Source organism: Aquirufa antheringensis (genome assembly GCF_023921165.1).
GTDB classification, from domain to species: domain Bacteria; phylum Bacteroidota; class Bacteroidia; order Cytophagales; family Spirosomataceae; genus Aquirufa; species Aquirufa antheringensis.
This window is the reverse complement of record NZ_CP049835.1, coordinates 57,672-173,014: the sequence shown is the minus strand read 5'-3', so window position 1 is coordinate 173,014 and position 115,343 is coordinate 57,672. Positions and strand designations below refer to the sequence as shown.

Below are 115,343 nucleotides of genomic sequence, written 5' to 3'. Positions count from 1 at the left end.
TGTATTTCCATTCATTTGCCCCTTCATTTCCTGCGCTAATGGTGCAAAGAATCCCTTTGCTTGCTGCCCAGGCCGCGGCTTTAGAAACGAGTGTCGATTTGCCATTCATATCTGCGTAGGTGTGGTTATGCAGGGGATTGTCAAAAGTCGAGTAACCTAAAGAAGAGGAAAGGATGTCTGTGCCTAAGCTGTCGGCCCATTCTGCGCCTCTTAGCCAATTCGCTTCTTCCACGATTAATTCGTGGCGACTTTCTTCGGTTTGTGCCAAAGCAAAGGAGGCTTTATAAGCCGTTCCAATTAATTTACCGGGTTCATTTCCGGCGATGGTAGAAAGGACGTTTGTGCCGTGACCACCGCCGGCATATACGGAGGTCAAAGATGGATCAGTGGTAAGCGTAGCGAGGATGCGTTTTTCGCTGACTAGATTTTTAAGATAGGGTACGGTATTCGCATTTTTAAATCCGTCATCTAGTAAGGTGATTAAAATCCCATCGCCTAAGATGTTTTTAGCGTGCATTTGATCAACGCCTAATTGCCCATTTTGGGAGAGGGAGTTGCCATAATCTGGGCTAATTGAACTCGATTGCGTTCCGGATTGAATTTGATTAGCTGAGCTGGAGTCCGCTGGAAAATCCCAATAAAGTCCTTTAACGCAGCTTAGAGCAAGTGTTTTCTTTAATTCACTCGGTTTTTGTAGAATCAATGCACCGTTTAGCCATTTTAAGGGAAACAAAATGCGCGCACCTGAAGCTTTTACTTGAGCTAGGTAATCGGGACTTATAGGTAGGTCTTGAAGCGTGATAGCGACGCGGTTTTTGCGACGACGTTCGAGGCTTTTGGAACTTAAAAATGCGCTTGGATTGTTAAAGGAATAGGTATTCGAGCCCTTGTCTTTAAAAAGAATCAGGTAGCGGTAAGTCTGAGCTTGCAAGGGAATGCAGGCGCAGCATAGAATGAAAAAGATAAACCGCTGAAACATATAGCAAATTAGTGAATTGTCCTTAATTTTGTCTAATGAAATTCTTTGCCAAAAGCTTCATGTCCTTCTTTCTCGCTGCCTGGATTCTTTTCGGCAGCTTGGGAATTTCATGGACAGAGGCTACTTGCATCTACACAGGGGCGAAGAAAACAACCATTACAAAAGCAGAATCCTGCTGTAAAAAAACAACAGAAGCTCATATTTCAAGGGCAAAATGCTGTTTGTTAGGGAAATACCAGGTAAAGTTTAATTTTGATTTGACGAAAGGGAATACGGCGATGATTTTTGCCTTTACACCCATTTCTGTCTCTTCATTTTATCAAAATCTTGTTTTAAATCATCAGGATCCTGGTTATGTTTCTTATCATTCTAACGCTCCGCCGCTCGCGCAGCAGATTCGCTTAGCTCAATTGCAAACGTATTTGATTTGATTCAGGTTATAGTTTTTTAACTATTTCATTCATCTAAATCAAAATACCATGTACAAAATACTTATATTTTTGAGTTTTGCGACGCTAGCGCAGGCTCAACAACGGGTCATGCAAAAAGATAGCATTGAACGTGAAACGGAATTGAAGGAATTTCGAGTTGTGGCAAATCCTGGCCAAAAAGACGATAACGCCGTCCTTGCCACCGAAATCATGACGATTAAAACCTTGGGGAAAGCGGCTTGCTGCAATCTTTCCGAAAGTTTTGAAACGAATGCCTCCGTTTCCGTTAATTACTCGGACGCAGTGACGGGGTCTAAACAAATTCAGATGCTGGGTTTAGCCGGAACCTATGTGCAAACGAATGTGGAGAATGTTCCCTCTATCCGTGGACTGAAATCCACTTACGGCTTGAATTATTTGCCAGGAACTTGGATAAGGTCGATTGATTTGGCGAAAGGTACCATCTCCGTTGTGAATGGATATGAATCCATGACGGGAGCCATCAATGTGGAACTCGCAAAGCCTGATACCTCTGAAGTATATTATTTAAATACCTACACGAACTCACAGGGACGATTCGAGATCAATCAACAAGGAGCACATCGCTTCAATTCTCGTTTATCTACGGGCATATTTACACACTATTCTCAGCAGGCGGCTCGCTTGGATGGAAATGGGGATGGCTTTTTGGATTTGCCTTTATTTAATTTGATCAATGTCCTTAATCGCTGGAAATATGCGACGGATCGTTGGATGATTCAGTGGGGAGCAAATTACTTGAATGAGGATCGTTTAGGGGGTCAAAAGTCGTTCACGTCTGAAGCGGATCGTTCCCAAATATATGGTTTTGGAAGTAAGACAGAGCGTTTCGAGACCTTCGCAAAAATAGCTCGATTATTTCCTAACAAGCCTTACCAGGGTTTGGCCCTAATTTTAAGTACAGCTAACCATGCAAATGATTCCTATTTCTCCACGAAGAATTATACAGGACGAGAACAAAGTGTTTATGGCAATTTGATTTTTCAATCCATCATTGGCAACACCAACCATACCTGGAAGACCGGTGCCAGTTTTTTACTAGATTCCTATCAGGAGTCCTATATAGACTCTGCTTATGCTAGAACCGAAATAGTACCAGGAATTTATGGGGAATATACTTGGACGATTCCTACTAAATTAACAGTGGTTTTAGGCCAAAGAGTCGACTTCCATAACCAGTTAGGTACACAATGGGTGCCTCGTTTGCATGTAAAATGGGATGTAGCCCCGGATTGGATCCTTCGTTTATCTGCCGGAAAGGGGTGGAGACGGGTGAATCCTTTGGCAGAAAACACGGGATTCCTCATCAATAACCGCGCCTTGAAATTAGTCGGGAATCTAAATCCACTGGAGGCTTCATGGAATTATGGGATTACGTTGACTAAGAACATGAACATTGGTTCTCGGAAGGCGAATCTAGTTTTGGATGCATTTAGGACTGATTTCACCCACCAATGGATGGTCGATATGGAGGCGGGCTCGACTTTGCGCATGTATGCGATGCCCGGGGAATCATTTGCAACCAGTATTCAGGCCGAATTTAATTATAGTCCATTTAAGCGCTTTGAGATGAAAGTGGCCTACCGTTTCCAGGATGTGCAAGCAGATTATTTGCGAATGGATGGAGGATTAATTCGTTTATCAAAGCCCTATCTTAACAAGGATCGCGTATTAGTGAATCTAGCCTATTCGACGCCGTACGACATTTGGAAATACGATATAACCTGGCAATGGAATGGATCAAGACGGATTCCAGACCATAAATTAGCCCATTTACATACAGGTTCCATTCAAGAAGTGAGCGCACCGCCATTCTCTACCGTTTATGCGCAAGTAACGCGTCAATTTAAAAAGTGGGAATTGTACCTTGGAGTGGAAAATCTTTTTAATTTTACCCAAAAGAATCCCATTTACGTAGCGAAAGATCCATTTGCATTGGGTTTTGATGCTTCGATGGTTTGGGGGCCGATAACCGGCACGATGGTTTATACAGGAATCCGTTTTAAAATCAATTAATATGAAAAAGTACATCTTAGTTTCGACCCTAGTAATGGGTATGTTTGGGGCCTTTGCGTCCACATCTCAAGCCACTCAAAAGGCTACTAAAGAGAGTAAAAAAGAAGAATATGCGTGTCCAATGAAGTGTGAAGGCAAAAAGACCTATTCGAAGAAAGGGAAGTGCCCTGCTTGCACGATGGATTTGAAAGTAGTTAAAAAATAAAACGATGAAAAAGATTCTATTTTTGTTGATTTTGCCGTTTTTGGCAATGGCTGGTCCTAAGGAGACAGTCAAGATTAAAACTTCAGCTATTTGCGAAATGTGCAAAGAGCGTATTGAGAAGAATTTAGCCTTGACGAAAGGCGTGGCTAAGTCTGATTTGAATCTAGACGACAAGGTGATCACCGTGGAATACGATGCGGCGAAAATCGATGCCGCTGGCATTAGAAAAGTGATCTCGGAAACGGGATACGATGCTGATGAGGTAAAGGCGATAGCAAAAGACTATGCTAAGTTGCCGAATTGCTGTAAGAAGAAAGATTAGATTAGAAAGAGGAGAGTATAGAGCATAGATGAACATTTTATCTCTTCTCTATACTCTATACTCTATAATCTCTACTCTATTTTTTCATACTCAGCGCAATCCTCTTCCTTACCTCATCCACCTCCGTCACTCGGACTTGCACTTTTTGGGCCACTTTCACCACTTCATTCGGGTCTTTCACAAACTTGTCAGCAAGTTGGCTAACGTGAACTAATCCGTCTTGGTGAACGCCGATATCGACAAAGGCGCCAAAATTCGTAATATTCGTCACAATTCCCGGAAGCATCATTCCTACCCGAAGATCTTTAATCGAATTTACGCCCTCCGTGAATTCGAAGGCTTCGAATTGCTCGCGAGGATCGCGTCCTGGCTTTGCTAATTCCTCCATGATATCGGTTAATGTAGGCATACCTACTTCCGCATTCACGTATTGACTCAAGCGAATTTGCTTGCGTAAGGATTCGTTCGCCAATAGATCAGAAACCTTGCAGTTCAAATCTTTCGCCATCTTTTCTACGATTTCGTAGCGTTCGGGGTGCACAGCGCTGGCGTCCAACGGGTTTTTCGCGTTGCGAATGCGCAAGAAAGCGGCGGCTTGTTCGAAAGCTTTTTCGCCTAAACGCGTGACCTTTTTCAAGTCAGAGCGTTTTAAGAATGGGCCGTTTTTGGTGCGGTAATCGATGATGTTTTGGGCTAATTGAGGTCCTAGGCCAGAAACGTAGGATAGAATCTGTTTAGAGGCCGTGTTTAATTCCACGCCTACCGAGTTCACGCACGAGATTACGGTATCGTCGAGGGAGGCTTGTAATTTCTTTTGGTCTACATCGTGCTGGTATTGTCCCACACCGATGGATTTAGGATCGATCTTTACCAGTTCTGCCAAAGGATCCATCAAACGTCTACCGATCGAAACGGCTCCGCGAACCGTTACATCCTTGTCTGGGAATTCGTCACGCGCCGCTTCAGATGCAGAATAGATGGACGCTCCACTTTCGTTTACCATGATGATGGTAATCCCTTCAAGCTTAAGTCCACGTACAAAGGATTCGGTCTCACGACCAGCTGTCCCGTTCCCGATGGCAATCGCTTGCACTTTGTATTGTTTGACCCAGGCTTGGATGGTGTGAGCTGCTTCTGCAGCTTGTCCAGGTCCGGTGTGCGGATAAACCGCGGTATTGTCTAAAAGCGTTCCTTGTTCATCCAGGCAAACGACTTTGCAGCCTGTTCTGAAGCCGGGATCGAGGGCTAAGACACGTTTTTGGCCTAATGGTGCCGCTAATAACAGTTGTCTGATATTTTCTGCGAATACGCGAATGGCTTCTTCGTCTGCGCGTTTCTTCGCCTCAGCTCGCATTTCGGTTTCCATCGCTGGCATTAGCAAGCGCTTATAGCCATCTTGGATAGCTAATCCCACTTGTTTCGCGCAGGCATTGTTTCCGGTTAAGAACCGGCGCTCTAATCTATTTAATACGTCCTCGTCTGGACCTGTTAAGTTCAAGTTTAGGATCCCCTCGTTTTCGCCTCTGAATAAGGCCAAAACCCGGTGAGACGGCGCTTGAGTCAAGGATTCAGACCAGTCGAAATAATCTTTGTATTTAATGCCCTCCTCTTTTTTGCCTTTCGCAACCGTGGATTTAACAGTCGTTTTGCGCGTAAACAGATTTCTCGCTTCTTCTCTCGCTTCTGCCGTTTCCATCATCTCTTCCGCTAAAATATCCCGAGCGCCTGCAAGTGCTTCCTCTACGTTGTCTAAGTATTCAGCCGCTAAGACCTCTGGGTCTTTTAGGCCTTGTAAGCGGATTTGGTTTGCGAGCTCTTGTAAGCCTTTTTCTCGGGCCGCCATCGCGCGTGTTTTGCGCTTGGGTTTGTAGGGAAGGTAGATGTCTTCTAATTTGGCCAAAGTCTCAGCCCCTCTAACTGCCTTCTCCAGTTCTGGCGTCAATTTATCTAGTTCCTGTAGCGACTTCAAGATGGCTTCTCGTCGCTTTTCTAATTCTACGTATTGGTCCCGTAAATCACGAATTGCCGCTACCTGTACTTCGTCTAAACTTCCGGTGGCCTCCTTGCGGTAACGGGAAATAAAGGGAATCGTGGCGCCCTCGTCCAATAAGGCGATGGTTTTACGAACTTGGTTTTCGGAAATTTGTAGAGTGGTGGATATTTTGTGGTACATGGTAGTAGAGTAGAGATAGGAGAGTAGAGAGTATAGATAGGAGTTATAGAGTAGAGATGTTCATATTTATCTCTACTCTATACTCTATGCTCTATTATCTAACTTTCCGGAAATTCATTATAAAAATACCCCGCGAACTTCCAGATTTCCTGGATTTCAGAGCCCAAAATCGGGTAAGGGTCGTAGGTCTTGTTCGTGGAGTTCAGGATCAAGACTTTGCGTTCTGCGAGGTGGTTGATGACCTGCTTTAACACGACGCCGTCCTCGCGGGTCACGACGATGCAGATGGTGCCGTCCTTGATTTGGGTCCAGTCTTCCACGTATTCAGCGAAGACTAAAGAGCCCGGTTGTAGAGGCAACATCGATTCGCCTTTGATGGGGAAAACGCGGTATTTCTTGTCTTTAGGTAGGAAAGGCACTTGGAAGGTAGGGAGATCGCGCACGAAGTCGAGGTCGTCGTAGGAGGCAGTGTATCCTGCCAAAGCTTTGACCGGTACCATCTCGATATTCTCTTCATTGTTCGCGTCGACCGTCGTAGCTAAAATTCGTAGCTTAGGTTTGTTCGACAAGCCGGGGATTCTTTTGGACAAATCTTCTTTCAATAATTCATCTACTTCGACTTTGAAAAACTCCGCTAGGGAGATCAAATCCGCATATTTAGGCTCCGCTCTTCCGGACTCATACGAGCCCAAAGTCGGCTTCTTAATATTCAGTAATTCCGCCAGTTTTTCCTGCGAAGTTTTCTCCGACATCTTGCTGCGTAAAAAACGTAAATTCTGACTAAAAAAAGTGCTCATGCGATTTGCTTATTAAAGGAAAATGAATAAAATTCGTATCTAAAATTTCTTCGTATACTTTTCGAAGTTACGAAAGGTATTCAAAATACCCAAATATCTACCAATTTTATGCAGGAGCGCGCGATTGTGCACATGGATTTAGACAGTTTCTTTGTCTCGGTAGAGCGACTCCGAGATACACGACTCGTGGGCCAGCCGGTCATTGTGGGCGGTGGTTCGGATCGAGGCGTGGTGGCGGCGTGTAGTTATGAGACGCGGGCTTTTGGGGTGCGTTCTGCGATGCCCATGAAGATGGCGCTGAAATTGTGTCCGGATGCGATTGTGTTAAGGGGTGATTACGAGGCGTATGTGCAGCATTCGGAGATGGTGACCTCGCTGATTATGGAGCGGGCGCCTTTAGTGGAGAAAGCCTCGATTGATGAGTTTTATTTGGATATGACGGGGATGGAGCGCTTTTTTGGCTCCTATGCTTTTGCCCAGGATCTGCGGGATCGGATTAAAAAGCAGATTGGGTTGCAGATGTCGTTTGGTTTGTCGGTGAATAAGACGGTTTCCAAAGTCGCGACGAATCACGTCAAGCCCGCCGGGGAGTACCAGGTGCTAGCCGGTCAGGAGAAAGCCTTTTTAGCGCCGATGACGGTGAACAAGATCCCGATGATCGGTGCCGTCACGGCCCAAACCCTGCGTAATATGGGCATCGTCCACGTAGGAACGCTTAGTCAAATGCCACAGCGGGTATTAGAGCGAACCTTTGGGAAGTCGGGGACGATGCTTTGGGAAAGAGCTAATGGCATTGATTTACGTCCTGTGGTGCCTTATTCCGAGCAGAAGTCCTTGTCTAAAGAGATAACGTTTGAGCAGGATAGTACGGATATGATTTTATTACGACGGATCCTGGGGTCGCTGACCGAGCAGCTGAGCTATGATTTGCGCAAGCTGGGGCAATGTACGTCCTGTATTACGGTGAAGGTGCGTTACTCGAATTTTGACACCCATACCCGCCAAATCAGTATTCCCGCTTCCGCCAGCGACCACCGCCTGATTCCGGCGGTCTACGAATTGTTCGAGAAGCTGTATGACCGCAGGCTGTTGATTCGGCTGATCGGGGTGCGTTTCTCCAAACTGTTACAAGGGCAGGAGCAATTGAATCTGTTTGACGACGGGGCGAAGCTCGTGCCGCTGTATCAGGCGATGGATTCCCTGAAGAACCGCTACGGCGAGTTTTCCATCTTGCGTGCGAGCGGATTGATGGGGAGTGCCGAACGGAGGAATCGACTGCCTGCTGCTGTAGTATCTGCTGGGGCGACACTCGCTACTTTACCCGCTGGTGCGTCACACGCAAAAAACGACGAATAGATGTATTTGAACTGCCATTCTTACTACAGCTTGCGCTATGGTACGCTTTCGCCTGAGCAATTGGTTCAGGAGGCGAAGGCGCGCGGCATTACGTCGTTAGCCTTAACGGATATACATCGGAGTTCTGGTGTCTTTGATTTCGTGCAGGCGTGTCAGCAGGAGGGGATTAAGCCCGTGGTGGGGATGGAGTTCGAGGTGGGTTATGTATGTTTAGCGCGGAATGAACGCGGTTTTTTACAGATTAATGATTTTGCGACGAAGTATTTAGTCTCCAAAGAGCCCTGGCCAGAGCGACCTCCCGTTTCAGACGATGTGTGGACGATTTATCCGCTAGCCATGCGGAAAAAGATCAAGACGCTAGTTGGTCCGCGGGAGCGCTGGGGCGTGCGGGCGAGTGATCGGAATTTGCTTTGGAAAGAAAAAGACCTGCGTGATTTTGTCTGGTGTCAGCCTTTTACCTTTCTGGATCAGCGCGGATTTTCGATGCACCGATTGCTGCGGGCGATTGATTTGAATACCTTATTGAGCAAACTTTCGCCCAAAGACCAGGCGCAGGCAGACGAACGTTTCTATACTCCTGCTGAAATAGCGGCTTCTTGTGCTGATTACCCGCAGCTATTAGCGGAGGCGGATAAGATTCTAGCCGATTGCTCTTTTAGCTTTGATTTTAAAATGCCGAAGAATCGTTCGCTGTTTAGTTCTTCCAAAGAAGACGATTTAGCCCTCCTCACCAAGCTAGCTTACGAGGGTTTGCGTTACCGTTATCCGCGCGGCGATCGCGAGGCGAAGGCGCGGGTGGAGAAGGAATTGAAGATTATTCACGAGCTGGATTTTAATGCCTATTTCCTGATTACCTGGGATATCATTCGCTATGCGCGTTCTAGGGGCTATTTTCACGTGGGGCGTGGCTCTGGGGCGAATTCCATTGTGGCCTATTGCATCGGGATTACAGACGTGGATCCGGTCGAATTAGACCTCTATTTCGAGCGTTTCATCAACAAACACCGGACGAGTCCGCCGGATTTTGATATTGATTTCTCCTGGGATGAGCGCGATGACATCATCGATTATATCTTTAAGCGCTATGGGGCGAAGCACGTGTGTCTTCTGGCCACCTATGTGACGTTTCGGGATAAGTCGATTTACCGGGAATTGGCGAAGGTTTTTGGTCTTCCCAAAGCCGAAATAGACGCCTGGCTCGATCCCGCCACCGCCATGCGGGAGGTGACATCTGAAATACAGGCGCTGATCGTCAAATACGGCCAACTCTTGCTCGACTTCCCTAATTACCTCAGCATCCACGCGGGCGGCATCCTGATTTCGGACGCGCCTTTATCCGCTTACACGGCCTTGGAGGGAATGCCCAAAGGTTTCCCCATCTGCCAGTTCGATATGTACGTGGCGGAGGAGATCGGCTTTGCGAAGTTTGATATTTTGTCCCAAAGAGGCCTCGGCCACATCAAAGAGTCCGTCGACATCATCCGCGCAAACCGGGGAGTCGATGTCGACGTCCACCGAGTTCAGGACTTTATGAAAGACGAAGGCGTACGCAAACAGCTGATGCGCCACGAGACGATGGGCTGCTTCTACATCGAATCGCCCGCGATGCGTTCGCTCTTAAAGAAGTTACGTTGCCAAGATTACATCACCCTAGTCGCTGCATCCTCTATTATTCGTCCCGGCGTCGCCTCGTCCGGGATGATGAAGGCCTACATCGAGCGTTTCCACGCGCCGGATTCCTACGAACCCGTGCATCCGCTGATGGGGGAGCTGATGAAGGAAACCTATGGCGTGATGGTCTACCAGGAAGACGTGATCAAGGTGGCTCACTATTTTGCCGGACTGACCTTAGCGGAGGCCGATGTACTGCGCCGCGGGATGTCGGGTAAATACCGTTCTAGAGCCGAATTTGACCGCATCAGGCAGGCTTTTTTCGAGAATTGTGCTGCCAAAGGCTATCCAGAAGCCGTTTCACGCGAGGTGTGGAGGCAGATGGAAAGCTTTTCGGGCTATTCCTTTTCGAAGGCGCACTCCGCTTCTTTTGCCGTAGAAAGCTATCAAAGTCTCTATCTGAAGACCTATTACCCGCTCGAATTTATGGTGGCGGTGATTAATAATTTTGGAGGATTCTACCGAACCGAATTTTATGTGCACGAGGCTCGGCGCTGTGGGGCGGAGGTGGAGGCACCGGAGATCAATGAGAGCGACTACCTAACCAGAATCGAAGGCAAGCGAATTTATTTGGGCTGGGTGCACATTAAAGGTCTGGAGAAGCGGGTCATCCAAGAAATACTCGAGGCGCGGAGGCAGTCTGGGCCTTTCCGTTCTTGGGAGGATTTCGTGCACCGCGTGTCCATCGGGCTAGAGCAATCGATTCTGTTGATTCGCATAGGCGCCTTTCGTAACCTTGGTCAGGCCAAAAAGCCCCTATTATGGGAGGCGCACGCCCGTTTCCAAGGCAAAGTCTCTACGGTGGTATCGATGGAGATGTTTGAGGAGCTTTCCCCTGACATCGGCGTTTTGCCACCGCTTATCCACGAACCCGAGGAGGATGCTTTCGACCAATGGGAAATTCTCGGTTTTCCTCTCTGTTCGCCCTTTTTGTTGCTTGAGGAATTGCCAGAGACTTTATTGAATGCAGATTTAGTATTGCCCAAAGGCGATATCATCGGCTACCTCGTCACCTTAAAGTCCACCCGAACGAAACAGGGCGAACGAATGTATTTTGGCTACTTTGTGGACCTCCAAGGCGAGTTCTTTGATACGGTCCATTTCCCCTCCGACCTAAAGAACTATTCTTTCCGGGGCAGTGGAATTTATTGGATGCAGGGCGTGTCGATGGACGATTTTGGCCATAGAACCCTGCGCGTGCAACAATTGCGGAAGTTAGCGTGGCGGGTAGATCCGCGGTACGTCTAAAGCATAGAGCATAAAGCACAAAGAATAAAGAAGATTAGAGATAAGAGAGTATAGAGAGGAGAGGATGGTAAATGGTAAGTGGTGAATGGTAAATGTTTACTCCGGACTATCGACTAGTGACTCCCGACTAGCGACTATCGACTAAGTCCGTAGGACGACTAAACGACGCAGTCGTGACTGAATCGCGCAGCGATGACTGCCGCTTGCGGCGCGTAAACCTTTTTCCCTTATCTTGCGTTATGCTATAAATAATAATCACATGAAAAAGATGCTAGGATTAGTACTTTTGTTCGTAAGCCTGCAGGCTTGTGGACAAGAGCCCAAACAAACGCCTAAACAAACGATAGCAACTACAGCAACAAAGACGATGGAAAATTTGCCTAAGACGGAAGCCGAATGGAAGGCTAAATTGACAGAAGACGAGTATTATATTTTACGCCAAAAAGGTACCGAACGTCCCTATACTGGCAAATTCTTGATGCACACCGAGAAGGGAATGTATACTTGCAGAGGCTGCGGAGCCCCTCTTTTTAGCTCTGATTCTAAATTCGATTCACATTGCGGCTGGCCTAGTTTTGACAAGGAAGTGAAAGCAGGTGTGATCAAAGAAACCGTAGACAATACCTTAGGCATGCGCCGCACAGAAATTACCTGTGCAAAATGCGGAGGCCATTTAGGCCACGTGTTTGACGACGGTCCTACGGATACAGGATTGCGCTATTGCGTGAATTCGGTGTCGATAGGGTTTGAAGCGGTAAAGAAATAGAGTAGAGATAGGAGAGTATAGAGAAGAGATGGTGAATGGTAAAGTGTAAATGTTTACTCTGTGCTCTCTACTCTGTAATCTATACTCTCCACTGCCTACTGACCACTGTCCACTGACAACTGTTAACTATGTCCCCCATCATCCCCTATTTCCAGTCTATTTACCCTCTGAGCGCAGCTTCTCAAGAGGCATTGGCAGGTATTTGCCGGGAGATTCGTATTGCTAAAAACCAGGATTTGCAATCCATCGGCCAAACCTGCAAGACCCTTTATTTTTTGAAAAAGGGAATGGCTCGTATTTATTATATCAAAGACGGAACGGATGTGACAGAGGGCTTTTATGGAGAATTCAACTTGATTGCGCGGGCTGAAAGCCTTTTTGCGGGTAAGCCTAGTCAAAAAGGCATACAGGTTTTGGAGGATTCGGAGCTTTGGTCCATTGATACGTCCGCTTTAACTTCGCTGTACGAGGAGCACCGTGATATAGAACGCTTGTTCTCAAAATTGTTTGAAAAGGCCTATGTGGAGACTATACAACGGATAGAAAATTTGCAGTTTCATGCGGCAGAGGAACGCTATCACTTATTGGAGAAAGAGCAGCCTGAGGTATTAAAGAGGGCTCCATTGAAATTTATTGCTTCTTATCTGGGAATCACACAGGTAAGTTTGAGTCGCATTCGCGCGAAGAAATCCTAATTTAACATTTGTTAAGTGCTTTTGGCGTTCATCTGAGCACCTTTGTGTCTAAATTTTACGCAAATGGAAGTTCGGTTCGGATTGAAAGAGAATTGGCAGCAGTTCAGTTTGTTGGTTTTAGTGAATGCCTTTGTGGGCGGGATGGTCGGCCTTGAACGTTCCATTTTGTCTCAATTAGCGGCGCAAGAATTTTCTATTGCCTCTCATTCAGCCATCTTTTCCTTTATCGTCGTTTTTGGTATTGTCAAAGCCTTAACAAATTACTTCGCTGGTCATTTTGCGAATACATTGGGCCGTAGACGTTTGTTGATTTACGGTTGGCTTTTTGCGATTCCCATTCCGTTCTTGTTGATGTGGGCGCCTACTTGGAATTGGATTGTGGCTGCTAATGTACTTTTGGGAATTAATCAGGGCCTCGCTTGGTCTAGTACCGTGACTATGAAAATCGATCTAGTGGGGGATAAGCAGCGGGGTTTAGCCATGGGAATTAATGAATTCGCGGGTTATTTATCTGTCGGTTTAGTGGCGCTTTTAACGGCCTGGATAGCGAATACATACGGAATTAGGCCTTATCCCTTTTATATCGGGATAGTATTTGTGTTTTTGGGCTTGTTGATTTCTTGGATTTGGGTGAAAGATACTCGGTCATTTGTCCAAAAAGCGGCCCAAGAAAGTTCCCTCCCTTTACTTAAAAATCCGTTTTGGGATACTTCTTTATTGCATCGAAATTTAGGAGCTATCTCTCAAGCAGGTCTTGTCAATAATCTGAACGATGGGATGATATGGGGGCTATTTCCCCTGTTATTAGCTACTAAAGGTTTTGATTTAGGCCAAATAGGGATGATTACGGCCATCTATCCCCTGGTTTGGGGCCTAGCGCAATTAGGGACAGGACGTTTATCTGATTTTATTTGCCAAAAAGATTTATTATTTATCGGCATGCTTCTCCAAGCCTTTGCCATATTAGGTCTTATTTGGGCTCAAACATTCGCCGCTTTTGCCATCCTATCCTTTGTGATAGGCGTAGGAACAGCGGTTGTCTATCCGACTTTTTTAGCATCCATTGCAGAAAACACACACCCAGCTGATCGAGCCGCTAGTTTAGGCACTTTTCGCCTGTGGCGCGATTTAGGCTATGCTTTTGGTGCTATTTTAACAGGTGTTTTAGCGGACTATTTCGAACTAGAAGTGAGTGTAATCGTCATTGGATTATTGACGTTGGGTTCCGCGGGGGTGATTAAGTGGAGGATGATGTGTTAATGATGATTCTTTTTTGAAAATTGTGCTGCGCAATAATTTTCAAAAAAGAATCATCATTAACACCTGAATAGGGAGGGAAGATGGTAAGTTGTGAATGGTAAATGTTTCCGTCGCAATGATTAGAGAGATTTATCTAATTCTTCTTTCCCAATCAATCCCACGCTAGACCACGTCTTAACGCCATTCTTGTACATTTCTAGGTAGGGGATAGCTTCGATTTTCTTGGATTTTGCTAGCTCTTGGTTTTCGTCTACATCGATTTCTATTAGTTCTACTTTGCCGTTTTGAGCTTTAATCCATTCCTTTAAGATAGGGCTTAATTGCTTGCAAGGGCCACACCAAGTAGCATTGTAATCGATGATGACTATCGGTTTGCCTTTGATTTTTTCGGCAAAAGTAGCTTCTGTTAAACCGGCAGAGCCTGCTTGTTTCGCTTCGCCAGTAGCGATGGGAAGATTAGCTGATTGCCAAGCTAACATACCTCCTGTTAAATTGACGATAGATTTGAATCCCATTTCTTGTAGCATTCCTGCGGCTGAAGCAGATCTTGCACCTGAAAGGCAGTAGACGAAAACAGTTTTGTCTTTATCTAAGCCTGAGGCAATTTGTTGGAAAGTCGCTGAGCTAACATCTGCGTTAAGTGCACCTTCGATGTGGCCTCCTTGGAATTCACCGGCCGTTCTGACATCTAAAATCTGAGCCTTTGATTCAGCTGTTAATGCTGTTTGGAATTCAGTCGCACCTAGGTCTTGTTGTCCCTCTTTTGGCCCACAAGAAAATAATAATCCAAGGATTAGTAATGAATATAATACGTTTCTCATTTTGAATGTTGTTTAATGATACCTTCCAAAGTACTCGCAGGAATTACCCCTGATTGACGCCAAACCGACTTACCATCCTTAAATAGGATCATCGTAGGTACGGAACGGATTTGGAATTTATCTGCTAAGGTACGATTCTTGTCGACATCGATTTTAATGATTTTGGCAGAATTACCAATTTTAGCCTTTAATTGTTCTAAAATAGGTTTTAATTGCTTGCATGGGCCGCACCATTCAGCTGAAAAATCAACTAAAACGGGTTCTGGCGATTTCAATAGGTCTGCGAATTTGCTCATAATTTGTTAGTTTCTAGTAATCAGTAGTCAGTCGCTGCGCGATTTAGTCACGACTGCGTCGTTTAGTCATCGCTGTGCGATTTAGTCACGACTGCGTCGTTTAGTCATCGCTGTGCGATTTAGTCACGACTGCGTCGTTTAGTCATCGCTGTGCGATTTAGTCACGACTGCGTCGTTTAGTCATCGCTGCGCGATTTAGTCACGACTGCGTCGTTTAGTCATCGCTGTGCGATTTAGTCGATAGTCCGGAGGGAATGAGTCCGAGGGAAACATTTATCATTAACCATTTGCCATTAACCATTCACAACCATCTCTTCTCTCTACTCTATTATCTCTTATCTTAAATTAGTCCACGGTCCTCCATTGTACACCTGCGTATAACCGGCAGCTTGCAACTGGCGGCGAGCCATTCCACTACGGCTTCCTGAGCGGCAACAAGTAATGATAACCTGATCTTTCTTTAATTTGTTCATATTAGAACCTAAAGTTTGCAAAGGTAAATTGATGGCGCCTTTGATGTGCCCATCTTTAAATTCTGCGGGAGTGCGAACATCGACTAATGTCGCACCATCCGCTAAAAGTGACTTGAAGTCAACCTTTGGACCAAAGCCAAATAAATTTTTAATTAAACCAATCATTATTTTTTCTGTTTAGTAATACAAATTTACGGTGAACCCTAGGCCTAATTCGTGATATTGGTCACCACCTAAAATAGTTTGAGTCTTGGGACTTAAGTCACGATTTAATTGAAGTTATCAGGGTAATTTTGCATATTGAATTTGGTAAACATTGGTCAAATTCTACATTTGAGTATCATACAAAAGTATTATTTTGGTTTAGAGGACATAGGAATAGAAAGGGCTTTTAGTTCTTTCTATTTTCTTTTATAAATGTAGAGTGGTCCAGGACCAAGAAAATTTGACTTCAATCACACCTTATTAAATCTATACTGATGAACAAAGACTTAATATTAAGAGAAAATTTAGCCATTCAGCGTACGATTATGGCTAATCAAACCACATTTTTATCTTTTATTCGAACCTCCATGTATTTTCTGGTAGCTGGCTTAAGTGTTCAAAATATTGTTCAATTTAACACGATTGGATGGGCGATTTACCTATTTTATGGGATGTCAATTTTAGGGCTTATTATAGGGGTGTTAAATTATTTTAGTCAAAAAAAACGAATAAAGGAAGCTAAGAAGATGGTGGGAAATGCGGCCAAAGCCTATGTTTTATAGTTTTTGACCCACCAATTGTACAACCTCTGCTAAACCCTGGTGAAGTGGACCTTCGTTTAATGTCCGTTGCTTCTCTTCGTTTACTAGAATTTGTAATCCAGGGAATTCGGCAGCAATAGTTGCAGTAGAAAATAACCATTCTGCGTTTTTAGGTCCTCCTGAACTTAAACCGAGTTGGCGCTGGTTAAATCCTTCTAAAATAAGTAAGCCGCCAGGTTTAAGCCACGAAACGCATTGCTTGTAAAAGTGTAATCGAGTCTCCAAGGGCAGATGGAAATAGGTTAAGGCAATGACGTCAAAAGATTCCAAAGGGAATTTTACCAGCGCGGCATCTGCCACTTTATAGTGGATCCGTGTTTTTTCGGCTGAGGCTAATTTTTCCGCCTTTGCTTTCCCTTGTTCACTTAGGTCAAAGGCGTGGACTTCCCATCCTTTTTTGGCAGCAAAAACGGCATCTCGTCCCTCTCCAGCACCTGGAAATAAAATGCGGCTCGCGGGTAGGGGTGTGATTTGCTCTTTCATAAAATCATTTGGATTTATTCCATATTGGTATTCGTCCGCTTGATAACGCTCGTTCCACATTGCTTTCATTTGTAAAATTTGTAGTTTAGTAAAAAAAAATAATCATGAAAAAAACCTTACTGTTAACCTTATTTGTTGCTTTCATTACTTTTGCAGCTAATGCTCAAACACACAAAGTGGTTGTGCAATTAAATACCTCGGATACCTTAGTTTGGCACGGAGCATTGAAAAATATTTCAAATCTTCAAACAGCACTAGGGCCTACTACGCAAATTGAATTAGTCGCTCATGGTTCTGGTATTGGTATCTTAATCGATGGCAAAACAACTCAAAAATCCAAAATTGCAGAATTAGCTGCGTCAGGCGTTTTGTTCAAAGCCTGTGAAAATACCATTCGCGAACGTAAAATTGATCGCTCTACTATTTTAACACAAGCGGGCACTGTTCCCTCTGGTGTAGCTGAAGTAGTCCTTAAGCAGGAGGCCGGCTGGGCCTATCTCAAATATTAAATGGAAAGGCCGCCCTAACAGCGGCCTTTTTTCTTACATCTTTCCGGGTAGGATTTGATTCCAATACAAATAGGGGAGTAGGTATTTCTTCATTTGGTACATAGACCAGCGCTCTTTTGATTGATCCATCGGGAATGTTTCCATTGGGGTATTGTTATAATCGAATTCGGCCAAAACTAATTTATCATATCCTGTAATAATAGGACAAGAGGAATAACCATCATAGGAGGCTGACATCGATTTGCCCTTCATTACAGCCAGTAAATTGCTCACTAAAACGGGCGCTTGCTTACGAATAGCTGCTCCAGTTCTAGAAACGGGTAATGCAGCAGCATCTCCGCAAGCGAAAATATTTTTGAATGTAGCGTGTTGTAGGGTGTGTTTTTCTACATCGATCCAGCCGGCAGCATTTGCTAAAGGACTCTTTTTAATGAAGTCCGGTGCCGATTGTGGTGGGGTTACGTGAATCATATCGTATTCAACCCAGTATTCTTGGCCCTTATTCGCTTCGCCTATTCCCACAAATTTCGCTTTTTTATTAGGTCCATCAATCTCGTCTAACTTCACAAAGAATTGTGTATGTATACCGTATCGAGCAATAACGTTTTTTAAGGTATTTTCATATTTTTCTACGCCAAAAACGCGCGTACCTCCACTCCAAAATTCCACCTGGTTCTTAATGCTATGTTTTTTGAAATAATCGGCCGCTAAGTACATAATCTTTTGAGGAGCACCACCGCACTTAATGGGGGTGTGTGGATTGGTGAAAATTGCCTTGCCGCCTCTAGTCTTCTGAATACATTCCCAGGTGTAAGGGGCTGTTTCGAAACTATAATTAGAGCAAACCCCATTTTTGCCTAGATTTTCTTTTAAGCCTTTTATCTCCCCCCAATTCAATTGGATCCCAGGAGCTGCCACTAAATAATCATAACCTACATCGGTTCCATCAGCTAGGGTAACCTTGTTCTCTTCTGGTTCAAAGCCCGAAACCATCTGTTGAATCCACGTGGTTCCGGCAGGGATGACCGATGCTTCATCGCGTTCTGTGTCTTGAATATTGAATTCTCCACCACCTACTAAGGTCCAAGCGGGTTGGTAATAATGTTTCTTTGCGCCATCGATGATGGCGATGTCTAAAGATGAATCTTTACGTAATAGTTGCGAGGCGATTGAAATACCGGCATTTCCTCCGCCAACGATGACAATATGGTGATGTGTTTTCATGGTTAACAGTCTAAGTTTATTCAAAAATAGCTCCTATTTTCTTGCTAAAAAGTGATAAAAGTCACATGTCTGTTTTCGTGAGTAACATCACGCTTAGGCAGTAAGAGGCACCCTACCTTTGAGAAAAATATAAATAATCTCATATGAAAAAGGTCCTATCGTTCGTTGCTGTTCTTGTCTTTTTAAGTAGTTGTGAAAAAGGAGGTCCTCTTGGGGATGATCAAGGCAATTCGTCTCAAAGTTTGTCCGCCATTCAAGCTACAGTCTCTAGTTTGCCTGTAGAACCAGTAGACTCGGCTGAAAAGCAGCGTGTTTTGTTTATTCGAGAGGAGGAAAAGTTAGCCTACGATGTCTATCAAGCGATGTTTGATAAATATGGGGTTAAGATTTTTCAAAACATCCCCAATAGCGAATTGAGCCACATGGAGGCGATGTTAACGATTATAACTAAATACCAATTAGTCGATCCTATGGATAAAAATCCACGCGGCGTTTTTGTTAATGCAGATCTTCAATCACTTTATAATGCGCTAGTAAGCCAAGGAAATGGGAGCATATTAGCGGCCTATCAAGTGGGGGCAAAAATTGAGGAATTGGATATTTTTGATTTGAATAAATCCATTGCAGTAACTAATAATCAAGATGTTAAATTAGTGTATGATTTTTTAAACAAAGGTAGCCGCAACCACTTACGTTCTTTTTTCAAGAATTTGACAAATGCGGGAGGCACTTACACCCCTGTTTTTATTACCAAAGCCGAATTTGACGCAATCGTGACAACGCCTACTGAAAAAATGTAATCATTTATCGTAATAGTGACAAAAGTCACAGCGTTTATGCTGATTTATCTAGTCTTTTGTACGTTAATAGCTTTAAATATAGTACCTCTATGTCTAATACAAGTTCAAATTCAACTCAGCCAGGCTTATTACAAGTATTCCTTTATGCCTTATTAATTGCCCTGTTTGGTCTTTTGGGGTATTTAGGGTTCTCCCATGTTAGTACAGCTAGTGATGCCACTGATTCTACTCAAGTTTATGTGGAGCCAGATTCTAACTTTACTCATCTTTGGACGGCACCATCGGATTGGCGAATGATGTATCTAAAGCCAGAGGAGAAAGCACTAGTGGAATATGGTAAAGAGTTAATTGGCCACACATCTGATTATTTAGGGCCAAAGGGTTCTGTTAAGGCTATTTCCAATGGCATGAATTGCCAAAACTGCCACTTGAATGCAGGTACGCAACCTTGGGGAAATAATTATTTCGCGGTACAATCTACCTATCCTAAATTCAGAGCTCGTTCAGGGGCCATTGAAGATCAGGTTAAGCGGGTCAATGATTGTTTTGAACGTAGCTTAAATGGCCAGGCATTAGCGGCTGAAAGTAAGGAGATGCGGGCTATTTTGGCCTATATTAAATGGCTAGGCACGGATGTGAAGAAAGACAAGTCACCTAAAGGATCAGGGATTTTCAAATTAAAAGGCTTAAAACGCGCGATTGATCCCGCTAAAGGTGCGGAAGTTTACGCAGCTAAATGCCAGTCCTGTCATCAGGCAGATGGCGGTGGCGTGCTGGCTGAAAATGGGAAGTCGTATACTTATCCACCACTTTGGGGACCTCATAGTTATAATCATGGCGCTGGGCTTTACCGGATGTCGAATTTTGCTGGGTATGTGAAATACAACATGCCATTAGGAGCGAATTACGAGAAACCGCAGTTGACAGATGAGGAAGCTTGGGATTTAGCGGCTTATGTCAATTCCATGCCACGACCGGCTAAAGACTTAAGCAAGGACTGGCCAGATGTCGCGGGCAAGCCTTTTGACCATCCTTTTGGCCCTTATGCTGATCCTTTTACGGAAGAACAACATAAATATGGCCCATATAAGCCGATTAAAGAATGGATTGCGAAACACAAGAAGTCTAAAAAATAAACCGAATGAACTCTAGAAGAAAATTTTTACAAGGCGGAATACTGACGAGTGTGGCAGCGTTAACGCCTGTAGGCTTACAAGCTAAAAATGCAGAGAATACTACTTTATCAACAAAATCAATCGCTGGATCTGGTCAAATAACAATTCTCCAAACCACGGATGTGCACTGTCAATTGCATGCGCATGATGAATTGTTTTGGGAAAATAATGAGTTGACCTTTCGCAAGGCTGGAGGATACCCCCATATGGCCACCGCTTTACAGAAATTAAAGGAGAAAAATCCTCAGAATACCATCACGCTCGACACGGGAGACATGTTCCAAGGAAGTATGCTCTCTGTGAAAACAACGGGGCAGGCATTCGTTCCTTTGTTAAATGCGATGGATTATGATCTGTATTTACCAGGAAACTGGGAGGTTGTTTATTATAAAAAGAATATGCAGAAATTATTGGGTGGTTTATTAGCTTCCAAAATTTGCGCGAACATGTACCACGATTTAGGTGATGGAAAGAAAGGTGAACTGATCTTTCAACCCTACCAAATCATGCACCGCATGGGAATAAAGATCGGCTTCTTGGGCTATACAGACCCTTTAGTTCCTTTACGTCAATCCCCTTTGTATTCAAAAGGAATTATTTATACCAAACCAGAGGATAATCTGAAAGAATACGTGACGCTTTTGCGCGAGCAAGAGCAATGTGACTTTGTGATTATCTTATCTCACTTGGGTTTATCTCAGCAAATTGCCTTGGGCAATCATCCCGATTGCCAGGGAGTAGACTATATTTTTGGGGCAGATACGCATGAAAGGGTTCGTAAACCGATTCAAGCGGAATACACGAAGATTGTGGAGCCAGGTGCCTTCGGGTCGTTTATTGGCAAACTGGACATTCAAGTAAAGGATGGTAAAGTCCTAGGTTCTACCTATGAATTAGTGGAAGTCGATCCGATCAAATACCCGGCAGATCCAGCGATCAAAACACTAGTTCAAGACTTAGAAAAGCCATACAAGGAAGAAATTAATAAAGTATTGGGCTATAGCACAGTTCCTCTTTACCGCAACTTTGTCGTAGAGAATACCATCGATACGATGATTGTAGATGCTTTAAAATGGAAAGTTAATGCAGATGTTGTTCTATCCAACGGATTCCGTTTTTGTCCTCCACGCGTACCTGGAAAGGATGGTAAAGTAGCCATTACGGAGGGTTATTTATATGATATGTTACCGGTGGATAGTACCATCCGAACAGCGAAAGCTTCGGGCCAACAGATTTTAGATTGGTTAGAAAAAGAGATGCAAAATGTGTTTGCTCAGGATGCTTCCAAACGTTTTGGTGGCTGGCTTATCCGTTTTAAAGGAATGCAAGTCGAATTCAAAGCTTTTGAGCGAGTAGGACATCGTGTTCAAAAAGTGACCATTGCGGGCGCTGAATTAGATAAAAACCGGCTGTATACCTTGTGCGCTTGTGAGCGTGATGGCGATCCGGAAGATATGTTATGCCGCATGAAAGGGGTAAAAGAGGCGACTAATACGGCCTATACTTTACACTCGATGATGAAGGAGTACTTAGCAAAATTCTCTCCAGTGACACCTATTTTACGTCACGATGCGAAGATATTAGACGGGCCACAAGATTTGTTGAGTCAAGTGACTGGGGTGGATTATACGTTTAGATAGGAGAGTATAGATTATAGAGTAGAGATAGGGTGTTGATTAGGTTCGGCATCCTATTTTTGTGTTTAAGGGACATAAAAAAAGCTAGCATGCAGTTTGTGCTGATGCTAGCTTTTGAATTTGAATGAAGTATCTCTACTCTCTACTCTATAATCTCTACTCTCGTATCTCCTAATGCGGCAATTGATCTCTAAACTTGCCATATACCCAAGTTCCCGCCGTTGCACTAAGAATAACGACTAGAATGACGATGGCACCTGAACCTACTTGTGCGAAAAGAGGACCTGGGCAAGCTCCAGTTAAAGCCCATCCTAGACCAAAAGTTAAGCCACCTATGATTTGGCCCTTATTAAACTTCTTGTCCGTAAAAGTAATTTCCTCTCCGTGAATGGTTTTAACCTTGAATTTCTTGATTAAAAATACTGAAATGGCTCCTACCACTACAGCCGTTCCAATCACCCCGTACATGTGGAAGCTTTGAAGGCGGAACATTTCTTGAATTCTGAACCAAGAGATGATTTCTGCTTTAATGAATACAATGCCAAAAATAACGCCAACTAAGCTATATTTTAAGTTATAGTACCAAGGGTGCTTTAATTCCGATTCATTTACACACATGGTGTCTAATGAACGTACTTCAAAATCAGCTGGATTTGTGTGTTGATTTGTCTTATTTTCCATGGGTATTATAAGTGTAAGATGAAGGGTAAAATGAAATTAGCCATAATAAAACCACCTATCATAAAGCAGATGGTAGCCACTAATGAGGGCCACTGTAAGTCAGATAGACCCATAATCGCATGTCCAGAAGTACATCCGCCTGCGTAACGCGCACCGAATCCAACTAGAAATCCGCCGCCTACCATCATAACTAGGCCACGAACAGTAAATAAGGATTCAAAAGAAAATAATTGGGCAGGTACCATGCCTGAGTAGTCTGTAATGCCATAGCTCGCTAATTCCTGTGCTAAATCTGGATGTACGATAACAGCCTCCCCAGATCCTAAGTATAGTGTTGAAATTATACCACCCACTAAGATTCCTCCCACAAAGAAGAAATTCCAGGTTTCTTTTCTCCAATCATACTTGAAAAAAGGGATGTTACTGGGTAAACATACGGCACAGGCGTGGCGTAGATTTGCGGAGATTCCAAAGTGCTTGTTACCTAAAATCAATAAGGCCGGAACGATAAGTCCGATAATAATTCCTGCCGTGTACCAAGGCCAGGGTTGGGTAATTGTTTCCATTGTAAGGGTATTTAATTGTTAGTAATCAGTAATAAATAAGAGTATAGATAGGAGAGCATAGAGTAGAGAGTGAACTAGTTAAATCTCTACTCTATACTCTTTAATCTCCTCTCTTCAATGTTCTAAATCCAGCCATCGTCCCCGTTACAAAATAAGCTAAAACGGCGAAATAAATAATGCTATTCAGGGGCTTACTGGTAATGGGGCAGGTGCCCGTAACACAACCAATTTCTTTCCAGTAGAAATATCCGGCAATTCCGCCCAAAAGTCCACCCAAGATCTGCCAACTCTTATTTTGAAAGAACTTCTTCATAATCAACGTCATCTGAATGAGTGGTTTTAGTGCGAGAGGTAGGTACACCACAACCTTGTGCGCCACAGCCTAGATTGAATAAGGCCATGCCTACAAGTACGGTGCCCATGATGCCAATCAGTACATCTGATGTACGAATAGCTTCAACAAGCGCATATCCACCTATAACTAGGCGGATAATGCGCATGAAACCCCAATTTTGTGTTAGGCTAGCTAGCATATTAGTTTTGGTAAATTAACATATCCTGTAATCCTCCGCCATTATATACTTCAGAAAGACCTGCTTGCTTTAACAAGTTCATCGCCATACCTGAACGATTACCGCTTCTGCAGTAAACGACAATGGGGCCGTTCATTGCTTTGAATTCATCTAATCGTAAGGGAATAATACCCAGAGGAATATTGATCGCGCCTTCATAGTGGCCACCAGCAAATTCACCTGTTTCTCTGACATCAACAACCGTAGTTGCTGGATTTGATAATAAATCTTCCATGATTATAAAAGGGTTGAAGGACATACATAATCAGACACTTGGAACTTACCTGACTCCTTGATCGCCTTGAAGCCACCATTAATATCAATTAAGTTATCGTATCCACGTGCTCTTAGGGTAGAGTTGAAAATCATCGAACGGTAACCACCTGCGCAGTGCACAAAGTAAGTCTTGTTTTTGTCGATTTTCAACATGCTATCATTGATGAAATCTAAGGGAGCATTTTCTACATCAATCACGTGCTCAGATAAATATTCTGAATTCTTACGAACGTCGATGATTTCACCTTCGCCTGCTTGTACACGTTTGAATGCTTCAGCTGGTTCGATAGATTCGATTTGGTCAAACTCCTTACCTGCAGCTTTCCAAGACGCAAATCCACCCTTTAGATAGCCAATCGTGAAGTCATAACCCACACGCGCTAAACGAGTAATTACTTCTTCCTCGCGTCCCTCATCAGTGACTAACAAGATTTCTTGTTTGATGTCTGGAATCATAGCACCTACCCATGGAGCAAAAGATCCATCGATACCGATGTTAATCGAGTTAGGTACGAATCCAGCTGCGAAAGTTTGAGGATCACGTGTATCTAAGATTAACGCGCTCGTTTCGTTAGCTGCCGCTTCAAATCCTTCTGGACTTAAGGCATGTTGGCCGCGCTCTAATACTTTGTCAATCGAATCATATCCTTGAATATTCATCAAAACGTTCAAAGGGAAATAAGCTGGAGGTGCAACTAATCCTGTTAAAACCTCTTTTTTGAATGCTTCTCTTGTTAAAGCTGGATTCAATGCATAGTTGGTCTTCTTTTGGTTGCCCAATGTATCCGTTGTCTCTTTGCTCATGTTTTTACCGCATGCAGAACCCGCACCGTGCGCAGGATAGACGATGATATCATCTGCTAAAGGCATGATTTTGTTACGTAATGAATCGAATAAATGACCCGCTAAGATATCTTCTGTTAAGTCAGCCTTCACTTTTTGTGCCAAATCTGGACGACCTACATCACCGATGAATAAGGTGTCACCAGAGAACAAACTAGTCTCCTTGCCATTTTCATCGATCAAAAGGAAACAAGTGGATTCCATCGTGTGACCAGGTGTGTGAATCACACGGATGGTCGCATTTCCTAATGGGAATTCTTGGCCATCTGTCGCCGTGATACATTCGAATTGACAAGCAGCGTTTGGACCGTAAACGATAGGAGCGCCTGTTTTGGCAGATAAGTCAATGTGACCAGAAACGAAGTCAGCATGGAAGTGAGTTTCGAATACATACTTGATTTTAGCTCCGTTACGCTCTGCTTTCTCGATGTAAGGTTGTACTTCACGAAGTGGATCGATAATCGCTGCTTCTCCGTTGTTCTCGATGTAATAAGCACCTTGTGCTAAACATCCAGTGTAAATTTGTTCTACTTTCATTTTCGTAATTATTATGCTGTGAATGTGTTTATTTATTTTAATGGGAAGGCTAATTGCTGGATCAGGATATAGATACCCATCACTAAAACAAACCATCCAAAACCTACTTTTAATTTATTTCCGTCTACTTTTTTACTAATGATATCGCCTAAGAAAATACCTACAATAGCAAGACCTGTAACGATTAACAATAAGTTCCAATCGATGACTTGGTGACCTAAATCTCCTGTAAATCCGATTAATGATTTAGCGGCGATGATCAATAGGGAAGTCCCTACTGCTTGTTTCATAGATAATTTAGAAAGCATGACTAAGGCTGGTATGATTAAGAATCCTCCGCCAGCACCTACTAAGCCGGTTAATGTACCTACTACAGCTCCTTCTAATAGGATCATTGGGTAGTTGAACACTTGCTCTTCTTCTACGTAAGTACCTAATTTTTCCTTTTCACACTGTTCGCATTTACCGCGAATCATGGAGATGGAAGCCGCTACCATTAGGATGGCAAATAAAACCATCATTAAAATGGATTTAGTTACCACGAAGTCTCCTAGTGTGAATACCTCTGAGGGGATCAGAGGAACAATGAATTTTCTAGTGGCATAAACGGCTGCGATGGATGGGATACCGAAAATGACAGCCGTTTTTACGTTGATTAAACCTTGCTTGTACTTAGGGAATGCGCCTACTAATGAACTAGCACCTACCACGAAAAGGGAATATGCGGTTGCTAAAATGGGGTCAACTCCGAAAAGGTAAACTAATACGGGTACTGTTAAAATGGAACCACCACCGCCGATTAAGCCCAGTGAAATTCCGATAAGTAGGGAGGCGAAATAACCTATAATTTCCATGCGTTTACTATTGTTTTTTGTTGATACAAATTTGGAGCCATTTTTAGAGCTAATTCGTGATTTTTATCACAAGCCTAAAAAAAGTTTTCATCAAAAGTGAAAGTTCAAAATCAGGTTATAATTGCTCATATTGACCTTATTGATGATGTATTTTTCATTTTCATAGGTATTACCACGATTTGCTTTATGAACATACAAAGCCTGAATTTCTAAACCTTCCAAGAAATCGGTGAATTCATAGGTGAGATCCAGATTCAATTGCGTGTAGCTAGGCAAGCCATATTTGTTCAACGCATAGTTCTTTACATCTGGTAGTTGAAAATAGCCATAGCTGAGGCTAGCCTTTAGAGGAGCTTTGGCAAAAGCATAATTGACTTTCCCCACATACGCATTTACATCGCCAAAACCTTCATTTCGTTCCCGAGGCATAAAAGTATAAAAAGGATCACGTCCCCATTCACGCGGCATTAAATAACGGCCTTCAGCGGTGATGCGTGTATAATTAAGGGAAGTTTTCCAATTTCCGGTCTCATAACCTACCTTCGTACTAATCACACGTGAATGTTGATCAGGTGAAAAATAGGTTTTAGTAGGGTCTTCGTTTCCACCCTCGTTAACCGCGTGTTGTTGTGTGTATTGGACTCCAGCTACCCAAGCACCCCGTTTCAAATCCCATTGCAACATACTCGTGTTGAATACATTATCCACATACACATTCCAAAGCTTAAGCGAGTTGCCTTGAGGCAATTGGTGTGTGTATCCTAGAAGATAGACCCCATTGGATTCAATATTCCCTTTGTAATTCCCTTTTGTCCCATTTACATTCGTGCCATTTGGGTAAATTCCAATAGATTCCCCTATACCATACCAATCCACCGTTCCGCGTGGAGAAATTTCATATAAGTATCCTCCCTCTAGTTTATTCTTTTTCCCTGGGAAAATCTCGCCAAACAATCCGCCTACCTCCGTAGGGCGCATTCTTCCATCTTGTAAATTGATAAATGGCGTATTAATGAGCTGTTTTCCTAAAGCAATATGAGATTTTTTAAAGTTGTATTTCAGGTATAATTCTTCTAATCGATCTAAGTCGTGCTTGTTGGCTAAATTTTCCAGGTCGAATAGGGATGTTTCATAACGACTGACCGTTTGAGTGTAAGGGTCAATGTGCGTCATGTCGGATGAACCTACATTGTAGATAAAATAACCACCTACTCCGAATTGAAATCCTCTAAAGGAAGCTGTTTCATAAAAAAGTCCACCACCCATTGCATTTGCATGGGCGTCGGTTAAATGATCTTGATTCTCTGTGGCCATGAAAAAGTAGCGTAGATTACCGTGTACTTTTCCATGTTTAAAAGCGAATAATAAGGAAGTAGAATCCTCCGCGACACTTTTTTTACCTTTCCAAAGATGTGGTGGCGTGTGTATTTCTTGATGCTGAGCTACCAATGTAGCTGAAAATAAGACTAAGAATAGGATGAATAAGGCGTTTTTTTGCATGCTTTTGTATTTAGGCCTGCAAATTGCCGCTAAAATGGGACTTAGTCCGTGATGAAAATCACAGTCCCCTTAAATCCACAATCTCAATCTGGTTTTTATTGATTTTAATGTAGCCTTTCTCGGCTAACTTCTTCATCAAGCGAGAAATGACTTCGCGTGAGGAGTTTAGCTCTTGAGCGATGTCTGTAAATGAAGCCTTTAAAATGTTTGTTTTTAGGCTTTTTTGGTGTTGTTTTAGGTACCAAAGTAAGCGCTCATCCAGATTTCTAAACGCGATTTGATCTAAGGTGTCCAATAATTCTTCAAAGCGAGAACGGTAGGTCTCTAACACAAATTGGTACCAAGACTTGTATTTAGCGGCCCATTCGTCCATTAATTCTACTGGAATGGCGATGACTTCGGTGTCTACGAGGGCTTTGGCCATAATCTGAGACGATAATTGCCTCGCCGCACAAGTCATGGAAATAGCGCAAGCCTCACCCGGATGCAGGTTGTACATAAAAACTTCGTTGCCCTCCTCATCTTCACGGAATACCTTAATGATGCCTTTTGTCACTAAGACAGCTGAACGAATGGATTGTCCTGTTTTCATCAAGTAATCATCCGTTTTGAATTTACGAACGACACCGGCTTGTTGAATCTTTTTACTTAATTCAGGCTCAAACTGATTGAATAATTCCATTTTAATACGAGATAACTGCTTGTTTTTCTAGACTTTCATAGGCGGCATCGATGACACGCATACTGGCGATTCCATCTTCTCCAGGTACTGCTGGTACCGCACCGTAACGCAAAGATTGGAAAACATTTTCATAGAATGCCATATACTCGCCTTTTTCAGAAGCAACGCGCTCTGGACTGTTTCCGTCCACGTGTAATAATCCGTATTCACTTGGAGCATCCACACCCCAATTTTCACCTATTGGAACATGGCCTTTGTCTAAATCAACTTCTTGACGATCGGAACGGGTTTTGATGAAACTGCCTTTCGTTCCGTGCAATTGGAAGGCTGGAATGGGTTCTTTGAAGTAATATCCACTTTTTAAGCGAACGCGCAAGGCTGGATAATACAAAAGTATCTCAAACAAGTCGATGACCTCTGTTCCAGGTCTTGTCTTGCGTAAATCCGCAAATACATGCGTTGGTTTACCAAATAAGTGCAAAGCTTGATCAATTAAATGGGGACCTAAATCGGTCACAATTCCAGCGCCGGGACCTGCATCTTCTTTATGTCGTTTAGGAGACATGAGTGGGTTGTAGCGATCAAAGTGAAACTCAGCTTCGACGATATCGCCTAATACACCTGATTCGTATACCTTTTTCAGCGTTAGGAAATCGGAATCCCAACGGCGGTTTTGGTAAACAAAAATCTTTTTATTCACTTCTTTCCCTAACGATACGAGTTTTTCTGCCTCAGCTGCGTTGCAAGTAAAGGCTTTCTCCACAACGATGTGCTTTCCGGCTTTCAAGGCAGCGGTAGCATATTCAAAATGGGAATAAATGGGAGTGTTAACGATGATTAACTCAATCGAAGGATCGGCTAAAACGGCTTCCATCGAATCGTAGGAGGATGTTCCAGGGTAGGCATTCTCGATATTTTTCTTGGAGCGCTCCCAAGATCCTTGTAAATTGAATCCAGGATGTAACTGAATAAATGGGGCGTGAAAAACGCGGCCAGACATTCCAAAAGACAGTAAAGCGGTTTCGATCGGTTTCATAGAAGTAAAAATAAACAATTCAGACCTTTAAACATAAACGATTTAACATGAAAAAAATACTCGCTTTAAGCCTACTAAGTTTAACTGCACTAGGGCAGTCGAAGCCGTTGGTTTCGCATATGTTCACAGCTGATCCTTCGGCCCACCTATTTCAGGGCCAAATTTACATTTACCCTTCACATGACATCGATGCCGGGGTAAAAGAAGATGATTTAGGAAGTCACTTTGCGATGAATGATTACCATGTGTTATCTCAAAAGACGCCCGCAAGTCCGGTGGTTGACCACGGTGTGGCTTTGAAGCTAGAAGATGTGGCTTGGGCATCCAAGATGCTTTGGGCTCCGGATGCTGCTGAATCGAAAGGAACCTACTATTTGTATTTCCCAGCGAAGGATAAGGAGGGTATTTTCCGTATTGGAGTAGCCTCTTCCTCTAAGCCAGAGGGCCCTTTTAAAGCAGAGAAAGAGTATATGAAAGGTTCGTTCAGTATCGATCCTTGTGTGTTTAAAGATAAAGACGGTACGTCTTATCTGTATTTTGGCGGAATCTGGGGAGGTCAATTACAACGCTGGAAGTCGGGTACTTATGGTGCTACAGATGAGTCGCAACCAGCCAATGGTCAGCCTGCTTTGATGGCCAAAGTAGCTCGTTTAGATGCGAATATGAAGCAGATGGCAGAAGCTCCGCGAAACGTACAGATTTTAGATGCAAACGGGAAAATATTATTATCTGAAGACCATGATCGCCGTTTCTTCGAAGCTGCTTTTGTACATCAATACCAAGGGAAATACTATTTCTCTTATTCTACTGGCGATACGCATAACATCGCTTATGCCACAGGAACTAGTCCTTATGGACCATTTACCTACCAAGGAGTTATCTTAAAGCCGGTGAAAGGCTGGACGAACCACCATTCGATCGTAGAACAAAGTGGCAAATGGTATTTATATTACCACGATGTGGAAATCTCAGGCAAGACCCACCTTAGAAATATCAAAGTGACTGAGTTGAAATACCGACCGGATGGCAGTATTGAGACGATAGATGCGTATAAATAAAAAGAAAGGCCGCTTCGAATAACGAGGCGGCCTTTTTTAGATGCCTATTTTAAGCTAGTATATTCTTAGCATACGCCACGCATTTTTTCACTTCTTCTACTGCCGTAGATCCTGCCGGAACTTCGTATTCTAGTTCAACTGTCGCAGGGAATTTATACTTATTTTTCTTCATTAACGTCAACAACTCTTTCAAAGGAGTGTCGCCATTGCCCCAAGCTAGGTTTCCAGCGCCATGTTCTTTCGATGTACGGTCTTTAATGTGCATGCTGGAGATGCGGTCATGTTTCGCTTCAATAAACGCAATCAAGGAAGCAGTCGTGTGAGGCGCTCCCACGGCGATGTAGTGACCTGCATCTAGGTTAATGGAATTGTATTTGTTTTGGGCCAAAGCCTCATCATACACGGTATCTTTCACCTGTGTATGGGTATGGTAGCCAAAATAGATCTTATGTTTCTCTCCCAAAGCCCCCAAACGTTGTGTCTGCGCAGCAGAGGGTAATTCTAAAGTAACCGATTTGGCACCTAACACTTTAGCAGCGCGTAAAGCTGACTCCACCTCGGCATCCGAGTTTTTCTCGCCAAAGGCATTCGGCTTGTAGGCATACACAGAGATACCCGCGTCATCAAGCATCTTGCGCACTTCCTTGAATTTATCCATGGAAACAGATTCGCGCCAAGCAGCCACCTCTTTTTGGTATTGTGCTAGTGCTGCCTTTTGTTCATCGGTTAAAGTAGGGCGGGGTTGACCAGGTGTCCAACGCATCGGTACCGGATTTGCCGGACGTCCTGCGTAATCTTCCACGGCATCTCCCATTAATTCAATGGCTGAAACGCCTGATTCTACGCAGTATTGGATGATTTGTTTGATGTCTCCCGGCATGCCGCGGAAAGAATACGTTATCGCGCCTATTTGAACGCCACCAAAAACAGAGTTTGGTTTCGCGAAACTAAAAGAGGAATTTGATGCCCACAAAAGGCCTAAAGAGGCGAGTGAGCCGGCCGCCAAAAACTGACGACGCGATGTGTTGTTGTTATTTTTCATAGGTAAGAATAGGTTTCTGAGTTCATTTTACGAATATATCCCGAAATTTATATCCTGCGGGTCAAATTTTGCGACGAAATCCCACCTATTTCCGTTGTGGGATCTTGATTTCGTTTTGGGGTTCAAATGAATTGACCACGGAAACTTGTTCGCCTTTTAACGTAATCGTCCAATGGTGCGGACTTTCATAATACAATAAGGTGATCTCCAGCGTCTCCGCATCAATCCATCGATACGATCCAGCGTAATCAAATGGGGCTTTTTTGGCTAAGTCAACTCTGGCAGCTCTCAACATGTAAGGGCCCACTAGGTTTGACTTTCCTGTAGCCCAAGAACCTTGAGCCAGTTTAAATTCGTGCTGTGTGGAATCTTTAGTTGTGATGGTTAACGTCCCTTTTGAATCGACCTTGAATTGGCGGAAATCCAGTGGGTTAGTTCCTAATAAATAGCTTTTCGTAGGCAAAGCCGCTTGTAGGCTAGAAACCGGTGCTTTAATTTGTCTGCTAGCATTAAATGCGGCTAGCGCTTTTAACCCGGAAGGATTAGAAGGAAGGGCTTTCGCTTGAAACGCTGGCAATAAGTTTTTCCAAACCTGGTTCAAATCATCAGGCAAATCTTGAGATTCTGACGTGATAATAAGCACAGCATCTTGCGCTGGCATCATCAAAATATACTGACCATAGGCTCCGTCGCCCCTAAATGCCCCGTTTCTAGAACGCCAAAACTGGTAGCCATAGCCCTGCAACCAATCCGCATATTGTCCATTAGCCTTTTTATCTTCGCTCGCATCTGGTTCTTGGTCGATGTGTTTGCTTGTGGCTTCTTCCACCCAGGCTGCTGGCAAGATTTGCTTTCCTTCGAATTTACCTTTGTTTAAATACAATAAACCGAGTTTGGCCATATCTTCTGTCTTCACTCGGATGCCCCAGCCGCCCACATTGATACCTTTTTGGTCAGCTTCCCAGTCGATACCGCTGATGTGTAATGGATCTAACAAGCGTGGTTTTAAATAGTCCAATGTGGTCATTCCCGTCACTTTTTGGATAATCGCAGACAACATATAGGTGGCTAATGTATTGTATAAAAATTTCGTGCCAGGTTTATGCGCGATAGGGTAGTTCAAAAATCCACGAACCCAATCGGGTGAAAAGACGATCACACTGCGTAGAGGCTCTTTTTCGTGACCAGCAGACATCGTTAAGAGGTCCTGAATGCGTAGGTTGGCTAAAAAGGGTTTGTCTTTCAGGTCTGCATGCTCTGGAAAAAAAGAAAGGACTTTATCTTGTACCGTCAGACGCTTTTCAGCCACGGCGAAGCCGATGGCGGTGGAGGTCCAGCTTTTGGAAACACTATACATCGTATGTTTTTTATCGGCTGCATAGGGCTTCCACCATGCCTCAGAAATCACTTTTCCGTGGCGAATCAGCATATAGGAGTGTAATTCGTGTTTGTCCGAGGAATAGCCCTCGATGAATTTGATGATAGCTTCGGAAGACACGCCTTCTGCTTCTGGCGTACTGTGTGGTAGAGATTGGGCAAGGATAGTAAAACTACACAGGAACAAGAGTCCGGAGAGGAATGAGGCTTTTTTCATCGAATAGGTTTATTTTTGTTAAAAATAGGAAATATTCTTGGATAATTGCCTCGCTAAAATTTCGGACGTTTCGGTCTCCCTTGGAGCTAAACCCGTCGTCTCATCGATCTCTTTTCAGATTTTATCTGGCCAAAAAACGGCCATCGTAGGACCGATGGGATCAGGGAAGACCTCTTTGGCAAAAGCCTTAGCCGGACGATTGTTTAGAACGGGCGAGGTCTTTTTTTCTTGTCGAAATCCAGATAAAAGAGCCTATGTGATGCTTGTAGAGCAACAGCACCAGTTTAAGAATCGCAGTAACCTCTCTGAATTTTATTTACAACAGCGTTTTAATTCTTCGGATTGCGAGGATGCCTATACGGTGGAGGAGGAATTAGCTGGATTCGAAATAGAGGATTGGGTTTCGATTTTTGAACTATCGGGACTTCTGAAACGCCCCTTAATTCAACTGTCCAATGGTGAGAACAAACGCCTGCAAATTGTTAAATCATTAGCTTACCAGCCAGATTGGTTGATTTTGGACAATCCCTATGTGGGTCTGGATGTAAATGGCCGGGAAATTCTCACCAAAGGATTAGTATCGCTTGACTCGAAAGGCATCCAATTCATACTCGTTTCTTCGCCAGGCGATGTGCCTGATTTCATTAATCAGGTGATTGAATTGCCATTGTCACAAGATACCCCCGCGAAACCTGAACCTTTACTGCGGCCATTAGACCCTTTCGAAACTGCTGTGAAAATGGAAAAGGTGCAGATCAAATACGGAACGAAAACGATCTTACGTGATTTCAGCTGGCAAGTTAATAGGGGAGAGCGCTGGGCGATTAAAGGTCCCAATGGGGCTGGGAAGTCGACTTTGATTAGTTTAATTACGGCAGATAATCCACAGGCTTATTCTCAGAATATCATCTTGTTTGACCGAAAGCGTGGATCAGGAGAAAGTATTTGGGACATTAAACGCAAAATTGGATATTTGAGTCCGGAGTTGCATTTGTATTTTAAGGAGGGCGGTTCTTGCTTTTCGGTGGTGGCCTCCGGTTTGTTTGATACACTTGGGTTGTTTAAGCGCTTAACCGAGGAGCAATCGGATCAAGTGAATCATTGGATGCAAGTAATGGGCATCGCTCATTTGAAAGAGAGATCATTCTTGAAGATTTCGGGTGGGGAGCAGCGTATGGTGTTGATTACGCGTGCTTTGGTCAAGAATCCTGAACTCTTGATACTCGACGAGCCATGTCAAGGACTAGACCGTGTTCAAACAGAGCACCTTAAGTCGGTGCTTGATTATTTAGCAGAAAAATCAGACATGACCTTATTATACGTCAGTCATTATGAGCGTGATATTCCGTCTTGTGTGAATCAGGTGTTGGAATTAAAACGGCTCTGAGATGGATTTGCTTGGATGTGAGAACCATTTAGGGCCATCTGCCGTCATATAAGCGCAATCTTCTAAACGTATCCCAAATTCCCCAGGAATCGCAATCGTCGGTTCAATGCTGAAGCACATGCCTATTTCAAGTGGCGCTTTATTTCCGCGCACCATATTTCCCCATTCGTGACCACTCATTCCAATGCCGTGACCGGTACGGTGTGGCAGTCCAGGTAATTTATAATCAGGGCCAAAGCCTGCGTCAATCAATACTTTACGCGCAGCAAAATCTACGTTTTCAGCCGGCGCTCCTAATTTAGCGGCCTCAAAACCCGCTTGCTGTGCCTTTTTCTCTAAATCCCAGATCTGTTTTTGCTTCGCGCTAGGCTCCCCAAAAACAACGGTCCTAGTTATATCTGATTCATATCCTCCCACGCTACATCCGCAATCTAACATCACCACATCGCCAGATTTCAAAATTTGTTTTCTCGAACTTCCATGTGGAAACGAAGTAGCCACCCCAAAAGTCACTGACGCAAAACCGTGCATCGCACCTTGCTCTGCGTGAGCTTGAGCGATCTTCTGGGAGATTTGACGAGGTGTACACCCGATCGATAAAGCTGCAATTCCGGCCTGAATCGCCTTTACTGTCGCATCGTTTGCTTTTTGCATTAAGGCAATTTCTGTAGCCGATTTAATGATTCGACACGGAATGGTAATCGGATCTGCGCTCACGAATTGAAAGCTAGCATCTGATTTGCGCAATCCATCGAAGATGAAGAAACGACAGAATTCATCCATACCTATTTGGCCCTTCTCAATTCCTATCCCTTTCAATACACATGTAGTCAATGCAAAAGGATTCTCATCTTCCTCCCAGATGGACACCTTAGTTCCTGCTGGAGCCATCTCTAGAAACCGATCTTCTTCAAAAGCCGGACAAATGAAGTTTATTTCACCTTTCACCGGAATGACCGCTAACATCGACCGTTCTGAAGGATGCCAGTTGATGCCCGTAAAATAATTCATATTTATCCCTGCATCTAAAATAATGGCCTGAATCTGCTTCTCAGCCATCAATTTTTGCGCCTTTGCCACGCGCATCTTACGTTCTTCCGCATTGATGGGTGTAAATTCGATAGGCGTTAAAGCCGGAATGGAGGATTTTAAAGAGAGGGTAGAAGCCAAGAGGCCCCCTTTAATGAAGTTTCTACGTTGCATAGCTAAATTTAAAATAAAACATTTACAATAGAAATTCTCCCGGGATGAATTAACTTTAAATTCAGAATTTACCTATGCGGCTACTTTTTATTCGTTTCTCGGCCATTGGCGACATCGTTTTAGCTTCTCCAGCCTTGCGTTGTGCGAAGCAGCAGATACCAGGCGTTGAGATTCATTTCTTGACAAAGAAGTCGATGAAAGCCGTTTCGGAGGCGAATCCTTACGTGGACCAGTTCCATTATTTTGACAAAGATCTTGCTTCCACCATCCAAGAATTAAAAGCCTACAAATTCGATTACATTATCGATTTGCACAAGAATCTGCGCAGTTTGCGGATTCGCTTAGCCTTAGGGGTTTCCTATTTATCGTACAATAAGCTAAGTGTAGAGAAGTTTTTATTGACCAAATTCCACGTGAATAATATGGCCGATCGCCACATTTCATTGCGTAGTGTGGATGCATTAGCACCTTTAGGGGTTGTCTATGATGGAAAAGGTTTGGATTATTTTGTGCCATCTGAAGTAAAGGAGCCCACTTTTTTCCCAGTAGGTTATGTCGCATTAGTCATTGGCGCTTCGTATGCCACGAAGAAATTGCCAATAGAATCATTACAGACGTTGTGTGCACAGATTCCTCATCTGATTGTATTAGTTGGAGGCAAGGAGGAGAAGGAAGATGGCGATGCATTGGCATTAGTGGACCCATCGCGAATTGTAAATACTTGTGGCACTTATTCCTTGCATGAATCTGCTTTGATGGTTGCCAAAGCCCGTGTCGTCATCTCGCACGACACCGGAATGTTGTACATTGCTTGTGCCTTTGAAAAGAATGTAATCGCTATCTGGGGTGCCACATCGCCAGCTTTGCAGGTGGAGCCTTTGATGCCGGTTGATTCAAAAGCGCAGGTTTTTCAATCCATTGTTCCAGATTTAAGTTGCCAGCCTTGTTCGAATTTCGGTACAAAGACCTGTCCTAAAGGACATTTTGCGTGTATGAAAAAACAGGATTTGCCGGAGATTGTAAGGCAGGTGGATAAAATGTGGTAATGCTACGTGTATTTCAATCGTTTCAACCGTCCCTGGTAACTTTGGTAATAGTTTTTCTGAGCACTTTCTTCTAGAAAGGAGCGTCGAATCAACATTTCAATCTCAGTCGAATTCGCCTGCATTTGTTCGAGAATTCGTTCTACCATTTTTTCAGGGATATTCGCCATTTTTCCCAAGTGTATAAACTGATTGATTAATTTTCCCTGGTATTGCGCCTTCGGATATAAGCCACCTAGTAAGGCAAAATCGCTATCTGCGATATGTAATTGAGAATTCAATAAATCATAGGCCGGGCTCAGAATGTAATCGCCATCCACTGTTTCTAGTAGGGAGAAATTCTTTAAATGGGCATCTCCATTCGAAAACAGGTAATTAAACAAGATGATTTTAAATAGTTTAGGGGCCTCGGTGGCATAGGCAGGCACATATTGCTGCATGATTTGGAACAATTCGAGGTAATTTCCTTCGTATTTGTAATTCGCCCCGTGTGTTTGTGGTGTTCTGTTTGCCAAAACTGCAAAGTCCTCTTTCCCTCGTTTCAGTCCAGCTTCATCTCGGTCAAATCGTTTCGTCAAATAGGCCATTTCCCCATTTTGGAAGAAAACAATCCCATTCTCTGCCGTATCTATTTGAAAAACCTGTTTAGCTATCTGCATCGTCAAATGCTCGTTTGCAGGCATCAGATGCTTGTTCTTTCCCAGAGTAGGAATTGGCTTTAGTAAATAATGACCACTTTCCCCCGGCTGTGCTAATCGAAGCTTATTCTTCTCTAGTAGGAGTGAAAACTTCTCCTGTACTCCAGAAATAGACATAATCGTTCTATTCTCAAAGAAAATACCAGAAACCTCGTCTGAACTCGCCGGTGAATCATAGGGCAGCACATGATGCACCTTGTGACTCGAGAATAGTCGCTGAATCGCAGATCGGCAGTAACTGGAATGACCTTTAGCTAGTGTACTTGGGCAGTAGGAAAGCAGTTGTATATTCACTTATCAGTCTATTTGTTCAATCGTTATCGCACCTATCGTATCGAATTGAGCGGTATGTAATAGTATGCCAAAATGATCCGACGGATCAATCTTCTTGAACTTGCAAACCGCCTGCTTATTGGCTCCCTCTGGTAACAAGTGAAAGAAAACTGGAAATAGGTGAGGGGACTTAAATTCCTTTTTTGACTTAAGCATGGTTAAGCTAATGGCCGGCTTTTTTTTATCTTCTATCCATGTCTCCAAATACTGAAAATGAAAACTGCCATTATTCAGTTGAGTCAAAATTCCTGCAGGTTCAGTCTTATACAATATCGTCGCTGTCCTCATTTTCTGTCTCTAATTTTTTGATAGTTAATTGCATTTCAAGTCCTAGTACATCGGCTAGTTTTTGAATCGTCTCCAAGGTAGGATTTCCTTTTCCGCTTTCAAATTGTTTGACCGTTCGCAGGCCTACTCCGGACAGTACAGCAAGGGTCTCTTGGTTCACTTGAAGCGTAATTCGTCGCTTTTTTAGTGTTTCTATGATGTATTGATGGTGCATTATATTGCTCTTTTGTTTGTAATTAATGATTACTGTAGGCTGATTTAGGCAGATTTGTGCAATATAGTGCACTTTTAGTTGCAATTGTGGATTTGTAAGAAAATAATCAGTTTACAGGGGAAATTATCAGAGGAGAGGGCAACAAAAAAGCCCGACATTGCTGTCGAGCTTCTCAGAAACCCCTATTAGGATTGAACGAAGTCAAGCATCAATAAGTATAAAATCCCTTACCCACTTTCTTACCCCATTCCCCTTTGTTGAACTTCTCTACGATGGTTGGAGATGGTTTATCATCTTCATTTCCTGATGCCTGGTATTTTTCCATTCCAACATGATAAGCTAAATCGATGCCTGTTAAGTCGAGTAACTGAAATGGGCCCATCGGATAGCCGAGACCTTTTATAACAGCCTGGTCAATATCTTCCACGGAGGCAATTCCCAAATCTAATAAATTCAGGGCTTCTTTACGGGTTGCTTGCAGCATACGGTTTACAACGAATCCGAAAGAGTTCAACGAAATCGTATTGAGTTATTTTTCAAGTAAATAAAAAAAGGGGCTATTAATTAAGCCCCTTTTTTATTTAATTCTTCGTTACTTTCAAGTCTTTAAAGTAGCCAATTGTCCCTACTTCTACCCACAAACCAATGCTTCCTCGCGTTGATTTGCCCAACATTTTGTTGACAATAAAATTTGGTGACTTTTGGTTGTTAATAAACAAAGTGACCTTCTCTCCTTGATATTCTAATCGGACATCTATCCATTCGTTTAATCCGATATCCGCATAGGTTTCATATAAGCCATTAGCTTCTTTTCGCAAGCGGCTGAAAGTATAACCAGGATAGGCAAAATACTGAACAGTATGGTTTCTGCGCAGTTGGTCATCAGCTCGACCATTACTTGGTCGCAAATAAATATTCTCAAATTGGGTATTCGCCTCATCGATGCGATAGGCCAAACCGATGAATCCTCTTGCTTGTGGGAACGGTGAATCTACTTGAATCTTACTTAACATCTTCACTTCGATGATACCATTTTCGATGTCAGTATTTGCCAACTTAACAAAGGTCGGTCCATCCACAGAGTTCTCAATATTATTGATATCAAAGGGAGATTTGACTAAGTCTCTAGTAACTTCTAAAACTTTTGCTCCGTCTAATTCAACTACTTTAGCAATTGAATTAATGGCGGAAAACGTTTGCTTTTCCCAAGTGAATTGCTGACCATACATGGGTGCGGCCAACAATATCATTACGGCTATAAAACCCTTATTTCTCATTTGATGATTTATAAAATAACCCCGCCCCATAAGAAGTTCCTAAAGTTCCAGGTTTTATTTGTAAATAATAACGACTTGTTTGGTCTTCCTCGATAGATAAACCGCCTGTTTTTTGAAGAACAAAATCAGAACCATACATCAATTTCTTTGGATCGGCTGGTGTACCAAAATCTTGTGGGCCTCCACCTTGATTCACTAATTGATTATAGCCAATAACCATAGAATTCTGAATCTGGAAAGCATTTTTTGCTTCTTTCTCTAATACCCACAAGACGTTGATTCCACTCATGACATTGTTATAAAATTTGAAGTCAGGTGTTGTTGACCAGGTCCAAACAGCTGCACCGTAACTATTCAAAATCAAATTATGATGCATGCTAGATTGTTCCGCAGGTGCATTCCACATCACTACAGCATCTTTTACCCCATAAAAGACACAATGATCGACTTCTAATTGTTTTCCATTGGATAATATGCCCAAGTGGTTAGGTAATGCGAATTGATTTCCTAGAAACTGGCATTGTGTAACGCGCAAATCACTCAAGTTTTTACCTTCCCATACGATTGGATAATTTCGAACGAGTACACCCGCTTTGGGTTTTTCATGCACAGGCTCACCTAATATACGAAGTCCTTGAATGGTAGCGTGACTGCTTTCGATTAAAATACCATAATTTGAACCGCCCGTGATTACTTTCTTATCATCACGTTCAAGTTTAAATGGCATTGTCGAAACAATTATGGGCATTTTATTAGGTTCCCAAGCTGAACTATCTGGTAAAATCTCCGCGCGAATTTCGAGGCGATCTTGTTTTGAAAATACCCATTGTGTGGGATTGAATGTAGCGGTTTCAGCAAGTCCATACGTACCTTCTGACAAGAAAACTTGTATACTTCCTTTGCCAGCTAATTTATTCACACGCTTAGCAGCCTCAAACAACGATTTTAATGGCGTCATTTGAGAACCAGCTGCGTCATCATTACCTGAATTTGCATTCACATAAATCATTTCCTTTTGCTGTGCTAGAACATGATAAGATGCCATCAAATAGCATAGTCCTAAAATCAATACTTTTTTCATATATAATTATTTTTTTCAAAACTACGGAATATTGGTATACATTTGTAACCAGAAATCAATTAGTAGTAACCTCTAAGTAACCAGTATATGCGTTTTATTGATAATCCATTCCAATGTCCCGTAACCCGAACTATGTCAATTATTGGTGGTAAATGGAAACCAATTATTTTGAATTGTATTGGGGATAAGACGATCCGTTTTGGTAAATTAAATCAATTGATGCCAGCCATTTCAAACAAGGTCCTTTCTAAAGAGTTGAAAGATTTAGAGTCACTAGGGTTAATTAATCGATTAGAATCAGATGAGCTGCCTCAAAGAGTTGAATATAATTTAACCGATGCTGGAATCAGTCTTATGCCGGTTTTAGTAGAAGTTGCAAATTGGGGAAATTCTCATTTTGCAAAGCAGATAGAGTCGAAATTATAGAAAAAAATCCAAAAATATTTCTCTGCCGTAATTGAGGCCCTTGATTTGTGCAAGAATATTACCCATAATAAAATCGGATACGGTGGAGTGGAGAATGGAGGAAGGGGAGATAAGTTTTTGGTACAAATCTGGTACAAATGAAAAAGCAGCTATAACTTTCGTTATAACTGCCTTATTTTCAGAGCCTCCTATCGGGATCGAACCAATGACCTACTGATTACAAATCAGTTGCTCTACCAGCTGAGCTAAGGAGGCGCATTTCGGTTTACAAAAGTAGTGTTATTCTCCTAAATCGCAAAACCGAGTGTGAAAAAAATTAACTTTTTTTCAGTTTTTCTAATTCTTTTTCAGCCGCTTCAATTTTCTTTTCTACCTCCGCACGCAGCTTATCGCTGTTTTTAGACTTCGCAAAGAATTCTAAGTTATTGGTTAACACGGCGATATCATTTTCCAAGGCTTGGATTTTCTTGCGCGCATCTTGAGAAGCCGATTTTTTCTCTTCTCCTCCTGTATTTGCTTCAGATGCCAAAGATTTTAATTCAAAACCCCAAGCAGCCAGCTGCTCTTTCGGTTGTGTGCGTGCTAAATCGATTAAAGCATTCCACGTTGTGCGGAAACTTTCTTGAATGGCTTTCACATTGTTACGAGGTACGAAACCGATAGCATCCCAAGCTGCTTTCTTTTCGCCTAAGGTAGCTAATAGGCTAGGATCCTTAAGCATAGCCTCCATCTCTTTCAATATCGCTTGCTTAGCTTCTAAATTAGCTTCGAACTCTACGTCTTTCGCATTCTTACCCTTTTCACGAGTTAAATTAAAGTAAGCATCACATGCTGCCTTAAATTTCGCGTAGATAGAATCCTTTTGTTTCTCCGGTACGTGACCGATCTCTTTCCACTTTTTCTGTGTTTCGATGACCATTTGGGTCACTTCAGGAGTGATGGTGCCTGTTTCTACGATACCGTTCACCTGGTCGATCAACAATTGCTTCGCGGCTAAGTTAGCCTTGCGCTCTGCGTCGATCTTCGAGAAGAATTCGCTCTTGTGTTTGAAGAAGGTTTTTAAGTCAGACCAAAAGTTGTGACTCACTTCTTTTCCTCCATCACGGGGTAATCCACCTTTCAAGTTATTCCATTGCTCTTGAAGTGCTAATACCGCTTTCGAAGCTTGGTTCCATTCGCTGATGTTCGCAGAAGTGAAGTTGGCATAATGCTTCATTAAGTCGCCGATCTCGCGTTTCACTTTGAGATTTTCTTCGAAAACTTGCTTTTGGGCATCGTTGATAGCTCTTTTTTGTTCGAAAAGTACATCCAAAGATTTCTTCACACGCGTCCAAAGTGACTCATTATCATCTCTGTTCGCTGGTCCGATGTGTTTGTATTCTTCAAACAGCTCTTCCGCCTCTTTTAATAATTTCTGTAAAGCTCCGCCTTTTGAAATTTCTGCTGCTAAAGCTTCTAGTTTAGTGGCGATACCTTCTTTGGCCTGTAAATTCTTCTTGCGATCTAATTCTAATAGTTCGAAGAAAATGCTTCTATTGCTGTAGAAACGGTCCACTAAGGCATGATAACTCTGCCAAAGCGTCTGATTCATCGGCCCCTGCACACTGCCTAAACCTTTCCACTCTTCTTGAATTTTCTTGAAGGCTTTAAAGCTCGCATTCACGTGCGCCGGATCAGAATTATCATCCGAATCCACTAATGTTCTTAATTCATTAATTAAACGCGTTTTTCCTTCGAGTGCCTTCTCTCTTAATTTCTCCAAATTAGAGAAGAATGCCCCTCTTTCCGTACGGATAAAGGCAGCGATAGCGTCGATTTGTTGCGAGATTTCATCCCCTTTGAACGAGAATCCTTCTTCAGAATCTTCGTTAGTAGACTTAAATGCAGCTAAAGCCTCAGCGCGTTCGCCTTGCTTAATAGCTTCCCAAGCCGTTCTCACTTCCTTGGTTAATTCGTCTACTTTTTTGAAGTTCGCCGATGAGGCGCTTGCTTGAAGAATGGCTTTCAATTGCTCGTAGAAGGCAAGAATGCTTTCTTTTGTTGCTTTTGAAAGGTCTAAAACCGGAAATTCAACGGCCTTTTCTTCCACTACAGGAAAAACTACTTCCGCCGGAGCTGCTGTTTCGACTATAGATTCTGTCGGTGTTTCTTCTGGAGTAGGAGTGGTTTCCAATTCTTCTGCTGGATTGCTCTCTTCGGTGATCATAATCGTCGTTGTTTGCGTTTTAACTTAAAAGTTTTTCAAAAATACGCTCCATCGATACAGCATAACCAATTTTCTCTTTTAGGTCTGCTATAGAAATGCGCTCTTGGGTCATCGTGTTGCGATCGCGAACGGTCACGGTGTTGTCTTCCATGGTTTGGTAATCTACCACCACACAATACGGTGTTCCAATTAAATCTTGACGGGTATAACGCTTGCCTATGGCGCCTCCATCGTCGTACGTGGTATTAAAGGCAAATTTAATGCTGTTAACAATCTCTTGTGCTTTCTCAGCTAAACCATCCTTCTTCACTAAAGGAAGAACGGCTACTTTCACCGGAGCTAAAGCAGGATGGAAATTCAAGAAAACACGTTGTTTTTCTTGCTCTCCTTCGCCCACCGTCTCTTCTGTATACGCATTACAAAGAATTGCTAAGAATAAACGATCAGCTCCTACAGACGTTTCAACGACATAAGGTATGTAATTTTCGTTTATTTCAGGGTCAAAATATTGTTGTTTTTTTCTCGATAAATCTTGGTGTGCTTTCAAATCGAAATCCGTTCTCGAGTGGATTCCTTCCATTTCTTTAAAGCCAAACGGGAATTTATACTCAATATCCACCGCCGCATTTGCGTAGTGCGCTAGTTTATCGTGATCATGAAATTTCAAGGAAGTAGCCGGAATTCCTAAGGCTAAGTGGAACTTCATACGTGTTTCTTTCCACTTCGCATACCATTCCATTTCCGTGCCAGGGCGAACGAAGAATTGCATCTCCATTTGTTCGAATTCCCGCATACGGAAGATGAAATTACGCGCAACGATCTCGTTACGGAAGGCTTTTCCGATTTGGGCAATGCCGAAAGGAACCTTCATACGGCCCGTCTTCTGTACGTTTAAGAAGTTCACAAAGATTCCCTGAGCCGTCTCTGGACGTAAATAAATTAAACTTGCATCCTCTGAAACCGCGCCTACTTGAGTCGAGAACATCAAATTGAATTGACGAACCTCGGTCCAATTAGCTGTGTTTGAAACCGGACACTTGATATTTTCATCGATAATGATCTGGCGAACTCCCTCTAAATCCCCTGCATCTAAGCATTTCGCCATCTTTTGTAATAAAGCCTTCGCCTCAGCCTCTTTTCCCTCGTCCTCTAATTGTGCTGCTCTTTCTTCTAATAAAGTATCAGCACGGTAACGTTTTTTAGAATCCTTGTTATCAATCATTGGATCGTTAAACGAATCCACGTGACCAGAAGCCTTCCAAGTCAATGGGTGCATAAAAATGGAGGCGTCAAGACCTACTACGTTGTCATTCAACATCGTCATCGCCTTATACCAAACCGTTTTTAAGTTATTCTTTAACTCGACACCGTTTTGACCGTAATCATATACCGCTTGCAAACCATCATAAATCTCCGAAGAAGGAAATACGAAACCATATTCTTTCGCGTGTGAAATAATATCCTTCAATGCCGAGGCGGTATCCTGTTTTTTATTTTCCATTAAATCAATTTTTTTCAATCGTATTAGATTGCAATTTACCGAAAAGAATCAAAGAATGAGGCTTGCAACGTGTTTTTTCTTAATTTTGCCCTGATTAACATGGTAAAAACCAAGATATTGATGAAAAACGTTTCCTTCGCCTTAATTCAGCTATCCTGCAGCACAACTGTTTCAGAAAACTGGCAAAAAACGATTAGCTCCATTCGCGACGCCGCCTCTAAGGGTGCCCAAGTGATTTGCTTGCAAGAATTGTTCAAGTCGGTCTATTTCTGTTACGAAGAAAAGCAGGATTTCTTTGCTTTGGCTGAGGCGATTCCCGGTCCATCGACAGATGAATTAGGTGCTTTGGCAGCCGAATTAAACGTGGTAATCGTCGCCTCTCTTTTCGAAAAACGGGCGGCAGGTCTTTACCATAACACTACTGCGGTCATTGATGCAGACGGGAAATACCTGGGTAAGTATCGTAAAATGCATATTCCAGATGATCCAGGCTACTATGAGAAGTATTATTTCACGCCAGGTGATTTAGGATATCAGGTTTTTGAGACGAAGTTTGCCAAAATAGGGGTGCTCATCTGCTGGGATCAATGGTATCCGGAGGCAGCTCGTTTAACGGCTTTGCAAGGAGCAGAGGTGTTAGTCTATCCAACGGCTATCGGTTGGGATTTAGAAGAGAAAGACGGTGAAATCAACCGCGAACAATACCAAGCTTGGCAAACCATTCAGCGTTCTCACTCTGTTGCTAACGGCGTTCCAGTCGTTTCCGTGAATCGCGTTGGAACCGAAAATGGCCAACAATTTTGGGGAGGAAGTTTTGTCTCTAATGCCTTTGGTCGCGTGATTTTTCAAGCCTCGCACGATCAAGAGGAAATTGCTCTAGTAGAGGTAGACGTCGATTCAAGCGAATACTACCGCAGAACCTGGCCTTTCTTTAGAGATCGCAGGATTGATTCGTATGGTGGGATTACGGAGCGGTTTTTGGACAAATAGCAAAGAGCAAAGTTCAAAGAGCAGAAGTAGTCAAAAAGTCGCCGCAGGCGGCTTAGTCGTCACTTCGTGACTTAGTCAATTATTTAACTTTGAACTTTGGTCTTTGAACTTTGGTCTTTGATCTTTGAAAAATCAGCTCCGCTGATTTTTAATGCGCTTCTAGCCAATTTTCTCCCACGCCAATTCCCGTTTCCATCGCGACACCTAAATCCATCGCTTCGCACATAATCTTATTGATTTGGGTTTTAAGGTAGTCGACTTCGTCTTTGTGTGCGTCGAACACAAGTTCATCATGCACGGTTAAAATCATTTTCGATTTCAGGTTTTCTCTTTCGAGGAAATCCTGGATTTGAATCATCGCCACTTTGATCATATCAGCCGCAGAACCCTGGATAGGGGCGTTGATGGCATTGCGTTCTGCAAAACCACGCTCATTCATATTAGCTGATAAGATATCGCGTAGGTAGCGACGGCGACCCAAAACAGTTTCAACGTAGCCATTTTCACGGGCGTCGGCGATGCTTTGGTCCATAAAGGTCTTCACCTTAGGGAATTCAACGAAGTATTGATCGATAATTTCCTTTGCTTCTGTGCGGGAAATGGCTAATTGTGCCGCTAGTCCAAAGGCCGAAACGCCGTAAATAATCCCAAAGTTCACCGTCTTCGCCTTGCGACGCATGTCCGAAGTAACTTCTTCTAAAGGTACGTGGAACACTTTCGCAGCGGTTGCTTTGTGTACGTCAAGGCCGTTGTTGAACGCATCAAGCATCGATTCGTCCTTGGAGAAGGCTGCCATGATGCGCAATTCGATTTGGGAATAATCGGCGGATAAAATCAGGTGGTTTTCATCGCGTGGGATGAAGGCCTTGCGGATCTCACGACCACGTACGGTACGGATCGGGATGTTTTGTAAGTTTGGATCCTTCGAAGACAGTCGACCAGTTGCGGTAACTGCTTGCATGAAGGACGTGTGGATGCGGCCTGTTTTGGGCGAAATAAGAGCCGGTAGGGCATCCACATAGGTTGATTTCAATTTCTGTAATTCGCGGAAGTCGAGAATTAAAGAGGCAATTTCATGTTCCGCTTCTAATTTAGATAAGACCTCTTCGCCCGTCATGTATTGCCCGGTTTTGGTCTTTTTCGCCTTAGGATCTAGCTTCAGTTTTTCAAACAAAATCTCACCTAATTGCTTAGGGGAGGCGATGTTGAATTCTTGGCCAGCGGTGGCGAATATTTTCTCTTGTACAGCTTTGGAATCCGCTTCCAACGTCTTTGACATTTCCTGAAGGAAAGGTACATCGAGGTTAACTCCTTCACACTCAATAGTAGACAAAACGCGCGCTAGCGGCATTTCTACCTCGTGAAGTAACTGAACGGCTTTCGGATTCGTCGTTAATTGTTTGTCCAGGAATGGCTTTAATTGCAAGGTTATGTCTGCATCTTCTGCCGCATATTCTTTGATCAAGTTTAACTCCACCTCACGCATATTGCCTTGTTTGGCGCCTTTTTTGCCAATCAAATTTTCGATGGACATCGGTTCGTAGCTTAAATAGGCGAGGGCCAAAGCGTCCATCCCGTGGCGTTTCTCTGGTTCGATCAAGTAATGCGCAAGCATCGTGTCGTAAGTGGCACCTTTGATTTCGATGCCATAATTACGCAAAACGCTCATATCATATTTGATATTCTGGGCGATTTTGATGGTCGATTCTTTGGCAAAAATAGCCTTAAATAAATCAGCCTGCGCCTGGCAAGCCTCCGGATCTTCTGGGAATGGCACATAAAAGGCCTCGCCCTTGCGGTAGGAGAAGGACATCCCCACTAAGGCCGCTTCGATGGCCACCAAACTCGTCGTCTCCGTATCAAAACAGAAGGAATCCTGGCGATCCAAAAAGCTAATCAAGGACTTAATCGCGTTCTCGCCTTGCACTAAATGGTATTGGTGCGCAGTATTACTGAGATTGGAATAGCTGGTTGTGCTAACCTCTTCTTCCTCGGTATCAGGAGTTGTAGCGGTGGAAGGAGCCGGTGATCCAAACATATCCATCTGGTTCGCATCCACTTTAGGCGAGGCTTTCACCTTCGCCACAACTGGTTCGTCTTCACCCAAAATTCGCTTACGCAACGTTCTGAATTCTAATTCTTCTAACAAAGGCTCTAACAGCGCGCGGTTAGGAGGCGTTGCTTTTAATTTTTCCTCTTCGTATTCGACAGGTACTTCGAGCATAATACGGGCCAAATGCTTTGACAAAATCCCTTGTTCGCGGAAATTGATCAAGTTTTCTTGCAATTTGCCTTTCAATTGATCGGTATTATCTAGTAAGTTTTCTAAAGAGCCAAATTGCTCGATGAGCTTTTGGGCCGTCTTTTCACCCACCCCTGGAATGCCTGGAATATTATCCACCGCATCACCCATCAAACCCAGCATATCGATCACTTGGTCGACATTAGCGATGTTCCACCTTTGGCAGACCTCCTTTGGCCCTAAAACCTCTACACCCTTGCCCATAAAGGCTGGTTTATACATCTTAATTCGCTCCTCCACTAATTGCCCGTAATCCTTATCTGGAGTCATCATATAAACTTCAATATCCGGATTCGCCCGCACCGCTTTCTTCGCAATGGTCCCAATCACGTCATCCGCCTCGTAGCCATCTAAAATAAGCATTGGAATATCCATTGCTTCTACTAATCTCTTCACATAGGGAATGGCAATCGTAATATCCTCCGGCTGTTCCTGGCGCTGCGCCTTGTAGGGAGTGTATTCGATATGACGAAAGGTAGGTTTAGGTGTGTCAAAAGCAACCCCTAAGTAGTCTGGTTTTTCCTTGTTAATAACCTCTAGAATCGTATTTGCAAAGCCAAAAACGGCGGAAGTATTAATTCCCTTCGATGAAATGCGAGGTGTTTTAGCAAAAGCAAAATGCGCGCGATAAATCAAAGCCATCGCGTCAAAAAGGAATAATTTTTTCATGTAATTCAGCTATATTTGGGGATAGAGATTGCCTTTGTAAAGATAACAAATATCAACGACTTATGAACTTAGCTGACCTGCGCCTAAACTACCAAAAAGGAGAATTGCACGAACAACACGTACATCCCGATCCTTTTGCTCAATTTGCAACTTGGTTTAAAGAAGCACAATCTGCAGAGGTTCCTGAGCCTAACGCCATGTTCTTAAGCACACTAAGTGCTACAGGCCGTCCATCTGGTCGCATCGTTTTATTGAAAACGGTCGATCATGGATTTAGCTTTTTCACAAATTACGAATCCCGTAAAGGCCAAGAATTAGCCTTTACCTCGCAAGCTTCGATTACCTTTTTTTGGGGCGAGTTAGAACGCCAAATCCGCATCGAAGGCCACGTCGAAAAACTCTCTGTTGAATTATCCACCGCGTATTTCCATTCCCGTCCGCGCGAATCGCAATTAGGCGCTTGGGTATCAGAACAAAGTGCCCGCGTAGATTCCCGTGAAGTTTTAGAAAAACGCTATGCTGAATTAGCGGCTGAATACGAAGGCAAAACAATTCCTAAACCAGATCATTGGGGTGGATACAGATTAGTGCCAGATTATTTTGAATTTTGGCAGGGCAGACCATCCCGTTTGCATGACCGCGTGGTGTATGATGCACGGGAAAAAGGGGAGTGGGTGTGTTATCGGGTAGCGCCTTAAAAAGCGGCTATAGACGCTTTTAGAGAGTATAGATAGATAGGAGAGTATAGAGTATAGATAGAAGAGTATAGATAATGGTAAATGGTGAATGGTAAATGGTGGATGTTTAATCGGACTCATTTACTCCGGACTAAATTATCTCTACTCTCTACTCTATAATCTCTACTCTAATATCGTCTTCTCCAACGTCTTCTGACTCTGAAACCCTTCACCATACTTCACCCCAATCTTGTGGCCCATTTCCATCGCTCGCGCTTGGATGAAGTGTAAGAAGTCTGGGCTAGAGATATACGAAGCGGGCTCAGCTGAAGTAGGATCAAAGAATTGACTCTTGAAAGCGCGAATCGCGGCTTCTTTTTGATCCCAATGAGCGGTGATATCAATCACGAAATCTGGCTCTAAATAACGATCTTGAATATAGTGGTAGACTTGTTTGGGTCTCCAGGCAGGAAGGTCGCCGGTTTTGATTTGGCGAAGTCCAGATAAGAAACAGGCATCAATCGCTAATTGTGCCCCTTTTCCGTGGTCTGGATGACGATCCTCTAAGGCATTTGCAAGTACCACTTCTGGTTGGTATTTACGGATGATTTCGATAAGTTTTAACTGGGTTTCTTCATCGTTTCTAAAGAAGCCATCTCGGATACCTAGATTTTCTCGGGCATGAATACCTAAGATTTGAGTAGCATCTGTGGATTCTTGCAAACGTATTTCGGGTGTTCCTCGCGTACCTAATTCACCGCGGGTGAAATCCACGATTCCTACTTTTTTGCCGGCAGTAATGTGCGAAATGATGGTTCCAGCGCAGCTTAATTCAGCGTCATCTGGATGTGCGGCCATCACGAGGATATCTAATTTCATGGCGATTAATGGATGCGAATTCGGCGCCCAGCTCGGATAACCGATGAGCTCTTCATTCCATTTAACTTCTTCAATTTAGCGATCGATACACCGGTACGTCTAGCGATGGCACCTAGGGTGTCACCTTGACGAACTTTGGTCCAGGCCTTTGTTCTCGAACGTACTTTATCTCCTACAGCACCGTATTCGTTTTTCAACGATAGGGAGCGAATGTCAAAAGAGCGAGCCGTTAAAATAATGTGATCAGAAACGGGTTCGAATGGACTGAAGTTATAAACGTTCTTCGGGTTCATCGGATTGCCCTCATAACGCGTCTCAAAGTGCAAGTGTGAACCAGTACTTCGTCCGGTACTACCTCCTACGCCTATCTGATCCCCTGCTTTTACAAGCGTTCCTGGTTCTGCACCAGGAGAGGCTAGGTGAGCGTACAATGTCTCGAATCCATTATAATGTCGGACTAATACATAATTTCCATAACCTGAACGGTCGTAATGACTGACGCGGACAATGCCATCAAATACGGAGAAGACGGGATAACCCGTCTCTAAGTCTAAATCCACACCAGCGTGTAAACGTCCCCAGCGTGGTCCAAATGGACTGGTTTGCTTAACAACTTCTAAGGGTGCTGCCCAATTACGTCCAGCCGCCGTATTGTATAATTCGATGTCGACAGGCTCGTCAAATTCTTTAGCATCTATATCATAGGGATCAATAATTTTTGTATCCCAAATCGCGAAATAAGACGCCACTGACACAAAATCCTCTGTACCTTCTGGTGCAGCCTCTTCTTCGATCTCTACGATCAGATTCTCGCCTTCGTCGATGGACGTGGTATCAAAATTACTGATACTCGCATTGACCATTTTAATGGGCTCGAACTTGCGTTCCTGTAATTCAGAGCCTGCGGTAACCCCTACGGATTCCGTCTCATTTCTGAATTGCAAAGGGGGAAGTTCATCTAGTTCATCCTTCTTCTTGTTCTTTTCTTGGAAAAGCTGGGAATTGGATTTGACTTCGATTTCTGTTTTTTTCTTGAATAAATTCCGCTCTTGTGCCTTCAGACCAAAGCCCGATAGCAGCAGAATACATCCAAAAACATAGGTAATTAACCTCATAAGTCTAAATTAATGTAAGTTGTTCGCGGCTAACCAACGTTCCGCGTCCAATGCCGCCATACAACCGCTACCTGCAGCCGTAATCGCTTGGCGATAAATCGTGTCTTGTACGTCACCGCAAGCGAAAACGCCTTCGATATTCGTACGAGCACTCCCTTTTTCTGTGAGTAAATACTCTTGGGCATCCATCTCTAATTGTCCTTTGAAAATAGACGTATTAGGCTGGTGTCCAATCGCAACGAAGAAACCAGTTAAGGCAATTTCTTCAGTCGCTTTAGTTACATTATTCACGATGCGAATGCCGGTTACCCCGTTTGCATCGCCTAAAATTTCTTCTGTTTCTGAGTTCCAGTGAATTTCAATCTTAGGATTATTCTTCACGCGCTCTTGCATAATCAAGGAAGCACGCATTTCGCCACGACGTACGATTAAGTGAACTTTGGTGCACAAATTCGCTAAATAGCTAGCCTCTTCTGCGGCTGTATCTCCTGCACCTACAACGGCTACTGTTTGGTTACGGTAGAAGAAACCATCACATACGGCACACGCAGAGACACCCAAGCCATTAAATTTCGTTTCTCCTTCTAATCCTAACCATTTCGCACTAGCACCAGTCGCGATAATGACAGCATCCGCTTCGATTTCTATCGATTCATCAATCCAAACTTTCTTAGGAGAGCTAGTGAAATCTACCTTAGTCGCCATTCCGTAACGGACATCTGTACCAAAACGCTTCGCCTGATTCTCTAAATCGCTCATCATTGCCGGGCCATCAATACCATTCGGGTAGCCAGGGAAATTATCAACTTCTGTAGTAGTCGTTAATTGTCCTCCGGGTTGTCCACCTTGGTACATCACTGGATGTAAACCAGCACGTGAGGCATAAATAGCAGCGGTATATCCGGCTGGGCCAGAACCGATAATTAGGCATTTGATTTTTTCTGACATCTGTATTTTTATCGAAAGGGAATGAGCCTACAAAATTCGGGAAATATAGGCAGAAACACAAGCGGTGATTTTTCTTAATAATTCTTACATTTGTTTGTCAACCGAAGCTAAACGAATGAAGCAACTAAATATTTTCCAGAACCTGACTTTTTGGGTTTTATTGTCCATTCTTTTAGGGGTTTTCGTGGGACACTTTACACCTGATTTAGCCTTGTTCAAGGTGATCGAATCGAAGTTTAGCTATAATTTATTGGGAGCTGATTTGAGTTTTGGACCTACGCTGAGCGAAGTTTTCAGTGGTGTCTTTATCAGTTTAGTGAAGCTTTTTATCAACCCTATCATCTTTTTGACGATTTCTTTAGGGATCGTGAATATGGGAAACCTGAAAAAGGTGGGTCGTGTGGGCGGTAAGGCCTTACTCTATTTTGAGGTGGTGACTACGATTGCCCTTTTTATCGGCTTAGCCGTTTCTACGTTTATAGAGCCAGGAATAGGGGTTATCAGAGAAGATATTGCAGGAGGGGATATTTCCAAATACACGCAGAAAGCAGCAGGATTCTCTTGGATGGGTTTTTTGAAGGAGAATTTCACAGTACAGGTTTTGGGTTTTTCTATTTTCTTCGGAATCTTTTTGAATTACGTGAGAGGGAAGGCGAAGATGATTGCGGGGATTCAACAAGCCTCGCATTGGGTGTTTAAAGGCTTGAAGTTAGTGATGTATTTAGCGCCATTGGGTGCGCTGGGCGGGATGGCCTTTACGATAGGGAAGTTTGGAATTCATTCTTTAATTCCTTTAGCAAAACTTATGCTGACGGTCTATGTGACGATGGCGATTTTTGTTTTTGTGGTCTTAGGTTTGATCATGCGTAACTGTGGAGAGCGGATTTGGGCGTTTTTGGGCTATATCAAACACGAACTGTTAGTGGTTTTAGGCACATCCTCTTCTGAGGCTGCCTTACCTTCTTTGATGCATAAATTGGAGAAAATGGGCTGTTCGAAGTCCGTGGTAGGCCTGGTAGTTCCGGCGGGTTATTCGTTTAATCTCGATGGGACAAGTATTTATTTATCGATGGCCACCTTGTTTTTAGCCCAGGTTTATGGCGTACATTTGTCTTGGGAACAGATGCTGACCATTGTGGGCATTTTGATGGTGACCTCTAAAGGAGCCGCCGGCGTGACAGGCAGTGGTTTCGTCGTTTTGGCATCCACCTTAAGTGCCCTGCAAGTGATCCCAGTGGAAGGTCTTGCTTTATTATTAGGAGTGGATCGCTTTATGTCAGAGGCGAGAGCGATTACAAATTTTATTGGGAATGGAGTGGCGACGGTTTGGATAGCGAAGCACGAGGGAGAATTTGAAAAAGAACAATCAACAAATTAATCATATATGTCTATTTCATCCATTTTAAGACAAGATGCGCTTGAGTATCACGCAGGAGGGAAACCTGGAAAAATTGAAGTAAAACCGACGAAATCGACAGCGACTCAGCGCGATTTGTCCTTAGCGTATTCGCCGGGTGTGGCTGAGCCTTGTTTAGAAATTGCAGAAAATGTAGAGAAAGTCTACGATTATACGGCCAAAGGGAACCTAGTAGGCGTTATCTCAAACGGTACTGCCGTTTTAGGTTTAGGTAATATAGGCCCAGAGGCTAGTAAGCCCGTGATGGAGGGGAAAGGTGTTCTTTTCAAAGTTTTCTCTGATATCGATGTATTTGACATTGAATTAGCCGTGACGGATCCAGATGAATTTGTGGATACGGTGGCTCGTTTAGAACCGACTTTTGGCGGGATTAATCTCGAGGATATCAAATCCCCGGAATGCTTCGAAATTGAAGAGAAATTAAAAGCTCGCTTGAAGATTCCCATCATGCACGACGATCAGCATGGGACAGCGATTATTTCGTCTGCGGCGCTGTTAAATGCATTGGAGATCGTAGATAAAAAAATCGAGGAGACAAGGTTTGTAATTTCAGGTGCGGGGGCTGCGGCTATTTCCTGCGTGAAATTATATTTAAAGCTTGGTGCGCGCATCGAGAACTTCTATATCTTCGATAAGGACGGATTAGTATCCGAAGATCGTCCGGATTTGAATCGTTATTTAGCCCCATTAGCGGGTAAGGCAGGTAGAAATACCTCTATGGCCGAGGCAATGAAGGGAGCGGATGTGTTCTTAGGTTTATCGGTAGGAGGAATCTTGAAACCGGAAATGGTGGCGACCATGGCTGCAAATCCCATTGTGTTTGCGATGGCGAATCCTACACCGGAGATTGGATACGAAGAGGCCAAAGCGGTGAGAGAGGATTTGATCATGGCGACGGGACGTTCTGACTTCCCTAACCAAGTGAATAACGTCTTAGGCTTTCCTTTCATCTTTAGAGGAGCCTTGGACGTACGTGCCTCGGAGATTAATGATGAGATGAAATTGGCGGCGGCAAAGGCTTTGGCCTGCCTAGCGAAGAAACCGGTGCCTGATATTGTGAATTTGGCCTATAATGAGAAATCGTTAAGCTTTGGCCCAGAATACATAATTCCTAAACCAGTCGATCCGCGTTTAATCACGACGATCTCGATGGCTGTGGCAAAAGCGGCCATGGAATCCGGCGTTGCTACAAAGCCGATCAAAAACTGGGATGTCTATGAGAATCAACTAGCGAAACGATTAGGCTTAGATAACCAGGTAATGAAGTTCATCTTGAAGCGTGCGAAGTCGAATCCGAAACGGATTGTTTTCGCTGAGGCGGAGAACTTGAAAGTATTGAAGGCCGTTCGTGAGGTATTAGACGAAGGAATCGCTAAGCCGATTCTATTAGGGCGCAAAGCGAATATCGATGCGATCTGCGAAGAGCACCACATTGACTTAGGGGATATCGAAATATTCGACTTCAAACACCCGGATAATGCAGCGCTGTTAGCCGAATTTGCGGAATTATTCTATGAGAAGCGGAAGCGCCGTGGTTTCACGAAGTGGGAGGCAGAAAAGCAGGTGCGCAAGAGTAATTACTTTGCGGCGATGATGTTAGAAACGAATCGAGCTGATGGGGTTATTTCTGGTTTGACCAAAAACTACCCAGACGCTATTCGTCCTGCGTTGCAGATCATCGGTAAGAAGCCCGGGGTGAATAAAGTGGCCGGTATGTACTTGTTGTTAAGTAAGCAGGGACCTTTATTTTTCTCAGATACCACGATCAATTTCCAGCCATCCATTGCAGATATCGTCGAGATTACGGAATTGACTTCAGAGGCAGTAGAACGTTTTAATTTAAAGCCAAAGATGGCGATGCTATCTTACTCGAACTTTGGTTCAGCTGATGGGGACGATGCCCTAAAAATGCGCGCAGCCACGGCTATCCTAAAAGAGAAGCATCCTGATTGGGTAATCGAAGGGGAGATGCAGGCACACTTAGCCTTTGACAAGGAACTGAGACAGCAGAACTATCCCTTTGCTACGCTAGGCAACGATACGGCCAATACGTTAATTTTCCCAAGTCTGTCGTCCGCTAATATTGCCTATAACTTGTTAAAAGAAGCAGCTGATATCGAATATATCGGGCCTATCTTGTTAGGTCTTCGTAAACCGGTACACGTATTGCAATTAGGCGCCTCCGTTCGCGAAATCGTGAATATGGTGGCGATTGCGGTGGTGGAAGCGCAAAGTATTTAATGGTGGATCCAAGCCTGTCTCAACTGTAATTGGGCTGGGCTTGGGTTTTTCATTTCCTTTAATTCGTTTTTCATTGCCGCTAAAAAGGCGATTTTGTCTTTTTTGTCATCCGTACTGCGTAATTCACATCCGACTTTAGATAATAAGCTGGCTAGGGGCAATTCTTCATTTCCACTAACATACTTGCGTAAGAATTTCTCCACCCCTTTTACCTGAGTCGTTTCGAGTATCAAGTCGAATAATGCTTGATCAGCGAAGGATTTTTCTGGACCAAAGCGGGCAGACAAATCACGGATAAGCTGTTGAGTTCCATAGCGTCCTTCTGTTTCACTCCGAAGGTATAAATCAAGGCAAAGGCCAATCAAGGCTCCTTTTTGGTATACATTCCCATATTCTTCTTTGTACTTAGACAAGACTCCTTTACTCATTTTCGTAAAGGGAATCGAGTTATCAAAGTTAAAATTACTCGTTCGGTATTTTTCCGTCATTCGCTCTAAAAACGCCGGTAGCGTAATTAATCCGCCTTGTAACTGCATATGCTGCGCAGCGTATTCCGTCAATCCTTCATATAGCCAAAGATGCTTCGACATCTGGGGGTTTTGGAAATCAAAATGACCAATTTCATCTGAATGTAAGTTCAAGGGAGTCTGTATGTGGAAGAACTCATGCGCACTTACATCGCGAATGATAGGACCCATGACGGAAATGGAATCTTCCGGTAAATAATAAAAAGAAGACTGTGCATGTTCTAGCGCTCCATAACTTCCATTCTTTAGATGGGCTGACATCACCAGTAAAAAGGCATAGTTATTAACTGGAAAACGTCCACCCAAGTAATTTAATTGAGCCCTCAGTAAGGGCTTTAATTGCGTAGCGATTTCGGAGGCTTTGATTTTGTGAGAAGGAGAGTAGACAGCAATGAGAATGTCTGTATTACCGAGGTGAAGGTGCACGGTATCGGCGGCTGCTACTAAGATGGGAGCATCCGTTAATTTTTGATAAGAAGAGGCAACGTATTTGCCGTCTTTTGCGATTAAAGAGGAAGAGGGGATTAAACGGGGCGGAGTTTTCAACTGTAAGGAGACAGGCAATTGCTCGTACCCTTTTGCATAGCCTAATAAAGCATGGGTATTTAAAGCAAACAGGGTATCTGCCTGGAAATTCGTGCCTGCAGGTTCAAAAATATAGGTCCCCTTGATCTCTGGGCTATCCCAGGTGTCATCCACTTCGTAGCTAAGTGAGGAGGCATTTTTAAAGGAGAAGGTATTCGTGTCTTTGCGAACGACTGAAATTACTTTTCCTGAGGCATCGAAGGCTTGTAAATTGCTCACGTAGCGCCCAAAATTATAGATGGCGTAGGTGCCTGGAACCATTTTGGGGAAACAAAACTCCTTAACGCCTTGTGGCAATTTCACCTCTACAAGTAAGCGATCATTTTCCAAGCGATTCAGGTCAATCGAATAGCGGAGGCTGTCTTGTGCATTGACTCCATAAACAAAACACAAGAGGGACAGGAGTTTTTTAAACATTAATTCTTGAAGTTCAGTGCCTCGGTGGGCTGTATTTTAGTAATCAACAGGGTAGGGATGGACATCATGAAACTTACTAACACAATCGTCAGCGCATTGACGATTCCCCAAGTGGCTAGGTCCCATTCAATGGGCACACTGCTCATATAATAACTTTCCGGATCCAAGGGGATCAGGTGGTAGCTCGACTGCAAATAGCAGAACGAAAAGGCAATACCATTTCCGATGAGCAAGCCGCGTACCAAAATAAATAGACCATTCCTCCAGAAAATACGACGGATCTGAGCTGCGGAGGCGCCCATAGATTTTAAGAGTCCTACCATGGGAACACGTTCCATGATTAAAACCCAAAGCGTAGCGATCAGATTAAAGCAGGCCACTACGAAGAGGAGGCTAATGAAGATAACAATATTACGGTCGAGCATCGTCATCCAGTCAAAAAGTGCAGGGTAGATCTCTGTCACTGGTTGTATGCGCCATTCAGGCGGCATGGTTTTAGCCAGCGCATTTGTTTTTGCTTCTAGATTCTCTTTGCTTTTAAAGAAGACCTCATAAGTGCCTAGTGAGTCAGCTGTCCAACCATTCATCTTTTGAACCCAATCCCGATCAGCTAGGACAAATATTTTATCCAATTCCTCCAGTCCCGTCTCATAGATGCCGGCGACTTTCACTTTACGCGGTCTCTCGGGAGCGCTGAGGAAATAGAGAATCAGCGAACCGTTGGTTTTGACCTTTAATTGTTTGGCCAAAGCCTCACTTACAATCACCTCCTGTGGACCATTCAGGCTATTAGAGCCGCTAATGATATTCTTCTGTAATTGCTTCGTCGGAAGATCTTTTCCTATACCCTTTACGACAATTCCGGCTAATCCTTCTTTTCCTACTAAAATCCCAGGTCTCTGCACGTGGGCTTGAATATGATCTACTTCTGGACGTAGGAGCGTTTTAGCTTCCCATGCTTGGTTACGTGTCAAAGGACTTTCAGCTAATGAACGATTACCCGATATCTGAGAAATGCGCGCATCTCCAGAAAAGCTGGTTAATTTGTCCTGAATAGTCGTCTTAAAACCAAAAAGAATCGCAAACGCTACCAAGATAATCGCCGTTCCCACTGCCACCGTCCCGATACCCACATAGGTCACCGTCTTAGAAAAGGAGGTGTCCTGAGTTTTCCGAATACGCCTAGCGACAAAAAGAGGGAAATTCATTAGATTTGATTTTCAATTCTGAACCGCAAAGAAAACACGAATGGGGCGTAAATCAAATAGTATTGTTTTAATGTTCTGCCTTTGGGCATTTACCGGATTGGGTCAAAAAACGCTCATTCCAGGTGCCGCACAATTCCACGCTTACTTGCCAGCCCTAAAAGGAAAACAAGTTGCCTTAGTCGTTAATCATACCTCCGTGGTAGGGAAGACGCATTTAGCCGATACTTTATTGTCACTAGGCGTATCAGTGAAGAAGATTTTTGCTCCAGAACACGGTTTTAGAGGTACGGCAGATGCTGGTGCACACATTGATAATGAGGTCGATCGCAAAACGGGTCTTGCTCTTATTTCTTTGTATGGTAAACATAAGAAACCTACTGCGGAGGATTTGCAAGGGATTGATGTTGTTTTGTTTGATATTCAAGACGTAGGTGCGCGTTTCTATACTTATTCGTCCACTTTGCATTATGTCTTAGAGGCTTGTGCGGAGAATAAGGTGCCTTTGACGGTTTTAGATCGTCCGAACCCGAATGGGCATTATGTCGATGGACCCGTACTCGAAAAGGCGCAGGCCTCTTTCGTGGGTTTGAATCCGATTCCGGTCGTGCACGGCTGTACCTTAGGAGAATTAGCGCGCATGATTAATGGGGAAGGTTGGTTAGTGAATCGTGTCAAAGCCTCCCTGAATGTCATTCCTGTCGCGAATTATACTCACGCATCTCCAGTTCACGTGGCCATTGCTCCCTCGCCTAATTTGCCCAATGACCAATCCATAGCCTTGTATCCATCGCTTTGTTTGTTCGAAGGAACAAATGTGAGCATCGGAAGAGGAACCGATTTACAGTTTCAGGTAGTCGGAACGAATATCGCCGGCCTAGGAGATTATACCTTTACGCCGGTACCAAAGCCAGGTGCGATGGATCCTCCCTTGAAAGATCAGAAGTGTTACGGATATAACCTGTCTAACTTGCGGGCTCGAAATTTAGGCTTCAGTCTGAAATACCTCTTGTATTTCTACAGCAAATCGGGTTTAGGGGAGAAATTCTTTACGTCGCCGTCTTTCTTTGATAAGCTGGCTGGTACGGATCAATTGCGTTTAGCGATCATTGCAGGTAAATCGGAGAAGGATATTCGGGATTCTTGGGAGCCAGGATTAGTGCAATACCGAAAAATGCGCCAAAATTACCTGCTTTATCGTTAGAATTAGGCAAAAAATTCCGACATTTGCCGTTTATTTTTAAGCAAAAACAAACATGGCGGAAAAGATCCTTATACTTGATTTCGGTTCTCAGGTGACCCAATTAATTGCGCGTCGCATCAGAGAAGCGCAAGTCTATTGCGAAATACATCCTTTTAATCACATTCCAGAAATCGACGAATCGGTGAAAGGGATTATCCTTTCAGGTAGCCCTTGTTCGGTGAGAGATGAAGATTCTCCTCGCGTAGATTTAAGTCTGTTTGGTTCTTTGCCCATTTTAGGTATTTGCTATGGAGCTCAATTATTAGCGCACCAAGGCGGAGGCTCCGTTCAAGCATCAGGTCACCGCGAATATGGTCGTGCGCACATGACGAGTGTAAAAGAGAGTCCATTATTGAATGGCTTATCGGCTACAGGTCAGGTGTGGATGTCACATGGCGATACGATTATGGAATTGCCGTCTGAATATGAATTAATTGGTTCAACGGAGACAGTACGTGTAGCGGCATTTGCACACGTTTCGAAGCCTATTTTCGGTATTCAATTCCACCCAGAAGTGACGCACTCGACGGAGGGAAGCATTTTAATCAAGAATTTTATCGTAGGAATTTGTGGCTGCGCTCAGACGTGGACATCGGATTCTTTCGTAGATAGAACCGTTTCAGAGTTACAGGCCAAATTAGGGAATGACAAAGTCGTTCTAGGTCTTTCTGGCGGGGTAGATAGCTCAGTGGCTGCGGTATTATTACACCGCGCGATCGGTAAAAACCTGTATTGCATCTTCGTAGACAATGGTTTGTTGCGCAAGGATGAATTCGAACAAGTTTTGGCATCCTACGAAACGCTAGGCCTAAACGTGAAAGGAGTGAACTCCAAACAACGCTTCTACGACGCCCTTAAAGGCTTAACAGATCCAGAAGACAAGCGCAAAGCTATCGGGAAGACCTTTATCGAGGTATTCGACGAGGAGGCCCATTTAATAGAGGGTGTTTCTTGGTTAGGCCAAGGCACGATTTACCCAGATAAAATCGAATCCGTTTCCCTTAAAGGACCAAGCGCAACCATCAAATCGCACCACAACGTGGGCGGCTTACCCGATTTCATGAAGTTGAAAGTGGTAGAGCCATTAGATGCCTTATTCAAAGATGAGGTACGTTTAGTGGGTAAAACCCTAGGTGTGCCTAAAGACATTTTAGGCCGCCACCCTTTCCCTGGACCAGGTTTAGGTATCCGTATTCTAGGTGATATTACTCCAGCGAAAGTAGACATCTTACAAAAAGTGGATGCCATTTTCATCAATGGTTTGAAGGAGGATGGTTTGTATGACCAAGTTTGGCAAGCAGGCGCGATCCTTTTACCTATCCAATCCGTGGGTGTCATGGGGGATGAGCGTACGTATGAGCAAGTGGTGGCTTTACGTGCCGTTTCCAGTGTGGATGGAATGACCGCCGACTGGTGCCACTTACCTTACGAATTCTTAGGTCGTATTTCGAATGAGATTATCAATAAGGTGAAAGGCGTGAATCGCGTGGTATATGATATTTCGAGTAAGCCGCCGGCTACGATTGAGTGGGAATAAATTTAGTTTTCAATTCTAAAATCGTGCTGCGCAATGATTTTTTGAATTGAAATCTAAATTTATTTCTGAAAATGGTTCGAAAATGTGCTGCGCAATATCTTTAGAGTAGAGATTATAGAGTAAAGAGAAGAGATAAATACAAAAAAAGGATCTAAGTAGATCCTTTTTTTGTGCGTGTAATCAAAAACATTTCTGAATTCATCGCCAAAGGCGATTCCATATCTCTACTCTATAATCTCTACTCTATAATCTCTACTCTCATTTCGAACGCTCCACGAACAAACTAACGAGATAAAGCACCGTCTCCGTCGCTTTCTGCATATCCTGCACCGAAACCCATTCTTGTTTGCTGTGGAAGGCGTGTTCCCCTGCGAATATATTAGGGCAAGGTAAACCCATAAAGGTTAATCGGGAGCCGTCGGTTCCGCCGCGAATGCTTGTCGTTTCGGCTTTTAGGCCAGCTAGGCGCATCGCTTCCATGGCTAGATCAATACATTCTGGGTGATCTACGAGGATCTCGTTCATGTTGCGGTATTGCTCTGTTTGGGTATAGGTAGCAGTAGAATTAGGGTATTTGCGCAAGACCATTTCTGATATCTGTTGAATGATGAAGCCGTATTCGCGCAGTTTTTCGGTGTCAAAATCACGGATGATGAATTCAATCGTCGCTTCTTCTACACTTCCGTAGATGTCAGTGGGGTGGATGAAGCCTTCTTTTCCTTCGGTGGTTTCAGGGCTTAGGCGATCTTTGGGTAGGGTATTGACGATTTCTGCGGCAATTTTAAGGGCACTTTCCATACGGCCTTTGGCAAAACCTGGATGCTGGGAAATACCTTGTATTTTCACGACAAATCCATCCGCGGAGAAAGTCTCATTCTCTAAATGTCCTCGCTTTTCTCCATCTAAGGTGTAGCCGTATTGGGCATTAATCTTTTCCATATCCACGTGATCGGTACCGCGGCCGACTTCCTCGTCCGGCGTGAAAAGAATCGTAATGGGTCCATGAGGAACTTCAGGATGTGTAGCATAAAAGGCCGCGACGTCCATAATCTCAGCGACTCCTGCTTTATTATCTGCCCCTAAAAGCGTCGTTCCGCTGGCCGTGATGATATCATTGCCGATTTGTTCCGCTAAATCAGGATGTTCACTTAGCCGGATAATAACGGTTGGGTCGTCTGGTAAAACCAAATCTTGTCCGTGGTAATAGGGGTGAACTATGGGTTTAACATTTTCACCAGAACAATCCGGAGAGGTATCCATGTGAGCACAAAAACAAAGGCCGGGAACTTCGTGAGCTACATTGGAGGCGATGTGCGCATAGACATAACCAAATTCATCTAGGTGGGCATTGGAAATTCCGAGGGAATGAAGCTCCTGAATCAAAACCTTTCCTAGATTTTTTTGTTTTTCTGTCGTGGGACTGCTGCTCGAGTGGGGGTCGGATTGGGTGTCTATTTGGACATAGTCAAGAAAACGATCTTTCGATGTGAAGGCGTATTTTTGAATCAATTCCGAGAGCTGCGGCATAAAAATAGATTTATATTGAAATATTAGAAGAAAAAATTGTCTTTATTAAATTTATTTCTCTTGGAATTATAAAGGTAATACACCTTTCAGAATTACGTATTATCTTAGTGCCTTGAATTTTATAAGCTTACAACTATGTCTCAAAATGCTGTGATTAACCTCGATGGCCAATCGTTCGAATTACCTACTCTAGTAGGAACCGAAAATGAAAAGGCAATCGACATTGCGAAACTTCGCGATTTATCTGGATACGTTACGTATGATCCAGGTTACAAGAACACGGGTGCAACAAAAAGTGCGATTACTTTTTTAGATGGCGAGGAAGGAATTCTGAGACATTGTGGTTATAGCATCGAAGAGTTAGCCGATAAAGCTAGCTTTTTAGAAGTGGCTTATTTATTATTAAATGGCGAATTGCCTACACAAGCTCAATTAGATGCGTTCGAAGCTGATGTGAAGAAATACACGGTAACGAACGAAGTCTTATTGAAAATTGAACAAGTTATTCCGTCCTCAACGCACCCAATGAGCGAATTGTCAGCTCTTGTAGGTTTAATGGAGGGTCAATATAATCCAGCTGAAACGAAGGAAAATATCTTACGCTTGATCGCTGCCTTGCCTATTTTCGCGGCTTGGAATTACAAGAAATCAATCGGAGAAGCCTTAGTGGCTCCGGACCAATCTTTGGACTATTGCTCTAACTTCTTGAAAATGATGTTTGCTAAACCAGGCGAAGATTACAAAGTAGATCCAATCGTTTCAAAGGCATTGAACAAATTATTAATCTTACACGCAGATCACGAGCAGAACTGCTCTACGTCTACGGTTCGTTTGATTGGTTCTTCTCACGCAAGTATATTCTCTAGTATTTCAGGTGGTATCCAGGCATTGTTTGGTCCATTACACGGTGGTGCAAACCAAGCGGTGATTGAAATGTTAGAAGAAATCAAGCAAGCGGGTGGTGAAACGTCTAAGTTTATTGCGATGGCCAAAGATAAGACTTCAGGCTTCCGTTTGATGGGCTTTGGTCACCGTGTTTACAAAAACTTCGATCCGCGTGCTCGTATTATTAAGGTGGCAGCGGATGATGTGTTAACGGCTTTGGGCGTTCAGGATCCTGTTTTAACGATTGCTCAAGAATTAGAAGCTGCGGCTTTAAGTGATGAGTATTTCGTGGCTCGTAAATTATACCCGAACGTAGATTTCTACTCAGGGATCATTTACCGCGCTTTGGGTATCCCTACGGATATGTTTACAATCTTATTTGCGATTGGGCGTCTTCCAGGTTGGATTTCTCAACACCAAGAAATGATGACAAACAAGGAGCCTATCGGTCGTCCTCGTCAAATCTACGTAGGTTCTCCTGCGCGTGCATTTGTCGATATGGCGAATCGCTAATCTCTTTTCAGTTTTTTGAAAAAGCCTCCGATTTCGGGGGCTTTTTTGTTTTACGGAGAGATTCGGCCTAGCTTTGTATCCTTATGCGGATACTATTTTTTCTATTTTTCAGTTTTTCTGTTTGTGCTCAGGTGCAAAAAGGGCAGGCGTCTTTCTATTCAAATCGATTGAAAGGACATCGGACGAGTAGTGGGGAGAAGTATAATCCAGCTAAATTCACGGCAGCACATAGAAAGTTGCCTTTTAATACGTGGGTGGAGGTGTATATGCCCAAAACAAAGAAGACCACCTTCGTTCGTATTATCGACCGTGGTCCACATAGCCGCAAGCGAATTATTGATGTATCGAGGGCTGCGGCTAAAGATTTGGGATTAATTCCCTACGGTTTTTCTACGGTACACATTAAAACAGTGACCGAGAAGTCTCGGATTGATTCCTTGAATGCTATGGAATCTGCAGAAATTTATGAGTTTGAACCGAAATCCGCCACGTCGGATTCGCTTTTACGAAATCCACAATAAGGGGATTCATTTGTTCTTGCTTGGACCACTCGGGTTGCAAGTATAATTCCGCTGATTTAGGTAGTTTTTCTGCCCATTCTTGAGCCCAAGGGATATCAGAAGGGTGGTTTACCACGACTTTGAGTTCGTTCGTAATCGCTAAAATACCTTCATTAGGGGCTTTGAACTTCTTAGGGGAGAAGCAAATCCAATCCCAAGTTCCAGTAATGGCCGTTGCGACACCGGAAGTTTCGATATGGGTTCTGAATCCTGCCTCTTGTAGAGCTTCTGTCAAAGGGCCTAAATCGTGCATCAACGGTTCTCCACCGGTAATAACCACTAATCGGCCTGGACTCTCGAGTGCTTCAGCGACTAAAGTGGCTACGGTTTTGACTGGATGTGTATCTACCGGCCATGATTCTTTTACATCGCACCAATGGCAACCCACGTCGCAACCGCCTAAGCGAATGAAATAGGCAGCGTGTCCCTGGTATTTACCTTCCCCTTGCAGGGTGTAAAAAGATTCCATTACTGGATAGGTAAATTCGGCTCTTTTTACAGCGGTTTTTATATCTTTGGGGTTGGATTGCATTTGGACTTACATTGAATCACAAAATTAAGTCTAGAATTGTAATTTAACTAATCGATGAATCCAACAAACGCAAAAAATCGACTTTTTCTTGCTGTAGGGCTAGTGGGCACGTTGTGCTTGTTATCCGCTTGTTGGTCAGCTCGTTGTCCCTATCAAACCTGCCGTGTTAAGGTGGAACACCGCCACGGAGTAGGTTATTTTCGTCCTAATGTGGCCTTTTCTTGGATGTGGACACCCCGTTACAAGCATATTCGCGCCGATCAATCTAAAAAGAAACCTAGATGAAGCAGAACGTCGTTTTTTCCGTAGGATCGCTGAATCAATTGCCTTTGGATTGGGAGGGAAATCGCCAACGTATTTTGGCGGCTATCTCTCAGGCCTCTGCTGAAGGTTCGTCTCTTTTGTGTTTGCCTGAATTATGTATTTCAGGTTACGGTTGTGAGGATCAGTTTTTAGCGCCATTTACAGCGGCTAAATCGTGGGAGTCTCTGGAGTTAATCGCTTCTGAGGTTGCTAAAATAGTTGCGGTGGTAGGTTTAGCTTTGCCTTTTGAAGGAGATTTTTACAATGTCTCTGCTATTTTAGCGCAGGGTAAAATACAAGCCTTGATCCCCAAACAATTTTTGGCGGATGATGGCGTGCATTATGAACCGCGTTGGTTTAAACCTTGGCCTCGAGGGCAGCGGAAAATGTACAAGGGAATCCCATTAGGAGATTACCGTATCCATTTTAATGGAATCACCCTGGGTATTGAGATTTGCCAAGATGCTTGGGAAGGGGAGAAGCGACCAGCATATGATTTAGCACGTCGGGGCGTTTCAGTGATTTGTAATCCGACGGCTTCACACTTCGCTTTTGGTAAAGCAGAAATAAGAAAGACTTTAAGTCTAGAAGGCGCTAAGATTATTAACGGCGCCTATTTATTCGCGAATTTACTTGGAAATGAAGCGGGTCGAATCATTTTTGACGGAGATGCCTACATTGCTCATCTGGGTTCTATTGTAGCTCAAACACCGCGTTTTTCTTACCAAGATTTTACGTTGGTTTCCCACGAATTGACGTTGGAAAAACGAAAGGATTCAGGAGAGGATGTGGTTTCGTTTGAAATTCAACTTCCAGAAACGCATTCCATAAAAACGTCCGAAGTCCCGGCTTGGGAAAGTTCAGAAACAAAAAAAGAGGAAGAGTTCTCACATGCCGTAGCCTTAGGTTTATTTGATTATTTACGTAAATCTCGCTCACAGGGATGGGTTTTATCTCTTTCTGGTGGAGCTGATTCGTCTGCCATTGCTTCACTTTGTGCGTTGAGTATTCAGTATGCAAAAGAAGAATTAGGTTGGGAAGGTTTGAAGCAAAAGCTGAATTATATTCCCTTGACTACTTCAGATAAAGCGATGTCTGAATTATTAACGACCATTTATCAAGGAACCGTTAATTCCTCCCAAAACACACGTGATTCTGCTCGTGAATTGGCAGAATGGATCGGAACGCAACATTATGTGATTGAAATAGATTCGATAGTTCAGGGTTACCGCGAATTGGTAGAAAATGCGATTGGTCGTCCATTAACTTGGGAACAGGACGATATTACCCTCCAAAACGTACAAGCCCGCGTCCGTGCCCCTAGCGCCTGGATGCTCGCTAATATCAAAAATGCTTTATTACTCGCTACTTCGAATCGCTCGGAGGCGAGTGTGGGTTATGCGACGATGGACGGCGATACTTCCGGATCGATTTCCCCTATTTCTGGAATTGATAAGAGTTTCGTGAGAACTTGGCTGCTTTGGTTAGAGGCTCAGGGCTTTAAGGGACTGCATTTAGTGAATAGTCTAGAACCGAGTGCGGAATTGCGTCCATTGTCTGAAAAGCAGGTGGATGAGGAGGATTTGATGCCTTATCCGATTTTAAATACGATTGAGCGATTAGTATTTTATGATTTAGTGTCGCCGCATGAGTGTTTAGAAGAGGTGAATAAGCGCTATGGTGCTGTTTTTGCCAAAGAGAAGCTCGAGGAATTCGTTCGCCGATTCTTCCGACTATGGGCTAGGAATCAATGGAAAAGAGAGCGCTATGCGCCTGGATTCCATGTGGATGATTATAGTTTAGATCCGAAGAGTTGGTTACGCTTCCCGATTTTGTCAGCGGGATTGGAAAAAGATATATAAACAAAACACGAACAAGGAGATGTTATTAGTAGTGGATGTGGGGAACACAGATATCGTGTTTGGTTTTTATGAAGATCAAACCTGGAAAGCAGTTTTGAGAACGCCTACGCACCAGCCTTGGAGTGCGAACGGGGTGGTGAATTGGATTAAGAAGGAGTGGGCGTCCAAAGATTTAGGAGATACCTTACCTTCTTTGGCCTTAATATCCTCTGTAGTTCCTTCGATTTCGCCTCAAATCCAACGTGGATTAGCCTTATGGTTAGGTTATTCGCCCACGCTCATGCGTCCTAAATTATATGAAACCTTAGCCATCCAAGTCATTGTTCCAGAGGAAATAGGCTCTGATTTAGTCGCAAATGCCGTATATGCGCACGAAAACTATAAATCGAATGTACTGATTGTGGATTTTGGAACTGCCTTAACTTTCACTTTAGTCAATGCGGAAGGTAAAATGGAGGGCGTTTCGATTGCGCCTGGTTTGAAAACCGCAGTGAAGTCCTTGTTCTCTCAAACTGCCCAATTGCCTGAAGTTCCATTGGAAATGCCCGAATTTAACCTGGGAACCGATACGGTTTCAGCGATTCAAGCTGGAATTCTATGGGGCTATGTGGGAATGGTGAAAGAGATGATTAGCCGGGTGAAAGAAGATAAAAAGGGAGATTTGAAGGTGGTTGCGACGGGCGGATTGTCCTCGATTTTGACACCTTTAGCCTCGTATTTCGATGAGGTAAATAAATTAATTACGTTAGAAGGTTTGCGCCTGATTGCCGAACGTTTAAAAGCCTAAGAAGATGTTTCCGAAAGAACAAGGATACTTTTTTCCTGCCGAATGGCATCCACACGTAGCTACCTGGATTACTTTTCCGCATAACGATCACTCGTGGCAGGAGGAGAAATTAGGGCAGATGTACCCGGAATATTTCGCCTTAATCAAGGCAATTTCTAAAGGAGAACAGGTGCGAATTAACGTGAATTCTGCTGCTTTACAGGCTTTTGTGGAAAGTCAATTGCCTGTGTATGGAATCGATCCAGCCAAAATTGAATTTAATGTTCAACCCACAAATGATGCGTGGTGCCGCGATCACGGGCCAGCTTTTTTAGTCAAAGAAGGAAGTGCCGAACGTTTAGTCGTGAATTGGGAATACAATGCCTGGGGTGGTAAATATCCGCCATTTTCGGATGATAATGCGTTGCCGTCGACCATTGCGAAACGTTTATCATTGCCATCCGCTACTCCTGGTATTATTATGGAGGGAGGATCGGTAGACTTTAATGGAGCAGGTACGGTTTTAACGAGTCGTTCTTGTTTATTGAATCCGAATCGAAATCCGCATCTAAATCAAGAGGAGATTGAAACCTATTTGAAAAACTACTATGGCGTTTCACAGGTGCTTTGGGTATCTGATGGGATTGTAGGAGATGATACGGATGGACATATCGACGATACGGTGCGATTTGTGAATACAAATACGGTGATCGCGATGGTGGAACCGAATGTGGAGGATGAAAATCATGCGGTTTTGGCGGCTAATTTGGCAGAATTAAAGCAAATGAGGCTATTAGACGGCTCACCTTTAAGGATAGTTGAGATTCCCATGCCGGATGCCGTGGTGATTGATGGTTTTAGGGCTCCAGGGTCTTATGCGAACTTTTATATCTGCAATGCAGGAGTTTTGGTCCCTGTTTTCGATTGCCCACAAGACGAAATTGCCTTAGGAATATTGCGTCAATTATTCACGGATCGTCCCGTGATAGGACTTTCTGCTCGGGAGATTATTTGGGGACAAGGCAGTTTTCATTGTTTGACCCAGCAAGAACCAGCACCGTGCGTATAATTCCTTTTCTTTTCTTGATTACCTTGTTTTCTTGTGCTCGAAAACCTTTTGTTCAACCGGTTTCAACTCCGGAGGATAAAAATACGCGGGTATCATTGAAAACATTGTCAGTGGTAAAGACGCAGGAGATGTTAGGGGATGAGTTGGTATTAGTAGGAGCTTTGGGCATCTTCGAGAATGGAAAAATCAAGCCAGTTCAGGTATTTTCATCGTATTTAGGAAAAGTAAAGAAGGGACAGGTCATTCGATTAGATACAATTAAAGCGTTGGAAATACGTTTACATTCGGGCCAAAAAGCCAGCTTCCAACTTTCTCTCTTCGAAATCGAAGACTACCAGCCCACCAAGAAATGGGTGAATCGATTTAATTCGGTGAGTGGGGTATTGGCTTTGCCTTTGGCCTTAACTTCCGCCGAAAATCCAGTAGCCTGGTTTTTATGGGGAATGAAAGCTGGGTCTTTAGGGCTGGATTGGGTAAGTGAATTAGATATGAAAGACCTTTTAGGTGTCTCAGAGACCCAATGGGACTTCGATTCAGGTGCTTCCTCTATTCGCACCGGCAAATGGGTAGGTGGTCGAAAATTCATCGATGCCTATGAATACCGGTACCAGATTCAAATTAACGTAGATTAACCGTTTATGTCGGGGATTATTCGTAATTTTGTTAGCTTATTTTTAAGAATGAAAGATTTAAAATTACTAGTGGGATTAGTCTTATGTTTGCCTTTCGCGAGTTTCGCGCAGAGCGCATCACCTATACAGATTGGCCCTAAGAAGATATCGGCAGAGAGTTTTCTGCAAGTGTACAAGCCTTTAGTCGAGTCAGATAGCATTACCAAGGATAATCAAGCGGCTTTTTTATCTGATTACATCGATTATCAATTGAAAATTGTAGCGGCGGAACAGGAGAAATTAGCTGATCAACCAGACTTTAAGGAAGAGTATGCGAGTTTTAGAAAGGAATTAGCTACGCCTTATTTGGTGGATATGCCTACGTTAGATATGCTCGTTAAGCAGGCGTATCAGCGAATGAAAGAGGAGAAAAAGGTGAGCCAAATCTTAGTGAAATTAGGCGAAAACGCGAGCCCAGCGGATACTTTAGTCGCTTTTCAGAAAATCGAGCATATTTACCAGAAGTTAAAAGCGGGTGAAGATTTTGCTACTCTCGCTACGCGCTTTTCAGAGGATGAAATGTCTGCTGTTAAAGGGGGAGTTTTAGGGTATATTACCTCGCTTCAAACCGCTTATGATTTTGAAAATGCGATTTATTCCATCGGAATAGGTGAATATTCCAAGCCTTTCCGTACGGCGAGCGGATACCATATCGTCAAGATTTTGAATCAACGACCTAATTCAGGGAAGATTCGTTTAGCCCATATCATTGTTTCTGCTGCGGTAGATGCACCTACGGCCTTGCAAGTAGAGGCTAAAAAGAAAATTGAACAGGTGGAAGCCTATTTAAAGGCGGGAGAAAGTTTTGAATTGGTTTGTAAAAATTACTCGGAGGATCCTTATTCAAGAGGTCGAGGAGGAGAAATTAGACGTTGGTATTTTTCATCTGATTTAAGCGAGGAATTGCAAGATGCATTATTTGGATTAGAGCGTTTAGGGGATCTTTCAAAGCCCATCCGGACAAATTTAGGTTGGCAATTATTTAAGTTGTTAGATAAAAAACCACTCTTGACATTTGAAGATATGTCAGAGTTCATTAAACAAAAAGTACTGACTGATGCGGATCGTCAAAGTTTAATCAAACAAGCTTTTATGAAGCGCGTTCGCGTGGAGAATAAGGTAATCGTGCAAGAAGCCACAAAAAAGGCCGCTTTTGAGCGTATGAACGTGGAAAGAACGGGATCTGAGCCATTCTTGCAAGAGCCTATTTTTTCGGTCTTAGACAAAACATACACGGTAGGTGATTTTTATACACACGTTCAATCTCAGCAAAAGAGACGTATTAAATCGCTCGGTTATTTACCTGTCGTTTCTGAACAATCGTATTTAGATGAGCTGATTGAGAAGGAAACGTTGAATGCGGAAGAGGCCAATTTAGAAAGTAAATACCCTGCGTTTAAAGAGCAAATGGCTGATTTTTTAGAGGGTAGTTTATTTAGTAAAATGACGGATCAGGAGATTTTTGAGAAGTCTTTGGATTCTTTAACACAGTCGAAATTCTATCTAGCAAATAAGTCAGCGTTTGTCATGCCTGCTCGTGTAGAAGCGAAATTAGTAGTAGCAGATTCTCAGAAGACGTTAAAAGAGGCTTTGGACTTATTGAAAAAGTCACCCTATCCAATGAATAAGAAGTTAGCCGATCTTTCCTTTGGTTTAAAGGAATCAAAATTAGAGGAGCCTTCGAATAAATTATTAGCCGAATTATTTGTGACAATGGCGAAGAACGTCGACTACGTCGTAGAAATTTCTGGCCACCGCGATGCCTCCGAGGCGGATAGCTTATCTGAAGCGCGTATTAATAAGGTCGTTTCTTATTTAAATGCCAAAGGAATTTCTTCTCAGCGTATTATCCAGAAAGATGAAGCGAACTTAAAAGCGGCATCTAAAACGGTGAAAGCAAAGAATGCGCGTGTCTCCTTCCGGTTCTTTTCGGCTAGTATGGACGATGTCGTCAAGCGTTTTAATGCGCTAAAGCCGGGTAGTTTAGAAGCAAAAGAAGGTTACTTTAAAAAAGGCTTATCGCCAGTGATTGACGCTGTCGAATGGACTGTAGGTGCTAAAAACTACGAAGCCGCGGGTAAATTTGCCTTTGTGGAAATAAAGAAAGTAGAATCTGAGCGTTCTCGTTCATTTGAAGAGGCAAGAGGTCTAGTGATTCGTGCCTTGCAAGAGCGCTTAGAAAAGGAGTGGGTAGCGAAATTAAAACAACAATATCCGGTAGTGATTAACCAGGTTGAATTAGAAAAATTACTGAAATTATAAAAATATGAAATTGACTCGTTGGGTTTTAGGTTGGTGTTTAGTGTTAGGGAGTTTATCTGCGTTTTCGCAAGAGGAAGCGAACAAGAATGTGCTAGATCGCATCATTGTGAAGGTAGATAATTACTTCATTTTGAAATCTGAAGTGGAGAATCAATTCCAGCAATATTTGACAAGTGGGCAAGCAAATACCCCTGATCGCTGCCAAATTTTAGAAGGATTAGTGGTGAACAAATTGATGTTAGCAAAAGCCGAAATTGACTCTGTTATCGTAGATGATAAGCGGATTGAGGCTGAACTAACGAGTCGTATGGAGCAAATGGAAGGCCAATATGGTTCAGCTAAAAATATTGTTGAAGCATATGGAAAGTCCATTCCAACCTTAAAAGAGGATTTGCGCGCTTCTTTAAAAGAACAATTGACGGGTCGTAAAATGCAGGATAAAATTACGGACGAGGTGAAAATTACACCGAAAGAGGTGGCGGCCTTTTTCAATGAAATACCCCGGGATTCATTGCCTTATTTGCCAGCAGAAGTCGAAATTAGCCACATCATTCGCGTCGCAAAGCCGAACAAGAATCAGAAGGAAGAATTGTATGCGAAGTTATTGGATTTTCGTCGTCGGGTAGAGAAGGGCGAGAGTTTTGAAGATTTGGCCAAAGTACATTCCGAAGATTTAGGTTCAGGAAAACGTGGTGGAGACTTAGGTTTTGCAAAACGGGGTGCCATGGTTGCCCCTTTCGAAGCGGCCGCCTTGCGCTTAAAGCCGAATCAAATGTCGGAGGTGGTAGAGTCAGAATTCGGATTCCACTTAATTCAATTATTGGAAATCAGAGGTCAAGAATACCACGCACGTCACATCTTGTTGCGTCCTGATTACCAAAAACTAGATTTAACAGAACCTACCAAGTTTTTAGATAGTATTCGGGTGCTAGTTCAACGTGATTCAACGACGTTTGAAAGGGCAGCAAAAGAATTCTCAGAAGACAAAGCGACCCAAGATGCGGGTGGTGTCATCATGGATGCTACGAACGGAGGTAATCGCTTAGCTTACGATGGAACGATGGATCCGGCTTTGTTTTTTGCCTTAGATTCGATGAAAGTAGGAACTATTTCTGCGCCTATTCCTTTCCGTACAGATGATGGTCGTTCGGCTGTTCGTATTTTGTTTTTCAAAGCGAAACACCCACCTCATTTTGCTAACCTCAAGGATGATTATCAAAAACTAGCTCAAATCACGTTATCTCGTAAAAAGAACAATGCGATCGAGAAGTGGTTTATGAAGGCGAAAGACGATGTGTTTATCTTTATTGATGAAGAGTATAAGGATTGTCGGATTTTGGCGGATGTGCAGCAGCGGGAGTAATCGAGAGTAGAGATAATAGATTATAGATAATAGATTATAGAGAGTAGATAAGAGATAATAGAGTATAGATTATAGAGAGTAGAGTATAGATGTAAAGCATAGAGCATAAAGCACAAAGCATAAATTTGGAATCAAAAAAAGCGGCATAGGCCGCTTTTTTTGATGAGTATATTTCTGAATTAATCGGCGAAGCCGATTCCAACTCTCTACTCTATAATTTCTACTCTATAATTTCTACTCTATAATCTCTACTCTATAATCTCTACTCTATAATCAAACTACACAGCAACAGGCGCCTTAATCCCTGGATAGGGGTCATATCCTTCCAGCGTGAAGTCTTCGTATTTGAAATCCAAAATATCTTTCACCTCTGGATTGATCTTCATCGTAGGTAATGCTTTCGGAGTACGAGATAATTGCAGTTCCACTTGTTCCATGTGATTACTATATAAGTGGGTGTCACCACCAGTCCAAACAAAATCACCTAATCCCAGATCACAGACTTGGGCGATCATCATCGTCAACAGAGCATAAGAAGCGATGTTGAAAGGTACACCTAAGAATACATCTGCGGAGCGTTGGTATAGTTGGCAAGAAAGTTTTCCGTTTGCCACATAGAACTGAAAGAAAGCATGGCAAGGCATTAAAGCCATTTTAGGCAGGTCTGCCACGTTCCAAGCACTTACAATGATCCGACGTGAGTCAGGGTTCTTTTTCAATGTTTCAACAGCCTCTTTGATTTGGTCGATGACTACGCCATTAGCGCCTTCCCAGCTTCTCCATTGCTTTCCATAAACAGGACCTAGGTCGCCGTTTTCGTCTGCCCATTCATCCCAAATACGCACACTATGCTCCGTTAAATAGCCAATATTCGTTTCACCTTTCAAGAACCATAATAGTTCATGTATGATCGATTTTAAGTGCGTTTTCTTCGTTGTAACTAAGGGGAAACCTTCTGCTAGGTTAAAGCGCATCTGGTAGCCAAATACACTCGTAGTTCCCGTTCCTGTACGATCAGATTTGAAGGTGCCGTTTTTCTTAATGTGAGTTAATAAATCTAAGTAAGCTTGCATATTAGGCTTCGAATTTTTCTCCGTTTAAAACGAGGGTATGAGTGATTTTGGAGCTAGGCTCTAATTGAGCGGTAGCTGAACAGTATTTGTCCATCGACATTTGAATCGCTTTTAGGGCTTTTGAGCCGTCTATTTGGCCTTTTAATTCAAATTGGATGTTGATTTGACGGAAGGGTGTTTTCTCCGTTCCTTCGATCTTTTCGCGATCGCCTGAAACACGGATTTGGAAGTCCTCTACGACTTGACGTTGCTTCTTTAAAATAAGGATAACATCAATGGCCGTGCAACCACCTAAGCCCATTAAAAGTAGCTCCATCGGACGTGCGCCCGCATTGTGACCGCCAATACCTTCCGCCGCATCGATGTGCACGGGGATGGGAGAGGAGCCTTTTGCCTCAAAATGAAAATCTTGATCTAAGCGATTTAATACTACTTCCATGGCTTATTTTAATAAATTGGATTTCAGTTCTTTGGTCCATAAAACCTCTCCTTTCACGTTGAAAAGGGTAATGGTTAACGTGCGGTCCTTCAACGGGCCCGTTACTTCAATTTTAGAAAAGGCTCTTTCCTGTACCAAAGTCCCAGGAACTAATGTTTCGTTATAATCTAGCTTCACCGCATCAGCCTTTCCTGCTGTCATCGGAGAAACCGTCAAATCATACAAAGGATAAGTACCTTCGCGCTCTAATTTGTTCAAATCAGAGATATGACGATCGCCTGTGAAAAAGAGGACTCCTGGAATCTTACGGTTCTTTAATTCTTTCAATAAATACGTTCTCTCTGCCTCATAATTCGCCATATTTTCGAATACTTTGGCAGGGCTTACGACCTGACCTCCGTTGACGATTATTTTGAAACTAGCTCTAGAAGTGGACAACTGGTCCAATAACCAAGTCATTTGCTTAGCACCCCAGTAATCTTTATTTGGGTAATTTAGCTCGTTTGGAGCCTTATTCCACCGGTCATCCATCAAAAAGAATTCCACATCAGCCCATTGGAATTTTCCGGTAATACCTTCGTTTGGAAAGGCAAAATTCGGATTGCCCCAATACATTTTGAACATCTCTAATGAAGTATATTTCATTGGGAATGAGCGATCCGCATCATTTGGACCGTAATCGTGGTCATCCCAAATCGCGTATTGATGTACACTTCCTAATAAGGGTTGCATGGATTTAACAGCGCGCGCATGGTCATTTCGGTGAATCATCCCGGTTCTCGTATAATCTGGTTCACGGTAGTAAAAGTTATCTCCACCCCAGAGCATGAAATCAGGTTTCTTGGCATACATGGCTGCATAAACTTCATCCGCGCCACCGTAAGGTCTGCCCGGGCGATCGGCTGCTTCCTCGTTTACATAATTACACGTTCCAAAAAGGAAAGAGAAGGCAGGTGGATCTTTACGGTATTGCCAAAGTTCCTGTGTTTGGAATTCCAATGGATAATCAAAAGCCATTTTTTTGCCATTCACCAGTACCTCGTATGCGTATTTTTTACCCATTGTTACCTCATCAGCGATGATTCGTGCAATGAAAGCAGTTGTTTTCTCGGTATGTACGGGATCCGTCTTATGAATTGTTTTATCACCCTTCTCCCAGTATTGAATGCTAACATCCGCTGGTTTTTCGGTCTGCACCCAGACTAAAACTTCCTTCATTTCAGAATAGCCTAACATCGGTCCACTCTTGATTTGAGCACTCGCTAAAAGCGGTACAGTAAGGAATAAGGCGATTAATATTCTTTTCATATTCGTTAGATTAGTATCTTTGTGGCTTACAAATTTCGCTATGGCATATTATTCAATTCAGAACATTCCTTTAACAGATTTGGCCAAAGAATTTGGTACTCCACTTTATGTATACGATGCCGACAAAATTAGGGAAAAAATCTCGGTTTTAAGAGCCGCTTTTGAGGGAATTGATTTGACCATTAAATATGCTGCGAAGGCAAATACGAATTTGTCCATCTTGCGCCTAATGCGCGAGAATGGGGTCGATATGGATGTGGTGTCGCCACAAGAATTAGAGATCGGTTTGATTGCGGGATATGAGGGTTCAAATATTACGTTTACACCATCTGGAGTTCATTTTTCAGAGATTGAATATGCGGTTTCCAAAGGTGCCATCGTCAACCTCGATAATTTATCCGTTCTAGAAAAGTTTGGCCAAACCTACGGTTCCTCACAACCATGTTTGATTCGCATCAAGCCGCACGTTTTTGGTGGGGGAAATGAGAAGATTATGACGGCACATCCGGAATCGAAGTTTGGTATTTCGATCCACCAAAAAGCCGAAATCCTAGCTATCGTCGAGCAATACAAAATAAACGTAATCGGTCTGCACCAGCACACCGGTTCTGATATTAAAGACGGAAAGACGTTTGAGCAAGCAGCATCGGCCCTTTTTGACTTTGCTTATGACTTCAAGGACTTGCAAATCATCGACTTAGGGGGTGGCTTTAAAGTGCCTTATTCACCGGAAGATCCGGGTGTAAATATGCTTGAAGTAGGCCAAATCATGAGCAACGCCTTTCGCGCCTTCTGTCAAAAATACGGTCGCGAATTACGTCTTTGGGTGGAGCCAGGCAAGTTTTTGGTCAGTGAATCAGGTACATTCTTAGCGGAAACGAATGTTGTGAAACGCGACCCTGTGAAAACCTTTGTGGGAATTAATACGGGTTTAAATCATTTGATTCGCCCCATGATGTACGGTTCTTACCACTACATTTTTAATGCGTCAAACCAAGACTCGTCGAAGCAAGAAGACTACCGTGTAACTGGATATATCTGCGAAACAGATACATTCTCGTTCGATTATGCGGGTAAACAAAATGAACGCTTATTGAATGAGGTCAAAGAAGGAGACATCATTGCCTTGGCGAATGCTGGTGCTTATGGATTTACCATGGCTTCGCATTATAACTCCCGCTTTTTACCTGCCGAGGTGTTAGTGGATGGGGGCAAGGCGCGGGTGATTCGGAGAAGAGAGACTTTAGAAGATATACTACGTAATCAAGAGTAGAGAGTATAGATATAGAATCAAAAAAGGGGCATTCGCCCCTTTCTTTTCCCCTGATATGTATCGATTATTCAGCGGCAAAATTATTTGACTTGTCGACAATTTTGACGCTGAATGATTAATACATAACCCACGTATCCTTCGACCCACCCCCCTGCGAAGAATTAACCACCAATGAACCTTTCCGTAAGGCCACTCGAGTTAACCCGCCTGGCATCACATTTACCCCATCTCCATACAAAATATAGGGCCTGAGATCCACGTGGCGACCTTCCGCGTGATCCTCGATTAGGCAAGGAACGCGAGATAAGGAAATAGTCGGTTGGGCGATATAATTTCTAGGGTTGCTGAGGATGAGGGCTTTGAACTTTTCTTGTTCTTCTTTGGTGGATTTTGGCCCAATTAACATGCCATAACCACCTGCTTCATTTGCCTCTTTGACCACTAACTTTTCGATGTTAGCCAGTACATAGTTGCGGTCCTCTTCTTCGGAGCAAATGTAGGTCTTGACGTTTTGAATGATCGGTTCCTCGTTTAAATAGTATTTGATGATGCGAGGTACGTAGGCATAAATCACTTTATCGTCCGCTACACCCGTTCCTGGGGCATTCGCTATGGCTACTTTTCCATTTTTATACACATCAAAAATGCCTGGAATTCCGATCATGGAGTCTGGATTAAAGACGGTTGGATCTAAAAACGTGTCATCAATTCGGCGATAGATGACATCTACGATTTGAAAGCCTTTGGTGGTCCGCATTTTGACATAGCCCTCGTGAACCACTAAATCACGGGCGTCTACTAATTCCACCCCCATTTGTTGGGCAAGGTAGGAATGTTCGAAATAGGCAGAATTATAGATTCCTGGCGTTAAAACTACGACGGTAGGATCTGGGCGATCACTGATGAAGCGCAGCATTTCTAATAACTTATTTGGGTAGTCAGAAATGGGCCTGATTTGTGTCTTTGCGACGACTTCCGGGAAGGTTTGCTTTAATAGTTCCCGGTTTTCCATCATGTACGATACGCCGGATGGGCATCGTAGGTTATCTTCCAAAATCATGTACTCTCCATCGCTACCTCGAATCAAATCTGTTCCGGTGATGTGGATGTAGATGTTTTTGGCAGGTTTTATACCGATACAAGGCTTTAAAAAGTCTTTCGATGAGTGGATGACTTCGGCGGGAATGATTCCGTCTTTGATGATTTTTTGGTCTGAATAAATATCATTTAAGAATAAATTCAGGGCGGTAATGCGTTGAATCAATCCTTTCTCAATTTTCTCCCATTCCTTTGCCTCTACGATACGTGGAATGATGTCCACTGGCATAATGCGCTCGGTTCCTTCGTTTTCTGCATAGACATTAAAAGTGATTCCCATGGCCATTAAGGCTCTTTCTGCGGATTGTTGACGGCTTAAAAATTCTTCTTGGGATAATTGCTCTACGCGTTCTTTAAAGTGTTCATATCCTAAACGGACACTCCCGTCCGCTTCGAACATTTCATCAAAAAACCCTTCCGGGTCGTAGTTTTTAAAGGAGAAATTCATGATAGGGTATATTAAAATGCTTGATATGAATATAATTTAGAATTTTATTTTTGTTTTGATTTTCCAAAGCATTGATAATTTTAAATATTTCCAATATTAGCCTCTTAAATGTTGGAAATTTACCATTTTTTGTCTGAAATTGAGTTCTTATGCCAAACTCAGAATTTTATTTCTCCAGTCCGATCGGAATTTTACGTGTGGAATTAGCGGATGCCGGTTTGCGTTCTTGTTCTTTTGTGGAGGTAGAAGAATCAGAAAAGAATTTTCATTCTGTTGAAATTCAGCTGATTAAAGAAATTTTGGAAACTTATTTTAAAACGGGTATCCTACAGGAATACCAGATAGACCCTTCGGTAGGAACACTTTTTCAACAAAAAGTCTGGGCGGCATTACGAGAAATCCCTACCGGTACTACGGCTACTTATGCTGAAATTGCCAAGCGATTAGAAATGCCTAAAGGCGCTCAGGCGGTAGGGAATGCGAATGGCCAAAACCCGATTTTACTCTTCCATCCCTGCCACCGTGTCATTGGATCTACCGGTAAACTCGTAGGCTATAGTGGAGGATTGTGGCGGAAGGAATGGTTGCTTGCAAAGGAGGGTGCCACTTTATTTTAGTTTATATTTGTCTATGGATAATGATCAAATCGTCGACGCGCTCGAGCTACTTGTTAAGCTTTGGGATTTACATGGTGTAAACGAGTTCAAAAGTAAGAATCTAGCTTTCGCAGCGCGTGGCCTGGATAAATTCCCAGGTCTAATTTCTTCTTTACCAGAATCCGAATTACTAGCTATTCCTGGGGTAGGTAAAGTAGTGGTACAAATTGTACAAGATGTCGCAGCTACTGGAACGTGCCCTGATTTAGAACAGATCATTGAACAGACTCCTCCTGGTTTACTGACCTTATTGAAGATTAAGGGCTTAGGTCCTAAAAAAGTGCGAACCATTTGGCAGGAATTACAAATAACAGAAATTGATGATTTGTTAGCCGCTTGCGAAGATGGGCGATTAGCTATGCTAAAAGGATTTGGTGGCGCAGTGGTGGAAAGCGTTACCTTGAATATCCATTTCATTAAATCAAATTCTAGCAAATTGCGTATCAATAAAGCGCAAGATTTAGCGGGTGAAATCGCACAAGCACTCAGTGACTTTTTCTCTCAAGTATCCATTGCAGGGGAATTGCGCCGAAATTGTGAAGTGATTAACTCGTTGGTATTTTTAGTGGAAACAGATGATTTATTTGGAGCTTCTGGGCTGCTGCAATCAGTGGATAGGTTAGAAGAAGATCTGAAGGAATCATCTCCTTTTACTTGGAGAGGTTTCGCAAAGGGTCATTTGATTCCCATCGAAATTCACTTTGCCTCTGCTGGAGAATGGGTGTCAAAATTATTTGCCCTGTCAGCTTCGCCGGATCACTTAGCTCAAGTTCACTTTTATGAACGATTTGAGGGAAAAGAGTTGAAAGAAGAATCAGAAATCTACACCTCCCAACACTTGCCTTTTATCGTACCTGAGATGCGAGAAGGTTTACAGGAATTTGATTGGTTCACTAAAAAAGGGGATAAGTCTCTAGTGGAATACTGTGATTTGCGCGGCTGCTTGCATAACCACTCGACCTATTCCGATGGAAAAAATACCTTAACTGAAATGGCAGAAGCTTGCCGCGACTTAGGACTAAGTTATTTCGGGATTGCAGATCACTCGAAATATGCAGCCTATGCGGGAGGTTTGAAAGAGGAGGATGTGCAACGTCAGCAGGAAGAAATAGATCATTTGAATACGCAGTGGTCTGATTTTCAGATCTTAAAAGGAATTGAATCGGACATCTTGCCCGATGGTAGCTTGGATTATGATCCTTCCATTTTAGCCTCTTTCGACTACGTGGTGGCCTCCGTGCATGCCGGTTTAACCATGGATTTAGAGAAAGCAATGCCACGTGTGCTGAAGGCAATTGAAAATCCATATACGTCTATTCTTGGCCATCCAACAGGTCGTTTGTTGTTAGCTAGGCCAGGATTTCCTTTACAGATGTCCAAGATTTTAGATGCTTGTAAAGCGAATGGGGTTAGTATTGAATTAAATGCCAGTCCGTATCGATTAGACCTAGACTGGCGTCACCTCTATGAAGCGATGGATAAAGGGGTTTTTGTCTCCATCAATCCGGATGCCCATGCCATTGCCGGTTTACGGGATATGGAATGGGGTGTCAAAGTGGGGCGTAAAGGAGGTTTATTAAAAGAGTTAACGTTGAACGCTTTACCTTTGGCAGATATCAAACACTTTTTCGCTAAAAACTAGAAATTCGGTTTCAGTAAATACTTCGCATAGAAGTCGTCGATTACGCGCACGGCCTCCGTGGGAGTGTCTACTAAAGCAAATAGTTCCAAATCTTCTTCGTGGATATTTCCTGCAGCGACCATCGTCTTTTTCATCCAGTCGATTAAGCCACTCCAATAGTCTTTTCCCACTAAAACTACCGGGAATCGACCTATTTTGTGAGTTTGAATCAGGGTCAAAGATTCAAACATCTCATCCAACGTTCCGAAACCACCCGGCATAATGATAAACCCTTGTGAATATTTCACGAACATCACTTTGCGCACAAAGAAGAAGTCGAAATTCATATTTTTATCTGAATCGATGTAAGGATTCGGAGTTTGCTCAAAGGGTAATTCAATGTTCAAGCCCACGCTGCGGCCTCGTTCACTGGCTGCTCCTTTGTTACCAGCCTCCATGATTCCAGGCCCTCCACCGGTGATGACACCATATCCGTGGCGTACTAATTTGGCAGCTATTTCTTCCGCTATTTTATAATAAGGACTATCTGGGCTGGTTCGAGCAGATCCGAAGATGGAAACACAAGGGCCGATTTTAGATAATTTATCGATTCCCTCTACGAATTCACTCATAATTTTGAAAATACGCCAAGACTCCTCTGATTTAATCTGAGCCCAGGTTTTGTCGCCAAAAGCTTGTTTAATTTTCTCTTCTTCCTCTTTCCAGTTATTCTCCGTCATATTTTTAAAAATTGTTTCCTAAATGTAGGACTATTCCTTTTACCTTTGCAAAAAATAAATCACAATTTCATGAATACTCCTTTCAGTTTCGCAGTAGGCGGTGATCACGCCGGTTTTGATTACAAGAATGATTTAATCGCTTTTTTAGAGGCCAAAGGCATCTCGGTAAAAGATTGCGGTACCTATTCTGCTGATTCTGTTGACTATCCCGATTTTGCACATCCAGTAGCTGATGCGGTAGAGAAAGGGGAGGTGAATTTTGGTTTATTATTATGTGGTAGCGCTAATGGTGTGGCGATTACCGCTAATAAACACCAAGGTATTCGCGCTGGCTTAGCTTGGAATACTGAAGTAGCTGCTTTAGTTCGTCAGCACAATGATGCGAATGTATTATGTCTTCCGGTACGTTTTATCTCTTTAGAGGAAGCGAAAGCTTGTTTACAGGTGTTTTTAGATACTCCTTTTGAAGGAGGTCGTCACCAAGGTCGAGTGAACAAAATTTCTTGCTGCTAAGCTTATTTCTTTTTGTACAATTTAGGACTTACTAACACGTATTGTTGCGTGATGTGGGGAAGGTGTTGCCCTATTTTGGCAAAATACCCTTCCGAATCATAAATGTAGGTAGGTTGATCTTTCACAAAATAGTCCTGCACAATAATAACGTTCTTATACGAATCTAGCTGGCTTAAGAGGGGTTTTGCTAAATCCCAATTAACAAAAGGTCCAGCCATTTGATTGTGCAGGTATTCCTGGATTTCTGGCCCTAATATGAGTAACTTTTGACCATTTACCGGAATCTTGTCGGGTGTTTTAGCGGCTATTGCTAAGCTGGACTGATCTTGTTTTGCGGTGAAAAATACCGCGGAGAGTAGCAGAACGAAGGTGAGTTCCTTTTGCCAATTTTTCTTGATAAGGTAAAATAAATTAAGTCCGAAATAAGCTAAAGGAGGTAATAATAATACAAAATTAATCCGATGGTAAGAGGGGAAATTCGCCATCGATATAAAGCTAAAGAAGAACCAGATAATTGTAGTCTGTTGTGCCTTCTGTGCATGTGCTCTAATTTTAGGATTCCCTACGACCTGGTACAAACCCGCTATACCCATCACGATGGCGGGAGCAAAACTGAAGAGTACTAATTTGCTTTCCTGCCAAGAGATCAAATGAAAGGTAAAGGCCGAATTACGATATACTTGCCACAGATAAGGGAGGTTTCCCCGAAAGGAAAAAACTAAACTGGCGATAGTGAGTATAAATAGATAGCCGATTAACACTAAAATGATTTGTCTAATCGAAACACCTGAATAAAATAATAAACTGAGGATTGCCCAAGGGAATAACCAGAAGTAAGCAGGGAAAAAGAGGGTGGCGGTAGCTAAATAGATCCCCACTAAAAATACCCGATCATTCACTAATAGCGTTTTCTGCTGTTGAATAATTTCTTTCCACGCTAATAGGATAAAGGTTAGGCCCATTAAGGCAGGATCAGGTACATGGAATTCCGCGCTTAAATGGAATAACAAGAGGTATACACCGAAGGCAAGCCCTCCTAATTTAGGCATTAAATCAAATTCTGCGATTGTAGTGTGAAAGAGGTAGGCCTGTGTGGAGATGAATAGGAAGGCCACATACGGATTATACGAAAGCGGAATGGAAAAAAAATCAAGTAATTGATAAAATCCAGTTGCAAAAGGTCCCGTATTGTCACGAATGTCTTTGTAAAGGCGGAATCCTTGATTTAGTTTTTGGCCAATTAAATAGTTTTTAATCTCCCAAGGGAAATAGCTAAATCCCTGCTGAGTATGCAGAAAAGCAAAAAGCCCACCTAAAACCACAAAGAGTAGGAGAGATAGAAGACTATTGGATTTAATAAATTGTAACATATTTAGCTAAACGAAGCCCTAAATTACGGTGATTCCAATTATTATTATGAAATTTGCAGGTGTTTTTTGAGATAAAAAGACCTAGAAAAATAGAGAGCAAGCATGGAAACGAAGCGTCAGCAAAAATTTGGCCGTCAAATACAGAAAGATTTAAGTGATATATTTCAAAAAGAATTTAAAATGCTTTTTGGAAACGGCATGGTGACCGTAACGGAAGTGAAAATTAGTCCTGATCTTTCCGTAGCCCGTTGTTATTTAAGCTTTTTGCTTATAGATGATCGCGAGGCAGTGATGGACCAAATTGAACTTCAAAACAAGGCTATTCGCAATGCCTTAGCGAATCGCATTCGCAAGCAGGTGCGCATTATTCCCAACCTTGTCTTTTTCTTAGACGACACCGCTGCTTATGCGGCTAAAATTGAAGCCTTATTCGAAGGATTAGTCATTCCACCTGCAGAGGAGGGAGATGTTCCTAATCGTGTGGCAGACGAAATTGATTAATTCTGATTCAGATGGGAGTTTCCTTATTTGTTGCGAAAAGGTATTTTTTTTCTCCATTTAAGGCGAGTTTTATCACCTTAATCTCCCGAATCTCGATGATTGGGGTAGGCGTTGAGGTGATGGCTTTGGTGCTTATCTTATCTGTATTCAATGGCTTAGAAGATTTCCAAAAAGGCCTATTTAAAACCTTTGATCCTGATTTAAGTATTGTTTCAGTCTCAGAAACGCGCTTCACATTAAGTCCTTCACAACTACAACAGATCGCCTCGATTTCAGGTGTACGCTCTGTTCAACCCATCCTAGAAGATCAAGCGCTCATTCGCTATAACGGCAAGCAATTAGTGGTCACCTTAAAAGGGGTAGACTCCTCTTTTATTGCCTCTAAACGCTTGAAAAACCAGGTGGTGGAAGGTGATTACCTGTTGGAATACGATGGACATCCTTTCGGGATGGTGGGTGCAGGTGTATTTATGGCAATGGGAATGAATTTTGAAGATATTTATCACCCAATTGAGGCCTGGTATCCGAATCAAAAAGCTTTGGCTAAATTCCAAGTGAATGTGGATGCGGCTAACCAGAAAGGTTTTTTCCCTTCAGGTGTTTTACAAGTAGAGCAGACTTTTGATAATCAGATGATTTTAGTTCCGTTGAACTGGATGCGTGAACTGACTGTAGCGGATTCAGCTACGGTTTCTCGTTTCGAAATCATGTTAGCTGAGGGGGTTCAAGAAACGGAGGTACAATCAGCGATCCAAAAAATAGTAGGTGTACCATTCCAAGTGCAAACACGCGATCAACAGCACGCCATTCTTTTAAGAGCCATTAAGATTGAGAAGTTATTTGTTTTTATTTTGATGGCCTTCATCATGGGAATTGCCTCTTTTACGCTTTTTTATGCCCTGTCCTTATTAGTGATTGAAAAGCGGAAAGACCTTCGTACTTTATTAGCTATGGGAATGACACCCAAGCAAATGATGCAAATTTTTCTTTCCGTTGGCCTATTTATAAGTTTCTCCGGGGCGGTTGTAGGAATGGGTCTGGGTTTTGTCTTGGGCTGGATACAACAAACGTTCGGAATTATCCCTTTAGGAATCCCGAACGCTTTAATTGATGCCTATCCCATTCAGATGGAATGGTTTGACTTTTTAATGACTGCTTTAGTGGTGATGGTTATCACCTTTTTAGCCTCTATTATTCCGGCACGCAAAGCCGTTCAAATGACCTTTAATCAGCTAAAGGCGGATTAAATTCTCCTTCCCATTTCGAAACCACACACGTAGCAACGCCATTTCCAGCTACTGAAGTAACCGTTCTGCCCATATCTAAGAAGGGGTCAACTCCTAATAACAGTGCAATACCTTCTGCTGGTAGATTAAACATCGTAAGGGTTCCTGCGATAATAACGAGTGAGGCGCGAGGTACGCCGGCGATACCTTTGGACGTTATCATTAAGGTTAATAACATCGTGATTTGTTGCTCTAAACTTAAATGAACGCCATAAGCCTGGGCAATGAATCCGGTTGCAAAGGTCATATACAACATCGAACCATCTAAGTTAAAACTGTATCCTAAGGGTAAAACAAAACCCACAATACGTCTGCTACAACCGAATTTCTCCAAGGCAGCGATTGTTTGAGGGAAGGACGCCTCCGAGCTTGCCGTTGAAAAGGAGATTAATAAAGCCTCCTTTAATTCCTTTAGTAATTTCCAATATGGAATGCCATTGACTAAACAAATGATCCATAAAATCACGACAGTGAAGAATAAAAGACCACCCATAAAGCAAAGCATCAAATAGCCATAGCTGATTAAAATGCTTAATCCTTTGTTCGCTACCACCGTTGTCATGGCTGCGAATACGGCATATGGAGCTACTTCCATCACATAATTAACCATTTTAAAGATGACCTCGGCTAAATTTTCGATGACGTGAATTAATCGTTTTCCTACTTCACCAATAGAGCCTAGTGCGACACCAAAGAATAGGGAGAAGATGACAATTTGAAGGATTTCATTTTCTGCCAAAGCCTTAAAAAAGCTGTCTGGGAAGATATGTAAGATGAAGTCTTCCATTGTTTTGGCTTTAGACGAATCGATACCCGTTTCTGTTCCAGCGGCCGGTTTAGGCCAGCTTTGCAAGCTACCTGGTTGGGTTATGTTTACGACTACCAATCCCGTTACTAAGGAAAGAATCGTGGCAAAATAGAAATATCCGATAGTTTTGATTCCAATACGACCAACCGCCTTGAAGTCGCCTAATTTTGCGATTCCTACGACCAAAGTACAGAAAACTAATGGACCCACGATCATCTTAATGAGGCGAAGGAAGATCTTGGAAACGATTTGAACTTTAGCCCCTAAATCGTGGCTAACTTCTGGCGCAAAATAAAGGAAAAAGAACTCTCCCAGCACTAAGCCTAAGATAAAGCCAATAATAATTTTATTCGTTAAAGTTAATTTCATAGTGCGTTGACGAGGGATAAATACTTTTTATAAAATGGTTTTCTGTAGAAAATCATTCCCCAAAGAAAGGGGAAAAGAAGGTAATTCAAAAATGCATTACGTGTATCGAATGAAATTTCATCGATAATCTCGCAGGCACCTTCAGAGGTTTTCTTTACTCGATGCTTGTGTTGCCAGTACTGTAACCCAAAAGGCATTTTGACTCCTTGGTCAATAAAATACCATTCATTGTCCGTTTCTTGGTCCTCGGTGATGAGGGAACTCCAAGTGACTTTCATGAAAACTAGGTTAATAACAAGAATGACATTATCACCTTTTTTGCAACCGTCAAAGCGCTGCAAAGCGACTGTAGGGAAGGGAGGGGATAATTTAACTAGGAGTTCAGCGGTAAAAAGTTCTTTTACATGGCTGAGCGGAGCTTGAACAGGAGTGGAAATGGAGTAGGATAGCATATTAGGCTACCAAGATTTTTAACAAAGTCGCAAAAAAGGTTTTTATACCTAAAGCCACATAGTTAGCCCAACCTGTACCTTCCTCTGAAGCTTCCAGCGAATCTTGCTCTGCTGGTAATTCGCTCGGAACAACTTTTGAGGGATTCTCAGCTGCCATCTTGGCTGTTGAGTCAGTTTGAATCGTTTTTGCCTTCGGATTAAGCGCAGAATATTCCACTCTTCCAAAGTTGCAAAATAGTGATATCGTGAAAAGGGCGATGATCAGTTTCTTCATTTGATTTTTTGTTTTGCCGTTTCTACCGCCGTTTTTTGTGCTGCAATTTCCTCTTCCTTCGTTTTTTGATCCACTTTATTTTGCACTTGATTGGTTAATATCTTTTCTTTTTCGATTTTAGCTTCTTTTAATCGCTCTTCTAAGTTGTTGATTTGGCGCGCATTAGAGTCCAATTCACGGATTAAACGTTCCGCCTGTTTGCTATTTTTAGCCTGCGCAGAGATTAATTCCGCTAATTTATTTTCCTCAACTCTTACCGCTTCTTCTAATTCCACGATTTTGATGAAGTCCTCCATCCAAGTACTTGTCTCACTCAATTTTGCGTGTCCTGTTTGGATGTATTCGTCCGTTCCTGTGGCAATGGAGACGAATAATTTCACTTTCTTATTCTCTTCTGATACTTTAGAAACAACGATTAATGGCTTGTCTGAAATACTCGTGATCATGATATCGGAACTTGAAAAGGAGCCATTTTTACCTTCTATCACTTTGCCGAATTTACTTAAATAGGCCTTCCAGCTAGCTCTAGCAAATTTTTCTTGTGTAGAAAGGAAGGTGTACACTCCCTCTTTCTTAGACTTATCGATTTCGGACATTCCTGAAAAAACTTGAGCTGACGCATTGAATGCAAAAGCTGATAGGAAAAGTAGGATAGCGATCTTCTTCATAAGGTGAAATTTTTATTAAAGTTAGGAGATTTTTTTAGCTAGGACAACCTTGTTTTTGTTTGCTTGATCTCTGAAAGCGAAAAGAGTCAATTCTCCTCCATCTTTCAATTGGAATTTCTTCCGTATTTCATCGGCCTTAATGGGGAAATTCCGAGTGGAAATATTCGCTTTTCCCGCAGGCAATACCATTTTAATCCATTTTTTTTCCAAAGGTCCCTCCGCTAATACCTCAAACGTTCTCCCCGCAAAATTAGTATGCAGCTCCATTGAAGTATACAAATGGGTATTAGGGGCTATTTTTTGTAACCCTTTTCCTACTGATTTGAAGAATCCAGCTTTCAGCACACCCGCGTGAGGTTCATATAGGTAGTTTGATACAGGGCAGAAGTCGCATATGCTTGCAGATTCAATGGATTTTTTACCTTTAAATAGTAGTGAATCAGCTTGAGATAATTCGATTACTTCGATGGTAGGATCTTCCGAAGATTGCGATGTCTTTAAAAAGAGCAACTCTTTTACCTCATTTTTAACGCAGACAATATAGATTTTTTTTACCCCTTGTAATTCCTTTATGGCCCGATCTAAATCCAATAGGGGACTCGTTTTTATCAATAAACTGGTTTTATTGTTGATATAGGGGATTAATTCAAGTGCATTAGGTTCGCAATCTTGTAATAGAACGACTTTGTTGCCAGCGCCATCTCTTCTGGCGGGATCTACATAAAGGAAGTCGAATAATTCCGCACTCTCTGAAAGCCAGTTTAAGCTGTCACCTGTGTGATGCTGGATTTTTCCTGCTTTTAGAACTGAATGGTTATAAGCGGTGATTTTAGCAAGTTCTTCCTGTCTCTCGATATATTCCACATCGCAGCCTGTTTGTGCGAATGCATAACTGTCTAAGCCCATTCCTCCCGTTAGGTCCACGACTTTTCCGTGCAGTAGCGAAGCCTTAAAATGTGCTGTGTCTTCTGAGGATGATTGTTCTAATGCCAAAGCAGGAGGGAAAAATACCCTTTCATTCGCCACCCATTGGGGCATTTTGTCCTTGAGTTTTTGTCTGGCTTTGATTTGGCCCACTAAACGAGGAACGTCTAAATCTGGGTATTTTGCTGCTTCCAGGGCAATCGCAACCGGATCCCTGTGGAGGTTTTCTTGAATAAATTGGATTTCGTTTTCTCGAAGCATTCCCTAAAATTAGCACCTCTGCTTTAATTATTTTTATTTAAATTAGTGAAATTCAAAAGAGCACATGACCGGATTAATTTTAGCGGCGGGCGCCTCGTCCCGTTTAGGAGAAGCCAAACAATTATTAGTGTATCAGGGCCAAAGCCTTTTAGAGCGGTCCATTCGCCTCGCTTTTAGTGTTTGCAAAGAGGTTCAAGTCTGTTTAGGTGCTGAAGTGGATCAATCCATTCGTATCATCGAGAAATTACAAAAGGAGTTTCCTACTTTATCTTTTGTTCAGGTTGAACATTGGGACAAAGGAATGGGGGAGTCATTGGCAGTGGGCTTGAAAACGATTGATTTTTCCAAAGATGTCTTAGTGCTCTTGTGTGATTTACCTTTTTTGACCTCTACTCATCTAAAGAATTTGACTTCAATGGCTAATCCTATTAGAGCCATTGTTGCCTCATTTCAAGGAGTCAATTCTCCACCGGTATTAATTCCAACTTCATTGCGTCCTTTATTTAATCGTTGGAGTGGGGACCAGGGTTTGGGCAAATTTTGGCGTCAAAATCCGATGCTCTGCGAAATCATTCACTTCTCCGATAAATTCCGTGATGTCGATGTTCCGGAGGATCGGGAGTATTGGGGGATTTAAAGACTTTAGATTATAGAGTATAGAGTAGAGATTATAGATGATAGAGGAGATATTTTAGATGATTTTCTCTATACTCTCTACTCTATAATCTTTGCTCTCTAAGCTAAGTTTCCTATCTTTGCATTTCAATTTTAAACTCAATTAAGTGGAATCAATCGGAACCCTTCCCACCGTCGAAACAGCCAAAAAATTAGGATTATTGCCCGAAGAGTATGATCGCATTCAGGAGATTTTAGGTCGCAAGCCTAATTTCACCGAATTATCGATTTTCTCTGTCATGTGGTCTGAGCACTGTAGCTACAAGAATTCAATCGTTTGGTTGAAGACTTTGCCTAAAGACTCTCCTCGCATGTTAGCGAAAGCGGGTGAAGAAAATGCCGGTTTGGTTGATTTAGGAGATGGTTTAGGTTGTGCTTTCAAGATTGAATCACACAATCACCCGTCAGCATTAGAGCCTTACCAAGGTGCGGCAACAGGGGTGGGTGGTATCAACCGTGATATTTTCACAATGGGTGCGCGTCCGATTGCGCAATTGAATTCCTTACGTTTTGGTAACATTGATTTAGCGAAAACGAAGTGGTTAGTGAAAGGTGTGGTGAAGGGGATTGGTGATTACGGTAATGCCTTTGGAATTCCTACCGTGGGTGGTGAGGTTCAATTTGATGATTGTTATAATGTGAATCCGCTCGTTAATGCGTTTTCAGCAGGTATTTTAAAAGTAGGTACGCAGGCGTCTGCTATTTCTTATGGCGTGGGTAACCCGGTGTTTATCGTAGGTTCTGCGACAGGTAAAGATGGAATCGGTGGCGCTAGTTTTGCCTCGGAAGATATTACGGCGAAGTCGTCGGAGAAATTACCTGCGGTTCAAGTAGGGGATCCATTCCAGGAGAAATTGTTGCTAGAAGCTTCTTTGGAAATCATCGAAGCGGGTTGCGTAATTGGTATTCAAGATATGGGTGCGGCGGGTATTATTTGCTCGACGTCTGAAATGTCTGCGAAAGGAGAACACGGGATGATTATTGATCTTTCCAAAGTTCCTACACGTCAACCGAACATGCAGCCATTTGAGATCTTGTTATCTGAGTCTCAGGAGCGTATGTTAATCGTCGTGGAGAAAGGACGTGAGCATGAAGCGAAACGTATTTTTGATAAGTGGGATTTAAATTGTGAGCAAATTGGTACTGTGACGGATACTAAACGTCTTGAATTCTATCAAGATGGCGTTTTAGTGGCGGATGTTCCTGCAGATGATTTAGTATTAGGTGGAGGTGCTCCAGTTTACCACCGTGAGTACAAAGAGCCTGCATACTTCCAAGAATTCAAGAAATTTAAGATAGATTCTGTAGTTGATTTACCTAAGGAAGAATTGCCTAAAGCATTGAACTACATGATGAATCACCCGAATATCGCTTCTAAGAAGTGGGTGGCTCAACAATATGATTCATCGATTGGCCGTGCGAATCGCAATACGAATGCACCATCGGATGCAGCGGTTGTGAAAGTACACGGTTCTCAAAAATCCATCGTTATTACTGTAGATTGTAATTCACGTTATGTGAACGCAGATCCGGAAGAAGGATGTGCGATGGCAGTAGCGGAAGCGGCTCGTAACATCGTCTGTTCAGGTGGTGTGCCGGTGGCGATTACAAACTGTTTGAATTTTGGTAATCCATACGTTCCAGAAGTATACTGGCAATTTGTGGGTGCGATCAAAGGGATGAAAAAATCGTGTGAGGCATTTGAAACGCCAGTTACTGGTGGAAACGTTTCCTTCTACAACCAGTCTTCTGACGAAGGTCCGGTATTTCCTACACCTACCATTGGTATGTTAGGTATTTTAGAGGATCCAGCGAATAAGATGACGTTAGACTTCAAAAAAGAAGGAGATGTTATCTATTTAGTGGGTGAATCTGTGAATGATATTGCGTCATCTGAATATGTGTATTCTTACAAGGGTATCAAAGCAACTCCAGCACCGCATTTTGATTTAGCAACTGAACAAAAGGTACAAAAAGCGATTTCGGCTTTAATCACCAATAAATTAATTGAATCAGCTCACGATGTGTCTGATGGTGGCTTGTTAGTGACATTAGCGGAATCTTCTTTCCCTCGTGGTTTAGGATTTAATGTGACTTCAGATGCGGCGATTCGCCAAGATGCATTCTGGTTTGGAGAAGCGCAATCACGTGTGGTCGTTTCAGTGGATGCTGCGAAGAAAGCGGCTTTTGAAGCTGCTTTACAGGCTCAAGGAGTTCAATTCTCAGCTTTAGGAACTGTTCAAGGAACAGATATGGTAGCTGATGGTGCAAAATTATCATCAGTTGCTGCTGCATATCAATCATTTGATTCAGCACTGGAAACTGCTTTAATGAAATAAGTAAAATGAGCCGCTATCTACTCGCTTTTTCGTACGATGGCGGCTCTTTTCATGGCTACCAAATTCAGCCCAATGCAACGACGGTTCAGTCGGTTTTGCAAGATAAATTAAGTCTTTTAGTAGGTTCGCCGCTAGAAATCGTAGGAAGTTCTCGCACAGACACGGGCGTGCATGCACACCAGCAGTTTGCCCACTTTGATTTGCCCTCTGGGAAATCAGTGAAAGAGAATTGGGTGTTTCGGTTAAACCGAATGTTGCCTGACTCTTTAGCGGTTCAGGGAATTTACCAGGTAGCGGATGATTTTCATGCGCGTTTTGCAGCCCTTTCGAGGACCTATGAATACCGTATTAGTCCCGCGAAGAGTCCTTTTAATGCGAAATATGCCTATCGTTTCGGCGTTGAATTAGATGTAGACGCGATGAATGAGGCAGCTTCTCTGTTTTTTCAGCACACAGATTACCAATGTTTTTCCAAAGTTAAAACAGAAGTAGCAACCTTTGAATGTACTATTATGCAGGCTTCTTGGGCTTGGAGAGGAGAAGAACTGGTATTTACGATTCAAGGCAATCGATTCTTGCGTGGAATGGTAAGAGCGGTGGTAGGTACGCTGCTTGAGGTAGGGCAGGGGCGCTTGAATAAAACGCAATTGCAAGAAATTTTAGATTCTAAAGACCGCTGCAAAGCCGGTCGTGCCGTTCCAGCTCACGGATTACATCTCTTAGAAGTGGAATATCCAGCGACTATTTTTGACGCCAAATGTGCAGGATAACATCTAATAAAGTGGCAGCTGATTGTACCTTGATTTTATTCGGCTTATAGTTCAAGCCTTTTAAGTTGTACTTGCTAATCCAGATTTCCTTAAAGCCTAATTTCTCCGCTTCTGCGATTCGCTGATCTATTCGCGTGACGGAACGTAATTCTCCTCCTAATCCCACCTCTGCCGCAAAACAGATGGAAGAGTCGATGATTTTGTCTTCATAAGAAGAAACTAAGGACAGGCAAGTGGCTAGATCCAACGCTGGGTCATCTACCCGAATACCGCCCGTGATATTCAAGAAAACATCTTGGGTCGCTAATTTATAGCCGCCTCTTTTCTCTAAAACGGCGATCAACATGCTTAAACGCTTGCCATCATAACCGTTGGCTGTTCTTTGGGCATTACCATAAGAGGAGGAACTTACTAAAGATTGAATTTCCACTAAAAGTGGACGATTTCCCTCCATTAGGGTACCAATGGCAATTCCTGACGAAGGTTCGTCGCGCTGAGACAAGAGGATTTCAGATGGGTTAGTGACAGGTCGTAATCCGCTTCCGAGCATTTCGTAGATACCTAATTCGGAAGTAGAACCAAAACGATTTTTCGTCGTGCGTAAGATGCGGTAGATCATATGGCGATCTCCTTCGAATTGTAAGACGGTATCTACTAGATGTTCTAGGACTTTAGGGCCGGCGATGGAACCTTCTTTGGTAATATGGCCTACTAAGAAAATGGGCGTCCCACTTTCTTTCGCAAAACGCATTAATTCCAAAGCACATTCTCGTATTTGAGAAACAGAGCCAGGACCTGACTCTATTTGGTCTGAAAACAAAGTTTGTATCGAATCAACAATGATTAATTCGGGCTCAAGGTCAACTAGGTGCCTAAAGATCGATTGTGTATTGGTCTCTGTAAGTATGTATAATGACTCAGATTTTGCCGCTAAGCGATCCGCTCTTAGTTTAATTTGTTGTTCCGATTCTTCCCCTGTGACGTATAAAACACGCGTTTGGGTTAAGGAAAGGGCTACTTGTAATAAAAGGGTTGATTTACCGATGCCCGGTTCTCCACCGATTAACACTAAGGAGCCAGGAACGATGCCGCCCCCTAAAACCCGATTGAATTCGGGATCAGAGCAGGTAAGTTTAGGGAGGTTTTCGAAGCTGACTTCATTCAATAACTTAGGCTTCGCGGCTGATTTCGGACTCCCTTTGGTTTTCCAAACTTCCGCCGGATGATTCGTTGCTTCCACTAATTCTTCCACGAACGTATTCCATTCTCCACAAGAGGGACACTTACCTAACCACTTCGGCGCGGAGTGACCACACGATTGACAGAAAAAAGACGTTTTAGCTTTGGCCATTTGGGGGAGGAATATTTATGCTCAAATTTACGCTTTGATTTCGTTTTTTCTTTTTTTTCGGATGAAAAAGGATAATTTTACAAGTTAATAAAACACAACAGCCATGAAAGCTCTAAAATCATTGATGACGATGACCCTTTTAGTGGGTATCCTATCTGTAGCCACAGCTCAAAAGCACTCTCGTGCGGATTATTTCCGAATTGGAATAAAGGGAGGGGTAAATCTTTCCTCCGTCAAAGTGGCTAGCCTAAGCGCTAATTTAGAAAATAAGACGGGTTATCAATTAGGTGCATTTGCGCGCATTGGCCGTACTGTTTTCTTTCAACCGGAAGTGTATTTTGCAGCTAAAGAAGTGAATGTAGATGTCCTCAATTCCCTAACAACGAATCAGGGTGTAGTAGGATTTTCTCAAAAATCATTGGACGTACCATTGCTTCTAGGAGTCAAATTAGGACCCTTACGTGTGATGGCCGGACCGGTGGCAACATACGCCATTTCTGCTTCCACCAATCCTGACGCGGCAGTTAAATCCTATTTCTCTGGGACTACTCAAGAGATTATCAATCGCTCTAGCTTTTCATATCAAGCAGGCGTAGGTTTTGATATTTTGAATTTATCTCTAGACTTACGTTACGAAGGAGCGATGTCAGAATTGAATAATACGGTAGCCGTTCCTAACGGATTTAACTATTCTCAAAAACCGAGTTATTACCAGGCGACTATTGGTTTCCGCATTTTATAATTACACAAATGAATGAACAAATAAAGGCTCTTCAGGCCGAAATTGACGCTTTTGTTATTTCGAATGAAGGCGAATTAGACTCTTTTCGTAATCAATTTGTCGGACGAAAGAGCCGCTTAGCATCTCTTTTTGATGAGTTGAAAAATGTGCCAGCAGAGAATCGCCGGGAGGTAGGTCAAGCCTTGAATGGGTTGAAAAATTCCGCGGAGACAAAGTTCGAAGAGGCTCAAGAAGCTTTTGCAGGTAATACAGCTGACTTTGAGGTTCCCTCTGATTTAACCGTCTATAACCCGATTTCGCAAGGAAGCCTTCATCCGTTGACGAAGGTGAGAGCGCGTATTTTGGAGATATTTAACCGGATGGGTTTCTCGGTTTCTGATGGACCGGAGATCGAAACGGATTTCTATAATTTTACAGCCTTAAACTTCCCAGCGAATCACCCGGCAAGAGAGATGCAAGATACCTTCTTTATTGAAAAAGGGGCAGGAGAGATACAAGATGACGTTTTATTGCGTACGCACACCTCTAACGTGCAGATTCGTTTAATGCAACACCAAAAGCCACCGATTCGCTCGGTGATGCCGGGTCGTGTCTATCGAAATGAGGCTATCTCAGCGCGCGCCCATTGCCTTTTCCACCAAGTGGAAGGGCTCTATGTGGACGAGCAAGTAAGTTTTAAAGATCTGAAGGATACCTTATATCATTTTGCCAAAGAGATGTTTGGGAAAGACACAAAAGTGCGTTTCCGTCCGTCTTACTTCCCCTTCACAGAGCCTAGCGCTGAAATGGACATCACGTGTCTATTGTGCAAAGGCGATGGTTGCAATGTGTGCAAAGGAGCTGGTTGGGTAGAGATTGCCGGTGCTGGAATGGTGGATCCGAATGTATTAGAAAATGTGGGAATTGACTCGAAGAAATATAATGGCTTTGCTTTTGGAATGGGTATCGAGCGTATTACGATGTTAAAATACCAGATCAAAGACTTACGTCTATTCACGGAGAATGACGTGCGATTCTTAAAACAGTTTAATTAATCTGACCTATGTGGAGTTTTAAAAAGTTGAATAATTGGACGGGTTGGGGAGTTTTCCTGATTGCGCTCATTACCTATACGATGACAGTGGAGCCTACGGCCTCTTTTTGGGACTGTGGAGAGTTCATTGCCTGTGCTTATAAATTACAAGTACCTCACCCTCCCGGGGCTCCTTTGTTCTTATTATTAGGACGAATGTTCTCTTTACTTGCGCTGGGTGATGTAACGAAAGTGGCTTATTGGGTCAATATGTTATCGGTGTTGAGTAGTGCGCTGACTATTTTATTCTTGCATTGGACGATTGTGATGATCGGTCGCAAGATGATCAAGAAGTCGTTTGAAGACTTGAATGCGAATGAGCGTTTTGGTTTATTGGCTTCCGGTGTGGTAGGATCTTTGATTTACACGTTCTCTGATACGTTTTGGTTCTCAGCAGTCGAAGCAGAGGTATATGCGATGTCGTCTTTCTTTACGGCGATTGTGGTTTGGGCAGCGTTCAAGTGGGAGTTAGTGGAGGATCGGGCAGAATCAAATCGTTGGATTTTGTTCATTGCCTATTTAGTGGGATTGTCGATTGGGGTCCACTTGTTGAACTTAGTGACGCTTCCGGCTTTGGGATTATTGTATTATTTCAAACGCTACGAGAAGCCTACCTTAACCGGTGGGGTGATTTCGATTTTAGTGGCTCTGTTTATTCTAGGCATTATCAATTCTGGAATTATTCCAGGTTTGCCTAGTTTAGCCTTCCAATTTGAGTTGACTTTCGTGAATGCGTTGGGATTCTCGTATGGTTCAGGAGCGATTGTTTTCTTGATTTTATTGATAGCTGCGGTGGTTTTTGGGATTCAGTATTCGTATGCCAAAGGAAAGGAAGTACTCAACGTAGCCCTATTCTCATTCGTTTTCTTATTAATCGGTTATTCTACTTACACGGTTGCTTTAGTACGTTCTGGATATAATACACCCATTAATGAGAATGATCCGAGCAATATCTTGAACTTCTTGAAGTACCTAAAACGCGAGCAATATGGCGAGCGTTCGTTAATCTATGGCCCTGTTTACACGGCTGAAGTGACGGGATACAAAGAAGGAGCAGAGACACCCATTTATAAGATGAAAGATGGGAAATACGTAGAATACACGAAGAAACCGGTGTATGAATACGATAAGACCCAAATGATGTTATTACCTCGCGTTTATTCTAATCAGGCGAATCACGTGAAGCTGTACCAAGAGATGCTTGGGATCCCAGCAGGAGAGAAGCCTAGTTTTGGCAAGAACCTAGAATTCCTATTTACGCATCAATTAGGGCATATGTACATGCGCTATTTACTGTGGAACTTCGTGGGGCGCGAAAGTGATTTCCAAGATGCTTGGGCCATCAATACCTTTGAGGATACGTCGAAATTACCGGATATCTTACGCAACAATAAGGCGCGTAATAATTACTTCTTCTTACCGATCATCTTCGTATTACTAGGGTTTTTCTACATGTTGCGCAAGAACGATAAGGACCTTTTGGTGACGATATTAATGTTCGTATTAACCGGAGTTGCCTTAACCGTTTACCTGAATTCGCCACCTACAGAGCCGCGTGAGCGTGATTATATCTTCGTGGGTTCATTCTACTTTATGTCGATTTGGGCGGGATTTGCGGTGATGCAGATACTTGAGTTTATTCAGAAGTTTGTGAAAGCAGATAAGGCCAAATGGGCGATTGCTGCCCTATTAGGTTTAACGGCTCCTGCGATTTTGGCCCAACAAAACTGGGATGACCACGATAGAAGTGGTCGTGTGCACCAAATCGATTTTGCTAAAAACCTATTGAATTCTTGCGCACCTAACGCGATTCTATTTACTGGAGGGGATAATGATACATTCCCGCTTTGGTATGTACAAGAAGTAGAAGGATTCAGAACTGACGTTCGTGTATGTAATTTGTCTCTATTAGGAACGGATTGGTACATCGATCAAATGAAACGCAAGACCTATGAATCACAACCTTTACCGATTCTCTTATCTAAGGATCAGTTAATGGAAGGGGTAAATGATCAGATTTTATTCAATCCTAAAGAGGGTTTAACTGCGATGTCTTTACCGGACTATTTGGACTTATTGCATAAAGACAGTCCATCGATCCAAGAGCAAACGCAACTAGGCGAAACAATTAATACGCTTCCCACGGATTCTGTGGTTATTCCTGTAGATATCGCAGCGGTGGCTAAATCGAATTGGTTCCCTAAGCAATTTGTCCCTTATATGTCACCAGCGCTAGGTTGGAAATTGCCATCGCACAACATCTACAAAGGGGAATTGATTCAATTAGAGATCATCTCAAACAATGCGATCTCAGGGTGGAAACGTCCGATTTATTTTGCTTCTACGTTGCCAAATGACCAATATTTAGGTTTGAAGGAATCCATGCAATTAGAAGGTTATGCGTATCGTTTGATGCCATTCAAGATTCCTGGTGCGAATGATGGATATGTGAATACCCAAATCATGTCAGACAACATCTTGAAGAAAATGTATTGGAGAGGATTAGCCGATGATAAAATATATTACCACGGTGATTTCTACTTAGGTATTCCATCGGTTACAGCACGTCTTAGCGTGTACCGTTTAGCGGATCAATTAGTTCGAGAAGGAAGTTTAGCTCAGGCGAAAAAGGTCTTGGATTATTTGGACCAAAAAATGCCTGATAAAGTGATTCCTTACGATCAATTCTCTGCTTCGATGGTGGAATTGTATATTGCTGTGGGTGATGCTACTTCTGCGCTTAGAATTGCAAAACGCATGGTAGATCGCGATGATCAATTATTAGATTACTACTTAGATGGTCGCTATGCGTACCACGAACGAGATGTTCAAATAGCCATCTACGAAATGAACTTAGTCGTATCAGCTTTAAAGGCTTCGAAGGTGAATCCTGCGAAATACCAGGCATTAGAGGCGAAGTTTACGAAGCAGATGGGTCGTTTACAATAATGTATAGAGCATAAAGCATAAAGAATAATGATGGAATAAAAAGAGCGGCATTTGCCGCTCTTTTTATGTTTCAGTAATCAAAACACTTCATGAAATCATCGCCGAAGGCGATAAAAACTTTATTCTTTGTGCTTTATTCTTTGTTCTTTGAAAAAGAAAGCCTCTTTTTTTTAAGAGAACATATCCCTCACCTTATGAAAGAATCCTTTCTCCGCTTTCCCTGGTTGAGGAGCGAAGTTAGGGGAGGCACGGAGTTTTTCTAATAATTCGGTTTCTTCTTTACTAACCTGTTTAGGTGTCCAGATATTCACATGAACTAATTGATCTCCAATCGAGTAACCGTTTAGTTCTTTGATCCCTTTACCTTTTAAGCGTAAGATTTTTCCACTTTGCGTTCCTGCGTCTAAGGTAATCTTTGCTTTTCCACCGATAGTAGGCACCTCTACTGACGTTCCTAAGGCAGCATCCACAAAGTTTACGTACAGATCATAGATCACGTTGTTTCCATCGCGGTGCAAAAGATCGTGTGCTTCTTCTTCTATAACAATGAGTAAATCACCGGCTACGCCACCACGAGGGGGAACGTTTCCTTTTCCAGACATCGACAGCTGCATGTCGTTTGAGACGCCAGCAGGGATTTTGATCGGGATGATTTCTTCTTCTAGTACACGGCCTTCTCCAAAGCAGTCGCCACATTTTGCTCCTACGGTCTTACCCTCTCCGCTACAATGAGGACAAGTAGAGGAAGTGACCATTTGGCCTAACATGGTTTGTTGTACTTGACGAACTTGACCAGAACCTTGGCAAGTGCCGCAGGTTTTTAAGTCAGTTCCGTTTTTAGAACCGTTACCGGAGCAAGATTTACAGGCTACGTGGCGTTTTACCTTGATTTTCTTTTCTACGCCATTCGCGATTTCTTCCAGATTTAGCTTCAATTTGATGCGAAGATCCGTTCCTCTGCGTTGACGACGACCACCGCCGCCACGGCCTTGGTTGAAGAAGCTACCGAATGGACTCTCGTCCCCACCTCCGAAAATATCTCCAAACTGAGAGAAGATATCCTCCATGTTCATTCCGCCACCGCCAAAACCACCGCCAGCAGCGCCACCCATTCCAGCGTGACCGAAACGGTCGTATTGTGCCTTCTTTTGGGAATTGCTTAACACCTCATAGGCTTCCGCTGCTTCCTTGAATTTCTCTTCTGCCTCCTTGTTATCTGGATTCTTGTCTGGATGGTATTTTACCGCCATTTTGCGGTATGCTTTCTTGATCTCGTCCTCCGATGCGGATTTAGAAACACCTAAAATCTCGTAATAATCTCTTTTTTGCGCCATTATCTATTAATTTCCAACCACCACTTTCGCAAAGCGGATGACTTTTTCATTCAGTGTATATCCTTTTTCAACTACTTCGACCACTTTGCCTTTTTCTTCTTCAGAAGGGGCAGGGAATTGCGTGATGCAATCGTGTAACTCGGCGTCGAATACTTCGCCTTTCGCGGGTAATTCCTTTAATCCTTTGGATTGCAGAATGTTACCAATTTTAGAGAAGATTAATTGCGTTCCTTCCGAGATTTCTCCCTCAGGTGCATTCGCTAATGCACGTTCGTAGTCATCGATGACAGGTAATAAGTCGACGATTAAACGTTCCGAAGCGGTTTGGATGAGTTCTATTTTCTCTTTAGCCGTACGTTTACGGAAATTTTCGAAGTCTGAATACAGGCGAAGGTATTTCTCCTTCATCTCTGCTAATTCATCTACAGGTGCCGTTTCTTCAGCTTCTTGCGTGTTTTCTACTTCTTGATTGATAATTTCTTCCTCAGGCGTTTGTTCGTTTTCTTTCTTTTTCATGGTACAAAATTACGATTGCGAAATCCTTCATACAAATTCAATACCAAAAACAATTTTCTGACACTTTGGCATAAATGAAATGACCTTTGTAATTTTAAACAAATGTCAAAAAGTCCAGCAGAAATTTCCCGACTAATTAAGGCCAAAGCTCAGTCTTTCGGTTTTGCCTTTTGTGGTATTTCTGAAGCAGGATTCTTAGAGGAAGAGGCGCCGCGTTTAGAAGCTTGGTTAAATTCGAATCAACACGGTGAAATGGCCTATATGGCGAATCATTTCGATAAACGTCTGGATCCTCGAAAGCTGGTGGACGGTTGCCAAACCGTCGTTTCCCTAGTCTACAATTATTTTCCCGCGGAAGAAATGGCGGTAAATGATTTCAAGATTTCAAAATATGCTTATGGTGAAGATTACCACCGGGTCATCAAAGACAAGATGCAAGGTTTATGGGATGCCTTACAAACGGATCTAGGTGAATTTTCGGGGAGGATGTTTGTAGATTCTGCACCTGTGTTAGAAAAAGCGTGGGCGAAGAAGTCTGGTTTGGGTTGGATAGGGAAGAATGCGAATTTGATTATTCCGAAAAAGGGGAGTTTTTATTTCCTAGCAGAGCTGCTGATTGATTTACCTGCCACACCAGATGGGCCTATCAAAGACTTTTGTGGTACCTGTACGCGATGTATTGACGCTTGTCCTACGGATGCCATTACGCCCTATGTGGTGGATGGGAGTAAATGTATTTCCTATTTTACAATTGAATTAAAGGATCAAATGCCGGCCAGCTTGCAGGGAGATTTTCAAAACTGGATTTTTGGCTGTGATATTTGCCAAGACGTGTGTCCTTGGAATCGATTTTCGAAGCCGCACCGAGAACCAAGATTCGAAACGAATCTACAAGATGTGGATTGGGAAGGATTGTCTGAAGAAGTTTTTCAGACCTTATTTCACTATTCTGCGATCAAGCGTACCAAGCTGAAAGGCATTCAACGAAACATCGATTACGTAAAAAAAAAGAGGCCGTGAAACCACGGCCCTTTTCAAGCAAAATAAAACCCTAAAGTGATTGTCGTATAAGTAAGCTAGGTTCGATGACCTCTGCTGTCTTTTGATTGTTAAGGATCATTTCGGCCGCTTTTTGGCCTAACTTCTCCGGATGTGTGCTCACCACGGTGATGCCCCCGGCAATAATTTCCTTAAAGGGATGATCGTTCAAGGAGATGATGCCAATATCTGTACCTAAACTCCAGTTCTTTTTCTCCGCGTATTTGATAGCCTGGAAAAGATCGGTATCCGACAAAGTGAAATAAATTTCCTTTTGTTGAAAGTCGTCCTCTTCTAGGCCATCCAATACTTGGAATTTCAATGAATTCGCTTCGCAGAATTCACTGCACGCATTGATTAATTCAGGATCGAAGTATTCGTCTTCGCTCAACACTAAATTAAGGCTGCGGTACTTATTAAACAGGTTTAGTTGGGTATTAAAAATCTTCTTTAGCGAGGGATTAGGAGGGCAGATGAGACTGGAATGACGGATGGTTCCGAAGTTTTGGTCCAATAAGATCAAGCGATCCCCCGCTATTTTCTGTAATATCTTCACCGTTTCTTCATCCTCATCGATTAAATGCGGTTGAATCAGGTAATAATGGTAATTGCCTAATTGTTGTCCAATGATTTCCTTAAACTCCTTGGGTTTGTATTGGTAGGTGTAAATATCCACCATCACATTTTTGCCAAAATGATCCAGAAAGGCATTGTACAATGTTTGATTCGTTTCTGTCATCCGGCCAATCAAGAAAAGTACTTTTGTCTTTACTTTTAAACTGGACTCTGAAATGAAATAACCTTTGCGGAAAATGGACGTGATCGCACCCATTTTATGTAACTCGGTATAGGCTCTTTCCACAGTGTCGCGAGAAAGGTAGCATTCTTCCGAAGCCTCATTAATGGACGGCAATCGCTCGCCAGGTTTTAGCTCCCCCATCTCAATATCCTGCAAAAGTGAATTCACTAATTGCTGGTATTTAGGGATTTTGTTTCCTGAATTCTTTACGTTAAATGAAACAAATGCTTTATTCATATCGAAGAAAAATTCTTGTCCCAAAATTACAGTGATGGCATTGTGTAGCATAGGACGAATCTTTCAAATACGAGGACAATTCTTGCATTTGCTTATTTCAGGACAAATCCGTCCAATTTCCTGGTATTATTCCCTAATTTTAAGATTCGAATGAAAAGGCTATTTTTCTTCTTGGCGATGTGTGCTGTTTTGAGTCTTCAAGCTCAAAAGCAGACGCGCTATGAACGCTTAAGTACAGCATCTGGTTTGTCCCAAAGTTCCGTTTACAAGATCATTCAAGATAAGCAAGGTTTTCTTTGGTTCGCGACAGGTGATGGTTTGAATCGCTACGATGGCCACAACTTTAAGATTTACCGCAATGATCCGAGTGATCCTACCACCCTTAGTGGAAGTGAGATTTTTACGGTGGCGCAAGATGATGAGGGTAACTTATGGGTAGGTACGCGTAATTCTGGGTTGAATAAGATTGAATTAGCGACGGGTAAAATTACACGATTTTCGAAAGGGCCTACTGGGCAAGATTTATCCAATTCTAATATTCCAAGTATTCTAAATATTGGTAGAGGAAGAATGGGAGTGGCTGTATTAGGCCTAGGCTATTTGGTCTACGATATTCGGTCAAACCAATTAATAAGCGCTGAATCCGAATGGAAAAATACCATGGTGAAAGAAGTAGTTCGTTTGTTCAAACATTCGTCTGGCACTGTTTGGATGGGTACCCGGACCGGGTATTTAGTTTCTCAGTTGAATGCACATAGTTTTATTCCCTATCAATTTGGGGCGAATAATTACCGGGTGCGCGCGCTTTTTGAAACGAAAAATGGGGATATTTTAGTGGGTACAGATGGAAAAGGAATTTACCGTTTCACCCCTAAAAACCAGCAATTCAAAGTGGTTTTTTACCAGGCATCTGATCCTTTGTCACGACAAAATATAGTCACTTCTTTTGCTAAAGATGCGATGCAAAATCTCTGGATTGGTACGGATAATGGCGTTTATAAGCTAAATGGAGAGGATTTTAAATCCTACACGAATATCCCCTCTAATCCAGATCCAGAATTAGGTCTTTCTTCTAACTCCGTCATGAGTCTTTTTACGGATGCGAATCAGAATACCTGGGTGGGCACTTGGGAGGCAGGATTAAATATATCTTTTTTCCAAAAACCTCGCTTCGCCGTCCTCCGCTACAAACCCAATACCCTGCAAGGTTTACTCAGTAATAAGGTAAGTACGTTGCTGGCAGATGGTGATCAAGGCGTTTGGGTAGGAAGTAATGTGGGTTTATCCTATTTTAACCATAAATCGGGCCAAGTTACGCATTACTTGCAGAGTGCATCGAGTAATAAATTAAATTCTACGGAGACCTATGATGTCAATTTTATACATCCGTCTGGAGATGGAGGAGTGTGGGTAGGACTTTGGGGAAAAGGGATAAATCTGTTCACAAAAGAGCGTCAGCTGAAGGATTACCCTTTCAAACCCGGTGTCAGAGAAGCGAATTTTAATACCCTAGAAAATTTTAATTCGGAGTTTCTTCTTGGAACGCAAGGGATGGGAGTAGTCGCATTCAATCCGATGACGAAACAATACCGTGTTCCTTTTGCCGAACTAGGTAAAAAGAATTTCTTGAATAAATCGATTGCGGCCATCCGGGTTTTGAATGGAAAGGAGATTTGGGTGGGTACGGTCGGTTTTGGATTATATGTTTTCGACGTTAGCAATAGAAAGTTACGTCATTATGTGAAATCAGAAGAAATTGGGGCCTTGAGTTATAATCATGTGAATAAAATTTACCAAGATCGTCAGAAGCGGATTTGGGTAATGACGCAGGGTGGAGGATTAAATCAATACTTGGGGGCTGGCAAAGGATTTAAAGTGTTCACCGTCAATAATGGATTAGGAAGTAATTCTTTGCGTGGAATGGTGGAGGATGCGAAAGGGGATATGTGGTTCAGTACGAATGGGGGAATTTCGAAGATGGATGGAAAGACCTTAAAATTTGTCAATTTCGAAGAGGCAGATGGATTGCAGGGGAAAGAATTTATGACGAACGCGGTGGCGAGGAATAGCCAAAATTGGTTGTTTTTTGGTGGCGTAAATGGCTTAAATTACTTGAAATCAGACAGTTTGCGCATGCGATTAGATGTGCCGCCAGTCTATTTTACCAAACTCAAAATTTTTAATAAAGAGGTCGAAGCAGGTGAAGATAATTCGCCTCTTCGTGTTGATATCCTGTCTACCAAACACCTCGTTTTGCAGCCGAATCAATCCGTGTTTAGTTTGGACTTTGTCGCTTTAGAATACCAAAGGCCTAAAAATAACCGCTATGCCTATTATTTAGAAGGCTTTGAAAACGAATGGAATTTAGTAGGAACGCAGCGGACGGTGACCTATACTAATTTAAGTCCCGGAGATTATATTTTTAAAGTCAAAGCGAGTAATTCAGATGGAATTTGGGCAGAAAAACCCTATGAGTTAAAGATAACGGTGCTCCCGCCTTGGTACCGCACCTGGTGGGCTTATGTACTTTATTTAGTCTTGTTAGCGGCAGTTATTTATGCGTTTATTCGCGAGGTGCAGGTGAGAGAAGCTTTCCGAACGGATTTGCGCTTGAAAGAGATTGAGAAGGAACGTATTCAAGAACTAGAGCAGGTAAAAACACATTTCTTTACGAATATTTCACACGAATTACGAACTCCTTTGACCCTTATAACCAGTCCATTAGAGAAGTATTTCCTCTCGAATGCGAGCCTCAATAAAGACCAGAAGACAAAGATTAATTCGATTTACCAAAACGCCCAAAAACTTTTGAGACTGATCAATCAGCTACTTGATTTGTCCAAAATCGAATCCGGAAACGTACAACCGGTCGTGGAGAAGCACGATTTGGTCCGTCAATTGCATTCCATCAAACAAAGCTTTGATGCTTATGCTCAGCAAAAGCAGATTAAGTTAAAATGGGATGCGCCCGTTGAATCCTTGTTTGTTTACTACGATGCTGATATCATTGAAAAATGTGTCACAAATCTCCTTTCGAATGCCTTTAAATTCACCCCAGAGGATGGAATCATAGGTATACGTTTAGAATTACATAAGGTATATAAAGGGGCATCGGAATACATCAATCGAGTTTCGATTCATGTTTCTGATACGGGGAAAGGAATTAGTGCGGAACATAGACAGCATATATTTGATCGTTTCTATCAAATTCCGGAGAAAGTAGATCGGGTAGGAACGGGAGTAGGACTTTCTTTGTGTAAAGAATTGATAGAGGTACATCGGGGTTCCATTGAAGTTCAAAGTGATCTGGGAGCGGGTTCTGATTTTAAAATACAGTTCCCTGTTACGCTGGAGGCATTTGATCCGGCTTGGGTGAAGTCGGGGTCGAAAGAAGTCAAAGAGTTACAGAGTCAACTAGTCGACTCAGCCCAGGTTATTCAGCAAGAGAAACAGATTTTATTAATCGTCGAAGATCACGAAGAGATGCGTGCGTTTATACGGGAGATTTTTGAACGTTCTTTCCAAGTAATTGAAGCCGATCGAGGTGAGGCAGGCTTGGAAATGGCCTTGACTTATTTGCCCGATGTGGTGATTACGGATTGGATGATGCCAGGTATGTCAGGAGTGAATTTGTGCAAGCAGATTCGCAAGAACGCGAAGACAAGTCATATACCGGTCGTTATATTAACTTCGAAAAGCTCACAGGAAAGCCAAATCGAAGGAATGCAGTCCGGTGCAGATGATTTTATCTCCAAGCCTTTCCATGCGGATATTTTGGAATTAAGAGTGGCTAAATTATTGGAAGCGAAAGAACGCTTGCGCAAAAGCTGGCAAGATTCCGTTCTAAATCAAGATTTACAGCAGGCATTTGTGTTCGAAGATGAATTTCTTTCAAAAGCTACGCAAGTGGTCATCGAGCATCTAGAGGAAGCCGATTTCGATGTAGAACATTTAGAGCAAGCGATGGATATGAGCAAGATGCAGCTGTATCGTAAGTTGAAAATGTTAACTTCGCTAGCTGGAAACGAATTTATTCGCTCTATTCGTTTGCAACAAGCTAGACTATTATTAGAAAAGGGTTCATTGAATGTCTCAGAGGTGGCTTACCAAGTAGGCTTCAATGATCCGGCCTATTTTACACGCGCCTTTAAAAAACAATACGGACACTCCCCTAAAACATTCATTTCAAAAAAATAATATGCGTAAACTTTCCCTCCTTCTTGTTTGTGGATTTTTGGTTTCTTGGGGCTTTTTAGCTCATAAAACCCTGCAGCAGATTGCTATTTATCCCTTGCCTGCAGATTTAGGTCTGTTTTTCTATGCTAATCAGGACTATATCGTACAACAATCCATTCGCCCAGATGTGCGCCGGAAAGATGACAAGACGGAGGATTCTAAGCACTATTTGGATATGGATGCCCCTATCTTTGGCCCTAATTACCGAACGGATATTCCGCATGATTTCAAACAAGCTGTCTTGAAATATTCCTTCGACAGTTTACGCAAAGAAGGCTTAGTTCCCTGGGAGGTGAATCGGGTATATGGTCGTCTAGTGAACGCATTTAAGCAGGAGATGCGTGATTCTGTGTTATTTTACGCGGCCGATTTAGGCCATTATGTATCAGATGCGCACGTACCCTTGCATACCACGAGGAATCACGATGGGCAATTAACAAACCAAAAAGGGATGCACGTGCTTTGGGAATCCCTTGTTCCTGAAGCGCAATTAAAGAATTACGCCTTATATCAGCCTCAAGCGGCATCTTATATTGCCAAACCTCAGGATTTTATCTTCCAAGTGTTACAAGAGTCTCACGCGATGTTGCCGGAAATGTTTAAGGCAGAAACGGAAGTTCGCCAGGCTTTAGGAGAGGAGAAATCCTTTAAAATGGTCGAGCGCTACGGAAAAATGCAGCGTTATTATACGGATGAATTTATTCAAGCCTATGCAGCAAAATTAGGCTCTTCCATTCAGGGGCGCATGATTCAATCTTCTCACAGGGTGGCTTCTTTTTGGTATTCTGCTTGGAAAGATGCGGGTTCTCCTGCTTGGGTAACGAAGGAAATCAGTGCAGAAAAGAAGGCTGCCTTTGAGTCAGAAAAAGCACTTTGGAAGTCTAATACGTTGATTTCGACAGGACAACTACTCTCTTTGCACAAGAAATAAATGCAGAAGATCTTAGTCCTTTCTGATACCCATTCTTATTTGGATCCACGTTTGATCCCGCACGTGGAAGCCTGCGATCAGATTTGGCACGGGGGTGATTGGGGTTCGGTGGCGGTGGCTGATACGTTGATGGGTTTTGGGAAGCCTGTGTATGGAGTTTACGGGAATATCGATGACCGAACCATTCGAAATATGTTTCCTAAAATCGCCCGCTTCACCTGCGAGGAAGTGACGGTCGCCATGACGCATATCGCGGGTGCGCCATCTTCCTATAAACCAGACGCGCTAGAAACATTCTCGATGGGTTTACCCATGATATTTGTATGCGGTCATTCCCACATTTTACAAGTAAAAAGAGATCAAAATCGCAACCAGATGCTCTTTTTGAACCCGGGTGCTGCGGGTCAACACGGATTTCATTCAGAGCAAACGGCGCTACAATTTAAGATTGACGGGAAACGCATTTTTGATATGGAGCTGATTCAAATGCCCCGTATTCACACGAAAATTAAGTAGTCTGAAACGATTGGATGTTTTCAAAGACGCTGCCTTTCTGGTAGGACTTCAAGATCCAGCCACCACCCACGACATCTTCGCCCTCATAAAATACGGCTGCCTGTCCAGGTGCAATGCCAGAAACATCGAAGGCAAAATCTACTTTAATGCGATCTCCCACTTGCTCAATGTGTCCAGCGGTTCCCGCATCTTTATAGCGCACTTTGGTGATGGTTTCAATTCCTTCTGCAGGAATAGAATCGTATTTTTGTAGGTTTAATTGACCTACCCACATACCTGTGCGGTTTAAATCCTCAACTTTACCAATCACCACTTCGTTCGTCTCTTTGCGAATTTCGATCACAAAGGCTGGATAGCCGAAAGCCTTTCCTAAACCTTTTCTTTGGCCCACTGTATAAAAAGGATAGCCCTCGTGTTTACCGATGATTTTTCCTTCCGTATCGATGAAATTTCCGCCTTTCACTTGCTCCTCTAGTTCAGGAACGCGTCTTTTTAAGAACCCACGGTAATCATTATCCGGCACGAAACAGATTTCATAACTCTCGGACTTATTGACTAAATCCACAAAACCGCGCTCTGTGGCCATCTCGCGAATGCGTGCTTTCGTCAAATGACCTAAAGGTAAAATTGTGCGGGCAAGACTTTCTTGTGAAACGCCCCAAAGCACATAACTCTGGTCCTTCAAAACGTCTACACCTTTGGAAATAATATGACGGCCATTCTCTTCTCTAATCTGCGCATAGTGGCCCGTCGCAATAAATTCGCAACCTAATTGATCCGCACGACGCAATAAAGCATCCCATTTAATATGCGTATTGCACATTACACAAGGATTAGGCGTGCGGCCTTCGATGTATTCATTCGTAAAGTAATCGATGACAGAATCACCAAATTCCTCTCTGATATCTAATATGTAGTGGGGGAAACCGAGGGAAACGGCGATATGACGCGCATCATTAATGGAATCCAAAGAACAGCAGCCTGTTTCCTTTTTATCGCCACCAGAGCTGGCGTAATCCCAGGTTTTCATCGTCATTCCGATGACCTCATACCCTTGTTCGTGTAGTAAAACAGCTGCGACCGAGCTGTCAATTCCGCCGCTCATAGCGACTAAAACGCGTCCTTTTTTCTCCATATTTGCTGCTCAGGTTCAATGCCTGACGAAATTATGCTGCAAGTTACGGCTAATCTTTGTAAATACGTGTACAAAGCGTATTTTTGCTCATTATTCAAATACCGTCTATGTTAAAAACGAAAGTCAAAGTCAGTTCGATTGAAAATCTTTCAGATGCGCGCTACTGCGCAGGAATGGGAGTGGAGTGGTTGGGTTTCCCATTGGCGATGCCTTTAGAGAAATTGGTGGAAATCAGAAACTGGTTAGCTGGTGTTCAAATTGTAGGTGAGTGTGCAGGATTGAAACCGGAGGAAATAAAGGCTTTAGTGGCTTCGCATCAACCAGATGCAATCGAGATTGATTCGAAAGTGAATTTGGTGTTGATTCAAGACATTGATTTACCTAAAATTCTGCGCGTAAACATAGATACGGATAATTTACCTGCTCTATTTGCTTCAGCTGCGCCCTATGTGAGTTACTTTTTATTAGTGGGCGAGGGTCCAGAATCATTGCAGGGAATGGAATCCTCGATTGAAATTTGGGCGGCTCAATATCCGATTATTTTAGGTTTAGACGTTCCAGAGGAAGATTTAGCCGAGTGGGTGGAACAAACATCAATCCAAGGAATCGGTTTAACCGCAGGAAAAGAAGACCGTCCGGGTTTTCGCGATTTTTCTGATTTAATGAGTATCTTGGAAAAATTAGAAATCGACTAATATGCTAGCAAGTATCAAAGTGAAATATGCTCAGGTGAAGGCGTTCGTTTTAGCGAAAGTGTCCGCTTTAGGCTTGTTATTGTTAGCGGGTTTCAAAAAAGTAGTAGGGGAGCGTATTTATAGCATTTGTGTAGGCTATGTAGTTTTAGGGCAAGTATTTGTGCAAACGCAAGGTCGCAAAGTGCAGGCTTATTACGATTCCAAAGTGGATAAAACCACTCCTTATTATCAACCCATCGTAAAAGGGTATAAATTCTTTGCTAAATCAGCCTTATTTGTATTGGTTTATTTACTAGTCATTGAGACGAATTTCTTCTTTTTAACGGGAGAGATGCCAAGTGTGGATGATTTGCAGAATCCTAAACTATCTCAGGCATCCGAGATTTATTCAGCGGATGGAGTGCTGTTAGGCAAGTTTTTTGCGGAGAATAGAACGCCAATACGCGATTTTAATCAGATTTCACCTTATTTAGTGAAAGCCTTAGTGGCGACTGAAGATGCGCGTTTTTACGAGCATACAGGAATCGATTTTCAAGCGTGGGCGGGTGTGTTAGTGGGTATCGCTAAAGGAGGAGATCGTGGGGGTGGAAGTACGATTTCTCAACAATTAGCGAAGAATTTATTTAAAACGAGAACGAAGAAAGGCTTTGTGAAGACGGGTCTTTTGGGCTATATCCCAGGATTAAATAAGTTGATTTATAAGTCCAAAGAATGGGTTACCGCTATCAAATTAGAGCGTTTTTATACCAAAGATGAGATCATTTTATGGTATCTGAACACCGTGGATTATGGCAATAATGCCTATGGAATTAAGGTAGCTTCTAAAACTTACTTCAATACGACACCGGATAGTTTAAATATCCAAGAAGCGGCTATTTTAGTGGGTTTACAGAAAGCAACGACGACCTATAATCCTAAAAGGTATGTAGGTAAACCTTTAGCTGAAAATAAAGCCTGGAAGCGTCGAAATGTGGTTCTAGCTCAAATGGTGAAGGCCGGTTACCTGCGCAAAACAGATTATGATTCGCTAGCCGTTATGCCGATTGAATTGCATGAAAACGAGGAATCTCCTTACGATGGCACGGGTAATTATTTCAAAGTAGCCGTAGCCAAATACTTGAATGAGTGGGCAGAAAAGAATGATATCGAATTAGATCTCTACCGTGACGGTTTAAAAATTGTGACGACGATCGATTCGAAAATGCAGATTTATGCAGAGGAATCCGTGGAAGAAGGAATGCGGGCCACCCAAAAGAACTTTGATAATCACTGGGCAAATCAGAACCCTTGGGTAGGCGAAAACGGCCAAGAAATACCTGGATTCATCGATACAGTGGCGAAACGGACAGAATATTATAAGTATTTATCGGCTCGTTTTCCGAAGAACCCCGATTCCGTCAAATACTATATGAAAGATGTGAAGCGCGATATGTGGGTGTATTCGCGCAACTCGATGGGGGAAGAAAAGCGCACGATGAGTGCCTACGATTCGATCCAATATTACAAGAAATTCTTACAAGCGGGTATGATGACGATGGATCCATTTACGGGTCACATTAAGGCCTGGGTGGGCGGTTTGGACTTTAAATATTTCAAATACGATCACGTTAAACAAGGTCGTCGTCAACCTGGATCAACTTTTAAGCCTTTCGTTTATACCTCTGCGATTGATGGTCCTAAGGATCTTTCGCCTTGTTACCTGATGCGTGATGAGCCGTTTGAAATCGAAGTAGAGAATGCAAAAGGAGAGAAAGAAATGTGGCGTCCTGGTAATGCAAATGGTAGTTTTTCGGGTAGAGAAATGCCGATTAAGCGTGCTTTGGCCCAAAGTATTAACTCCGTTACCGCTCGACTTACGAATGAAGTAGGGGCGGATACTGTGATGTATTATGCCAAGAAAATGGGGATTAAGAGTCCATTAAAAGCGGTTGCATCGATCGGTTTAGGCTCTTTTGATGTCAATCTCTTCGAGATGATAGGAGCTTATTCTGCCTTTGTGAATGAAGGAATGCATGTGGAGCCGATGCTCGTTCAAGAGATCCAAGATCAAAATGGAAAGGTGTTGCAACGATTTGATCCTACCATGGAGCAAGTGATTCGAAAGGAATCAGCACAATTAGTCCGCTATATGCTGGAGGGTGTTATTCACGAAAGTGGAACCGGTAGCTCTTTATTATATGGAGAAGGAGATATTTTATTGCCTAAAGACAATCGCTATGCTCGTGTTTTTGCGGGTAAAACAGGAACGACTTCGAATCATTCCGATGGCTGGTTCATCGGGATGTCGCATAATTTGATTTCTGGGGTTTGGGTAGGAGGAGATGATCGTTCGATTCACTTTAGAACGGGTGCTTTAGGGGAGGGATCGAAAACCGCTCTGCCGATCTTCAAGCGCTTCATGATTAAAGTGGTCAAAGATCCTCTTTTAGCGCAATACCGCCCGGAGCCTTTTGAGAAATTAGATCGCCGTGTCGTGAAGAAGGATTTTGATTGCTCAAACGGCTCTTATGCTTTGCCAGATTCGCTTCAGGTCTCTGATGCTGAATTGGATTCGATGAATGCCTTATTAGATGATAATGCAACCGCGTCAGACTCGACGGGTTCTCCTCAGTAAAATGAATAAACACGATATTGCAGCCTATTTTCAAGGCTTACAGGATAGAATTTGTGCGGGAATAGCTGCGACAGATGGAGTGGCTTCTTTTAAAGAGGACAAGTGGACTCGAGCAGAAGGTGGTGGCGGAAGAACTCGAGTGATAGCCAATGGAGCTATTTTAGAGAAGGGTGGAGTTAATTTCTCAGCTGTCGAAGGGCCTTTGCATCCTAAGATGGTCACTAGCCTGAATGTCACGGAAGAAGTCGAGTTCTTTGCGACTGGTGTTTCCATCGTGATGCATCCAGAGAATCCCTGGGTACCCATCATTCACATGAATGTGCGGTATTTTGAGTTGAGTAATGGGGAATTTTGGTTTGGTGGTGGAATTGATTTGACGCCTCATATTATCATTCCGGAACAAGCGAAGTGGTTTCACGAGCAATTGAAAGCCGTTTGTGATCGATTTGATTCGAGCTATTATCCGAAATACAAAACCTGGGCGGATGATTATTTCTATAGTCCACACCGGGAAGAGACACGTGGAATCGGAGGGATTTTCTTCGATTATATCAAAGGAGATAGAGAAACGGTGTTTGAATTTGTCAAAGCTGTGGGAGAATCCTTTGAGCCTATTTATAGTCATTTAATGCGATTGAATGCATCGCGGGAGTTTACGCAAGCGGAAAAAGAGTTTCAATACATTCGCCGCGGACGTTACGTAGAATTTAATCTAGTACATGACAGAGGAACGAAGTTTGGCTTAGAGACGAATGGAAGAACGGAATCGATCTTGATGAGTTTGCCCCCGATGGCGGCTTGGGAATATATGTACGATCCGAAGGTGTTTCCGGATGGTCAGAAGACCTTTGATCTATTGAAAAAAGGAATAAACTGGATATAAAAAAAGGGGCTCATCGAGCCCCTTTCTATTTATTCTGCTTCCCAGACAATAAAGTTTATTCTGCTTCCCAGACAATATCGATGCCTTTAGGGGTCATCAATAAAACGCGGGTAGGAGCGGGTAACAAGACTAAGCGAGCGTTTGCAATTGGATCTTCGATCCATTCTACTTCTACGCCTTCTTTCTTACCAATTTCGATTTCGCCGTCAGCCGTTTCCACGAATTTCTTCGCTAAATAGGCCGTAGGTAATAAAACATCCGATTCTGGGCAGTGCTTTAAATGC

106 protein-coding genes and 1 tRNA gene (2 of these 107 cut by a window edge) are annotated in these 115,343 nt (G+C 42.9%); 52 read left to right on the top strand and 55 right to left on the bottom strand.

The genetic code is table 11. The features are described 5' to 3' along the window. A protein-coding gene (locus G9X63_RS00790) for a S8 family serine peptidase (protein WP_252623334.1) crosses the window boundary here: on the bottom strand, positions 1-979 show its 5' portion. Its footprint begins 620 nt before the window's first position; 979 of the gene's 1,599 nt are visible here — the first part of the coding sequence; the start codon lies at positions 977-979; its stop codon lies off the left edge, out of view. A gap of 35 nt (positions 980-1,014) precedes the next feature. Between G9X63_RS00790 and G9X63_RS00785 the strand changes: the two genes are divergently transcribed. Genes G9X63_RS00785 through G9X63_RS00770 form a run of 4 tightly spaced genes read left to right on the top strand, consistent with a single transcriptional unit; the run spans position 1,015 to position 3,992 of the window. Further along, positions 1,015-1,410 carry an HYC_CC_PP family protein gene (locus G9X63_RS00785; RefSeq protein WP_252623332.1) on the top strand — a complete coding sequence of 132 codons (396 nt, stop codon included), beginning with the start codon at positions 1,015-1,017 and terminating at the stop codon, positions 1,408-1,410. Positions 1,411-1,458: 48 nt separating this feature from the next. Then, positions 1,459-3,465 (top strand): TonB-dependent receptor plug domain-containing protein, encoded by a 2,007-nt coding sequence (locus tag G9X63_RS00780; protein ID WP_130923110.1) that lies wholly within the window; start codon positions 1,459-1,461, stop codon positions 3,463-3,465. Position 3,466: 1 nt separating this feature from the next. Then, positions 3,467-3,670 carry a heavy metal-binding domain-containing protein gene (locus tag G9X63_RS00775; RefSeq protein ID WP_130896996.1) on the top strand — a complete coding sequence of 68 codons (204 nt, stop codon included), beginning with the start codon at positions 3,467-3,469 and terminating at the stop codon, positions 3,668-3,670. Positions 3,671-3,674: 4 nt separating this feature from the next. Further along, complete coding sequence (locus tag G9X63_RS00770; protein ID WP_130896997.1) at positions 3,675-3,992, top strand: heavy-metal-associated domain-containing protein; 318 nt, start codon at positions 3,675-3,677, stop codon at positions 3,990-3,992. 76 nt (positions 3,993-4,068) lie between these two features. Here the strand turns inward: G9X63_RS00770 and G9X63_RS00765 are convergent, their stop codons facing one another. Then, positions 4,069-6,165 carry a Tex family protein gene (locus G9X63_RS00765; RefSeq protein WP_252623330.1) on the bottom strand — a complete coding sequence of 699 codons (2,097 nt, stop codon included), beginning with the start codon at positions 6,163-6,165 and terminating at the stop codon, positions 4,069-4,071. Positions 6,166-6,263: 98 nt separating this feature from the next. Then, positions 6,264-6,962 (bottom strand): XRE family transcriptional regulator, encoded by a 699-nt coding sequence (locus tag G9X63_RS00760; protein ID WP_252623328.1) that lies wholly within the window; start codon positions 6,960-6,962, stop codon positions 6,264-6,266. A 108-nt stretch (positions 6,963-7,070) separates the two neighbouring features. Between G9X63_RS00760 and dinB the strand changes: the two genes are divergently transcribed. The 5 genes from dinB (at position 7,071) to G9X63_RS00735 (ending at position 13,958) form a co-directional block, all read left to right on the top strand. After that, a complete protein-coding gene (gene dinB / locus G9X63_RS00755) occupies positions 7,071-8,318 on the top strand; it encodes a DNA polymerase IV (RefSeq protein ID WP_252623324.1) in 1,248 nt (415 codons plus the stop codon). Beyond that, positions 8,319-11,237, top strand: a complete 2,919-nt coding sequence (locus G9X63_RS00750) for a DNA polymerase III subunit alpha (RefSeq protein WP_252623321.1) — start codon at positions 8,319-8,321, stop codon at positions 11,235-11,237. 259 nt (positions 11,238-11,496) lie between these two features. Then, positions 11,497-12,003 carry a peptide-methionine (R)-S-oxide reductase MsrB gene (msrB, locus tag G9X63_RS00745; RefSeq protein WP_130923114.1) on the top strand — a complete coding sequence of 169 codons (507 nt, stop codon included), beginning with the start codon at positions 11,497-11,499 and terminating at the stop codon, positions 12,001-12,003. Between the two features lie 128 nt (positions 12,004-12,131). Beyond that, positions 12,132-12,698, top strand: a complete 567-nt coding sequence (locus tag G9X63_RS00740) for a Crp/Fnr family transcriptional regulator (RefSeq protein ID WP_130897003.1) — start codon at positions 12,132-12,134, stop codon at positions 12,696-12,698. A gap of 63 nt (positions 12,699-12,761) precedes the next feature. Beyond that, the gene (locus tag G9X63_RS00735; protein WP_252623318.1) at positions 12,762-13,958 is read left to right on the top strand and encodes an MFS transporter; all 1,197 of its coding nucleotides are present in this window, start codon (positions 12,762-12,764) and stop codon (positions 13,956-13,958) included. 119 nt (positions 13,959-14,077) lie between these two features. On the opposite strand, the gene G9X63_RS00730 is transcribed toward G9X63_RS00735, so the two are convergent. The 3 genes from G9X63_RS00730 to G9X63_RS00720 form a co-directional block, all read right to left on the bottom strand. Then, positions 14,078-14,779, bottom strand: a complete 702-nt coding sequence (locus tag G9X63_RS00730; protein WP_252623316.1) for a thioredoxin domain-containing protein — start codon at positions 14,777-14,779, stop codon at positions 14,078-14,080. Beyond that, the gene (trxA, locus tag G9X63_RS00725) at positions 14,776-15,075 is read right to left on the bottom strand and encodes a thioredoxin (RefSeq protein WP_130897006.1); all 300 of its coding nucleotides are present in this window, start codon (positions 15,073-15,075) and stop codon (positions 14,776-14,778) included. The genes G9X63_RS00730 and trxA overlap by 4 nt, the downstream gene beginning before the upstream one ends. A gap of 335 nt (positions 15,076-15,410) precedes the next feature. Then, complete coding sequence (locus G9X63_RS00720; RefSeq protein WP_252623312.1) at positions 15,411-15,713, bottom strand: rhodanese-like domain-containing protein; 303 nt, start codon at positions 15,711-15,713, stop codon at positions 15,411-15,413. Positions 15,714-16,027: 314 nt separating this feature from the next. Between G9X63_RS00720 and G9X63_RS00715 the strand changes: the two genes are divergently transcribed. Continuing rightward, positions 16,028-16,315 carry a DUF202 domain-containing protein gene (locus G9X63_RS00715; protein ID WP_130897008.1) on the top strand — a complete coding sequence of 96 codons (288 nt, stop codon included), beginning with the start codon at positions 16,028-16,030 and terminating at the stop codon, positions 16,313-16,315. On the opposite strand, the gene G9X63_RS00710 is transcribed toward G9X63_RS00715, so the two are convergent. Then, a complete protein-coding gene (locus tag G9X63_RS00710; RefSeq protein ID WP_161566420.1) occupies positions 16,310-16,906 on the bottom strand; it encodes a class I SAM-dependent methyltransferase in 597 nt (198 codons plus the stop codon). The two genes, G9X63_RS00715 and G9X63_RS00710, sit on opposite strands and share 6 nt — an antisense overlap. A 35-nt stretch (positions 16,907-16,941) precedes the next feature. Between G9X63_RS00710 and G9X63_RS00705 the strand changes: the two genes are divergently transcribed. Beyond that, on the top strand, positions 16,942-17,346 hold the full coding sequence (locus tag G9X63_RS00705) for a DsrE family protein (RefSeq protein ID WP_252623309.1): 405 nt from the start codon (positions 16,942-16,944) through the stop codon (positions 17,344-17,346). Between the two features lie 33 nt (positions 17,347-17,379). On the opposite strand, the gene G9X63_RS00700 is transcribed toward G9X63_RS00705, so the two are convergent. Continuing rightward, positions 17,380-18,570, bottom strand: coding sequence for an NAD(P)/FAD-dependent oxidoreductase (locus G9X63_RS00700; protein WP_252623306.1), 1,191 nt, complete (start codon positions 18,568-18,570; stop codon positions 17,380-17,382). Between the two features lie 143 nt (positions 18,571-18,713). Here G9X63_RS00700 and G9X63_RS00695 point away from each other — a divergent pair, with 143 nt between their 5' ends. The 3 genes from G9X63_RS00695 to G9X63_RS00685 all read left to right on the top strand — a co-directional run bounded on the left by G9X63_RS00695 (position 18,714) and on the right by G9X63_RS00685 (position 22,185). Next, positions 18,714-19,370 carry a DUF2202 domain-containing protein gene (locus tag G9X63_RS00695; protein WP_252623303.1) on the top strand — a complete coding sequence of 219 codons (657 nt, stop codon included), beginning with the start codon at positions 18,714-18,716 and terminating at the stop codon, positions 19,368-19,370. Positions 19,371-19,459: 89 nt separating this feature from the next. Beyond that, positions 19,460-20,506: a c-type cytochrome gene (locus G9X63_RS00690; protein ID WP_130897013.1), complete on the top strand. Its 1,047-nt coding sequence runs from the start codon at positions 19,460-19,462 to the stop codon at positions 20,504-20,506. A 5-nt stretch (positions 20,507-20,511) separates the two neighbouring features. Continuing rightward, entirely contained in the window at positions 20,512-22,185 is a 1,674-nt protein-coding gene (locus G9X63_RS00685) for a bifunctional metallophosphatase/5'-nucleotidase (RefSeq protein ID WP_252623300.1), read from the top strand. Between the two features lie 168 nt (positions 22,186-22,353). Here the strand turns inward: G9X63_RS00685 and G9X63_RS00680 are convergent, their stop codons facing one another. The 10 genes from G9X63_RS00680 to G9X63_RS00635 form a co-directional block, all read right to left on the bottom strand. Beyond that, positions 22,354-22,800 carry a DUF6691 family protein gene (locus G9X63_RS00680; protein ID WP_236633223.1) on the bottom strand — a complete coding sequence of 149 codons (447 nt, stop codon included), beginning with the start codon at positions 22,798-22,800 and terminating at the stop codon, positions 22,354-22,356. Positions 22,801-22,868: 68 nt separating this feature from the next. After that, the gene (locus G9X63_RS00675; protein ID WP_130923122.1) at positions 22,869-23,429 is read right to left on the bottom strand and encodes a YeeE/YedE family protein; all 561 of its coding nucleotides are present in this window, start codon (positions 23,427-23,429) and stop codon (positions 22,869-22,871) included. Between the two features lie 100 nt (positions 23,430-23,529). Beyond that, positions 23,530-23,742, bottom strand: a complete 213-nt coding sequence (locus G9X63_RS00670) for a hypothetical protein (RefSeq protein ID WP_252623298.1) — start codon at positions 23,740-23,742, stop codon at positions 23,530-23,532. Further along, on the bottom strand, positions 23,720-23,929 hold the full coding sequence (locus G9X63_RS00665) for a hypothetical protein (RefSeq protein WP_252623295.1): 210 nt from the start codon (positions 23,927-23,929) through the stop codon (positions 23,720-23,722). The genes G9X63_RS00670 and G9X63_RS00665 overlap by 23 nt, the downstream gene beginning before the upstream one ends. Positions 23,930-23,963: 34 nt before the next feature. After that, positions 23,964-24,236, bottom strand: a complete 273-nt coding sequence (locus G9X63_RS00660; protein ID WP_252623293.1) for a rhodanese-like domain-containing protein — start codon at positions 24,234-24,236, stop codon at positions 23,964-23,966. 2 nt (positions 24,237-24,238) lie between these two features. Next, positions 24,239-25,657: an MBL fold metallo-hydrolase gene (locus tag G9X63_RS00655; RefSeq protein ID WP_130897020.1), complete on the bottom strand. Its 1,419-nt coding sequence runs from the start codon at positions 25,655-25,657 to the stop codon at positions 24,239-24,241. 32 nt (positions 25,658-25,689) lie between these two features. Further along, positions 25,690-26,511 (bottom strand): sulfite exporter TauE/SafE family protein, encoded by an 822-nt coding sequence (locus tag G9X63_RS00650; RefSeq protein WP_130897021.1) that lies wholly within the window; start codon positions 26,509-26,511, stop codon positions 25,690-25,692. A gap of 90 nt (positions 26,512-26,601) precedes the next feature. After that, positions 26,602-28,011: a hypothetical protein gene (locus tag G9X63_RS00645; RefSeq protein WP_252623291.1), complete on the bottom strand. Its 1,410-nt coding sequence runs from the start codon at positions 28,009-28,011 to the stop codon at positions 26,602-26,604. Positions 28,012-28,069: 58 nt separating this feature from the next. Then, positions 28,070-28,693 (bottom strand): Crp/Fnr family transcriptional regulator, encoded by a 624-nt coding sequence (locus G9X63_RS00640; RefSeq protein ID WP_130897023.1) that lies wholly within the window; start codon positions 28,691-28,693, stop codon positions 28,070-28,072. Position 28,694: 1 nt separating this feature from the next. Continuing rightward, complete coding sequence (locus tag G9X63_RS00635; RefSeq protein WP_252623289.1) at positions 28,695-29,729, bottom strand: Gfo/Idh/MocA family oxidoreductase; 1,035 nt, start codon at positions 29,727-29,729, stop codon at positions 28,695-28,697. 47 nt (positions 29,730-29,776) lie between these two features. Here G9X63_RS00635 and G9X63_RS00630 point away from each other — a divergent pair, with 47 nt between their 5' ends. After that, entirely contained in the window at positions 29,777-30,787 is a 1,011-nt protein-coding gene (locus G9X63_RS00630) for a glycoside hydrolase family 43 protein (protein ID WP_252623287.1), read from the top strand. A gap of 49 nt (positions 30,788-30,836) precedes the next feature. On the opposite strand, the gene G9X63_RS00625 is transcribed toward G9X63_RS00630, so the two are convergent. Next, positions 30,837-31,829, bottom strand: coding sequence for a sugar phosphate isomerase/epimerase family protein (locus G9X63_RS00625; protein ID WP_252623285.1), 993 nt, complete (start codon positions 31,827-31,829; stop codon positions 30,837-30,839). An 85-nt stretch (positions 31,830-31,914) separates the two neighbouring features. Further along, on the bottom strand, positions 31,915-33,423 hold the full coding sequence (locus G9X63_RS00620) for a serine hydrolase domain-containing protein (RefSeq protein ID WP_252623283.1): 1,509 nt from the start codon (positions 33,421-33,423) through the stop codon (positions 31,915-31,917). Positions 33,424-33,460: 37 nt separating this feature from the next. Here G9X63_RS00620 and G9X63_RS00615 point away from each other — a divergent pair, with 37 nt between their 5' ends. Next, positions 33,461-34,810, top strand: coding sequence for an ATP-binding cassette domain-containing protein (locus tag G9X63_RS00615; protein ID WP_252623282.1), 1,350 nt, complete (start codon positions 33,461-33,463; stop codon positions 34,808-34,810). On the opposite strand, the gene G9X63_RS00610 is transcribed toward G9X63_RS00615, so the two are convergent. After that, on the bottom strand, positions 34,796-36,013 hold the full coding sequence (locus G9X63_RS00610; protein ID WP_252623279.1) for a M24 family metallopeptidase: 1,218 nt from the start codon (positions 36,011-36,013) through the stop codon (positions 34,796-34,798). The two genes, G9X63_RS00615 and G9X63_RS00610, sit on opposite strands and share 15 nt — an antisense overlap. Positions 36,014-36,087: 74 nt before the next feature. Between G9X63_RS00610 and G9X63_RS00605 the strand changes: the two genes are divergently transcribed. Then, positions 36,088-37,059, top strand: a complete 972-nt coding sequence (locus G9X63_RS00605) for a glycosyltransferase family 9 protein (RefSeq protein WP_252623276.1) — start codon at positions 36,088-36,090, stop codon at positions 37,057-37,059. 2 nt (positions 37,060-37,061) lie between these two features. On the opposite strand, the gene G9X63_RS00600 is transcribed toward G9X63_RS00605, so the two are convergent. The 6 genes from G9X63_RS00600 to G9X63_RS00575 form a co-directional block, all read right to left on the bottom strand. Further along, positions 37,062-38,048, bottom strand: coding sequence for a type II toxin-antitoxin system HipA family toxin (locus G9X63_RS00600; RefSeq protein ID WP_252623273.1), 987 nt, complete (start codon positions 38,046-38,048; stop codon positions 37,062-37,064). A 3-nt stretch (positions 38,049-38,051) separates the two neighbouring features. Continuing rightward, a complete protein-coding gene (locus tag G9X63_RS00595; protein ID WP_252623270.1) occupies positions 38,052-38,375 on the bottom strand; it encodes a HipA N-terminal domain-containing protein in 324 nt (107 codons plus the stop codon). Next, positions 38,350-38,589, bottom strand: coding sequence for a helix-turn-helix domain-containing protein (locus tag G9X63_RS00590; RefSeq protein WP_252623267.1), 240 nt, complete (start codon positions 38,587-38,589; stop codon positions 38,350-38,352). Before G9X63_RS00590 ends, G9X63_RS00595 begins: the two co-directional genes overlap by 26 nt. Before the next feature lie 208 nt (positions 38,590-38,797). After that, the gene (locus G9X63_RS00585; protein WP_262707938.1) at positions 38,798-39,103 is read right to left on the bottom strand and encodes a 3-hydroxyacyl-CoA dehydrogenase family protein; all 306 of its coding nucleotides are present in this window, start codon (positions 39,101-39,103) and stop codon (positions 38,798-38,800) included. A gap of 67 nt (positions 39,104-39,170) precedes the next feature. Then, entirely contained in the window at positions 39,171-39,839 is a 669-nt protein-coding gene (locus tag G9X63_RS00580; protein WP_130923139.1) for a LamG domain-containing protein, read from the bottom strand. A 16-nt stretch (positions 39,840-39,855) separates the two neighbouring features. After that, positions 39,856-40,947 carry a right-handed parallel beta-helix repeat-containing protein gene (locus G9X63_RS00575; protein WP_130923140.1) on the bottom strand — a complete coding sequence of 364 codons (1,092 nt, stop codon included), beginning with the start codon at positions 40,945-40,947 and terminating at the stop codon, positions 39,856-39,858. Positions 40,948-41,079: 132 nt separating this feature from the next. On the opposite strand from G9X63_RS00575, the gene G9X63_RS00570 reads away from it, so the two are divergent. Next, positions 41,080-41,373 carry a winged helix-turn-helix transcriptional regulator gene (locus G9X63_RS00570; protein ID WP_161566421.1) on the top strand — a complete coding sequence of 98 codons (294 nt, stop codon included), beginning with the start codon at positions 41,080-41,082 and terminating at the stop codon, positions 41,371-41,373. A gap of 182 nt (positions 41,374-41,555) precedes the next feature. Here G9X63_RS00570 and G9X63_RS00565 read toward each other — a convergent pair. The 3 genes from G9X63_RS00565 to G9X63_RS00555 all read right to left on the bottom strand — a co-directional run bounded on the left by G9X63_RS00565 (position 41,556) and on the right by G9X63_RS00555 (position 45,080). Beyond that, positions 41,556-41,628: transfer RNA gene (locus G9X63_RS00565), tRNA-Thr, on the bottom strand. A gap of 61 nt (positions 41,629-41,689) precedes the next feature. Beyond that, positions 41,690-43,579, bottom strand: a complete 1,890-nt coding sequence (locus G9X63_RS00560; protein ID WP_252623264.1) for a DUF349 domain-containing protein — start codon at positions 43,577-43,579, stop codon at positions 41,690-41,692. A 19-nt stretch (positions 43,580-43,598) separates the two neighbouring features. Next, on the bottom strand, positions 43,599-45,080 hold the full coding sequence (locus tag G9X63_RS00555) for a glycine--tRNA ligase (protein WP_252623262.1): 1,482 nt from the start codon (positions 45,078-45,080) through the stop codon (positions 43,599-43,601). 120 nt (positions 45,081-45,200) lie between these two features. On the opposite strand from G9X63_RS00555, the gene G9X63_RS00550 reads away from it, so the two are divergent. After that, positions 45,201-46,070 (top strand): carbon-nitrogen hydrolase, encoded by an 870-nt coding sequence (locus G9X63_RS00550; protein WP_252623260.1) that lies wholly within the window; start codon positions 45,201-45,203, stop codon positions 46,068-46,070. Between the two features lie 148 nt (positions 46,071-46,218). Here G9X63_RS00550 and polA read toward each other — a convergent pair whose 3' ends face one another. Continuing rightward, positions 46,219-49,041, bottom strand: a complete 2,823-nt coding sequence (gene polA / locus G9X63_RS00545) for a DNA polymerase I (protein ID WP_252623257.1) — start codon at positions 49,039-49,041, stop codon at positions 46,219-46,221. Between the two features lie 62 nt (positions 49,042-49,103). Here polA and pdxH point away from each other — a divergent pair, with 62 nt between their 5' ends. Beyond that, on the top strand, positions 49,104-49,739 hold the full coding sequence (gene pdxH, locus G9X63_RS00540; RefSeq protein WP_252623254.1) for a pyridoxamine 5'-phosphate oxidase: 636 nt from the start codon (positions 49,104-49,106) through the stop codon (positions 49,737-49,739). A 162-nt stretch (positions 49,740-49,901) separates the two neighbouring features. Here the strand turns inward: pdxH and bshB1 are convergent, their stop codons facing one another. From bshB1 to trxB, 3 genes are read right to left on the bottom strand one after another with little or no spacing between them, the layout of a single operon-like run. Continuing rightward, positions 49,902-50,597, bottom strand: a complete 696-nt coding sequence (gene bshB1, locus G9X63_RS00535; RefSeq protein ID WP_252623250.1) for a bacillithiol biosynthesis deacetylase BshB1 — start codon at positions 50,595-50,597, stop codon at positions 49,902-49,904. A 5-nt stretch (positions 50,598-50,602) separates the two neighbouring features. Then, positions 50,603-51,712, bottom strand: a complete 1,110-nt coding sequence (locus tag G9X63_RS00530; RefSeq protein ID WP_252623247.1) for a peptidoglycan DD-metalloendopeptidase family protein — start codon at positions 51,710-51,712, stop codon at positions 50,603-50,605. A gap of 9 nt (positions 51,713-51,721) precedes the next feature. Beyond that, positions 51,722-52,660, bottom strand: a complete 939-nt coding sequence (gene trxB, locus G9X63_RS00525; RefSeq protein WP_252623244.1) for a thioredoxin-disulfide reductase — start codon at positions 52,658-52,660, stop codon at positions 51,722-51,724. Positions 52,661-52,775: 115 nt separating this feature from the next. On the opposite strand from trxB, the gene G9X63_RS00520 reads away from it, so the two are divergent. Together G9X63_RS00520 and G9X63_RS00515 are read left to right on the top strand one after the other, a co-directional pair. Continuing rightward, positions 52,776-54,038, top strand: a complete 1,263-nt coding sequence (locus G9X63_RS00520) for a cation:dicarboxylate symporter family transporter (protein ID WP_252623241.1) — start codon at positions 52,776-52,778, stop codon at positions 54,036-54,038. A 6-nt stretch (positions 54,039-54,044) separates the two neighbouring features. After that, positions 54,045-56,318, top strand: coding sequence for an NADP-dependent malic enzyme (locus G9X63_RS00515; RefSeq protein WP_252623238.1), 2,274 nt, complete (start codon positions 54,045-54,047; stop codon positions 56,316-56,318). Here G9X63_RS00515 and G9X63_RS00510 read toward each other — a convergent pair. Further along, positions 56,315-57,847 (bottom strand): M61 family metallopeptidase, encoded by a 1,533-nt coding sequence (locus tag G9X63_RS00510; RefSeq protein ID WP_252623235.1) that lies wholly within the window; start codon positions 57,845-57,847, stop codon positions 56,315-56,317. The genes G9X63_RS00515 and G9X63_RS00510 overlap by 4 nt on opposite strands. Further along, a complete protein-coding gene (locus G9X63_RS00505; RefSeq protein ID WP_252623231.1) occupies positions 57,847-59,055 on the bottom strand; it encodes an ABC transporter permease in 1,209 nt (402 codons plus the stop codon). The genes G9X63_RS00510 and G9X63_RS00505 overlap by 1 nt, the downstream gene beginning before the upstream one ends. A gap of 40 nt (positions 59,056-59,095) precedes the next feature. On the opposite strand from G9X63_RS00505, the gene G9X63_RS00500 reads away from it, so the two are divergent. Both G9X63_RS00500 and guaA read left to right on the top strand, forming a co-directional pair. After that, the gene (locus G9X63_RS00500; RefSeq protein WP_252623228.1) at positions 59,096-60,256 is read left to right on the top strand and encodes an exo-beta-N-acetylmuramidase NamZ family protein; all 1,161 of its coding nucleotides are present in this window, start codon (positions 59,096-59,098) and stop codon (positions 60,254-60,256) included. Between the two features lie 52 nt (positions 60,257-60,308). Continuing rightward, entirely contained in the window at positions 60,309-61,832 is a 1,524-nt protein-coding gene (gene guaA / locus G9X63_RS00495) for a glutamine-hydrolyzing GMP synthase (protein ID WP_252623225.1), read from the top strand. A gap of 258 nt (positions 61,833-62,090) precedes the next feature. Here guaA and pepT read toward each other — a convergent pair whose 3' ends face one another. Next, entirely contained in the window at positions 62,091-63,359 is a 1,269-nt protein-coding gene (pepT, locus tag G9X63_RS00490; RefSeq protein WP_252623222.1) for a peptidase T, read from the bottom strand. Between the two features lie 135 nt (positions 63,360-63,494). Here pepT and G9X63_RS00485 point away from each other — a divergent pair, with 135 nt between their 5' ends. Together G9X63_RS00485 and G9X63_RS00480 are read left to right on the top strand one after the other, a co-directional pair. Next, on the top strand, positions 63,495-64,757 hold the full coding sequence (locus G9X63_RS00485; protein ID WP_252623218.1) for a citrate synthase: 1,263 nt from the start codon (positions 63,495-63,497) through the stop codon (positions 64,755-64,757). Between the two features lie 83 nt (positions 64,758-64,840). Continuing rightward, positions 64,841-65,278: a septal ring lytic transglycosylase RlpA family protein gene (locus G9X63_RS00480; protein ID WP_252623215.1), complete on the top strand. Its 438-nt coding sequence runs from the start codon at positions 64,841-64,843 to the stop codon at positions 65,276-65,278. Here G9X63_RS00480 and G9X63_RS00475 read toward each other — a convergent pair. Next, a complete protein-coding gene (locus G9X63_RS00475) occupies positions 65,202-65,786 on the bottom strand; it encodes a 7-carboxy-7-deazaguanine synthase QueE (RefSeq protein ID WP_252623212.1) in 585 nt (194 codons plus the stop codon). The genes G9X63_RS00480 and G9X63_RS00475 overlap by 77 nt on opposite strands. Positions 65,787-65,903: 117 nt before the next feature. On the opposite strand from G9X63_RS00475, the gene G9X63_RS00470 reads away from it, so the two are divergent. Genes G9X63_RS00470 through G9X63_RS00440 form a run of 7 tightly spaced genes read left to right on the top strand, consistent with a single transcriptional unit; the run spans position 65,904 to position 74,145 of the window. Beyond that, a complete protein-coding gene (locus G9X63_RS00470; protein ID WP_130923154.1) occupies positions 65,904-66,134 on the top strand; it encodes a hypothetical protein in 231 nt (76 codons plus the stop codon). Further along, complete coding sequence (gene nadE, locus G9X63_RS00465) at positions 66,131-68,014, top strand: NAD(+) synthase (protein ID WP_252623210.1); 1,884 nt, start codon at positions 66,131-66,133, stop codon at positions 68,012-68,014. The genes G9X63_RS00470 and nadE overlap by 4 nt, the downstream gene beginning before the upstream one ends. 19 nt (positions 68,015-68,033) lie before the next feature. After that, complete coding sequence (locus G9X63_RS00460) at positions 68,034-68,801, top strand: type III pantothenate kinase (RefSeq protein WP_130896929.1); 768 nt, start codon at positions 68,034-68,036, stop codon at positions 68,799-68,801. A 4-nt stretch (positions 68,802-68,805) separates the two neighbouring features. Then, positions 68,806-69,849: an agmatine deiminase family protein gene (locus G9X63_RS00455; RefSeq protein WP_252623207.1), complete on the top strand. Its 1,044-nt coding sequence runs from the start codon at positions 68,806-68,808 to the stop codon at positions 69,847-69,849. Continuing rightward, complete coding sequence (locus G9X63_RS00450) at positions 69,840-70,481, top strand: hypothetical protein (protein WP_252623204.1); 642 nt, start codon at positions 69,840-69,842, stop codon at positions 70,479-70,481. The genes G9X63_RS00455 and G9X63_RS00450 overlap by 10 nt, the downstream gene beginning before the upstream one ends. 48 nt (positions 70,482-70,529) lie before the next feature. Next, entirely contained in the window at positions 70,530-72,782 is a 2,253-nt protein-coding gene (locus G9X63_RS00445; RefSeq protein WP_252623201.1) for a peptidylprolyl isomerase, read from the top strand. Between the two features lie 4 nt (positions 72,783-72,786). Beyond that, complete coding sequence (locus G9X63_RS00440; protein ID WP_252623198.1) at positions 72,787-74,145, top strand: peptidylprolyl isomerase; 1,359 nt, start codon at positions 72,787-72,789, stop codon at positions 74,143-74,145. A gap of 278 nt (positions 74,146-74,423) precedes the next feature. On the opposite strand, the gene G9X63_RS00435 is transcribed toward G9X63_RS00440, so the two are convergent. From G9X63_RS00435 to G9X63_RS00425, 3 genes are read right to left on the bottom strand one after another with little or no spacing between them, the layout of a single operon-like run. Then, a complete protein-coding gene (locus tag G9X63_RS00435) occupies positions 74,424-75,218 on the bottom strand; it encodes a thymidylate synthase (protein ID WP_252623196.1) in 795 nt (264 codons plus the stop codon). 1 nt (position 75,219) lies between these two features. After that, a complete protein-coding gene (locus G9X63_RS00430) occupies positions 75,220-75,657 on the bottom strand; it encodes an OsmC family protein (RefSeq protein WP_252623194.1) in 438 nt (145 codons plus the stop codon). A gap of 3 nt (positions 75,658-75,660) precedes the next feature. Next, positions 75,661-76,965 carry an alkaline phosphatase D family protein gene (locus G9X63_RS00425; RefSeq protein WP_252623192.1) on the bottom strand — a complete coding sequence of 435 codons (1,305 nt, stop codon included), beginning with the start codon at positions 76,963-76,965 and terminating at the stop codon, positions 75,661-75,663. A gap of 40 nt (positions 76,966-77,005) precedes the next feature. Between G9X63_RS00425 and lysA the strand changes: the two genes are divergently transcribed. Next, positions 77,006-78,238, top strand: coding sequence for a diaminopimelate decarboxylase (gene lysA, locus G9X63_RS00420; RefSeq protein WP_252623190.1), 1,233 nt, complete (start codon positions 77,006-77,008; stop codon positions 78,236-78,238). A gap of 115 nt (positions 78,239-78,353) precedes the next feature. Here the strand turns inward: lysA and G9X63_RS00415 are convergent, their stop codons facing one another. Further along, entirely contained in the window at positions 78,354-79,784 is a 1,431-nt protein-coding gene (locus G9X63_RS00415) for a circularly permuted type 2 ATP-grasp protein (RefSeq protein WP_130896918.1), read from the bottom strand. Between the two features lie 149 nt (positions 79,785-79,933). Here G9X63_RS00415 and G9X63_RS00410 point away from each other — a divergent pair, with 149 nt between their 5' ends. Further along, positions 79,934-80,401: a methylated-DNA--[protein]-cysteine S-methyltransferase gene (locus G9X63_RS00410; RefSeq protein ID WP_130896917.1), complete on the top strand. Its 468-nt coding sequence runs from the start codon at positions 79,934-79,936 to the stop codon at positions 80,399-80,401. A gap of 13 nt (positions 80,402-80,414) precedes the next feature. Further along, a complete protein-coding gene (locus tag G9X63_RS00405) occupies positions 80,415-82,082 on the top strand; it encodes a PHP domain-containing protein (protein WP_252623187.1) in 1,668 nt (555 codons plus the stop codon). Here the strand turns inward: G9X63_RS00405 and G9X63_RS00400 are convergent. Continuing rightward, positions 82,079-82,801 (bottom strand): LOG family protein, encoded by a 723-nt coding sequence (locus G9X63_RS00400; protein ID WP_252623184.1) that lies wholly within the window; start codon positions 82,799-82,801, stop codon positions 82,079-82,081. The genes G9X63_RS00405 and G9X63_RS00400 overlap by 4 nt on opposite strands. A 69-nt stretch (positions 82,802-82,870) precedes the next feature. Here G9X63_RS00400 and rpiB point away from each other — a divergent pair, with 69 nt between their 5' ends. Then, positions 82,871-83,314, top strand: a complete 444-nt coding sequence (gene rpiB, locus G9X63_RS00395) for a ribose 5-phosphate isomerase B (protein ID WP_252623182.1) — start codon at positions 82,871-82,873, stop codon at positions 83,312-83,314. Between the two features lie 2 nt (positions 83,315-83,316). Here rpiB and G9X63_RS00390 read toward each other — a convergent pair whose 3' ends face one another. Beyond that, positions 83,317-84,684, bottom strand: a complete 1,368-nt coding sequence (locus G9X63_RS00390; protein WP_252623179.1) for a DUF6427 family protein — start codon at positions 84,682-84,684, stop codon at positions 83,317-83,319. A gap of 102 nt (positions 84,685-84,786) precedes the next feature. Here G9X63_RS00390 and rbfA point away from each other — a divergent pair, with 102 nt between their 5' ends. Further along, entirely contained in the window at positions 84,787-85,185 is a 399-nt protein-coding gene (gene rbfA / locus G9X63_RS00385) for a 30S ribosome-binding factor RbfA (protein ID WP_252623176.1), read from the top strand. 11 nt (positions 85,186-85,196) lie between these two features. Continuing rightward, complete coding sequence (locus G9X63_RS00380; RefSeq protein ID WP_252623173.1) at positions 85,197-86,432, top strand: ABC transporter permease; 1,236 nt, start codon at positions 85,197-85,199, stop codon at positions 86,430-86,432. Here the strand turns inward: G9X63_RS00380 and G9X63_RS00375 are convergent. The 5 genes from G9X63_RS00375 to G9X63_RS00355 are packed head-to-tail and all read right to left on the bottom strand — an operon-like array spanning position 86,410 to position 90,227. Then, positions 86,410-87,648 carry a dicarboxylate/amino acid:cation symporter gene (locus G9X63_RS00375; protein WP_130896910.1) on the bottom strand — a complete coding sequence of 413 codons (1,239 nt, stop codon included), beginning with the start codon at positions 87,646-87,648 and terminating at the stop codon, positions 86,410-86,412. The genes G9X63_RS00380 and G9X63_RS00375 overlap by 23 nt on opposite strands. Then, entirely contained in the window at positions 87,645-88,100 is a 456-nt protein-coding gene (locus G9X63_RS00370; RefSeq protein ID WP_130896909.1) for an SRPBCC family protein, read from the bottom strand. Before G9X63_RS00370 ends, G9X63_RS00375 begins: the two co-directional genes overlap by 4 nt. Before the next feature lies 1 nt (position 88,101). Then, positions 88,102-88,374 (bottom strand): hypothetical protein, encoded by a 273-nt coding sequence (locus G9X63_RS00365; protein WP_252623170.1) that lies wholly within the window; start codon positions 88,372-88,374, stop codon positions 88,102-88,104. After that, positions 88,371-89,042, bottom strand: a complete 672-nt coding sequence (locus G9X63_RS00360) for a hypothetical protein (RefSeq protein WP_130923172.1) — start codon at positions 89,040-89,042, stop codon at positions 88,371-88,373. Before G9X63_RS00360 ends, G9X63_RS00365 begins: the two co-directional genes overlap by 4 nt. A gap of 21 nt (positions 89,043-89,063) precedes the next feature. Then, positions 89,064-90,227: a class I SAM-dependent methyltransferase gene (locus G9X63_RS00355; protein WP_130923173.1), complete on the bottom strand. Its 1,164-nt coding sequence runs from the start codon at positions 90,225-90,227 to the stop codon at positions 89,064-89,066. 64 nt (positions 90,228-90,291) lie between these two features. Between G9X63_RS00355 and G9X63_RS00350 the strand changes: the two genes are divergently transcribed. The 3 genes from G9X63_RS00350 (at position 90,292) to truA (ending at position 94,011) form a co-directional block, all read left to right on the top strand. Further along, a complete protein-coding gene (locus tag G9X63_RS00350; protein WP_252623167.1) occupies positions 90,292-90,864 on the top strand; it encodes a nucleotidyltransferase family protein in 573 nt (190 codons plus the stop codon). A gap of 145 nt (positions 90,865-91,009) precedes the next feature. Continuing rightward, entirely contained in the window at positions 91,010-93,241 is a 2,232-nt protein-coding gene (gene purL / locus G9X63_RS00345; RefSeq protein ID WP_252623164.1) for a phosphoribosylformylglycinamidine synthase subunit PurL, read from the top strand. A 5-nt stretch (positions 93,242-93,246) separates the two neighbouring features. Then, entirely contained in the window at positions 93,247-94,011 is a 765-nt protein-coding gene (truA, locus tag G9X63_RS00340) for a tRNA pseudouridine(38-40) synthase TruA (protein WP_252623161.1), read from the top strand. On the opposite strand, the gene radA is transcribed toward truA, so the two are convergent. Next, the gene (gene radA, locus G9X63_RS00335) at positions 93,983-95,362 is read right to left on the bottom strand and encodes a DNA repair protein RadA (protein ID WP_130923177.1); all 1,380 of its coding nucleotides are present in this window, start codon (positions 95,360-95,362) and stop codon (positions 93,983-93,985) included. The two genes, truA and radA, sit on opposite strands and share 29 nt — an antisense overlap. Positions 95,363-95,465: 103 nt before the next feature. On the opposite strand from radA, the gene G9X63_RS00330 reads away from it, so the two are divergent. From G9X63_RS00330 to G9X63_RS00320, 3 genes are read left to right on the top strand one after another with little or no spacing between them, the layout of a single operon-like run. Beyond that, positions 95,466-96,104 (top strand): porin family protein, encoded by a 639-nt coding sequence (locus G9X63_RS00330; protein WP_130923178.1) that lies wholly within the window; start codon positions 95,466-95,468, stop codon positions 96,102-96,104. An 8-nt stretch (positions 96,105-96,112) separates the two neighbouring features. Continuing rightward, on the top strand, positions 96,113-97,138 hold the full coding sequence (gene pheS, locus G9X63_RS00325) for a phenylalanine--tRNA ligase subunit alpha (protein WP_130896900.1): 1,026 nt from the start codon (positions 96,113-96,115) through the stop codon (positions 97,136-97,138). Between the two features lie 8 nt (positions 97,139-97,146). Continuing rightward, positions 97,147-100,125 (top strand): DUF2723 domain-containing protein, encoded by a 2,979-nt coding sequence (locus G9X63_RS00320; protein ID WP_252623159.1) that lies wholly within the window; start codon positions 97,147-97,149, stop codon positions 100,123-100,125. 170 nt (positions 100,126-100,295) lie between these two features. On the opposite strand, the gene dnaJ is transcribed toward G9X63_RS00320, so the two are convergent. Together dnaJ and G9X63_RS00310 are read right to left on the bottom strand one after the other, a co-directional pair. Beyond that, positions 100,296-101,459, bottom strand: a complete 1,164-nt coding sequence (gene dnaJ / locus G9X63_RS00315) for a molecular chaperone DnaJ (protein ID WP_130896898.1) — start codon at positions 101,457-101,459, stop codon at positions 100,296-100,298. A gap of 6 nt (positions 101,460-101,465) precedes the next feature. After that, positions 101,466-101,975, bottom strand: a complete 510-nt coding sequence (locus G9X63_RS00310; RefSeq protein ID WP_130896897.1) for a nucleotide exchange factor GrpE — start codon at positions 101,973-101,975, stop codon at positions 101,466-101,468. Positions 101,976-102,077: 102 nt separating this feature from the next. Between G9X63_RS00310 and queG the strand changes: the two genes are divergently transcribed. Continuing rightward, a complete protein-coding gene (gene queG / locus G9X63_RS00305) occupies positions 102,078-102,995 on the top strand; it encodes a tRNA epoxyqueuosine(34) reductase QueG (RefSeq protein ID WP_252623156.1) in 918 nt (305 codons plus the stop codon). 31 nt (positions 102,996-103,026) lie between these two features. On the opposite strand, the gene G9X63_RS00300 is transcribed toward queG, so the two are convergent. Then, entirely contained in the window at positions 103,027-104,049 is a 1,023-nt protein-coding gene (locus tag G9X63_RS00300) for a GntR family transcriptional regulator (RefSeq protein WP_161566423.1), read from the bottom strand. 150 nt (positions 104,050-104,199) lie between these two features. On the opposite strand from G9X63_RS00300, the gene G9X63_RS00295 reads away from it, so the two are divergent. From G9X63_RS00295 to G9X63_RS00285, 3 genes are read left to right on the top strand one after another with little or no spacing between them, the layout of a single operon-like run. Then, positions 104,200-108,246: a hybrid sensor histidine kinase/response regulator transcription factor gene (locus tag G9X63_RS00295; RefSeq protein ID WP_252623153.1), complete on the top strand. Its 4,047-nt coding sequence runs from the start codon at positions 104,200-104,202 to the stop codon at positions 108,244-108,246. Position 108,247: 1 nt separating this feature from the next. Further along, positions 108,248-109,216: a zinc dependent phospholipase C family protein gene (locus G9X63_RS00290; protein ID WP_252623150.1), complete on the top strand. Its 969-nt coding sequence runs from the start codon at positions 108,248-108,250 to the stop codon at positions 109,214-109,216. Next, positions 109,217-109,732, top strand: coding sequence for a metallophosphoesterase family protein (locus G9X63_RS00285; protein ID WP_252623147.1), 516 nt, complete (start codon positions 109,217-109,219; stop codon positions 109,730-109,732). Here G9X63_RS00285 and mnmA read toward each other — a convergent pair. Next, the gene (gene mnmA, locus G9X63_RS00280; protein ID WP_252623144.1) at positions 109,725-110,867 is read right to left on the bottom strand and encodes a tRNA 2-thiouridine(34) synthase MnmA; all 1,143 of its coding nucleotides are present in this window, start codon (positions 110,865-110,867) and stop codon (positions 109,725-109,727) included. The two genes, G9X63_RS00285 and mnmA, sit on opposite strands and share 8 nt — an antisense overlap. Positions 110,868-110,974: 107 nt before the next feature. On the opposite strand from mnmA, the gene G9X63_RS00275 reads away from it, so the two are divergent. Genes G9X63_RS00275 through hemF form a run of 3 tightly spaced genes read left to right on the top strand, consistent with a single transcriptional unit; the run spans position 110,975 to position 115,059 of the window. Further along, on the top strand, positions 110,975-111,562 hold the full coding sequence (locus tag G9X63_RS00275) for a beta/alpha barrel domain-containing protein (protein WP_252623140.1): 588 nt from the start codon (positions 110,975-110,977) through the stop codon (positions 111,560-111,562). Position 111,563: 1 nt separating this feature from the next. Then, positions 111,564-114,176 carry a transglycosylase domain-containing protein gene (locus G9X63_RS00270; protein ID WP_252623137.1) on the top strand — a complete coding sequence of 871 codons (2,613 nt, stop codon included), beginning with the start codon at positions 111,564-111,566 and terminating at the stop codon, positions 114,174-114,176. A gap of 1 nt (position 114,177) precedes the next feature. Further along, positions 114,178-115,059, top strand: coding sequence for an oxygen-dependent coproporphyrinogen oxidase (gene hemF / locus G9X63_RS00265; RefSeq protein WP_252623134.1), 882 nt, complete (start codon positions 114,178-114,180; stop codon positions 115,057-115,059). 55 nt (positions 115,060-115,114) lie between these two features. Here the strand turns inward: hemF and G9X63_RS00260 are convergent, their stop codons facing one another. Next, positions 115,115-115,343, bottom strand: partial view of a hypothetical protein gene (locus G9X63_RS00260; protein WP_252623132.1) — the 3' portion only. 170 nt of this gene lie beyond the right edge of the window; 229 of the gene's 399 nt are visible here — the last part of the coding sequence; the start codon falls outside the window, past its right edge; the stop codon is at positions 115,115-115,117.

What these genes read in the sequence shown, in the direction of transcription:
- G9X63_RS00300 (WP_161566423.1), bottom strand. Translation starts at nt 104,049, where the DNA reads ATGAATAAAGCATTTGTTTCATTTAACGTAAAGAATTCAGGAAACAAA.
- queG (WP_252623156.1), top strand. Translation starts at nt 102,078, where the DNA reads ATGTCAAAAAGTCCAGCAGAAATTTCCCGACTAATTAAGGCCAAAGCT.
- G9X63_RS00760 (WP_252623328.1), bottom strand. Translation starts at nt 6,962, where the DNA reads ATGAGCACTTTTTTTAGTCAGAATTTACGTTTTTTACGCAGCAAGATG.
- radA (WP_130923177.1), bottom strand. Translation starts at nt 95,362, where the DNA reads ATGGCCAAAGCTAAAACGTCTTTTTTCTGTCAATCGTGTGGTCACTCC.
- G9X63_RS00575 (WP_130923140.1), bottom strand. Translation starts at nt 40,947, where the DNA reads ATGAAAAAAGTATTGATTTTAGGACTATGCTATTTGATGGCATCTTAT.
- G9X63_RS00295 (WP_252623153.1), top strand. Translation starts at nt 104,200, where the DNA reads ATGAAAAGGCTATTTTTCTTCTTGGCGATGTGTGCTGTTTTGAGTCTT.
- G9X63_RS00610 (WP_252623279.1), bottom strand. Translation starts at nt 36,013, where the DNA reads ATGCAACGTAGAAACTTCATTAAAGGGGGCCTCTTGGCTTCTACCCTC.
- G9X63_RS00470 (WP_130923154.1), top strand. Translation starts at nt 65,904, where the DNA reads ATGAATCCAACAAACGCAAAAAATCGACTTTTTCTTGCTGTAGGGCTA.
- pepT (WP_252623222.1), bottom strand. Translation starts at nt 63,359, where the DNA reads ATGCCGCAGCTCTCGGAATTGATTCAAAAATACGCCTTCACATCGAAA.
- G9X63_RS00500 (WP_252623228.1), top strand. Translation starts at nt 59,096, where the DNA reads ATGGGGCGTAAATCAAATAGTATTGTTTTAATGTTCTGCCTTTGGGCA.
- G9X63_RS00480 (WP_252623215.1), top strand. Translation starts at nt 64,841, where the DNA reads ATGCGGATACTATTTTTTCTATTTTTCAGTTTTTCTGTTTGTGCTCAG.
- G9X63_RS00605 (WP_252623276.1), top strand. Translation starts at nt 36,088, where the DNA reads ATGCGGCTACTTTTTATTCGTTTCTCGGCCATTGGCGACATCGTTTTA.
- G9X63_RS00415 (WP_130896918.1), bottom strand. Translation starts at nt 79,784, where the DNA reads ATGAATTTCTCCTTTAAAAACTACGACCCGGAAGGGTTTTTTGATGAA.
- G9X63_RS00710 (WP_161566420.1), bottom strand. Translation starts at nt 16,906, where the DNA reads ATGAAAGCAATGTGGAACGAGCGTTATCAAGCGGACGAATACCAATAT.
- G9X63_RS00390 (WP_252623179.1), bottom strand. Translation starts at nt 84,684, where the DNA reads ATGTTACAATTTATTAAATCCAATAGTCTTCTATCTCTCCTACTCTTT.
- lysA (WP_252623190.1), top strand. Translation starts at nt 77,006, where the DNA reads ATGGCATATTATTCAATTCAGAACATTCCTTTAACAGATTTGGCCAAA.
- G9X63_RS00550 (WP_252623260.1), top strand. Translation starts at nt 45,201, where the DNA reads ATGAAAAACGTTTCCTTCGCCTTAATTCAGCTATCCTGCAGCACAACT.
- G9X63_RS00430 (WP_252623194.1), bottom strand. Translation starts at nt 75,657, where the DNA reads ATGGAAGTAGTATTAAATCGCTTAGATCAAGATTTTCATTTTGAGGCA.
- G9X63_RS00355 (WP_130923173.1), bottom strand. Translation starts at nt 90,227, where the DNA reads ATGCTTCGAGAAAACGAAATCCAATTTATTCAAGAAAACCTCCACAGG.
- G9X63_RS00640 (WP_130897023.1), bottom strand. Translation starts at nt 28,693, where the DNA reads ATGGAATTATTCAATCAGTTTGAGCCTGAATTAAGTAAAAAGATTCAA.
- G9X63_RS00595 (WP_252623270.1), bottom strand. Translation starts at nt 38,375, where the DNA reads ATGAGGACAGCGACGATATTGTATAAGACTGAACCTGCAGGAATTTTG.
- G9X63_RS00740 (WP_130897003.1), top strand. Translation starts at nt 12,132, where the DNA reads ATGTCCCCCATCATCCCCTATTTCCAGTCTATTTACCCTCTGAGCGCA.
- G9X63_RS00770 (WP_130896997.1), top strand. Translation starts at nt 3,675, where the DNA reads ATGAAAAAGATTCTATTTTTGTTGATTTTGCCGTTTTTGGCAATGGCT.
- G9X63_RS00350 (WP_252623167.1), top strand. Translation starts at nt 90,292, where the DNA reads ATGACCGGATTAATTTTAGCGGCGGGCGCCTCGTCCCGTTTAGGAGAA.
- polA (WP_252623257.1), bottom strand. Translation starts at nt 49,041, where the DNA reads ATGAAAAAATTATTCCTTTTTGACGCGATGGCTTTGATTTATCGCGCG.
- dinB (WP_252623324.1), top strand. Translation starts at nt 7,071, where the DNA reads ATGCAGGAGCGCGCGATTGTGCACATGGATTTAGACAGTTTCTTTGTC.
- G9X63_RS00510 (WP_252623235.1), bottom strand. Translation starts at nt 57,847, where the DNA reads ATGTTTAAAAAACTCCTGTCCCTCTTGTGTTTTGTTTATGGAGTCAAT.
- dnaJ (WP_130896898.1), bottom strand. Translation starts at nt 101,459, where the DNA reads ATGGCGCAAAAAAGAGATTATTACGAGATTTTAGGTGTTTCTAAATCC.
- G9X63_RS00380 (WP_252623173.1), top strand. Translation starts at nt 85,197, where the DNA reads ATGGGAGTTTCCTTATTTGTTGCGAAAAGGTATTTTTTTTCTCCATTT.
- msrB (WP_130923114.1), top strand. Translation starts at nt 11,497, where the DNA reads ATGAAAAAGATGCTAGGATTAGTACTTTTGTTCGTAAGCCTGCAGGCT.
- G9X63_RS00685 (WP_252623300.1), top strand. Translation starts at nt 20,512, where the DNA reads ATGAACTCTAGAAGAAAATTTTTACAAGGCGGAATACTGACGAGTGTG.
- G9X63_RS00455 (WP_252623207.1), top strand. Translation starts at nt 68,806, where the DNA reads ATGTTTCCGAAAGAACAAGGATACTTTTTTCCTGCCGAATGGCATCCA.
- G9X63_RS00620 (WP_252623283.1), bottom strand. Translation starts at nt 33,423, where the DNA reads ATGAAAAAAGCCTCATTCCTCTCCGGACTCTTGTTCCTGTGTAGTTTT.
- G9X63_RS00660 (WP_252623293.1), bottom strand. Translation starts at nt 24,236, where the DNA reads ATGGAAGATTTATTATCAAATCCAGCAACTACGGTTGTTGATGTCAGA.
- G9X63_RS00635 (WP_252623289.1), bottom strand. Translation starts at nt 29,729, where the DNA reads ATGAAACCGATCGAAACCGCTTTACTGTCTTTTGGAATGTCTGGCCGC.
- G9X63_RS00650 (WP_130897021.1), bottom strand. Translation starts at nt 26,511, where the DNA reads ATGGAAATTATAGGTTATTTCGCCTCCCTACTTATCGGAATTTCACTG.
- G9X63_RS00485 (WP_252623218.1), top strand. Translation starts at nt 63,495, where the DNA reads ATGTCTCAAAATGCTGTGATTAACCTCGATGGCCAATCGTTCGAATTA.
- G9X63_RS00435 (WP_252623196.1), bottom strand. Translation starts at nt 75,218, where the DNA reads ATGCAAGCTTACTTAGATTTATTAACTCACATTAAGAAAAACGGCACC.
- G9X63_RS00370 (WP_130896909.1), bottom strand. Translation starts at nt 88,100, where the DNA reads ATGCTATCCTACTCCATTTCCACTCCTGTTCAAGCTCCGCTCAGCCAT.
- G9X63_RS00460 (WP_130896929.1), top strand. Translation starts at nt 68,034, where the DNA reads ATGTTATTAGTAGTGGATGTGGGGAACACAGATATCGTGTTTGGTTTT.
- G9X63_RS00425 (WP_252623192.1), bottom strand. Translation starts at nt 76,965, where the DNA reads ATGAAAAGAATATTAATCGCCTTATTCCTTACTGTACCGCTTTTAGCG.
- G9X63_RS00270 (WP_252623137.1), top strand. Translation starts at nt 111,564, where the DNA reads ATGCTAGCAAGTATCAAAGTGAAATATGCTCAGGTGAAGGCGTTCGTT.
- truA (WP_252623161.1), top strand. Translation starts at nt 93,247, where the DNA reads ATGAGCCGCTATCTACTCGCTTTTTCGTACGATGGCGGCTCTTTTCAT.
- G9X63_RS00765 (WP_252623330.1), bottom strand. Translation starts at nt 6,165, where the DNA reads ATGTACCACAAAATATCCACCACTCTACAAATTTCCGAAAACCAAGTT.
- G9X63_RS00705 (WP_252623309.1), top strand. Translation starts at nt 16,942, where the DNA reads ATGAAAAAAACCTTACTGTTAACCTTATTTGTTGCTTTCATTACTTTT.
- G9X63_RS00570 (WP_161566421.1), top strand. Translation starts at nt 41,080, where the DNA reads ATGTCAATTATTGGTGGTAAATGGAAACCAATTATTTTGAATTGTATT.
- G9X63_RS00665 (WP_252623295.1), bottom strand. Translation starts at nt 23,929, where the DNA reads ATGCGCATTATCCGCCTAGTTATAGGTGGATATGCGCTTGTTGAAGCT.
- bshB1 (WP_252623250.1), bottom strand. Translation starts at nt 50,597, where the DNA reads ATGAAATTAGATATCCTCGTGATGGCCGCACATCCAGATGACGCTGAA.
- pheS (WP_130896900.1), top strand. Translation starts at nt 96,113, where the DNA reads ATGAATGAACAAATAAAGGCTCTTCAGGCCGAAATTGACGCTTTTGTT.
- trxA (WP_130897006.1), bottom strand. Translation starts at nt 15,075, where the DNA reads ATGAGCAAATTCGCAGACCTATTGAAATCGCCAGAACCCGTTTTAGTT.
- G9X63_RS00590 (WP_252623267.1), bottom strand. Translation starts at nt 38,589, where the DNA reads ATGCACCATCAATACATCATAGAAACACTAAAAAAGCGACGAATTACG.
- G9X63_RS00580 (WP_130923139.1), bottom strand. Translation starts at nt 39,839, where the DNA reads ATGATATTGTTGGCCGCACCCATGTATGGTCAGCAATTCACTTGGGAA.
- G9X63_RS00625 (WP_252623285.1), bottom strand. Translation starts at nt 31,829, where the DNA reads ATGAAAAATAACAACAACACATCGCGTCGTCAGTTTTTGGCGGCCGGC.
- G9X63_RS00285 (WP_252623147.1), top strand. Translation starts at nt 109,217, where the DNA reads ATGCAGAAGATCTTAGTCCTTTCTGATACCCATTCTTATTTGGATCCA.
- G9X63_RS00720 (WP_252623312.1), bottom strand. Translation starts at nt 15,713, where the DNA reads ATGATTGGTTTAATTAAAAATTTATTTGGCTTTGGTCCAAAGGTTGAC.
- G9X63_RS00675 (WP_130923122.1), bottom strand. Translation starts at nt 23,429, where the DNA reads ATGGAAACAATTACCCAACCCTGGCCTTGGTACACGGCAGGAATTATT.
- G9X63_RS00560 (WP_252623264.1), bottom strand. Translation starts at nt 43,579, where the DNA reads ATGATCACCGAAGAGAGCAATCCAGCAGAAGAATTGGAAACCACTCCT.
- G9X63_RS00670 (WP_252623298.1), bottom strand. Translation starts at nt 23,742, where the DNA reads ATGAAGAAGTTCTTTCAAAATAAGAGTTGGCAGATCTTGGGTGGACTT.
- G9X63_RS00410 (WP_130896917.1), top strand. Translation starts at nt 79,934, where the DNA reads ATGCCAAACTCAGAATTTTATTTCTCCAGTCCGATCGGAATTTTACGT.
- G9X63_RS00780 (WP_130923110.1), top strand. Translation starts at nt 1,459, where the DNA reads ATGTACAAAATACTTATATTTTTGAGTTTTGCGACGCTAGCGCAGGCT.
- G9X63_RS00555 (WP_252623262.1), bottom strand. Translation starts at nt 45,080, where the DNA reads ATGGAAAATAAAAAACAGGATACCGCCTCGGCATTGAAGGATATTATT.
- pdxH (WP_252623254.1), top strand. Translation starts at nt 49,104, where the DNA reads ATGAACTTAGCTGACCTGCGCCTAAACTACCAAAAAGGAGAATTGCAC.
- G9X63_RS00730 (WP_252623316.1), bottom strand. Translation starts at nt 14,779, where the DNA reads ATGAGAAACGTATTATATTCATTACTAATCCTTGGATTATTATTTTCT.
- G9X63_RS00360 (WP_130923172.1), bottom strand. Translation starts at nt 89,042, where the DNA reads ATGAAGAAGATCGCTATCCTACTTTTCCTATCAGCTTTTGCATTCAAT.
- G9X63_RS00375 (WP_130896910.1), bottom strand. Translation starts at nt 87,648, where the DNA reads ATGAAATTAACTTTAACGAATAAAATTATTATTGGCTTTATCTTAGGC.
- G9X63_RS00515 (WP_252623238.1), top strand. Translation starts at nt 54,045, where the DNA reads ATGTCTATTTCATCCATTTTAAGACAAGATGCGCTTGAGTATCACGCA.
- G9X63_RS00690 (WP_130897013.1), top strand. Translation starts at nt 19,460, where the DNA reads ATGTCTAATACAAGTTCAAATTCAACTCAGCCAGGCTTATTACAAGTA.
- G9X63_RS00750 (WP_252623321.1), top strand. Translation starts at nt 8,319, where the DNA reads ATGTATTTGAACTGCCATTCTTACTACAGCTTGCGCTATGGTACGCTT.
- G9X63_RS00505 (WP_252623231.1), bottom strand. Translation starts at nt 59,055, where the DNA reads ATGAATTTCCCTCTTTTTGTCGCTAGGCGTATTCGGAAAACTCAGGAC.
- G9X63_RS00530 (WP_252623247.1), bottom strand. Translation starts at nt 51,712, where the DNA reads ATGAGGTTAATTACCTATGTTTTTGGATGTATTCTGCTGCTATCGGGC.
- rpiB (WP_252623182.1), top strand. Translation starts at nt 82,871, where the DNA reads ATGAATACTCCTTTCAGTTTCGCAGTAGGCGGTGATCACGCCGGTTTT.
- G9X63_RS00475 (WP_252623212.1), bottom strand. Translation starts at nt 65,786, where the DNA reads ATGGAATCTTTTTACACCCTGCAAGGGGAAGGTAAATACCAGGGACAC.
- G9X63_RS00290 (WP_252623150.1), top strand. Translation starts at nt 108,248, where the DNA reads ATGCGTAAACTTTCCCTCCTTCTTGTTTGTGGATTTTTGGTTTCTTGG.
- G9X63_RS00330 (WP_130923178.1), top strand. Translation starts at nt 95,466, where the DNA reads ATGAAAGCTCTAAAATCATTGATGACGATGACCCTTTTAGTGGGTATC.
- guaA (WP_252623225.1), top strand. Translation starts at nt 60,309, where the DNA reads ATGGCGGAAAAGATCCTTATACTTGATTTCGGTTCTCAGGTGACCCAA.
- G9X63_RS00715 (WP_130897008.1), top strand. Translation starts at nt 16,028, where the DNA reads ATGAACAAAGACTTAATATTAAGAGAAAATTTAGCCATTCAGCGTACG.
- G9X63_RS00775 (WP_130896996.1), top strand. Translation starts at nt 3,467, where the DNA reads ATGAAAAAGTACATCTTAGTTTCGACCCTAGTAATGGGTATGTTTGGG.
- trxB (WP_252623244.1), bottom strand. Translation starts at nt 52,660, where the DNA reads ATGTCAGAAAAAATCAAATGCCTAATTATCGGTTCTGGCCCAGCCGGA.
- G9X63_RS00700 (WP_252623306.1), bottom strand. Translation starts at nt 18,570, where the DNA reads ATGAAAACACATCACCATATTGTCATCGTTGGCGGAGGAAATGCCGGT.
- mnmA (WP_252623144.1), bottom strand. Translation starts at nt 110,867, where the DNA reads ATGGAGAAAAAAGGACGCGTTTTAGTCGCTATGAGCGGCGGAATTGAC.
- G9X63_RS00405 (WP_252623187.1), top strand. Translation starts at nt 80,415, where the DNA reads ATGGATAATGATCAAATCGTCGACGCGCTCGAGCTACTTGTTAAGCTT.
- nadE (WP_252623210.1), top strand. Translation starts at nt 66,131, where the DNA reads ATGAAGCAGAACGTCGTTTTTTCCGTAGGATCGCTGAATCAATTGCCT.
- G9X63_RS00735 (WP_252623318.1), top strand. Translation starts at nt 12,762, where the DNA reads ATGGAAGTTCGGTTCGGATTGAAAGAGAATTGGCAGCAGTTCAGTTTG.
- G9X63_RS00695 (WP_252623303.1), top strand. Translation starts at nt 18,714, where the DNA reads ATGAAAAAGGTCCTATCGTTCGTTGCTGTTCTTGTCTTTTTAAGTAGT.
- G9X63_RS00630 (WP_252623287.1), top strand. Translation starts at nt 29,777, where the DNA reads ATGAAAAAAATACTCGCTTTAAGCCTACTAAGTTTAACTGCACTAGGG.
- G9X63_RS00445 (WP_252623201.1), top strand. Translation starts at nt 70,530, where the DNA reads ATGAAAGATTTAAAATTACTAGTGGGATTAGTCTTATGTTTGCCTTTC.
- G9X63_RS00655 (WP_130897020.1), bottom strand. Translation starts at nt 25,657, where the DNA reads ATGAAAGTAGAACAAATTTACACTGGATGTTTAGCACAAGGTGCTTAT.
- G9X63_RS00320 (WP_252623159.1), top strand. Translation starts at nt 97,147, where the DNA reads ATGTGGAGTTTTAAAAAGTTGAATAATTGGACGGGTTGGGGAGTTTTC.
- G9X63_RS00680 (WP_236633223.1), bottom strand. Translation starts at nt 22,800, where the DNA reads ATGTGTGTAAATGAATCGGAATTAAAGCACCCTTGGTACTATAACTTA.
- G9X63_RS00365 (WP_252623170.1), bottom strand. Translation starts at nt 88,374, where the DNA reads ATGAAGAAACTGATCATCGCCCTTTTCACGATATCACTATTTTGCAAC.
- G9X63_RS00440 (WP_252623198.1), top strand. Translation starts at nt 72,787, where the DNA reads ATGAAATTGACTCGTTGGGTTTTAGGTTGGTGTTTAGTGTTAGGGAGT.
- G9X63_RS00785 (WP_252623332.1), top strand. Translation starts at nt 1,015, where the DNA reads ATGAAATTCTTTGCCAAAAGCTTCATGTCCTTCTTTCTCGCTGCCTGG.
- G9X63_RS00275 (WP_252623140.1), top strand. Translation starts at nt 110,975, where the DNA reads ATGTTAAAAACGAAAGTCAAAGTCAGTTCGATTGAAAATCTTTCAGAT.
- G9X63_RS00400 (WP_252623184.1), bottom strand. Translation starts at nt 82,801, where the DNA reads ATGACGGAGAATAACTGGAAAGAGGAAGAAGAGAAAATTAAACAAGCT.
- hemF (WP_252623134.1), top strand. Translation starts at nt 114,178, where the DNA reads ATGAATAAACACGATATTGCAGCCTATTTTCAAGGCTTACAGGATAGA.
- G9X63_RS00520 (WP_252623241.1), top strand. Translation starts at nt 52,776, where the DNA reads ATGAAGCAACTAAATATTTTCCAGAACCTGACTTTTTGGGTTTTATTG.
- rbfA (WP_252623176.1), top strand. Translation starts at nt 84,787, where the DNA reads ATGGAAACGAAGCGTCAGCAAAAATTTGGCCGTCAAATACAGAAAGAT.
- G9X63_RS00310 (WP_130896897.1), bottom strand. Translation starts at nt 101,975, where the DNA reads ATGAAAAAGAAAGAAAACGAACAAACGCCTGAGGAAGAAATTATCAAT.
- G9X63_RS00645 (WP_252623291.1), bottom strand. Translation starts at nt 28,011, where the DNA reads ATGCAAAAAAACGCCTTATTCATCCTATTCTTAGTCTTATTTTCAGCT.